Source organism: Deltaproteobacteria bacterium HGW-Deltaproteobacteria-2 (assembly GCA_002840505.1).
GTDB lineage: Bacteria > Desulfobacterota > Syntrophia > Syntrophales > Smithellaceae > Smithella.
This window is the reverse complement of record PHBC01000002.1, coordinates 245,626-360,968: the sequence shown is the minus strand read 5'-3', so window position 1 is coordinate 360,968 and position 115,343 is coordinate 245,626. Positions and strand designations below refer to the sequence as shown.

The window sequence follows — 115,343 nt, the reverse complement described above, 5'->3', positions numbered from 1 at the left end:
GTCATGCCCGCGACGGCGGAAGAAATGGAAAAGAAAACCAGAGGCACGATAACGGTAAAAAGGAGATTCAGGAAAATATCGCCAAATGGTTTAAAAACAATAGCATCCTTTTTATAGATGATTCCTAAAAATGATCCGATGATAATCGAGATAATCAGGATAATCGAAAAACCATATGATTTTAAAAACGGAGGCGGTTTTATCTTCATATTTCTCACTCGATAACAAAATCAAAGTAAGTATCGGGATAAGGTTCGTTTTTCAGGGTGTAGTGCCACCATTCCTTATCATAATTTTTGAAACCGTGCTTCTCCATCAGCGATTTAAGAAGAAGCCGGTTGATTCTCTGCTGACGGCCGATATTTGCATTTTGAGTATTGGATAGTTCGTGAAAACAATCAAAGCCGGTTCCCATGTCTATGCTGTTATCTCCGAAGCGCTGCTCCGTGGGCAGGTAACATTCTGATAGTTTCTGACCGGAAATATATTCGGCTTGGGCGGCGGCAGGTAAGGGGACAATGGTCAGATCAACCGTGCTGCCGCGGCTGTGGCCTGATTTGCTGTCAATGTAGCCGTCCCTGAATAAATTTCGTTTATCAATGGTCGGATAGAATTCACGCATTGTTTTGGTATTTTCAATTTCTTTGGCCCAACGCACAAAATGACTTACTGCGCGCTGCGGACGGTAACAATCATAAATTTTTAAAGTCATAGAATAGGGCACGAGATCTTTTTGAACACCGGCAAGAGCTTGCGCCGCTTCTTTTGTGAGGATACATTTGGGAGCGAGATAACCGTCAACTTTTTCTCCTAAAAAGTTATGGGTGCTGTAATAACGTATATCCATAACGACGTCGGGAATTACTTTTTGTATATCAACAAAGTTGTCCGACATTTTATCTGCGCATTCGCAGGCCTGAAGGATTTGAGGGGAAAATAAAAAGATAAGAATCAGGAATAAAAGCAGAGTCTTAAATTTCATGGTAAGAGCCTCCGTTTAATTTTTGATACCGGTAATGATAAGTGGTGATGCCGCAGGATCAAGCCAGCCCAGAATTTTAATTATATCTTCCTCGGAAACTGCCACACAGCCGGCTGTAGGTATACCTTTACCTTTCCAGATATGCAGAAAGATGGCGCTGCCGTTTCCCTTGATTATGGGGTCGGTATTATATTCTATGACAATTACGTATTTGTAAAGATTGTCGTCGCGTTTCATTATTTCGTATGAAGTTGCTCGTGTTTCAGACTTTTTGACCCAGCGATTGTAATCTTCGGCGTTAGGATCGTCAACCCAGATATCGTCAGCCAAAGCCTGACGGTAAGGCATTTTTGTTTTTATGGTTGAATTATAGCCGAAGGTCATTTTAAGAGGGTAAATGCCGGAAGGTGTTCTGCCGTCACCCTCTCTTTTTTCTCCTTCCGGCGCGAACCCTTTTCTTCCGATTACGGCATCAAAAGGTTCAAGGGCTGCCTGCCATTTATTTTCACGCTTTTCCATGGCGTAAAGAGTTGTTTTGGTGAAAAAAAGAAAGCTATTGTCTCTAAGCAGGATAATTTGAGAAGACTGGCCGATTCTATTCCCCCGGGATATCAAAAAATCTTCGGCATTGAATTTTGCTGCGAAAGGAACAAAAACGCATCCCTGCAGGGATAAAAACGGCAGAAGTATTGAAAATAACAGGATTATTGGTAATGATTTTTTTATCTTCATAGAATCATTAATTCTTTTAGGATTTGGGCTATACAATATGGCAAAAATATAAAAAAATCAAGTAATAACGTGGTATCAAGTTATCCTTGACTTTGAATCTTTTTCTGTGATAGCTAAAGCGAACCTAAAATCAGAAGACTTGCTAATCTCATCTATATATCAAGGGAAAGAAATAATGCCGGATCACTTTACATTGATGATTATTCCCAACCGCAAGAGCGGAGTTAAAAAAATATCTGTTCCCAAAACTTTTATACGTAATATTCTTATTGCTTTCGTTCTCATCATTCTAGTAACTCTCTATGTTGTGTATGATTACGCCAGTATCAAAAGAGACCGGGCTGAATTGGCAAGATTAAGAGAACAAACCAGGCAACAATCACAGCAGTTTCGGGATCTAGCCATGAAAATGGACGCATTTTCAGATCGAATGGAAGAGCTCAGGCAAGTTGATAAAAATATCAGATCTTTGGCATATGAAACAAATAGAGGGAAAAAAATTCCATTGGGTATTGGCGGATCCGATAATGAAACAAAAATAAATTCTTTGCTGGATCAGGACCAGAAGAAATTAATCGCCGGAATGCGTCAAGGCATCGAAAAACTTAATGAAGATGCCGGCTACCGGGAAAAAAGCTTTAGCGAATTATTAGCTTTCTTGCATGAGCAAAAATCTATTCTTGCTTCTACTCCTTCCATATGGCCGGTAAAAGGCTGGGTTACATCGGAGTTCGGAGCACGACAATCACCTTTCAGATCAGGTGTGGAATTTCATAAAGGATTGGATATATCGACTCGGTTTGGCAAGGAAGTCATTGCGCCGGCAGATGGAATCGTGGTTATCAGTGCCTATGAGTCGCAGGATGGTAATTTTGTAAAAATTGATCATGGCCGTGGTTTGGCCACCGGTTTTGCCCATTTGTCCAAAAGGGTCGTAAAACAAGGCATGAGGGTTAAAAGAGGTGAGATCATCGGGTATGTTGGCGATACCGGCCGAAGTACGGGTGCGCATCTTCACTATGCAGTGTTTGTCAACAATTTTCCGGTAAATCCTAAAAAGTACTTGAAAAGCAGTTGATCGTCTGATCGTGTAGGCAGGTAACAATAATCGTTTTCATTGCCGGGAAATTTCATCCCGGAAGCATGAGCTTTTATTGTCAATAAAATTAAAATATTTAAACTCACCGGTAAGCTTGCCGGTTTTTTTTTAAAAAGGTAATCAATGTTTCTGGAAGACATACTTAAAAAAATTGTGGGAACAAAAAATGACCGGGAATTAAAACGGTTGTCATTGCTATTAAGCGAAATCAATAATTTCGAGCCGGCGATGATGTCTTTGACTGATGAAGAATTGCGGGCTAAGACTCCTTATTTCAGAGAAAAAATAAAAAATGGTTTTACTCTTGATGATATTCTGACGGAAGCTTTTGCTGTGGCTCGCGAAGCTTCTCGCCGTACTTTACTGATGAGGCCTTTCGATGTTCAGGTAATCGGCGGAATTGTTTTACATGAAGGTAAGATTGCCGAAATGAAAACAGGTGAAGGAAAAACATTGGCCGCTACAATGCCTCTTTATCTTAACTCTTTGGAGCAAAAGGGGTGTCATGTAGTTACTGTCAATGATTATCTGGCCAAGAGAGATGCTGAATGGATGGGGCCTATTTATGAATTTCTGGGCCTGAGCGTTGGCGTGATTGTTCATGGTTTGGACGATGATGAACGAAGAGAAGCATATCATGCGGATATTACCTATGGAACTAATAATGAATTTGGTTTTGATTATCTTCGCGATAATATGAAATTTACTCTGGATGACTATGTTCAGCGTGAGTTCAACTACGCTATCGTGGACGAAGTTGACAGTATTTTAATTGATGAAGCCAGGACTCCACTGATTATTTCCGGTCCTTCCGAAGAATCAACTGATAAATATTATAAGATTAATCAAATAATTCCCCGGTTAAAAAAAGATGCTGATTACACGATAGAAGAAAAAAGCAAAACGGTTGTTCTTACAGAAGAAGGCGTGGCGCATGTTGAGGGGTTTCTTAATGTGCAAAATCTTTATGAGCCGCGCAATATAGAAATCGTTCATCATGTCAATCAGGCTCTCCGCGCACATACTTTATTTAAAAGAGATGTGGATTATCTGGTTAAGGACGGGGAAGTAGTAATTGTTGATGAATTTACGGGAAGAGTGATGCCCGGCCGTCGTTACAGCGATGGTCTGCATCAGGCATTGGAAGCCAAGGAAAAAGTCAAGATTGAAAAAGAGAATCAAACACTGGCGTCCATCACATTTCAGAATTATTTTAGAATGTATAAAAAATTGGCGGGCATGACTGGAACCGCCGATACGGAAGCGGCCGAATTCAAGAAAATTTATAATCTTGATGTTTTGGTTATCCCGACCAACATGCCGATGATTCGTGATGATTGCAATGACTTAATCTATAAAACAGAGAAGGAAAAAATCAACGCTGTCATTAAAGAAGTTAAGGAATTGAATAAGGGGAAAAGACCGGTTTTGATCGGTACTATTTCAATAGAAAAATCTGAACTCCTAAGTAAATATCTAACCAAGGCCGGGGTTAAGCATCATGTGCTGAATGCTAAAAATCATGAAAGAGAAGCGGAGATAGTTGCCAACGCCGGTCAGCCGGGAATGGTTACAATATCAACAAATATGGCTGGACGTGGCACTGATATTAAACTGGGAGAAGGTGTAGCGGAATTGGGAGGCCTGCATATTTTAGGTACCGAACGCCATGAAAGCCGCCGAATCGATAACCAGTTAAGAGGCCGGTCGGGACGTCAGGGTGATAATGGATCTTCGCGCTTTTATCTTTCTCTGGAAGATGACCTTTTGCGTATATTCGGTGCTGAGAGAATATCCGGGATTATGGATAGAATCGGCATTGAAGAGGATCAGCCGATTGAACATAAATATATTTCCCGCGCCATAGAAAATGCCCAAAAGCGAGTTGAAGGACAAAACTTTGATATTCGCAAACATCTGCTTGATTATGATGATGTAATGAACAGGCAGCGTAAAGTAATTTATGAGCAGCGTAAAAAAGTGCTGCGTGGCGAAGACTTATGGACAGATGTTAATGAGATGATTGAAGAAATCATCGATGATCTTTTGTCCGAATTTATGAATGAGAAAGAAAATAAGGAGGAATGGAACCTTAAAGGATTTGAGGATGCTTTGTTCAAGCAGTTCAATATAAAATTTGATTTGGTCAATTTAGGACAGAATACTTCTGCTCAGTTGTCCGTTCGTGAGTTTGTAATTGAAGGCGTCCAAAAACTCCTGCATAATAAGGAAAATGAATTCGGCAAGGAGCTTATGGATTACCTGATGAAAGTAATCATGCTCCAGGCGATAGACACTCAGTGGAAAGAACATCTGCTGGCGATGGACCACCTAAGAGAAGGAATCGGTCTGCGCGGTTACGCTCAAAAGGATCCGGTCAGAGAATATCAGCGGGAAGGTTATGAGATGTTCATGGAAATGATTGCCCGCATTAAGATGGATGTACTCGAAAAACTTTGCCTTATTAGAATACAGAGAGAGGAAGAAGTAGAAGAAATACGGCAGAAACAAAAGCAGGATTATATTATGAGCCGCGGGGAAGATGTGCCGGAACCAAAAACGGTTAAGCATGAAGGCGCCAAAACCGGACGGAATGATCCCTGTCCTTGCGGGAGTGGCAAAAAATATAAGAAATGTTGCGGCGTTTAAGTTATTTGAAAAAAAGGAAGTGGTGTTATGGTTAAAAATAAAACAAAAATATGTGTGCCCGGCTTTCTGGCCAATGGAATTGCCGTTGGTATTAAGGGGACCGATAAAAAAGACCTGGGCTTGATTTATTCTACCGTACCCGCAAAAGTGGCGGCTGTATTTACTAAAAATACCTTTAAAGCGGCGCCGCTGCTGATTAATGAAGAACGTGTTAAAAGAGGTATAGCTCAGGCAATCATAACCAACAGTGGTTGTGCCAACGCGGCAACAGGGAAAGAAGGTTACAGGGATGCATTGGCTGTTTCCTCAGCTTTATCTAAAGAAATGAAAATAAAAGATGAATTAGTACTGGTAAGTTCGACGGGAGTGATTGGAAAAAGACTTCCCTTAAAAAAAATAGAAAGCGGCATCGGTAAATTAGTTAAAGGATTAAACGAGGCCGGAATTGAGGATGCGGAAGCGGCAATGATGACAACGGATAAATATCCCAAGGTTGCCATCCGCAAAGGCGTGGTCGGAGCAAAAGATATTACCATTTGCGGTATCGCCAAAGGCGCCGGTATGATTGAACCCAATATGGCGACTTTGCTGACTTATGTAATGACCGATGCTTTAATCGATTCCAAAGCTTTGAGCACAGTGTTTCATCAGGTAATTAATTCTACATTTAATTCCATCAGTGTTGACGGCTGTATGAGCACCAATGACATGGCGATTATCATGGCTAATGGTTTAGCCGGCAATAATCCATTGGAGAAGGTGCAAGCCCGCCTGCAGCGTTTTCGAGACATGTTGTCCGAGGTTTTAACGGAACTTTGCCAGGCTGTTGTTCAAGATGGCGAAGGAGCGACAAAATTTATATCAATTATGGTGGAAGGCGCTAAATCAAAATCGGATGCGCGGTCTGCCGCCTATGCTATTGCGAACTCAAATTTGGTCAAAACGGCTTTTTTTGGAGAAGATCCTAACTGGGGAAGAATAATTGCCGCCCTTGGTTCTTCCGGAATATCCATGGAGAAGGAAAAAGTAAGCCTGTCCATTGGTGGCAAAATGGTATTTCATCAGGATTCTCCCGTTGCTTTTAATTTAAGCGAATTGAAAGAAATATTTAAAAAAGACAGGATCAATGTGCACGTTGGATTGGGAGCAGGAGATAAATCATATTTTGTTTATACCTCGGATCTTTCCTACGATTATGTGAAAATAAACGCCGATTACACGACCTGATCGCCTATAAAAAGTATTAATTTTATTGCCGGAAACGGGGTTATTTAAACTTGATTATTTAGAATGTTTATGCTAAGTGCCGCCAGATAAATTTCGCACATCTTCGGATTGCCGGTATGTTGCTTAAATTTAAGTTTGCCGCGCAAGTTGATGAAGGTGGAGGAAAAAACAAAATAAGGAGATAAATATGTCAGCAATTTCAATGAAACTTTTACTGGAAGCTGGTGTTCATTTCGGACATCAGACAAACAAATGGAATCCCAAGATGAAACCATACATCTTCGGGGCAAGAAACAACATCTACATTATCGATCTTCAGCAGACCGTCGGTTTGTTTCAGACGGCGTATAATTTTGTGATTGATGTTGTCAGTCAGGGCAAAGAAGTACTTTTTGTGGGCACAAAAAAACAATCACAGGAAGCCATTAAAGAAGATGCTGTGCGCTCCGGCATGCCTTATGTCAATCAACGTTGGCTCGGCGGAATGTTGACGAATTTCGCTACAATTAAAAAGAGTATTGATCGTTTAAACACCTTGACGAACATGTTCAATGATGACTCCATTAAAGCTTTTCCTAAAAAAGAAATAACCAAATTGCAAAAGGAAAAGGAAAAACTGGAAAATGTTTTAGGTGGAATCAGAAACATGAAATCCACACCGGCGGCTATTTTTATCGTTGATCCCAGCCGTGAACATATAACGGTTAATGAAGCGAAAAAATTAAGGATTCCGATAGTGGCTATAGTTGATACGAATTGTGATCCTGATGCTATCGATTATATTATACCGGGAAATGATGATGCCATCAGAGCGATTAAATTGTTTACCTCTAAATTTGCCGATGCGGTTTTGGAAGGGAAAAAACGTCTGCAAGAAAAGCTAACGGCAGAATCGAATAAGGAAACAGATGTGATTGTCGAAACCAAGCCGGAGGAAACAGATATTCCCGCAAGCATAGAAATCGAAGATAAGATTGCACAATCTGAAGAGTAAACCGGCAAATCATTCAGATAACTATAAGCTTATATTGATTATTAATGAGTTAAGGGAGGATTATAAAATTGGAAATAACTTCAGCAATGGTTAAAGAGTTAAGAGTAAAAACCGGTACGGGCATGATGGATTGCAAGGAAGCATTGAAAGCCACGGACGGTGATTTTGAAAAAGCAATCGATTATTTAAGAAAAAAGGGCTTATCGGCGGCAACGAAAAGATCTTCTAAAGCTGCTAAAGATGGTACGGTAGCTTCTTATATTCATATGGGTGGCAAAATTGGCGTTATGGTGGAAATAAATTGCGAAACTGATTTTGTGGCAAAGACAGATGATTTTCAAAAAATGGCCAAAGATATTGCCATGCATATCGCGGCATCAAATCCGCTTTATGTTCGGTCGGATGAAGTTCCAGCCGACGTTTTAGAAAGAGAGAAAGAAATTTACCGTAGTCAGTTGCAGGAAGAGAAAAAACCGGAAAAAATATGGGATAAGATAATTGAAGGTAAACTCAAAAAATATTACGAAGAAGTCTGTCTGGTTGAGCAGAAATTCATAAAGGACACGGATATTACTATCGGGACGCTTTTAAGTAACACCATAGCCAAAACCGGTGAGAATGTTGTTATTCGCAGATTTGCAAGATTTCAACTGGGAGAGGAAATTAAAAAATAGGTGGGTAAAATAAAAGAAAAAGCCGTTTATAAAAGAATATTATTGAAATTGAGCGGAGAATCTCTTTTAGGCAAACAGCCGTTCGGAATTGATCCGGATGTGGCTAATTTCATTGCCCAGGAGATAAAATCTGTTTCCGATCTTAATATTCAAATTGGAATTGTTGTTGGAGGCGGCAATATCTTTCGAGGATTAGAATCCGGTTCCAGGGGTATAGACCGAATTTCAGCCGATTACATGGGTATGCTGGCTACTGTGATTAATAGCCTGGCTCTGCAAAGCGCGTTGGAGAGGTGTGGCATACCTACGCGGGTACAATCATCGATTGAAATGCATGAAATTGCCGAACCGTTTATTCAGCGAAGAGCCATTCGCCATTTAGAAAAGGGAAGAGTAGTTATATTTGCCGGTGGGACCGGCAATCCTTATTTTACTACGGATACAGCGGCATCTTTAAGGGCTATGGAAATCAAAGCTGATGTTATAATGAAGGCCACTAAGGTCGATGGAGTATATGACAGCGATCCGGTAAAGAATAAAAAAGCGATCATGTTTAAAAATATTAGTTATATCGAAGTGTTAACGAAAAACCTTAAAGTAATGGATGCAACGTCAATATCGCTTTGTCGGGATAATTTACTGCCTATTATTGTTTTTAATTTGCAAAAGAAAGGTAATATCCGTAGGGCAATTTGTGGTCTCAAAATTGGCACTTATGTAGGAGAATGATATGAAAGAAACTATTTTTCAAAAATTTAAAGACGAAATGGAAAAAACAATTGTTAGTCTAAGTAAATCCTTCAGCAGAGTGAGAACAGGCAGAGCATCCGTTGCGCTTCTGGATGGAATAAAGGTTGATTATTACGGTGCCGCTACTCCCCTTAATCAAGTTGCCAATATTTCTATTCCGGAAAACCGTCTAATTCTTATTGTTCCATGGGATGCCTCGGTAATTGGTGCAATTGAGAAGGCTATTCAAAAATCGGATTTAGGTTTGACGCCATCAAATGATGGCAAAGTAGTGCGTCTATCTATTCCCCAATTGACAGAAGAACGGCGCAAAGAACTGGTTAAAGTTGTTAAAAAGATGGCAGAAGAAGGAAAAGTCAAATTACGAAATGCCCGCAGGGATGCTAATGAAGAATTAAAAAATTTGAAAAAGAACAATAATATGGCTGAAGATGAGCTTTTCGCTGCACAGGATGAAGTTCAAAAATTAACTAACCAGTATATCGAAAAAACAGACAAGGTACTTGCAGCCAAAGAAAAAGAAATAATGGAGATTTAAACCGGACTTTACATAAATACATAAATGGGGAGTCACAAGCTCCCCATTTGTTTTTTTGCCGCCAGTTCGCTTTCTGCGGCTAACTTTGTTGGCATCGTCGTCAGCTTCCTCAACGTATTAATAATACGCCTGCGGAGCCTCCTCCTCGCCGCCTCGTTATCCTTTGAAAGCGAAATGGCAAGAAGGATTAATCATACTGTTTTGTTTAATGTTAATTTTTAGATATTGTTTGATTATACTAAACTAAGATTCCTTGTTGAAAAAAAGTGTTCTCTCTATTAGAGTGATAAATCAATTTGGAGCTAAATTAGTGATAAAGATTGACTGGAATAAATTACCACGACACATAGCCATAATTATGGATGGCAATGGTCGTTGGGCTAAACAACATGCAATAGGTAGAATTCGGGGACATAAACAAGGAGCTCAGGCAGTCAGAACAACCGTAACAACATGTCGCGAAATCGGTATACAATATCTAACCCTATACGCTTTTTCCATAGAAAATTGGGAACGTCCGGCAAAGGAAGTTGAAGCTTTAATGTTTTTACTGGACGAATATTTAACCAAAGAAACAAAACAGTTGCAAAAACAGGGAATCCGGCTCACAACAATAGGTGAAATAGATCGTCTGCATCCGGCTGTACAAAAGAAACTCTTACAGACAAAAGAATGCACGGCAAAGAATGACAAGATGGTTTTAAATCTGGCTTTGAGCTACGGTGGAAAAGATGAGATTATCAGTGCTGTAAGAAGAATTGTTCAAGATAATAAAACAGGTAAAATTGATATAAATGATATTAATAAAGAAACTTTTGATCGTTATTTGTATACTTTCGGAATTCCTGATCCGGATTTGTTGATTCGTACCAGCGGCGAATATCGCATCAGTAATTTCTTGCTCTGGCAGATGGCTTACACGGAACTCTATTTTACCAATGTTCTCTGGCCTGATTTTACAAAGGATGATCTTTTTAAAGCAATTGCCAGTTATCAGAAACGTGAAAGACGTTTTGGTCTGACCAGTGAACAGTTGAAAGAAGAGAAGAGTAAATAGTAAATAGAGAATGATGAATAGTGAAGAGAAAAGCTAGGATTTGAAAATATGGCAAAAACGTCAAATTCATTATTAAAAAGATGGGTGACAGGTCTTGCCCTTGCTCCGATATTAGTTTTAATTATCGTGTTCGGTTCAAAAGAAATATTTGCGGCCCTTGTTATTTTCTTTATCATGGGTGGAGTTTGGGAATACAATCACATAGTTTTCGGGAATGGTTTCGTAAAGGAAAAAATTGAAGGTCTGATTCTGGCGGTAATTATTCCTTTGTCTGTCTTATTGGGGAATAATCAGCAGTTACTTGCCATTTTTGCCTTTGCCGTGTTGATTGTTTTTATAATATTTGTCCTGTCGATTAAAGAATCAAAGTTTGATGTTTTATCGGTCTTTAAAGTAATCTTTGGCATGATATATATACCTTTTCTGATGTCATATTTCATTTCATTGCGAATGATGGATAAAGGAATAGAGTGGATATTTTTTGTTTTATTTCTCGCATTTATCGGTGATATATTTGCGTTATATGCGGGTAAATATTTCGGCAAACATAAACTTGCTCCTTTTGTCAGTCCCGGTAAAACTGTGGAAGGTTTGGCTGGATTGGTCTTGGGAAGCACAAGTGCTTGTCTGATCTTCAGTTACTACTTCTTACCGGAAATACCGGTTACGCAAATACTAATTCTTGCCTTTACCGGCAGTATTATCGGGCAGCTGGGTGATATTTGTGAATCTGCTATTAAAAGAAATTACGGGCTTAAGGATGCGGGTTCAATTCTGCCCGGTCACGGGGGCATCCTTGATCGTCTGGATTGCCTGCTTTTTATTGCTCCCTTTGTTTATTATTACCGAATATTTATAATTGGATAAATGAAAAAAATAACGATTTTGGGATCAACAGGTTCGATTGGATGCAGTGCGCTGGATGTTATTGGAAAAAATCCTGAACGTTTTCAAGTCGTGGCGCTTGCCGCCGGAAAAAATATAGCGCTGCTCAAAAAACAAATAGAAAAATTTAAGCCTAAAGTGGTTGCCGTAAGCACTAAAGAAACCGCTCTTCAACTTCATGATTCCTTAACAAATAAAAATAAGGTTAAAATATTTTATGATAAAGAAGGACTGAAAGAGGTTGCTTCATTTCCTTCGGCGGATGTCGTCATTTCCGCTATATCAGGTTCCGCTGGTTTAATACCGACGATTGCGGCAATTGAAGCGGGCAAAGATATTGCTTTAGCCAACAAGGAAACGATGGTTATGGCTGGGGAAATTGTAACCAGAAGAGCGATAAAAAAAAGAGTAAAAATTATCCCCATTGACAGTGAACACAGCGCAATATTTCAATGTTTAGAAGGACAGAAGCGAGAAAATTTGCGGCGAATAATTTTGACGGCTTCCGGAGGTCCATTCCTAAATATTACCAGAAATGAATTAAAGAAAGTCAGTCTCAGTCAAACATTGCGTCATCCCAACTGGAAGATGGGGAAGAAAGTAACTATTGATTCTGCTTCGATGATGAACAAGGGATTAGAGGTTATCGAGGCTAAATGGTTTTTTAATGTTGATTTCAGCCATATCGATGTTTTAATTCATCCGCAAAGCATAGTGCATTCCATGGTGGAATTTGTTGACGGAGCTTTTTTGGCGCAAATGGGAATACCGGATATGAAATTGCCTATTGCTTATGCCTTAACTTATCCGGAAAGGATAATCAATGATCTTCCGTCTTTGAATCTTGTAAAAACAGGAAATTTGGAATTTCGCAATCCGGATATAAAGAAATTTCCTTGTCTTGGTCTTGCCTACGCAGCAGGTATTTGCGGCGGCACGGCTCCGGTTGTTTTAAATGCCGCTGATGAAATCGCTGTAGCTGCATTCATGGAAAAGAAAGTTCGTTTTATTGATTTGCCTAAGATCATAGAAACTGTTCTTGATGTTCATAATTCAATTAACACTCCTTCTTTAGAGGATATTCTGCAAGCCGATTTATGGGCAAGAAGAGAGACTAGCAAAATAATAGAAAGGATAATGTAATGATTACCTTAATTTCTTTTATAATATTACTAGGTGTTCTTATTTTTGTTCATGAATTTGGACATTTTATAGCCGCTCGAATTGCCGGTGTAGGCGTTTTAAAGTTTTCTCTCGGTTTTGGACCTAAGATCGTTAGTAAGAAAGTTGGAGAAACCGAATATGCGCTTTCCTGGATACCTTTGGGCGGATTTGTAAAACTTTTGGGTGAGTCAGGTAATGAAGAATTATCGCCGGAAGATGAAAAAAGATCGTTTTATAAACAGGCGGTATGGAAACGCATGTTAATTGTTTTAGCTGGTCCCGTTTTTAACTTCTTCTTGGCTATAGTAATATTTGCTTTTGTTTTCATGTACGGTTTACCTAATCTAACCGCTGTCGTTGGAGCAGTGCAAAAAGAAAGCGCCTCTATGGAAGCTGGTATGCTGAGTGGCGATAAAATCATTTCCATTAATGGACAAAAAATTATCTTTTGGGAAGATATAAAATCGGCAATAGCTAAAAGTAAAGGCAAAGACGTTGACGTTGCTATCGAGAGGGGAGTGGAGAAGAAGCATCTTTTAATTAAGCCAAGATTATCTAAAGCAAAAAATATTTTTGGTGAAGAAGAATCCAGATATCTTATTGGAGTTTCTCCTGCCGGAGATATGGTGGTAGAAAGGAAAAATCCCTGGGATGCGATTATCTCCTCGCTAAACAAGACCTGGGAGATTAGCAAACTGACAGTTATTTCTGTGGTTAAAATATTTGAGGGTATTATTTCGCCACGAACTTTAGGTGGGCCGATTTTTATTGCTCAGGTCGCCGGTGCTCAGGTAAAAGAAGGCATAATTCCTTTCATTCTTTTTATGGCCGTGCTTTCCATAAACCTGGGAGTAATTAATCTTTTCCCCATCCCTGTTCTCGATGGCGGCCATATCTTCTTCTACATAATTGAAATTGTAACCAGAAGAGAAATAAGCATGAAAGTGAAAGAAATATCCCAGCAAATCGGTTTTGCTATTTTATTGATGTTAATGCTTTTTGTTATTTTTATTGACATTGAGCGGTTAAACATAAAATTTATCAATGATATTACAAAATATTTTAAGTGAGCTATGTTGACTTTAGCTTTTGATACTTCTTTCCAAACCGTTGCTGTAGCAATCTTGCAGGATAATGCTGTTCTTTATGATACCATAATCAATGTTGATATAAATCATTCGGAAGTGCTTTTGCCTGCCATTGATCAAGCCTGTCTTCAGACAAGAATAAAAATTACCGATTTTGATTTATTTGTCTGTACGATCGGTCCCGGTTCGTTTACAGGACTGCGTATTGGAGCCAGTACGCTCAAAGGATTTATGTTTGCAACAGGAAGGCCCGCCGTCGGAGTTTCTTCTCTTGCGGCTCTTGCATTGAATATAAGCGACAATTCAAAAATCATTTGTTCTGTAATGGACGCCGGAAGAGGACAGGTTTATGTGGCGTATTTTCGGTATAATCAGAAAAATCTTTTGGAACAAATAGGCGCAGATGAAGTTGTAAATCCGACTGACATTGATCCTGATTTTAAACAGGAAGCTTTATTTGTCGGTGACGGGGCAATCAAATATGCAGATATTATCAGTGGTACAAAGAAAAAAAATATTTTTGTTGCTTCACAACAGCAGCAATATATTCGCGCTTCATCTGTGGCTATTTTAGGGATAGAAAAATTCAAGCGGAATGAAATACTTGATGCAGAAACGTTTGTGCCTGTCTATCTGCGTTCAGCAGATGCTCATCCGAAAAAAGCTTTTTTAAAAAAATAATAAACCCGGATTACGTAATAGACGTCTAAAAAATCAAAGCTGTCATTTCGAGGAGTTCCGATGCGTCGGGACGACGAGAAATCTTTATCGTTTTCGTTTACTAAGATTTCTCCCTTCGGTCGAAATGACAAAAAAATTTCAAAACGTTTCATTTTCTTCTGTTATGTAATCTGGGATAAATTTATGATTTTTCTATTGTGATGAGTTTATTTCATTGAGAAGTTTCCGGACTTTTTTATTATCAGGATTTCGAACAAGGACAAAATTAAGACGTTGGATAATATCATTAATGTCGATGCTTTGGGGGTACGATAAATATAATGAATATTGGATATTGGCCAGATTAAAATTAGTTTCTTCGTGAAAGGGATCAACTTCAAGAGCCCTGCTGTAAGTAGATATCGCTTCGTTAACATTATTAGTTATTTCATAAACAGAGCCAAGATCATTCCAGGCATCGGCGTTTTCCGGTTCCAGTTCTAAAACAGTTTTAAAATTCTTTGAGGCTTTAGCATAGTTTCCATATTGAAAATAAATTCTGCCCAAATTGTAAAGAGCCTTGGTATGCAGCGGGTTAATCTTGATAATATTTTCATATTCATCTGCTGCTTCATCATACATATCGTGCTTGTCGTACAAAGTTGCTAAACAAAAACGTGGCTCTACATCTTGCGAAGCGATCCCGATAGCCTTTTTGTATTGTTTGACGGCATGATGATAATCACCTTGCCGCTCCAGTATATTACCGATTTTGATAATTGCCTCGATGTTATCAGCTTTTAGTTTCAGTGATTTTTCGTAGCATTTTTTTGCAGAATCGAGCATATCTATTTTTTCATATATATATCCTATATTGATGAATGTTTTAGGATTATCTGGTTCAAGTTCTGCAATTTTTTGAAAATAGTTTAAAGCCTCATCATAATTTTTATTCTCCAGATGAACTAAACCCAGTTTGTTATAATCCTCAACAGCCTTATTGTATTTTTCAATATCCTTCTTGCGGCTGGCAATGGTCAGTTTGTTATATTTCGGATAAGCATTATTGGAATTATAGGCAGTATTCTTTTCTGAGAATTCTTTATCCATGGATTATTATAATTATTTCATAACCTCAGTTTGGATATGAGGTGTTGTTGAACTTGTTTAAAATAACATTTTTGATTTCAAACCAAATGGAAACCGGATCAATAAGCGGTGAATGCATGACATGCGGATTTTCTTTGATCACTTGCGCTGACCAATATCCGGCCAGTTTGTTTTTACTTTCGGAATTTGCCAGTTTTGCCTGTCTTATAACATTTTCAGGAATAGACATTTTAATTTTCTGTTTACCGATTAATACCTCTTCGTAAACTTCTTGCTCATCTTTTACCGGCTGTTCTTCATTTTTTTCTGCTGGAGTTGAAGAAGCTTGTATCGGAGGTGCTGTTTTTGTTCCAACAACCTTAGCTTCTTGTTGAAGCGGAACATAAGTTGTGGATGTGCGTGCCAGAGGTACGACCTTGGATTCAGCAGCCTTCGCTCTTCCTTGAAGAGGAATATCTTCTGCGGAAGCTCTTAAGGGTGGTATAATTTTCTTTTCAAAGGGAATGACTTCCGGTTGAGAAGAAAGGGGAACAGCCGTCGCTTGTTTTGGAGGTCCTGCTATAGTTTCATCAGTCGTAGTATCCAGTCGGGAAGTAACAGGAGTTGAAGAAACATCTACGATGGGCACCACGTTCTTTTCAACGGAAATGATTTCCGGCTCAGGAGAAATGGAGATTGACTGCGACTGTTTGGGAGGTGCTTCTTCAGTTTCCTCAGTTATAACTTCCGACATTGAAGTAACAGGAGTTGAAGAAACATCTACGATGGGCACCACGTTCTTTTCAACGGGAATGATTTCCGGCTCAGGAGAAATGGAAATTGACTGCGCCTGTTTGGGAGGTGCTTCTTCAGTTTCCTCGGTTGTAACTTCCGACAGTGAAGTAACAGGCGTTGAAGAAACTTCTGCGATGGGCATCACGTTCTTTTCAACGGGAATGACTTCCGACTGAAGAGGAATAGATGCTGACGGAACCTGTTCTAGAGATGCTTCTTCAGTTCCATCAGATGTAGCTTCCGATAGTGAAGGAACAGGCGTTGAAGAAACCTCTGCGATGGGCACCACTTTCTCTTCAACGGCAACGATTTCCGGTTCAGGAGAAATGGATAATGACGGAGCCTGCTTTAGAGAGAATGCTTCAGTTTCACCAGTCGTGGATTCCGGTTGAGAAGAAACAGGTTTTAAAGAAGATTTGGTTTTAGGTGCAGCCTTCCTGGGAGTTGAAGATTTAGTTTTTTTCTTCAACTCTTTAACTTCCGGTTTGTTTGAAATATTTTCCTGGGGTGGCAATTCAATTTCCGGAGGGCTCTGTGTTTTGTGTTTTTGAAAAGAAAATTTGCTTAATTTTTGGAAACGGTCGGCTATTTGCGAGGCAACTTCGCCGGATATCATCTTAAATTCGTTTGTTTCTCCTGCTTTCAAACAAAGTTTACAAATTTTGTTAATAAGACGGGGAACGCCATGTTCAGAAAATTCCCAAATTACAGGAATGGCGTCATCAGCAAATATCTTTTCCTGAGTCCCGGCCAGCCTGAGTCTCGATTCAATGTAAGTCTGAACAGCTTCCTCTGAAGGCAGTTTTACTATATGGCAATAAGTGCCGATACGTTGAAATAAATTAGCTCGTTTTGGATTTTCTAATTTCTGTGCAAGTTCCATCTGACCGGCAAGAATCAACGTAAAAAGATTACGATCATCATCCTGCATATTGGTTAAAAGGCGCAGATCGTCCAGATTACCGGAAGATAGAACATTGGATTCATCAATAACAATTACGATCTTTTTACCCTGATCATTTGTTTCAAATAAAAGACGATTGAATATTTCCAGCAAATCGACTTTCGTTGTTTCTGTACATTGCTTGCCGGTTATTTGTCCGATAATTTCTCTTAACAGTTGTATGAAAGAAAGTGAGGGGTTGGTGATTAACGCGACCTTATATTTTTCCGGTTCCAGCGAGTCGATTATAATTCGCAAAGAAAGAGTTTTACCTAAGCCCACATCACCTACAATAACAGCGAAACATTCATTGCCTTCCTTGATAGCAAAAATTGTTTCAGAAATGACATCTTCCATGGATTCATGGCAATCGACATACATTGAAGAATCAGGAACGTTATCGAAAGGGGGCTTATTCAGATTCCAATATTCGCAGTACATCTGTATTCTCCTTACAAATTATTATAAGATAAAAATAATTTATCCTTCAATGTTAAATAATTAAGTAAGATCATCATCATTTTTTAAGTTGTGCGAATTCTTCGTCATTACTTAAATACTCCAGAATGTCTTCCAGTAAAAAACGTCTCATTCTGCCCAGTTTGTAGCTGTTTATCTTTTTTTCATTAACAAGCTTCTGCAGGAAGCTTTTGCTGACTTGAAGCATTTGACAGACCTGATTAGAGCACAGCATTCTTAACAGTATGGATTCATTATAACGAAAATTAAGAGCCAGTTGGCCATCATGATTGACTTTTATGTCCAGTGACGGATCTTTCTTTGCCCCTCCTAATAATTCTTTTATGTATTCCGACTGTTGTAGTAATGCTGACTGCTCTTTTGTCATAATAATGGAAATGACGGACGTGGAATCGTCCATAAACTCTTCTACTATTTTTTTATGATGGGATAGTTGAGCTTGGTTACCGGTAGTGGTGTCGCTTTTTGCAACTGGAGGCGGAAGAATATCAATTTTATTATCCGGCTGTGCAGGTTTAAATTTAACATCCGGTTGAGCTTGTTCTCGCCGTCTTTTTACGATGCAGATTTTTTCCATATTGCTCCTGAAAATCTAAAATTACTGTTTCGCAAATAATTATTGTTAAATAGCGTAAATGTTAAACAAGTTTTACCCGGAAAAACAAGCACAACGCGATAAAATCAAAAGAGTAAAGAGATGATTATCATCGTGAGCATCGTTATTATTTAATAAATGATTGCCTGTTAATTGCATTAATGAAAAAATTCCCCTATCTCAACCAGTTGTATCAGGAACATAAAAGTATAATTTTAATAAGTATTTTTCTAACTTGTTTGGCAAGTAAAATCAAGACAATTTTTAATCTTTAAAGTTCAAGCTACCGCCGAACGTAGCAGGAAATTATTTGAATATTGAAATGGGAAGTGTTTATCTAATGCGGAGTTTTTTTTCACCAAGATAAATGGGGTAAAAGAAAGCAAGCAGACAAAGAAAAGAAGCAAAACCAAAAGAAATAACAGACCATAATAATTGCAGTAAAGAAATATTCTGAGCGCGTATATCAGCCATAAATATGTAATACACGGGACCGGCTTCCAGGATTAAAACAGAAGCAATTAAACAAAAACAAAGAATCATAAAAAGGAGTCCGCCGAAACTTGTTACCGTCTGTGCCGGATTTTCCGATTTAAAATCGGCATAGACAGCGCCCAGGCCGACGGCCATGCCCACTACAGCAGGAACGAGGCAGAATATTGTTATGGTTGATAGAAACATCATAAAAGGAGAAACTCGCAGTAATAAATTGGAAACAACAACCAGAACCTCTGCTAAGATTATCAGCGGTATGTAATACAGAAAAAACTTGATCCAGAGAAATCTTTTTATCGATACCGGTGCCGCTTGAACAATCCAGAATGCTTCGCCCTCCATACTCACTGCTGGAAAAACGAAACGGGCAACAATGGCCGTAAGCACGAAGGCTGCCAATCCTATATTCAAGAAGGAAAATAAATTTTGCAGATAAATGGCCTTTATTGGAAAATTATCCAAAGGTAGAACAGAAAAATTATAAATGTAAATTGCAATTAAAGCGACCATTAGAAATAATTGCGGCCATTGTGCTGAATCCCTGAAAAAGGTACGGATTTCCTTGACAGCAAAAGCTTTTGATTCTCGCGGAAGAAAATTCAGTAAACTTTCCCAGTTATAACCTTTGTATTTAACCGGCGCAAAAAGTCGCTTTGGCGTTGTCTGCGATTTAGAAAAACCATTAAAGTATACGAACTGAGCGATAATGTTGTTGATGAAAATAAGCATAAAGGCGCAGGTTCCGGTAAGTGCAATATTAAAAAGGCAGCTTTTTATTTCACTATTAAGAGCGGATTTAATTGTATCGGTAATCCATGTTGTTGGCAACAGAGGCGAGTCAGGGGTTTGCATGGAATTTAAATAAAGGACAACAGAAGCGAAACTGTCCGGATTTACCAATTGCTCCGGCCGTGTTAAACGCAAAACAAGAATAAGAAACAATGTCATAGCAACGCCAAGAACAATAAGAATTGTTCTGATGCGTCCGGCAGGTAATATTTTAGCTCCAAATAAAACTAAAATGCTGCTGAGAGCCGAAGCAATAAGACACATGAAGATTATTGCGGCTAAAAAGATCACATAAAAAATGATGCCCGCTTTGTAAATCAATCCGTAAGATAAAAATACCGGAAAACTAAAAGCAACAATCATCCAGGAACTGTCAAAGGTGCTGATGATCCACCGTGAAAAAAATATATTCTTCGACGAAACCGGCAACGAATGCAAAAGCGGTAAATCCTGACTTAAGTAGAGATGGGAAAGACAATTTATGATGTTACTGAAGAGCAAAAGCGTAAAAAAAGTTATAATCAGCATCGAAATCAGTTTCATCGCTAATATATCGCCGAAATCCTGTACACTTTGAAAATAAAACAATACGCGATAGAAAATAATAAAAGTGCCTGTCCAAAAAATAATACCAAGCGAACCGTACATGAAAAAACGAGGCCAATTGCTTTTTCCATTGTTTGTCCGCAAACCGTTGATTGCGGAGAGTATGCGCGGTCTTAACAGCGAAAAAATAGTATTCATATAAAAGTATTTTCTTTAATTATGGTTAAAAAAACTTCTTCGAGCCTGGCTTCTCCTAAGTTTGCAATATGCTTTAATTCATCAAGAGTGCCTTGTGCCAATAACATACCCTTGTGAATTAAGCCGATGCGATGGCATAAATCCTCGGCAATACTTAAAGTGTGTGTGGAAATAAAAATAGTTGTTTGATGGGCGGCCAGTTCTTTTAAAATATCCTTAACCATGCGCACTGCGGCAGGATCAAGGCCGACCATTGGCTCATCAATAATCAATATTCGGGGATCATGTAACAGAGCGGAAGCAATAATGAGCCTTTGCTTCATTCCGTGTGAATAAGCTTCAATCAACTCGTCAGCCCAATCCGCAAGAGCAAATTGCTGCAGAAGCTGTTGTGCTTTTTGTGGAAATGTGTCGTGTCTGACATTGTACAGGTCAGCCGAAAATCGCAGAAACTCCATTCCTGTGAGCTTTTCATATAGAAAAGGCCTGTCGGGTACAAAACCGATCATCTGTTTCGCCTCGACGGGATTTTGAGCCATATCAAATCCGCCGATAATAATGTTACCGGATGTCGGTGCCAGAATGCCGCCCATCAGCCGGATAGTTGTTGTTTTGCCGGCGCCGTTGGGTCCGATGAAGCCATAAATTTCTCCGGCGGCAACATTTAAACTGAGCTTGTTTACCGCTATGGTAGTACCGTAATCTTTGGTTAGTTCGTGTAATTTAATCATCTAGTTTGCTCTAATACCTCCAGTTTGATTTTGCCCATCACTCCCATTAAATTAAGCTGTTCGACGCTGTCACCGCGGACAAGCCTGATATGGGTAACGTCTGCCGGAATTTGATTGAAAACGGCATCTGCGGTGATCCATTGTCCTCTCAGGTACAGAACGTTCCACGCATGCCAGTAAAACCTGCCGTGCAGATAAACCAATCCAGCTTCCATTTGCGCCGGAATACCGGCGGATCGCAGCAGGGCAACAGTCAGTATGGAATGCTCGTTGCAATCGCCGACTTTGTTTTTTAGAACTTCCAATGCATTGGGAACCGACAAAACCGGTTTTTTCTTAATATTGCGGTAAACCCAATTGACAATTTTCCTCGCTTTCTGTTCGGCCGTGTCGGTCGGCGCGATTATTTTATTCACCTGAGCTTTTATTTGTGGATTATCGGATTGCATAAACGGAGCAGACCTCAAAAAGAGGGCGACGTCTTGGGGAAGCTTATTGTTTAAATTTGAAGACGGTGGCAAGTGTTCCCTGGTGATATTCAGAACATCGTGACGGAAACTTTGTCTGTCACCATTCAGGGATAACAAATTGCCAATACCTTCGATTTTGATTTTAATTGCTTCAAGTTTTTCCGGTTCGGTAATTTTAACATTAGAAGCGATAGAAGAAATTTGCGTTAAATCAACATTTCCTTGATTAACAATTCCTTCTTGAGCTTTTTGCGGGCTGACCTTTTCCATAGAGAGCCCCAGAATACCTGTTTCTTTTAAAACATCTCCCTCTTTACTCAGCCAGGCACAGTTTTTAGCCCCCATGAAATCGGCGCAGTATTTTTTTGTTAAGATTCTTTTTCCCATAATCGGAATAATTTCATCGGCTGACCTGGTAACTTTAATTGATTTGACAGAAAGTGTAGAAGGATCAAAAATACTGAAGTTGCGGGACATATTTTTTCCCAAATCAGCCTGAAACGCGGCGTCATAAATGCTACCGCTGATATGGGGAATATCCTGGAGATTAATTTCGTTTTTTTCCTGTGAACCGGGTAAACCCATAAAAAAGATCAATTTATTTTTAACCACGTTACCGTGAGAATTAAAACGAAACAGGTTGGAATTCAAATCAAAATTAAATGAGGCAAGAGACATATCGGGATTCAAATCGCCCTCAGTCAAAATATTTAAAGCCTGCGTTACTCCCATAGTGTTAATCTGCATAAAAACAATTTCATTAAAGTGGTAATTTTTATCAAGTTTAGCAAATGTCCGATGAACAAAACCGATTTTTCTGCCGTTTTGATAGATATTCATCCATGTGTCTTGAGACTTCTGTGACTTTATTATTTGAACAGGCGAGACTAACTGCGTATTTTTAGGTAAAAATTCAAGGCGAATAAATAGCAGAAGGAAAAAAACACAAGTGATTAAAACGCCCCAGACTATATTCCATTTTATTTTTTGCATAGACAATAGCCAGCAAAGATAAATCATTGATTTAGAATGATCTTTACTATATAAAATATAACCAATGTATGCAAGGGTAAACAAATAGTTGGTTTGATTTGTTTTTGTATAAAAATTAAAGATTTATTGACAAGAACACTCAATTGATATAACAAAAAACGCTCATTTAATACTGAGCCGTTTATAGCGAAATCTTATATTTGCTGCCTCGGTATCATGTTAAATGCAATCAGTTAATAAGAAAAGATAAATGCTTTATGAAACATGATAGTGTAATTGCTCGCGGTGGCTATCCTTTTATCATTCTGTCGTTGGTAACTACCATATTTATTGCATTTTTTGGTATTGGCTGGCTGACAATTTTATTCGCATTTATCACATTTTTTATTATCTGGTTTTTCCGCAATCCGGATAGATATTTTCAGGACGAGGAAAAAGTATTAATTTCTCCTGCCGATGGTAAAATAATAAAAATAGAAGATGTCGAAGTAGATGGAACTATTTCGGGAAAATTTAAAAAAATCAGTATTTTCATGAATGTTTTTAATGTTCATGTCAATCGTGCTCCCTATTCAGGCGAAATAGAAGCTATTAATTACCATGAAGGCAAATTCTTTTCTGCTAATTTAGATAAGGCTTCGCTTGATAATGAACGTAATGAAATTATGATTCGTACTGAAGACGGACGTTCTTTATGGATGGTACAGATAGCAGGTCTTATTGCCCGTCGTATTGTCTGCTGGGTCAACGTAGGTACAATTGTTAAAAAAGGCGAGCGAGTAGGATTAATTCGTTTTGGTTCACGGGTTGATGTCTATTTGCCCGATGATTCTCGCATTTTAGTAAAATTGAAAGATAAAGTTAAAGCAGGCGAAACAGTATTAGGGTATTTGTCATGAATACAGAAAATTCACCCCGGAAAATGCGGATGAAAAAAGGGATTTATATACTGCCGAATCTTTTCACCTCGGCCAGTCTATTTTGTGGATTTTATTCTATTATTGCTTCTTTTAAAGAGCATTTCGTGCCGGCGTCTATTGCTATTTTATTTTCCGTTGTTTTTGATGGTTTAGATGGCCGGATTGCCCGCCTTACCAATACAACTTCAAAATTCGGTGCCGAATATGATTCCCTGGCCGACGTGATAGCTTTTGGTGTCGCACCGTCTCTTTTAGCTTATTGTTGGGCCATGTCTATTTACGGCAAATGGGGATGGATTGTCGCCTTTCTGTTTGTTCTCTGTGGCGCTCTGAGATTAGCCCGATATAACATCCAAATCGGTATAATTGAAAGCAGCGTATTTAACGGCCTGCCCATTCCGGCGGCGGCTTCGGTTGTGGCCACCACCGTAATTTTCTTCAGTAGCGATTATATCGGAGTGGAAGGGAAATTCCATAATATTTTTATAATTATATTTGTAATTATCTTGTCGCTATTGATGGTCAGCAGTATCAAATATTACAGCTTCAAAGATATGAAGCTCCTTGTGCGGAAACCATTCACAATTTTTTTCTGGTTGGTCGTTTTATCAATTATCATAGTAGCGGAGCCGGAATTGATGTTTTTTGTGTTGTTATTAGGATATGCCCTTTCCGGTCCCATTTGGTGGGTAGTGAAGTTTTTCAGAAAAAATAAAGAAAAGAAAAGTAATATCCAGTAATCGAAACAAGATAAGAAAAAAGAAATAATTCATGTGAAAAATTATGAGAATTACAGGAGGCGAGGCTAGGGGGAGAACATTGAGTTTCCCTTCAAGATCAAAGGAAAGGCCTACTTCTGATTTTCTCAGAGAAGCTCTTTTTAATTTGTTGGGTACTTTGCAGGGGAAAACATTTCTTGATCTTTTCGCCGGATCGGGAAGCGTTGGTTTGGAAGCTGCCAGTCGCGGAGCTCAGGATGTTTGTTTTGTAGAAAAGAATAAAAATCTTGTTGAAATTATTAAAAAAAATATCCAAACATGCGCTCTGGATAGTAACTACCGGATAATTGACAAGGATATCGAATTCGGTCTGAATGATCTTTTTAGAAAAAAATGTGGATTTGATATCATCTTTGCCGATCCACCCTATAACCGGGATTTAACCGGCGTAACGCTGAAGGCTTTAAGCAAACATAATGTTCTCAATAAGGATGGAATATTAGTAATTCAACATTCGATAAAAGAAAATTTCAGTGAGCCGGGGAAGGATACTATCTATCAAATAGATCAACGAAAATATGGCGAAAATGCCTTAACTTTTTTAAAAATGGAGAGGAAATGACACAAGAAAACGATGCGAAGAGAGCTGCAATATACCCGGGTTCATTTGATCCCATTACTAATGGCCATGTGGATCTTATCAAAAGAGGACTGAATATTTTTGATGAAATCATCATTCTCATTGCTTACAATCCCAACAAAACTTATCTGTTCTCAGTTGAAGAAAGAATGGAAATGATTCGGGAAGTATTCAACGGAACTAAAGGTGTCCGGGTAGATTGCTATGCTGGATTGCTTGTCGATTATTTGAAACTTTCCGGTACCGGTATAATATTGCGCGGAATGCGCGCTCTTTCTGATTTTGAATATGAATTTCAGATGGCACTGATGAACCGTCGGCAAACAAGAAAAATCGAAACTGTTTTTCTAATGAGCGGGTTCAAATGGTTTTACACAAGTTCCAGGTTAATCAAAGAAGTGGTGAGTTTAGGAGGTTCGGTAAAAGGTCTGGTACCGGACAATGTTAATCAAAAGCTAATAGAGAAATTCTATACTAAAAAGAGTAAGGAGTAGTTTGTGCGATTATCGTCCAGGGTAGCGAAAATTAAACCATCGGAAACTTTAGCCATTACTGCAAAAGCCAATGCTCTCAGAGCGCAGGGGAGAGACGTGATCGGCTTTGCGGCGGGTGAACCGGATTTTGATACACCGGCTAATATTAAGAATGCGGCAATTAAAGCCATTGACGCAGGTTTTACCAAATACACTCCGGTCGGAGGCACTGATGAACTTAAAGACGCTATTGCGGCGAAGTTAAAACGTGATAATGACTTGGAATATAAACGTTCGCAAATTGTTGTTTCCTGCGGAGCAAAACATACATTATATAATTTGGCGCAGGTTCTTTTTGATCCCGGTGACGAAGTCATTATTCCTGCTCCGTACTGGGTTTCTTATCCCGATATCATAGTTCTGGCCGAAGGCCGGCCGGTAATTATTCATACGAAGGAAAAAGACGGCTTTAAAATGACGCCGGAACAGTTAAAGGCTGCCATAAACAAAAATACCCGTGCGGTGATTATTAACAGTCCTTCCAATCCTACCGGAGCGGCTTATTCACAGGAAGAATTAAAAGCCATTGCTGCAGTTTTGCTGGACAAGGATATATTGGTTATTTCGGATGATATTTACGAAAAAATCTTTTACGCTGACTTTCCTTTTATGAATATAGCTGCCTGTGAACCAAAGTTAAAGGACAGGACAATAGTAGTTAATGGCGTGTCCAAAACTTATGCTATGACCGGTTGGCGCATTGGTTACGCTGCCGGACCGGAAGAGATAGTGGCGGCAGTAAATAAGATTCAAAGCCAAAACACTTCCAATCCGACGTCCATTGCTCAGAAAGCCGCCGTGGAAGCACTTTCCGGAGATCAAACTATTGTCGATCAAATGGTGAGCGAATTCCGGAAGCGAAAAGATTATATAGTCCATGCGCTCGAACAAATTCCAGAAGTAAAATGTTTTTCTCCTGAAGGAGCATTTTATGTCTTTCCAAATGTCTCCGGCATTTATGGACGCTCTTACAAAGGAAGAAAAATAACAAATTCCACGGAATTAATTGATTACTTGCTTGACGAAGCAAACGTGGCCGCTGTTCCCGGAGTGGCATTTGGCAGTGATGACCACATACGTTTATCTTATGCCACTTCCTTGAAAAATATTGAAGAAGGTATAAAACGAATTAATGTTGCTGTTTCTAAACTAGAATAGTGAGGAGATAAAATTAATGGGTGGCATTTTTGGAATTGTATCATCGGAAAATTGTGTCCAGACGCTTTTTTACGGAACCGATTACCATTCGCATTTAGGAACTGAAAGTGGCGGTATGGCGGTATGGGGACCAAAAGGTTTTTACAAAACCGTTCACAGTATATCTCAGGCTCAGTTTAAATCCCGATTCGTTGAAGACTACAAAAAAATGGAAGGGTGTTATGGTATTGGAGCGATTGATGATGAAACGCCCCAGCCATTAGTTTTTCATTCAAAATTTGGTGTTTATGCTGTCGCGGCATCCGGGCTGATAACTAATAAGGCTAAACTGGTAAATGAACTTCTTAATGAGGGCGCTTCATTTGGAGAAATGGCCGGTGGCGGCGTAAGTAACGCAGAAATTGTGGCTTCCCTTATTAACCGCGGGAATAATATTGTGGAAGGTATTGCCTCCATGCGCGGTGTAATTGAGGGTTCTATTTGCGCGCTGATATTGACTACGGAAGGAATATACGCAGCCCGGGATAAATATGGACGTTTTCCTTTATCCGTTGGTATAAATAAAAGCCAGAAAGATAAAAAATCTTATGTTGTGGCTACCGAAGCGAGCTCTTTTGAAAATCTTGGCTATGAGTTAATAAAATTTCTGGGACCGGGCGAAATAGTGCTGTTAACGCCGGACGGCGTAAAATTAATGAAGCCTGAAGGCACTGAAAAGAAAATTTGTGCATTTTTGTGGATATATACCGGTTATCCGTCATCCGCTTACGAAGGTATCAGAGTCGAGGGGGCGAGAGAAAGATGCGGCATCTACCTGGCAAAACGTGATAATGTTCAGGCGGACCTTGTTTCCGGTATTCCTGATTCCGGTGTTGGTCATGCCATAGGTTATGCTATGGGATCGGGCCTGCCCTATAGAAGGGTGCTGGTAAAATATACACCCGGTTACGGTCGTAGTTATACGCCGCCTGCACAGGAAATAAGAGACCTTGTTGCCACAATGAAGCTGTGCGCGGTGCGTGAAGTGATTAAAGGCAATCGCATAGTTGTTTGCGACGATTCCATCGTTCGCGGCACGCAGTTGAAAAACTTAACCGTCAAGAAATTGTGGGACAACGGCGCTAAAGAAATTCATATTCGACCTGCTTGTCCACCTTTAATGTTTCCCTGTATTTACGCGTCTTCTACAAGAACAACGGCGGAGTTGGCCGGCCGTAAAGCAATTCGCGCGCTGGAAGGAAAAGAAATCGAAAATCCGGAGGAGTATCTGGATACCAAATCGACCAAACATGCCCAAATGATTGATTGGATTCGTCGTGACTTGAACATTACTTCACTGAAATATCTGGCGATTGAGGATATGATTGCAGCGATAGGACTTCCGGCAGACCAGTTATGTTTGCATTGTTGGTTGGGCAGATAAATTTCATCTTTGCTACATTTCTGTGCGAAAAAATATTTTGTTAATGAAAACTTTGTATTAGCCGTTTTAAATACAAATTACTCATTGCCTAAGATTAATTCACATGTTATAAATCCTACGTAAGAAACATTTGAATAAATTTCAATTTGTCATTTCGACCGTAGGGAGAAATCTTATAAAGTATTAATATAAAAAAAGATTTCTCGTCGCTTTACTCGAAATGACACGACGCAGTTTTTCAAATGTCTATAAAAAATATTGAGAAGCTGACGCTTGTGGAACATTTATCCTCAATCAAGAGAAAAAGAACAAAGAAAATAAATCTTGATCATATAGAAATAGGTGGAGATGCGCCGGTTGTTGTACAATCGATGACCAATACGGATACACGCGATGTCCAAGCTACTGTCGCGCAGATTAAATCTCTGGAGAGAGCCGGATGTGAAGTTGTCCGCGTTGCCTTGCCTGATAAAGAAGCTGTGGAAGCTCTGCCGCATATAAAAAAGAGAATAAAAATACCTCTGATAGCGGATATTCATTTTGATTACCGGCTGGCTGTAAGTGCCATGAAAAACGGGGTAGCCGGCATCAGGATCAACCCCGGCAATATCGCTCCTGATAAAATCCGCCAGATCATCGAAGTTGCCAAAGAACGGGAAACAGTAATTCGTATTGGTATTAATTCCGGTTCTCTGCAAAAAGATTTATTGCTGAAATACGGAGGCGCAACGGCGGAAGCCCTTGTCGAAAGCTCTTTACGGAATATCGATCTTTTTGAGCATCAGGGCTTTAAAAAAATAAAATTATCCCTGAAATCATCGGATGTTCCCACCATGATAGAGGCTTATCGCGCAATTTCCGCCAGGACCGACTATCCTCTGCATTTGGGAGTGACTGAAGCCGGCTCATTGGCTAATGCCGCGATAAAATCGGCGCTGGGAATCGGAACGCTTCTTTATGAAGGCATCGGCGATACAATCAGGGTTTCTGTTACCGGCAACCCGGTTTCGGAGATTCCCGTTGCCTATGGCATTTTGCGGGCTTTGAACATCAGGAGGATCGGGCCGGATATCGTTTCCTGTCCGACTTGCGGGCGTTGTGAAATTGATCTTTTAAATTTGACAGATAAGATTGAAAAAGCACTTGCCGGCAAAAAAGATTATTTGAAAGTAGCTTTAATGGGCTGTGTTGTAAACGGGCCGGGTGAATCTGCCGATGCAGATATCGGTATTGCCGGAGGCAGAGGGCAGGGGATTCTTTTTAAAAAAGGAAAAGCCGTAAAAAAAGTTAAAGAACAGGACTTTTTTAAAGTATTACTGGAAGAAATAAATTTGATGATTAAGGAAAGGAAGAATTAATGCGTTATTCAGAGATGTTTTTGCCGACCGGCAGGGAAGTGCCGTCAGATGCTGAAGTTATAAGCCAGCAACTGATGATCAGAGCCGGCATGATCAGAAAATTGACCAGCGGCATATATTCATACCTGCCGCTAGGTTACCGGGTTATTCGCAAACTGGAACAAATTATCCGGGAGGAAATGAACAAAGCCGGAGCGCAGGAAGTTCATATGCCCATGGTTCAACCCACGGAGCTGTGGCAGGAATCAGGACGCTGGGAGCATTATGGAAAGGAACTTTTGAGATTTCGCGATCGTCATGATCATGAATACTGCCTCGGACCTACTCATGAAGAAGTAATCACTTCTCTGGTACGCAACGATATAAAAACCTATCGTCAGTTGCCGCGCAATCTTTATCAGATTCAAACAAAATTCCGTGATGAAGTCCGTCCTCGCTTTGGTGTGATGCGTTGCCGCGAGTTCGGGATGAAAGATGCTTACAGTTTTGATGTTGATGAAGAAGGCGCGGAAAAAAGTTACGATAAAATGTTTGTAGCTTATAACAATATTTTCCGTCGTTGCGGTTTAAAATTCCGTCCCGTGGAAGCAGATTCCGGCAGCATCGGAGGAAAATATTCGCATGAGTTTATGGTGATGGCCGAATCCGGTGAAGATGCAATGGTATTTTGCGAAAAATGTTCATACGCCGCCAATCTGGAAAAGGCCGAAGTACCCTGTCCGGAGAAAAAAGAAATATACGAAGATGACTGGCTTTCTCTGGAGGAAGTTAATACCCCGAATGTGCGCACGATAGAAGAGGTTAGCGATTTTTTAAATGTGAAGCCTCAGGATATTGTGAAGACTTTGATTTTCAATGCCGATGGCCAACAGTACGCTGTGCTTATCCGTGGTGATCATGAAGTCAACGAAATAAAAGTGAAGAATTATATAGGCGCAAACGAGGTGGAGCTTGCCTCCGATGAAATTATCATGAAAGCTACCGGTGCGCCGAGAGGATTTGCCGGGCCGGTCAATATTAAAATACCGGTGCTTCTGGATTATTCCGTAATCGATATGGTCAATTTTGTCACCGGCGCCAATAAAGAAGATTACCACTATAGGAATGTCAATATTGGCAGGGACTTTCAGGTTCAGGCTTTTGCCGATTTCCGGGTTGTTACCGAACAGGATAAATGTCCACGCTGCGGCGGTGATATTAAATTTGCGCGCGGCATTGAAGTAGGCCACGTCTTTAAACTGGGAACAAAATACAGCAAAGCTATGAAAGCCGGATTCCTTGATAAAGACGGTCAGGAAAAAATTATGATAATGGGCTGTTACGGGATCGGGATCGGACGAACAGTGGCTGCCGGTATCGAGCAAAATCACGATGAAAACGGAATTATCTGGCCGATGCCATTGGCTCCATATCAGGTAATTATCACGCCCGTAAATGTTAACGAAGAAGATGTAATGGAAGCCGCGGGAAATCTTTATAAATCCATGCTTGCCGGGAACATTGAAGTTATTTTCGATGATCGTGACGAAAGAGCGGGTGTGAAGTTTAAGGATGCCGACTTGATCGGAATTCCGCTGAGAGTTGTTGTCGGCCGGAAAAATCTGGCTCAGGGAAACGTTGAATTGAAAATAAGAAAGACCGGCGAAAACAAATTATATCCGCTTCAGGAGATAGTGCAACAAGTGAAGCAGATTATAGCTCAGGAATTACAATATTCTGAATAACTTGATTTTGCCGTATTTTTATTTACTATCTTTGAAAAGCTGGAAACATTTGCATAATACCCATTGTGTCATTTCGAGGAGCAAAACGACGAGAAATCTTTCTTTGACATTATGACGTTAGATGATTTCTCCCCGGCATGCGCCAGGCTTTCGCCTTCGGTCGAAATGACAATTTGATCATTATGCAAAGCTTTCAGGTGTTAATTAATTAGATAAATAATTTATTCGCAATAGCCGTAACTGAAAAAAACTGGAAACTTAATGCTACGGATCAACGACATTATCGATAAAGCCCAAATTTACCTGCCTCCAGAAGACCTGGAAATGATTCAAAAGGCTTATATTTACTCGGCTTCAGTGCATCAGGGACAGGTAAGATTGTCCGGTGAACCATATCTTACTCATCCAATGGAAGTTGCGGGAATCCTGACCAATATGAAAATGGATGCCGCGACAATCATCAGCGGGTTGTTGCATGATACAATAGAGGATACTTTAACAACAGTCGAACATATTGATAACGAATTCGGCAAGGATGTGGCTTTTCTGGTAGGAGGATTGACAAAACTAAGCCGTATTTCTTTTGCTTCTCAGGAAGAAAGACAATCGGAAAACTTTCGCAAAATGATACTGGCCATGTCTGCCGATATTAGGATTTTACTGGTGCGTCTGGCTGACCGTATTCACAATATGAGAACTCTGCAGTATCATCCCAAGGAAAAAAGAATTTATATTGCCAGAGAAACGATAGATATATATGCGCCATTGGCCAATCGTCTCGGGATTAACTCGATGAGGATGGAATTGGAGGATTTGTCCTTTCAATATATTGCTCCGGAGGCTTATCAGGAATTATCGGCGAAAATAGCCAAATCCAATGAAGCCCGTAATCGTTATACGGAAGAAGTTAAGAGTATTATTTATACTGAATTGGGAAAATATTCCATCAAATGCAAAGTTGAAGGAAGAGCAAAACATCTTTACAGCATTTATAAAAAAATGCACGAGCAGCACATAAATTTTGACGAAGTTTATGACCTTATTGCCTTTCGAGTAATACTTGATTCCGATCAGGAAAGAAGTTGCTATGAAGTTTTAAGCATGGTGCATGCTTTGTGGAAGCCCGTTCCCGGAAGGTTTAAGGATTACATCGCCATGCCTAAGGCCAACCATTATCAATCATTGCATACCACGGTTATCGGGCCTTACGGAGAAAGAGTGGAAATTCAGATCAGAACCAGGAAAATGCACGAATGGGCGGAAAAAGGAATTGCTGCTCACTGGCGTTATAAGGAAGGGCTTGTCGACTATAAGAACAGTGAAGAAAATCAAATTAAAAAACTCAGAGAAATAATGGAAATACAAAATGAGGTAAAAGATCCGAAGGAATTCATGACCAATTTGAAATTGGCGTTATTCCCGGAAGAGGTTTATGTTTTTACCCCCGATGGCGACGTCAAATCCTTTCCCAAGGGAGCCACTCCCATTGATTTTGCCTATAGCATTCATACTGATGTCGGCAATCAGTGTATCGGAGCGAAAGTAAATAAAAGTATTGTTCCCTTAAAATATAAACTGCAAAATGGAGAGACAGTTGAAATCATAACTCAGACAGGTCATCATCCCAGCAAAGACTGGCTGAAAAATGCCGTAACGACGAGAGCAATTTCTAAAATCAGAAACTGGATTAATCTGGAAGAGAAGAAAAACAGTCTGGTTTTGGGACGTGATTTGCTGGATAAGGAATTTAAAAGACAAAATTTAAAATTCAGCAGTTATGTTAAGTCCGACGAAATTAAAAAAGTATTTAGCGATTGTTCTGTAAATACTCTTGATGAATTAATTTCCCAGGTAGGTCTCGGCCGGATTTCAGCCAAGCGCATAGTTAATAGTTTTCTGGCAGGAGAACCTGTCAGTATTCCGGAGCCGATTATCGATAAGATAAAGAAGAGGAGGGCTGCTTCACAGTCCATGGGCGTATCGCTTGTTGGCGTTGACGATATGGACGATGTCCTGTTAAATTTTGCTAAATGCTGCAATCCTATTCCCGGAGATGAAATATCGGGCTATATTTCGCGTGGGCGCGGTATCATTGTGCATACAAAAAATTGTCCCTACATTAAAAAAATGGGAAAAGAGAGGATTGTCGGCATAGAATGGAATGCCAGGGAAGAGAATACTTATCCCGTACACATTAAAATTGTATGTGATGATATCAAGGGTGTTTTGACGGAAGTCAGTTCCGTTATCTCGTCTTTTGACATCAATATAAGTTACGCGCAGATAGAAACAATCGACATGGTTGCTATCTGCAATTTTGTGATCGACATAAATACCTTAAATCAACTCAATCAAGTCCTGGCGGCAATCAGACAGTTAAAATTTGTTAAATCCATTGAGAGGTTAAGGCATTTCTGAAAATAATCAGCTTATCATTTGATTGTTGACAAACAAAGAGACTCTGCTATAAGCAAGCGCAAATTTAGTGCAGGTGAAAATTATGTTGGATAAGAAGAAAATATTGCTGATCCTTGGCATTTTAATGTCCTTATTAATTTTTACGAGTGGCGATTTATCCGCTGCGGGTAAAAAGAAAATAATCCTCATCGATCCGGCACATGGAGGAAAGGATCCGGGCGTTAAAATGTCCAATGATGTTAACGAAAAGGATATTACGCTGACAGTTGCGTTATCGATAAAGCAACTGCTGGCCAGGGAAAATAATCTGGAAGTATTTCTAACCCGTGATTCAGATAAAACAGTGGATCTGGAAGACCGCAAAGATAGTATAAAAAAAATCAAACCGGACCTTCTTTTAAGTCTTCACGTTAATGGGGGATTTGGCAAAGAAGCTTCCGGGTTTGAGCTTTATTATCCGGAGTTCGGTGAGGAAGCGTTAAAAGAAAGAAAGGCAGCGAAAGACAATACTGTGCAGCTGAAAAATAAATGTCAGAATGAATCTTTAAGAATGGCGAAAATTATTCAGGGAAACATGAATGCTTTGTTCCCGCGAAAGGGCAGGGGCTTGCGGAAGGCTGATTTACCGGTAACTTATGGTCTGCTTGTTCCGGCTGTGAGTGTGGAAATGGGCTTTGCCACTAATCCTGAAGACAAAAAAAAATTGCTTTCCGTGAAGACGCAAACAGAAATTGCCAAGGCTTTGACTAAGAGCATTAAATCATTTTAAAGGTGATTGAAAATCGAAAGAAAATCAGGAAGAAAATTCGACGAACTGAGGTCGGTTAATATTACCAATAATTATTTGAAGAACGCTGCCGGTTCCGTTTTGGTAGAGTTTGGCAACACCAGGGTAATTTGTGCGGCCTCCATTGATGATAAACCGGCGCCTTTCCTTAGAAATACCGGAAAAGGCTGGTTGACGGCTGAATATTCGATGCTTCCCATGTCCACCCAAACCAGAAGTGCACGGGAATCAGTGCGGGGAAAATTGGGAGGCCGGACACACGAAATACAAAGATTAATCGGCAGGTCTCTTCGCGCCGTGACCGATTTAACCGCCTTTGGCGAAAAAACAATTTATCTGGATTGTGATGTTATTCAAGCCGATGGCGGAACCAGAACGGCATCAATTACCGGTGCATTTGTTGCGCTCATTGATTTATTTAAAAAATTGCGGGAGGATGGCGTAGTAAAACAAATTCCTGTCAATGATTTCTTGTCTGCCGTCAGTGTCGGTATAATTGACGGTCAGACTCTTCTCGATTTGGAATATGAAGAGGATTCCCGGGCGGAAGTGGATATGAATTTTGTCATGACCGGTTCGGGTCTTTTTATAGAAGTGCAGGGTACGGCGGAACGCATTCCTTTCAGCAAAGAGCAAATGACGCAAATGACTGAACTGGCGGAAAAAGGCATTCGGCAGATTATCGAAAAGCAGAAAGAAATTGTAGGTGATCTGAAGGGATGAAAATCGTTTTCGCTTCCGGTAACGAAGGAAAAGTCAAAGAAATTAAAGAAATGCTTGAAGGAATGGGAATCGAATTAGTTTCTTTGAAAGCATACGCCAATGTGCCGGAAATCGTGGAAGACGGAAGTACATTTCTGGAAAACGCCTTAAAGAAGGCGAGAATAATTTCCGAATTTACCAATGAAACGGTCTTGGCTGATGATTCGGGATTGCGGGTGGACGAATTAGGCGGCCAGCCGGGCATTTATTCAGCGCGTTATGCCGGAGAAAAGGCAACAGACGACGACAATATAGACCTTCTTCTGGAGAGGTTAAAAAATATTCCGCAGGAAAAAAGAACAGCTTTTTTTTGTTGCGCTCTTGTATTATATAGAACAGACGGCAGTTACGATTCTTTTGAATCAAAGTGGCAGGGTTTGATTATTGATGAACGCCGCGGAAAAAACGGATTCGGTTATGATCCGGTTTTCTTCGTGTCGGATCTGAAAAAAACAGCAGCAGAACTGCCTCCGGAAATAAAAAACAAAGTAAGTCATCGAGGGCAGGCTTTCGCCCAGCTCAGAAGAAAACTTGCTGAAAAATTGGATGTCGGGGCGTAGCGCAGCCTGGTAGCGCGCCTGGTTTGGGACCAGGATGTCGAGTGTTCAAATCACTCCGCCCCGACCATTTTATTGTCAAAAATCACACCATTTACTCTATGTTAAAAATAACCACTACATTGATATTCATTTATGCATAATTCTGCAAAGTTATGCAAGATTATCCATTGACAGAAAATGATGTAAGGAGTATTAAATCTTGTTCAATATTAAAGATGTAACAAGACCCAACCCTCCAAAGTTTGCTTCGGGGGTCTATATTCGTCATGCCTGTCAGTTACTTCTTTGTAACTGAGAGAGCGGAGCTTTATAAACCGTACATTTAAAAAAACATTTTCATGTTTCAGGGAAATGTGTATAGTTATCAGACGTTGAACAATTTTTATTCACTATTCACGTTTTAGTGAGCCAAACTGAAATCGAGTGAAACGATGATTGAAGTGTAAGGCGAATCCCGACGTCGTCGGGACGTAGCGGAGCGGGGCACCATTCACAGGTGTTTAATGAACCTAGAACATAGAGCTATTTTTCAAATGTGCATGTCATTCCGATGAGCCCCGATGTGTCGGGACGAAGAGGAATCTTAAAGATTTCTCCCTTCGATCGAAATGACAAAGATATTACTTAAAACTTAAATCTTAAAACTTAATTACTTAAAACTCTAAGGTAATCAAAATGACACGAAACAAACCCATCATTTCTGCAGTTTTATTTTTAATGCTCTTTACCTTTCTAATGCTGACAGGATGCGCAACGTATCGGGACATGCCTCCCGGAACCGTCAAAGATATACCCGGTCAGGAAACGAAAGACAAAAATTCACAAAATGTTCATAGCCCAATAGTAGAACAGCAAATAGTGACTGTAAGTCCCCTATCTGAACCTCCACCGCCGCCAGATTACATTGTCGGTCCCTATGATGTTCTGTCTATAAATGTGAGTAAGCCGGATTTCTCCGGCATGGGGTCAGCATCAGGGTCATCATCGTTAACCGAATCGAACCTCGGTACCGGTACGCAAGCAACCGGCTACCGGGTAGATGGAAAAGGAAATATTCAACTGCCTTTTGTGGGAACACTCCATGTCTCGGGCATGACTCAGCAAGATATACAAAACCAACTTATGAAAATCTACCCGAAATATTTTAAAGATCCCTGGGTGGCTGTTGACGTTAAAGAATACAAGAGCCAGCCCCTGTATATTTTAGGACAATTTAATAACACCGGTGTTATCTACATGGATCGTCCCTTCAACGTTCTTCAGGGGCTTGCCATGGGTAAGGGCTACGATGCCTCAGCTAACCCGAGAGCCGCGAGAATTATCCGGGACAAAAAAGTTTTACCGGTTGACATTTATGAACTGCTTATGAATGCCGATCAGAGTCAGAATATCTGGTTGAAGCCCGGCGACACCATCTACATGCCAGACAATAAAAATCGGGTGGTCTTTGTTTTCGGCGCGGCAAAAGGCGGAGGGCCGGTATCGATACCTCCGGCGGGACTTAATCTTCTGCAGGCTATCGCCACTGTCGGTTTACAGGAAATAGGGTATCACGCCCGGCGCGTGTTCCTCATCCGCTCCTTTTCGCCTACCCGCGGGCAATTGATGTTGATCGATGTCGATAAAATCATACAGGGCGATGCTATGCCCATGGCGCTTACCGAAGGCGACATTATTTATATACCCAAGAGCGCCTTGACGACTTGGAATGAAGCATTAGGTGAAATGCTGCCGACGCTTTCGGCCTTCAGCGCGATCCTGTCGCCCTTTGTCCAGATTAAATACCTTTCACAATAAAAGGATATTACCATGACCCCCAACGTTTCCATTCCTCCATCGCAACCACTTTTAAGAAGTGGAGAAAACGCGCACATTTATGATTATCTGAGTGTCATCCTGCGGCGCAGAAAACTTTTTGCTCTGGCCTTTTGCGCGGTATTCTTCTCCGTAGTGCTTTACACTTATTTCGTGAAGCCGATCTACGAAGCTTCCAGTACTCTCCATATCAAGAAGGAAAGAGGGCAGGGTGTATTGGTAGGCATGACCTTCGATCAATCAAACTCCATCGATGCAGAGCTGGAAATCATCAAATCCCGTACAAATGTCGAACAAGTCGCGAAGCGCCTCCATATGGACTGGCAGGTGACGAAAAAGTCGAAAGGTATGGACTTCAAACTGCTTGATTTTTCTTCCACGGCGAAAAACCCATCTTATAAAATTGAAATGACTGGTGCCGATACCTTTACGGTTAAAGATGACGATGACAAACTGATTGGCGAGGGAATTACCGGCCGTCTCCTGCAGGCAAAAGGTTTTAGTCTTCTCTTAAACGACCTCAAAGGTGAAAAAGGTGATAGTTTCCGCTTGAAACTTCTTCCCCTGCAAAACATTGCCGTAAGTTTGAAGGGAGGATTCAAGGCGACAGAGGTAGGAAACAGGACAAACATTGTCCGTATCTCATACAGCAGCACCGATCCGGTGCAAGCGCGGGATTTGGTTAATACTCTTGTACAAGTCTACTTGGGGCAGAACATTGAATTAAAAACCGAAGAGGCAAGCCGGACAGTCAGTTTCATCGAGAATCAGCTAAAAGGTTTGCGCGGGGAGCTGGAGGGCGCTGAACAGGACCTCGAGACCTACAAGAGTTCCTCCGGGATGTTCAAACTTGACAGTGAAGCGCAGGAAGTGGTCAAAAATCTTTCGGAGACGGAAAAATTACGGGCCGAAGTCCTATTTCAGAAGAAACAGGTTGAATTCGCCCTTGATGCCCTGAATAGTGCGCTGCGAAAGGGTAACATATACTCGCCGGCAATCATGCGAGACGATCCACTCGTAGCCGGGCTGGCGGCGAAACTCTCCGAATTGGAGATACAGAAACGAACATTGCTCACCGACTATACCGAGAACCATCCGGCCGTCAAAACTATACAGGGGCAGATCGATGAAATTCAGAAGAAAATTCGCTCCACTTATGAAACCAACCTGGTTAACCTGAATAAACAGCAGAGCTCCGTCACTCATCAACTGGACATTTACGAGAATAAATTGCGCAAGCTCCCCAAGGCGGAACGCGATCTGGCAAGGCTTACCCGAGTTTCTAATGTCAATGCCGGCATCTATACCTTTCTTCTTCAGAAGCATGAAGAGGCGCGTATCGCCAAGGCCACCACCGTCAGCAATATCAACATAGTCGATCCGGCCATTACTCCCGTTTCGCCGATTAAACCGAATAAGCCGAAAAACATCCTGCTGGGATTTCTCGTTGCCTGTATACTCGGCATCGGACTCGCATTTTTTCAGGAATATTTAGACGACACCATTAAAGATGCTGAAGAGGCAAAAAGAGCCATCGGTCTACCACTTCTAGCGGTCATTCCGTTCATTCCCAGCCGTGCGGAAAACGGAGAAGCTAAAAAGCGCTTACCGCTCATCACGCGCCTGGAACCGAAATCCCAGGTTGCTGAAGCCTTTCGTTCTCTGCGCACAAGTCTGCACTTTTCCGCTATTAACCGGAATAAAAAGATCATACTGATAACCAGCACTTTTCCGGGCGAGGGGAAAAGTATCATTACTGCCAATTTATCCAATACAATGGCTCAGACGGGAGTAAAGGTGCTTGTCGTGGACTGCGATCTGCGCCGTTCCTCTCTCCATGAAAAATTCGGTGTGAGCAAAGTTCCGGGACTGACCGAGGTACTAACCGGTGACACCACTTTTCGGGAGGTATTGCATGATACCGGGATTCCCGGCATCGATGTGATCAGTGCCGGCACTACTCCCCCCAATCCGGCAGAACTGCTCGGTTCGGAGGCTATGCGTCAATTCCTGATCACGCACAGAGAAGAGTATGACCATATCTTTATCGACGCTCCGCCGGTGCTGGCTGTTACAGACGCCCCGGTTCTTACCACTATGTCTGACATAGTGCTTTTGATAATGGAAGCCGGCCGAGTGCCCATCAAGGCGGCTCAGCACATGCGCGAGATGCTCGCCAACGTCCAGGCACCTGTAGCCGGCTTCGTGATGAATGACAAAACCGGCAGCGGCGAGACTTACGGCTACTATGGAAGCCGATATTACAGATACGGCGGATACGGACGCAAGTATGGCCGCGGTTACGGTTACGGATATTATTCAGACGCCGAACCGAATCACCGTAAAACGCCTCACCGTTGGGAAAAAGTCTTAAACTTCATTCCTGAAAAGTTACAAAAAGAAATAAAAAAAAGATTTAAGTAATTAAGTAGTTAAGTATTAAGTTTTAAGTAAACAATAAAATCCTTAATCCTTAATCCTTAATCACTTAAATCTTAATACTTTGATCTTAATTACTTAACTACTTAAATCTATGTCTTATAATTCTTTTGAGGAATTGGATGTTTGGAAACGGGCTTGTCGTTTGGCCGTAGATATATATGAAAGTTTGCGAAAATGCAGTGACTATGGATTGAAGGATCAAATGACGCGATCCGCGGTTTCAATTGCGTCGAATATTGCTGAAGGTGCTGAAAGAAACAGCAAAACAGAATATATTCGTTTTTTGCATATTGCCAAAGGATCAGCCGCTGAATTAAGAACGCAAGTTTACATTGCCCAACAAATCGGTATTTATAAAAATTCTAAAACCACAGAATTTGTTAAAGAACTAAAAGAAATATCTGCAATGCTTCAAGGCCTGATAAAATCACTATCTCCAAAAACTTAATTATTTTTATGGTATTTAATTTATACTTAATACTTAATTCTTAACTACTTAAATCTTAATACTTTGATCTTAATTACTTAATACTTAATTACTTAAATCTTATCTTATCCCATGATTGACTTTCACTCCCACATCTTGCCCGGTTTGGACGATGGGCCGACAACCATTGAGGAATCAGTAGAAATGGCGGCAGCATTGTGCAAAGCAGGATTCACCGCCGTTTACTGCACACCGCACCTCATTAAAAGCGTATACGAAGCGAACAATGAATCAGTTAAGGCATCCCTCATTGCCTTGCGGGCAAGGTTAGATAAAGAAAATATCGATATTGAGCTTTTTCCCGGCAGGGAATATTACCTGGATGAGTATCTGCCTGAATATTTAAAAGATCCATTGCCACTTGGTGAAACAAATTTTATCATGGTGGAGATTCCCATCCATATACCGCAGGAATTCATCAAAGAAACCTGCTTCAAGATCAAATGCAGAGGCTTTATTCCCATGATTGCTCATCCGGAGCGATGTGAACTTTTCGGCATTCCTGAGAAGCGGGAAAAGGCATGGTTTCGATTTACCAACTCGCAACGTAAAGATGAAGGCTCAAAACCAAATGGATCATCAATTTTAGACTATCTTAAAGATATCGGCTGTGCCTTTCAGGGAAATCTTGGCAGCTTCTTGGGACTTTACGGCTCTCAGGCACAAAAAACAGCCAACAAATTGCGAAAGATGGAAATATATACGCATTACGGCACCGACCTCCATTCACAAGCAGGAATTAAATACCTACGATAGAAGATTAGAGGTTTAGAAGGTTAGAAGATTAGAAGATTAGAAGAAAATGGCGAAAAATATTTACAGAGATCTGTTAGTCTGGCAAAAAAGTATATGCTTAATAAAGGAAGTTTACACCGAAGCTGACAAATTACCAAAATCGGAGGAATATAATCTTAAGCAGCAACTTAAAAGAGCTGTTGTTTCTGTTTCATTGAATATTGCTGAAGGGAAAAATCGAAGAACAGCGAAAGATTTTATTAATTTCCTTAATATTTCAAAAGGTTCTTTAGCAGAGACAGAAACTATTTTAATTATTTGCGCAGAACTTGGACTTTTGCAAATTCCGGAAGATTTATTTTCTCACATAGAAGAACTGGCAAAAATGATCAACAGCCTTATTACCAGCATAAGGACAAAGATAGAGGGTTAGAAGATTAGAAGATTAGGAGATTAGGAGATTAGAAGGTTAGAAGATTAGAAGCTACTAATCCTCTAAACATCCAATCCGTCCAAACTTCTAAAATGACGAGGTACAAATGACAACTTCTAAAGCATCTAATCATCCAATCCTCCAAACTTCTAAAATGACAAGGTACAAATGACAACTTCTAAAGCATCTAATCATCCAATCCTCCAAACTTCTAAAATGACGAGGTACAAATGATAACTTCTAAAGCATCTAATCATCCAATCCTCCAAACTTCTAAAATGAAAAGGTACAAATGACAACTTCTAAAGCATCTAATCATCCAATCCCCCAAACTTCTATTCTTGTCACCGGCGGAGCCGGCTATATCGGAAGCCACACCGTTGTGGCCCTCATGGCCGCTGGCTATGACCCGATTATTGTCGATAACCTTTCTAACAGCAAAGCTTCTGTTCTAAAACGTATAAAACAGGTCACAGGTAAACAGCCGATTTTCTATAAACTCGATCTGTGGGACATTGCCGCCCTCGACAAAGTATTTCAAAAACACTCAATCGCATCGGTTATTCATTTTGCGGGCTTCAAGGCCGTAGGCGAATCGGTTACCGAACCATTGAAATACTACGAAAACAACATACAAAGCACCATATCACTTTGCAATGTCATGACCATGCGCGACGTGAAGAAAATAATCTTCAGCTCATCAGCATCTGTTTACGGAGAAGCATCCATCATTCCTATTAAAGAGAATTCTTTGACGATGCCCGCTAGTCCTTATGCATGCACCAAACAAATGATCGAGCAGATTCTCAAAGATATTCATGTTGCCGATCCGGCTTGGCGTATAGCCCTGCTGCGATACTTCAATCCTGTCGGCGCTCATGAAAGCGGCTTGATGGGAGAAGACCCTCAGGGAATTCCCAACAACCTCATGCCCTATATCAGTCAGGTGGCCGTGGGCCTTCACAAAAAAGTAAATATTTTCGGTAACGACTATCCGACATCAGACGGCACAGGTGTGCGGGACTACATCCATGTTATGGATTTGGCAGAGGGGCATGTGGCCGCCCTGAAAAAAATAGATACGGCTACTTTTAAAACGCCGCAGATTATTAATCTGGGTACCGGTAGCGGTTACACCGTTATGGAAATACTGCACGCTTTTGAAAAAGCATCAGGGAAGGTGATACCTTATCGTATTACCAAACGCCGCCCCGGTGATGTTGCCGCCTGCTATGCAGATACAAAACTTGCGCAAAAGCTTCTGGGATGGAAGGTCAGACGCAATCTTGCCGATATGTGCGCCGACGCATGGCGCTGGCAATCCCAAAATCCCACCGGCTACCCTTGAGAAGATTAGAGGGTTAGAGGGTTAGAGGGTTAGAGGATTAGCAAGAATGATACTCTTTGTCATTCCGGTTCCGCATACGCGGGATGTTACTCCGGCAGGAATCCAGTATTGCTTTTTCCTGGATTCCCGATCAGGTCAGGAATGACAAAAGGTACTTAAATCTTAAAACTTTGTTTTTCACGGATTACAAAACTTCTAATCTTCCAAACATCTAATCATCTATTCATCTATTCATCTAAACATCTATTTTTCAAACGGAGGTGCTAATGATCACATTCTCAAGAAAACGCGGCATGGGTTGGCTTCCTGATTATCCGGATTTTAGGGACTACACAGAAGAAACCGACGAAATAAAAACACTGCTTAAATCTACATCCACAAAGCGCACAAAAATCAAGGCAGACAGCTTGCCTGCTGCCGTAGATCTACGACCCTGGTGTTCGCCTGTTGAAGATCAGGGAATGCTTGGTTCCTGCACAGCCAATGCAGGAGCCGGAATCATCGAATACTACGAGCGAAAATCCTTCGGCAGACATACGGACGCCTCGCGTCTCTTTCTTTACAAAGTCACCCGCAACCTGATGAAAGCAAAAGGCGATACCGGTGCCTACCTGCGGACAACCATGGGTGCCATGATACTCTTTGGAGTACCGCCGGAAGACTATTGGCCATACACAGACGACGAAAAGAACTTTGACCTGGAACCAAACGCCTTTACCTATGCCTTTGCTTCCAACTACCAGACACTCACATACTTCCGGCATGATCCCCCGAATACAGATCCCGCAAAACTGCTCAACCAGCTCAAAACCTACATGGCAAAGGGGCATCCCGCCATGTTTGGCTTTACCGTTTACAACTCTATCGAGCAGGCGGATAAAACCGGGCGTATTCCCTACCCATCCGCGAAAGAGAAGATCGAAGGCGGACATGCCATCGTGGCCATAGGGTACGACGACAAGATAAAAATCAAGAACACGCATAACAAGGTGGAAACTACCGGCGCACTTTTAATAAGGAACTCATGGGGCACAAGCTGGGGAGAAGATGGCTACGGCTGGCTACCCTACGAATACATCAGTAAAGGCCTTGCCGAGGACTTCTGGACCATCCTGAAAAAAGAGTGGATCGACACCGGCGAGTTCGCAGAATAAAAGTACCTTGTCATTCCCGACCAGATCGGGAATCCAGGAAAAAATGTCACTTCGAATTCCGATTTGTCGGGACGAGAAGTCTTACTTAAACCTTAAATCTTAAAACTGTTTTTCAAAGGTACTAATTATTAATATTTCTGGATTCCGGCCAGGAGCATGCCGGAATGACAATCGGTGGTTTTCACCATTCACAATTCACTCTCCCCCTCTGGAAGGGGCGAAGGGAGAGGAAACCGGATTGCAAACCATCCAAACCTCTAAAATGGTACTTAAAACTGTTTTTACTTTATCATTGCAAAATGAAAGTTGATGTTTTAATATACAATAATGATCAAACGTAAAATAAAAGATATCATTCTAAAATCATTAAAGACTTACCCTGTTGTCGGTATTTTGGGATCGCGACAGGTTGGCAAAACAACCTTCGCCAAAACAGTCAAAGAAATGGTCAGGACTGATGCTGTCTATCTTGATCTTGAATTACCCTCAGACCTCAACAAACTTCAGGATGCCGAATTGTATTTGCGGCAATTCGAGAAATCTCTTGTCATTATTGATGAAATTCAGAGGATGCCGTCTTTGTATCCGCTCCTTAGAGCCCTGGTTGATCAAAACAGGATTGGCGGCCGTTTTCTGATTCTCGGATCTGCATCACCTGAACTAATCCGTCATTCATCGGAAAGTCTTGCCGGCCGCATCATTTATCATGAGCTTTCGCCTTTGAATTTTTTCGAAACAGACGCCGGAAAATTCAAAAAACTGCTTCTTCGCGGCGGATATCCAAACAGTTACCTCGCAAAAAATGATGATGAAAGCTTTATCTGGAGAGAAAGCTATATCAAAACATACCTGGAAATGGACATACCACAGCTTGAAATCCATATTCCTGCCATGCAACTTCGCCGATTTTGGACAATGCTCGCACACAGCCATGGTCAACTTTGGAATGCCAGCAAAATAGCGGGTAGTCTCGGTATTTCCGCCCCGACAGTCCGCCGTTATCTGGATATCCTGGAATCAACATTTATAGTGAGACAGCTTCAGCCTTATCACACCAATACAAAAAAACGTCTGATTAAATCGCCGAAGGTATATATTCGTGATTCGGGACTAAACCATGCCCTTCTGCGGATAAAGACATTTGACGATCTAACAGGACATCCATCTGCTGGCGCATCATGGGAAGGATTTGTGATTGAGCAGATCGTTGCTCTTTTATCTGAAAACAGCCCATACTATTTTTACCGTACAAACGCGGGCGCGGAAATAGACTTCTTATATTTCGATCAACAAAATAAGCCAGTCCCTGTCGAGATAAAATATTCTCTGAGTCCCGCCGTATCAAAAGGATTCTGGAATGCCTATGAAGATTTGCAATGCAAACGGGGCTATGTCATTTATCCGGGCAGCGAAACGTACCCCATAGGTAAAAACGTCACTGCCCTACCTCTGGCAAAACTTAATTACTTAACCCTTTAGAGAGCTAAGCTGAAATCGAACGAAGTGAAGTATGAAGCGTAAGGCGAATCCCGACGTCGTCGGGACGTAGCGACGCGGGACACAGAATAAGGTACTGTTGTGTCCTCCGCTGGCGGAGGTGTCCCGATGCAATCGGGACGGAGGTGGATAATTCATTTTCACGATACACACTTTTTGTATATCATTGCGAGGAGCGCCTTGCGCGACGTGGCAATCTAAAGCAAGATATTGCAAAGCCTCAAAGCTTCCAAAGCGTCTAAACTTCTTGCTTTTGTGCTTAACCCTTAAAACTTAAAACTTTTCATTATGACCAGCTCATCTTCCACAGATACAAAAGAACAAGTGCTCATCATCGAACCCGGCCGCACAGAGAAAAACTACTGGGCCGATCTTTGGCGCTATCGGGAGCTCTTTATAATTCTAGCTTGGCGTGATCTTTCCGTCCGCTACAAGCAGACCATCATCGGAATTCTCTGGGCAATTATCAGGCCATTACTTACAATGGTCGTCTTCACCGTTATTTTTGGTCGCATTGCCAAACTGCCGAGCGATGGCAGCGCACCTTACGCTCTGATGGTCTTTGCTGCCATGCTACCCTGGTCTCTTTTTTCAAACGCATTGAGTGAATCGTCCAATAGTCTGATTGGCAACGCCAACTTGATCGGCAAAGTTTACTTTCCCAGGCTGATCATACCCGCGGCAACGCTGGTAACCGCTTTCATTGATTTCCTCATCAGCTTTGTTATACTCATCGGAATGATGATCTATTATCAATTTGCACCCGGATGGCAAATGCTGTTACTGCCGTTTTTCATAATCCTGGCCTTGCTGGCCAGCCTGGGACCCGGTCTCTGGATTACTGCACTCAATGTAAAATACCGGGATTTCCGCTATATCATACCCTTCGTGGTGCAGTTCGGTCTTTATGTTTCTCCAGTAGGATTCAGCAGTAAGATTGTCCCGGAACAATGGCGGCTGCCTTACAACCTCAATCCTATGGTGGGGGTCATCGACGGTTTCCGCTGGTGTATCCTTGGCGGCAACAGCCCCATTTACTTGCCAGGATTTCTGCTTAGTCTTGTTATCATCACCTTCTTCCTCTGGCTGGGCGTCTCCCGCTTTCGGAAGATGGAAAAAACTTTCGCGGATATAATATGAGTGACGTAATAATTAGGGCCGAGAATCTTGGCAAAAAATACACAATCGGCCATCAGGCAGAAAATGGCCGCTATGTGGCCTTGCGTGATGTGTTGATGCATAATGCGATAAACCTCTGGAACAAGACCAAAGACTTGGCGACAGGGAAGCCCATCATCCAAGGTGATACGATGGAAGAAGTATGGGCTCTCAAAGATTTGAATTTTGAGATAAAACGCGGAGAGGCCGTGGGAATCATAGGCAGAAACGGAGCCGGGAAAAGTACATTATTAAAGATTTTAAGCCGCATTACAGAGCCTTCAACTGGACGAGTGACCATTAAAGGCCGCGTAGCCAGCTTGTTGGAGGTTGGTACGGGTTTTCATCCAGAACTTACAGGGCGAGAAAACATTTACCTGAATGGCACTATTCTGGGAATGACCCGAGCTGAGATCAAGCGAAAGTTTGACGAGATTGTGGCATTTGCTGAGATCGAAAAATTTCTAGATACGCCGGTCAAGCGGTACTCTTCAGGCATGTATGTGCGCCTCGCGTTTGCCGTTGCTGCGCATCTTGAACCGGAAATTCTTGTAGTGGATGAAGTGTTAGCAGTCGGTGACGCGCAGTTTCAGAAGAAGTGTTTGGGTAAAATGGCGGATGTTGGCAAAGAAGGAAGAACTGTTTTATTTGTTAGTCATAATATGAGTGCTATACAGAAATTATGTAATTCTTGCATTCTTTTACAAAATGGCAAAATTTTACTCGACGATTTAACTCAAAAAGTTGTCAGTGCTTACTTGAATGATTTTTCTTCAGGCAAGATATTCAAAAAATCAAAGGTTCTAAATGGAAAGCCTTCAATAGTATCAGCTAATTTAGAGCAGTCACAAAAACCGGCCTATTCAGAGATGGTTGTGCATCTTGAAATATATAGTGAGGTAGAAAAAGATGTGAGTATTGATCTGCGGTTCTCGGATGGTACAGGATGTGCCGTTGGATTTGGTTCGCTGGGTACATTTTGTGGAGAGCAATTATGCCTACTTAAGAAGGGCCTTCAAAAAATAGTGTTTTCTTTTCCTATTGGGAACTTGGCTGTTGGTGTATATTTTATAAGTATAGATCTGACGGAACCTGACCATGAGTACTTTGATCGAATTGAAAACTGCCTGTCGTTCGAAGTGACGCGCCCTCCTGGAGGCGATACTAGAAGAGTTCTCTTACAATCCTGGGGATATGGAGCTCTTCAATTACCACTTAACCTGATCAACTATGAAAAACATGGTGATAAAACGTGGCAGCAGGACTAAAACAAATAATAAAAGAAAAGATATATAAGAGATTAGGGGTCCCCTATAACAGATATGGCCTGCCGAATTCTCTAACAAAATATCTGCCACACAACCGTGCAATTATACTTGCTGATGTTGGCGCACATGATGGTGATTTTACAAAGATGATTGATGGATATTGTGGCATTACCCGAGGAATACTGGTTGAGGCTCTCCCAGATAAAGCAGAAAAGCTAAAAATAATTTTCAATGAGCCGCGCTTTATTGTTTTTGAATGTGCAGCATCATCTCAAAATGGAGTAACTGAATTTGAAATCAATGAAGCAAAGGCCACATCTTCAATGTTAAGAATCAAGAGAGATTTACCCGAGCTTTCTAATGTAAATCTTGGGCGAAAAACAGTTATCAAATGCGCAGCAAGAACTTTAGATGATATAGTGAAGGAGGCAAGGATAGAAAAATTAGACTTAATGAAACTAGACGTCCAAGGTGCAGAGCATTTAGTTCTGGATGGTGCTTCAGAAATAATTCGTAACACGGCAATAGTCTGGACAGAAGTATCATTTAAACCTCTTTACGATCAAGCGAGTGATTTCATAATACTATATAATCAATTTTATACACTGGGTTTTAAATTTATGGAGTTAGAACCAGGTTTTCGCGGACCTGATGGCGAATTATTGCAGTGCGATGCTTTATTTCTAAATGAAAGGATTTTAAAGTGAAGAAAAAAATTAGAAAATGGCTCTATGGAAAATGTCCAGGATTTAAAGGTGCTTTTCCCTATTACGGTACAAAGGTATATTTCCCAAAAAATTCGTATATTTTTAATTTAGCTTGTGATCAGGGAACATATGAACATGATATGGTGAAATTAATTCTCACCCTCATCAAAGCAGATACTTATTATTTTGATGTTGGGGCTAATATAGGGCTAATGGCAATACCGATTCTTTATAATAGACCAACATGCAAGTGTCTATCATTTGAACCATCACCCAATGCTATTCCTTATTTGTTACGAACGGTTGAAGAAAGTCAGTTTCACAATCGCTGGGTAGTGATAAACAAGGCCGTTGGTGAAGAACTTGGTGAACTTGATTTTAATGTAAGCAGCGCAAGTCTTAGTGCTTTCGACGGTTTCAAAAATACAGGAAGAGCACCCGTGGAAAAAACAATAAAAGTACCGGTAACAACCATTGACCATGTTTGGGCGGCGCCCGGCAAGCCTGATGTTTCAGTAATCAAAATTGATGTCGAAGGTGCGGAAATTCGTGTTTTAAAGGGTGCGACGGAGTGTATTAAAAAGTGTAAACCTTATATTTTAATTGAATGGAACGCTGTTAATTTAAAAGCTAATGGTTATAAACCAAACGACTTAATAATAATGACGAATGAAATCGGTTATGGGATATATTCATTACCCAATATCGTAAAAATTAATAATGAATCTGAATTACTTGTACAAATGCTTTTCACAGAAAATTTTCTGCTCTGTCCGATCTAATGCAAAATCAATATTATAAAGTGAAATACAAATGATAGCTAAATTACCTTCACCACCACCAAACAAAACCGGTTGGCCATGGACTAAAGAATCAAAACCATTGCCCTCTAAAATGAAAGATGGCAACTCATGGCCGAAGATCAGTATTGTTACGCCATCTTACAATCAAGGTCAATTTCTTGAAGAAACGATTCGTTCAGTGTTGCTCCAGAATTATCCTAATCTGGAATATATAATCATAGATGGAGGTAGTGCTGATAATTCAGTTGAAATTATAAAAAAATATGAACCTTGGTTAACATATTGGGTTAGCGAAAAAGATAATGGCCAAGCAGATGCTATCTATCGTGGTTTTGAGAAAGCAACCGGTGAAATCATAGCATGGATAAATTCAGACGATTGCTATCTACCTAGTGCCTTTTCGCATGTTGCTAAGATTTTTAATAGTGTACCTTATAAAAATTTACTAATCGGCAGTTCATATCATGTGACGCTTGAGTTGATTTATCTGAAAAAGTATTATGGTTTTTCTCAAACCTTGGAATCTTTATTGATAGATGGTATGCAATTTAGTCAACCAGCTTGTTTTTGGAAGAGAAATAAATTTTTCGAACTCGGTGGCTTTGATCGAAAACTTATATGTTGTTTTGATTATGATATGTTTTTGCGTTTTTGTGCGGTCGGGGAATTTACACATACATTACATCCACTTGCAATTTACCGACATCATAGCTCTTCGAAAACTGCGCAGCTTTCTAAAATTTCAAATGATGAAGCTAATGAAATTAGAAAAAAATATGGTGCTGCTATCAATCAATGTCAGTTTTCTCAAAAATCAATGAAGTTTCCTTTTCAAAGAACAAGAAAAGCGTTGTGGAGCAGATTAACCGACTTAATATTTGATCCAAAGTGGATTTTTCATCATTGGATATAACACAGGCTATAATCTGCAGGGATTCTAATATAAAGCTATGAAAACAATGACTCGAACATTATATTTATATTTCACGCAACATTTCTCAACAACTTTCCGTTGCAAAATCATCCTAGTGCGCTGGGTTGAAGATTGCGGATACTATTTTTAAAAACCTTTTTTCAAATCTGTCTGAATCATTGATTCCTGCGCAGTGTCCATGGGGACTGGTGCGGTGAGGAGAAAAACCTTTGAACATTAGGGGGACAGCAAGAAAAATTGGTGAAAGAACTTATAAAAAATAGACTGTTTAATAGGTTTGTATTATGTTTTATGCTTTAATTTTAAAATGGAAACACTTCAGCTATCGGCTTAAATCAAATAAAGCAAAGTTTACGGAAATTTACGCAACAGGCGGTTTTACCGGTAAACGACATCCTTCTTCCGGTATTGGTTCTTCATTAGAACAGACTGCCGTAATACGACAGGAAATAGCTAAACTATTAGTTGATTATAAAATCCGTTCTTTAGTGGATGTACCATGTGGTGACTTTACATGGATGAGCATAGTTAACCTTGAAGGTGTCGAATATCAAGGTTTTGATATCGTCGAACATATTATCGTAGCCAACAAGAAAAAATACGCCGCACATAACTTAAAATTCGGGGTGTTGGATATAGTGAAAGAAATGCCGACGAAAGCGGATTTAATATTTTGCCGCGACTGTCTCGTGCATCTTTCCAACCTCGATGCTCTGAAAGCGCTCTCAAATTTAAAAAAGAGTGGATCATCGTATCTTCTTACCACCACTTTCCCAAATGCTGATGAAAATGTTGATATGGTTTCAGCGAGAGGCTGGCGTCCTCTTAATCTGCAGAAACAACCTTTTAATTTACCCGAACCTTTATTGCTTATCAATGAAAACTGCACTGAATCAGGTGGTATTTATTCAGATAAATCTTTAGGCCTGTGGCTGATTAAGAACCTGTAATAATGAATCAAATAAAAGGTTGTATAGTATGCGCTGCGCCGGGGTTCAAAGAATTTGGCGGCATGGCATCTTATATTCATAATGTAGTAAAATGTTTTTCAAACAACGGGTGGGAAATTCATTGTATTGCATCTAATGACAAAAGTGACAATCACAAAATAAAAAACTATGCTAAGGCCTTTCATGATCTTTCACAGAAACCGCTCTCACTTAATAAGATTTTTCTGGTTGCCGATATTATTAACAATATTAATCCCGATATTGTGTTGCTTAATCACTGCGCACTGGCCCAATACGCATTGCCGCTTTTAAATATATCCATAAGACCAGTTTCTGTCATCCACAGTGATGATTCAAGATTTTATCAGGTTACTTCGATTTTCGAGGATAGAATATTTCGCTGGATTGCGCCAACCATAAGCGTTGCACAGAACACACTTCTTTATATTTCAGATAAAAATAAAAAAAGAATTTCCGTAATACCTCATGGTGTTGATAATGATATTTTCAATGCAAAAAGGGTTACACCTGAAATTAATTATAATATTGCATTTGTCGGTTTTGTCGCGCCAAACAAAGGCACTGATTTGCTGTTTCCTATAATGCGGCGCGTCTTATTAAAACATCCCACAGCGCATCTGCACATAATAGGATACGGGCCTTTAGGGGATGAGATAAAAAATCATTTTGTCCAACAAGGTTTTGGAAATAACTTAACCATTACAGGCCGTGTACCCCCACAAAAAGTTGCTGAAATACTAACTAAAGCTGACATTTTTCTGCTTCCCACGCGTATTGAAGGTTTTGGTTTATCCATAGTTGAAGCAATGATGTGTGGCGCGGTGCCTGTTGTTTCAAGGCTGGCTGGAATAACAGATACAATTGTGACTGACAACGAAACAGGTATACTGGTCGAAGTGGATAATGTTGAGGGCTTTTCATCAGCCATTGTCAATCTGCTCTTAAATCCGGCGCGCATGAATTTAATGAGACAAGCGGCGCAGAAAACGGCTCAAGAAAAATTTACTTTACAGCGTATGATTAGCGATTATCAGCAGTTGTTCGCAGAAAAAGACGATTGGACTGCGCCGCCACAGCGCGGTAAAGTGGGATGGATACTGGAAACATTACATGAAATGACAAGAAAAAATCCCGATGGTACTTTCAGGTTCGAAAAAAAGTATCAAACAGTTAAAGATATTCTGACCAGCTAATTAAGAAGGAAGATTTGTAATGAACGCTGATATTTATTTCATACAATTTCTCAAAGATGATGAACAAAGTGTTGGTGGCGGGGGCATAGGCACATTAATCAGTCTTATGTGCCCACTTCTGGAAAGAATGGGCCACAATGTAACCGTTTATCAATGCGCGGGACATGCATTCGATGTCAAATGGGGTAACACAAGAGTGGTAGGTTTACCTGGATATCCTGGTCGAGGCATATCTAACGAAAAAGTTGTGCAAAATCTTAGGGATATAGCAATTAAGCAGTCTGGCGCAAAAGAAAGGATCGAAATATTTGCTGCAGATTTCTTTTCGATCAAAAATGACAATCCATATTCAATTTGTGTACAGAATGGTTTGGCCTGGGATGCAGAAATTCATCTTATTACCCCTAATAAAATTTATCACAATCCTATCGGTGAAAAGATTTTTCGCTACCGCTGTCAATTAAGAGGATTACGCAGATTTGAAACCTGCTACAACCGAGTTGCCGTAGATCTGTATTTTCTCAACTGGTATCGCAGTTTTCGGGGTACAAATTTTAAAGGAAGACTTTTTTACAATCCCAATCCAGCGCCAACGGCTGAATGGGATGAGCGCCGCGAAAAATTGAATAATTGCCACCCGCTTAAAATAATCTTTGCCAGAAGGATTGTGCCGGAGAAAGGCTCTCGTATAATAACCGATGTATTCAAAGAACTGTTGGCACTTCGTCCTAATTTAGAAATCACAATAGCCGGTGAAGGACCTGATGAGGAATTTATAAAAAAAGCGCTCTCAGATGAAAAACGCGTAACTCTAACATCATATAAGACGGAGGAGGCTCTGCACGTTCATCAGAAGCATGACATTGCCGTAATTCCATCACTATGCGGCGAAGCAACCTGTCTATCAGTGCTTGAAGCAATGGCTGCCGGATGTGCAGTTATTGCAACGAATATGGGCGGCATGATAACGGAAATAATTGACGGGTTTAATGGCATCCTTTGTCCACCAACAAAAGATGCCTTGCTGGAAGGCCTGTTAAAACTTGTTGATAATTCCGAAGAACGTCAAAGGATGCAAAAGAGAGGTTGGGAAACCTCGCAAACGGCATTCAGCCTTTTTTTGTGGAAAGACCGGTGGCGTCAGATAATTAAAGAAATAGTGGAAGGCAAATAACGGACGAAGCGGGTATTAATATGGGGCGACACATTAGCGGTATTAGAACACGATTCAGGTTAATCAAAGCATTAATGACTCTTAAAACCACAAAATGGGTTGAAATTGCTACGGCAGAGTTAGAAAATCAAGACACTCATTACCGAAGTGTATACGGGAATCTAAATCCTATCGACTTTTTTAAACTACTAAATAAGCGAGCAAATAAGTCATTGAAGGAACTGCCTGCCTATTCTATTTTAAATAACTTTGATTACTTTAAGGGAAACCGCGATTTGAATCAAGTATGGTCTGCAGAACCTGACGTATCTCGTTTCGTCGCAGATATAGCTTTTTTGCTTGATGCCCAGACAGTACTAGAGACCGGCAGCTTTGTGGGTGCAACTACTACACACATCGCTTACGCGCTTTCAGCTCTTGGCGGAAAGCGCAAATTGTATTTTGTGGATGTTGAACAAAGATTTCTGGATTTAGCCTTGCATAACATTAGCACTCTAGGATTAAATGCACTGGATTTATATCCGGTGTGCGGTTCAACATTAAGTGACGCCATAATTAGCAGTTTACACACAAATTTTGACCTTATGTTCCTTGATTCTGAGCATGTTGAAACTGGATTGTGGAAAGAAATACAAATATTTTTACCAAAACTTTCCCCAAAAGGCATTCTTTTGATTCATGACTCGATTCGTTGGCCTGGTGTAAGGCGATGTCTCCTTCGCATGCAAGATACGCATCATATTCTAAACTTTGCTACGAGTAATAGAAATGGTGTTTCTGCGATAATTCCCAAAAGCTGCATTAAAGACTTTAAGTGACTTTAATGCATTCTTAAAATATACGCACAACGTGATAAATTAAAGAATTATTTTAAGCAGGAAAGTTCTAAAATTGAAAATTGCATGGTTTTCACATACGGCTGAGACAAACGGCGCTGAACTTAGCATGCTTGAAGCCTGTAAGGGATTGATTGAGCGCGGGCATCAGATCAGTGCGATTTTACCTTGGACGGGACCGCTTGTGAATCTGTTAGAGAACATCGGGGCGGTTATATATATATCACCTTACCTTTTTTGGACTTGTTCTCGTAAACCTTACCCGTCCCTAATTCAAAGAGTTCGTCGTGCCGCATCAAATTATTTATCGGGGCGTAGATTGAAGGATGTTTTGCTTCAAATTGCCCCGGATGTAGCTGTTACAAATACGATTACCATTCCATCAGGTGCTTTGGCGGCGCACTGGGCAGGCATACCGCATATCTGGTATATTCATGAGTTTGGTGAAGAGGATCACGGTTTCGATTACTATTTCGGGAAAAATTATACTTTTGGGTTTATACGTAACTATTCGGACAGAATAATTGTCGATTCTGATGCTGTATTCAAAAAATTTTGTCCTTTTATAGGCAAAGATAAACTATGTAAAATTTATTATGCTGTAGATATACCAAAGTCTAACTATCGTGAGGAAACAAAAGGTGTTCAGACAGGAACAATCAATCTTATTCAGGTTGGCAGAATTATTGAAAGTAAAAAACCTGATGATGCAATAAGAGCATTAGGAATTCTCGTGCGTAAAGATTTGGACGTCCGTTTAACTTTTCTTGGCAGTGCGAGTCTTGATTATAAAACAAAACTGGAAATAATCATCGCGGAAGAAAATCTTACGGATAAAATCACTTTTTTGCCTTTTACTGAAAATCCTGCTGCGCTAATTCGTAAGGCGGATGTTTTGCTTATGTGTTCAAGGAACGAGGCTTTTGGCAGAGTAACCGTCGAAGCGATGAAACAAGGTTTGCCCGTAGTGGGCGCGAGAAGCGGAGGCACAATTGAGCTTATTAAAGATGGCTGGAGCGGCTTTTTATATACCCCAGACAATCATGAGGATTTGGCACAAAAAATTGAAACTATATATCAACAGCGAACCCTTCTGAAACAAATGGGGGACAATGCACATACTTGGGCTAATGAGAAGTTTACTATGGGAAAATATGTGTCTGATCTAGAAACGGTTTTCGGCGAAGTCATAAACAATGAATGCATGCAAAATGAAATGAATTAAAAAGTAATCGTAGGTTTGTTCAACAGTAAGCATGTTATTTAATTCTCACATATTTATTTTTCTTTTCTTGCCGATTACAGTGCTGGTTTATTTCATGTTGGGCCGCCATAACCACCGTATAAGCGCTGTATGGCTCATTGCCGCATCACTCTTCTTTTACGGATGGTGGAATCCGGCCTATGTAGGACTCCTCATAGGTTCTATCCTTTTTAATTATTCGGTTGGTGCAGCGCTTGCGCAAGAGAATGCAGAAAAAAACACAATACACAAGAAAGCTATTCTGATTTTTGGGGTGGCATCTAATCTTTGTCTTCTCGGCTATTTTAAGTACGTCAACTTCTTTCTTTCAACTATTAATAATCTCACAGACGCTGGATGGACACTGGGAAGTGTTATACTTCCACTAGGCATTTCTTTTTTCACATTTACCCAGATCGCTTACCTTGTTGATGCGTTCAGAGGTGAGGTAAAGGAAAGAGACTTGGTTTATTATGCTTTATTCGTTACTTACTTTCCTCATCTTATCGCAGGTCCAATACTCCATCATAAAGAAATCATCCCGCAATTCAGTCGCAAAAGCACCTACTCGTTTAGTTATGAAAATATTGCTGTGGGCCTTACAATATTTTCACTGGGTCTTTTCAAAAAAGTTGTCCTGGCTGACAGTATTGCACCTGTAGCGCAGGCTATATTTGAAGCGGCTTCAAAAGGTCAGGCACTCACGTTGATTGAAGCTTGGTCAGGGGCTATTGGTTATTCATTGCAACTTTATTTCGATTTTTCAGCTTATTCGGATATGGCCGTCGGGCTTTCCAAATTATTTGGCGTGTCTATCCCTTTAAATTTTTATTCACCCTATAAAGCTGACAATATTATAGAATTCTGGCGGCGCTGGCATATATCCCTTTCTCGTTTTCTGATGGATTATCTTTATATACCACTTGGTGGCAATAGATTGGGAACAGCGCGTCGTTATCTTAACATTATGATAACAATGTTTCTGGGTGGTCTATGGCACGGTGCCGGCTGGACATTTATCTTGTGGGGTAGCCTGCACGGCTTTTATCTTGTTATCAATCAGGCTTGGCGTTCTTTGCGCAAATATTTTGGGCATGATTTGCATAAGTCCACTTTAATAGGAAGTTTAACTGCCCGATTAATGACATTTATAGCCGTTGTAATCGCATGGGTACTTTTTAGGGCGGATAATTTGGAGAGCGCTTTTGCTGTTTACAGCGGTATGTTAGGGCTAAATGGATGTGTGCTGCCTGAAGTATGGTTGAATTATTTTGGCGCGCTGGGTAATTGGCTTGAAAACAGTGGCGTCATTTTCGGTACACTGCCGGCTTTTACAAAAGCACTGCAGGCCCCTGTGCTGATTATGCTTTTAATCTGTATTGCTTGGTTTTTGCCCAACACGCAGCAATTTATGCAGAAATTTAAGCCTGCGATTAATATTTATCGTGGCCATTTAACCACATCTACCCTTTGGATTAAGTGGGTGCCCAGTTGGCAGTGGGCTACGTACTTTGCATTGGTGATGTCGATAAGCATTATAATGATAGACCAGCTCAGCGAATTTCTTTACTTTCAGTTCTAATGGATAAAGGCCCGTATTTAAGTAATGCCTGATGTGTTTAAAAAGTATGTTTTTGTAATATCATCAGTTGTTTCTTCGTGTTTAATAATTATAGTTTTGGGTGCTTTTTACATTCAGCCACTTGAAGGTGAGCTCACAAGGCTTGGCTCTTATGCGGAACGCGATTTTGGTTGGAATATTCCTCAAAGAAAAATAAAAGGTTATGCCAATATAGAAAGGAATTATAGTGGTAAGTCTGACGTTTTAATTATAGGTGACTCTTTTTCAACAAGCGGCGTGTGGCAACCATTCCTTTTTAAGGATATCGGACTTTCCTATGAAACGCTGAATATAAGAGAAACGTCAATCCCGGAATTCCTGCAGAGTAAACAATTTAAAAATAATCCACCAAAAGTTTTAATATTGCAATGCGTGGAACGCGAACTTGTTTATTTTTTCAATGATATCAAAATAAATTGCCAACAGGAAACCAATCAAGAAGTCCGCATTCCTATATTAAGATATTCAGCTAATACGCATGCTGAATATTATGAAGAGAAGAGAAAGATTTTTGATATTAAAAATATCAACCTTAAATACGCGGCCTCGGTAGTTACACATTCCATTATCAGAAATATTACAGGTAAAGATACTCGTAATACAAAAAGATTTATTCTGACAAAGAATAACCTATTTTCGAATAGAAGAAGTGGTGAAATCTTGGTATATGAAGGTGATATGAATAAACTTTCCTGGAAGAAAGATGATGTCGCAAAAACTGCCTCTGCCATAAAGTGTATTCAAGAAAGTGTTCAATCAAATGGCAAGACCCTATTCATCTTTATGCTGGCACCTGATAAATCAACCGCATATGCTGATTATATTACGATACCTTTATTCAAAAAAAGAGAGAATATCTCGAATTATTTAATGACGTATGGAATTAATATACCGAGAATAGATAAATCTCTAAAAGCGGCAATTGCCAGGGGAGAAAAAGACATTTACAGCCCTAGCGGAACGCATTGGAGTGCTCGTGGTTATGAAATGGCAGCCTCGGGAATAGCGGAATTTATCCGGCAATACTCTTTATGATTTCCTTAGATATTTTAAATTAGAAATTGCGTGAAAGCATATTGAACAAATCAACTTTTTCGATTGTAATACCTGCCTACAATGGCGAGAGATTTTTACATTGTGCCATTGCTTCAGCTTTGGCACAAACCAGAAAAGCTGATGAATTAATTATTGTGGATGATGATTCGACTGATGGTACCGCAGAAATTGCTAAAAGCTATGGTGAAAAAATAAAATATTATTTTAATGACAAGGCCACTGGCTTTGTTGATGCCTGGAATAGAGCGATATCAAAGGCAACAGGTGATTATATTACGATAATACATCAAGATGATTTGCTCCATCCCGAATATATTGAACGTGTCGAGAAAGCGTTACTACAGTTTCCTAATATTGGGCACTTTTTTACGGCTTGCAATTACATAGACGATTCCGGTTTGATTATCAAAGAACCTCCTCGACCTCATTCATTGGTACCTGTGCTTTATTCAGGCAGAGATTATGCTCATCATTATCTAATGGGCGTTGTTTCAAATAATCATATCCATCGTTGCCCGGGAGTAACTACATCTCGTGAACTGTTATTAAATAAATGTACATATCGCAAAGAAGCAGGTCTTTTAGCAGATGATGATTTCTTTTACAGAGTTGGTAGTTTTACGGAGGTTGCCGGTGTCTCTTTCCCTCTTGCAAGTTTTAGATTGCATGCCGAATCGGAAACTGCAAAAACTAATCTTACTGAAAAACTGGCAACTGATTATATATTTCAAACACTACAATCTAAAGGTTCTGAATGTATATTTGACGAATCTGATAAAAAACTTATTTACGGCGCAGCCGTCAAATACATCAACGAATTTCTTTTTTATAGATTACTTAATAATGACCATCGGGGAATATTGAAAGCTATAGAAAATGCAAATGAGCTCGAAAATATTGTTCAAGGGAATATGAAACAAAATCTGCCCCTATGGGCAAAATTAATGTGGTTGCTGGCAGAAAAGAGTAATTTGGGGATTTCTCATGGATATGTCTTCTGCCTTGATACGATAAAAAAAATGCGATCTGATTTTACTAAAAGGTAATCAACAAAAAAACAGAGCGAGTTAATATTCGTGAAAAGGCGGAAAGAAAACCATGGTCAATCATTTTAAAAGATCTATCTATATTATGTGGAAAATGATTTTGAAGAATATTTGGCGCTTGTCTGGAGGAAGGCGGGAAAGGGCTATGGGGCTTGCACTTAATCTCCACCCTGATACCGTATGGCCGGGGCGGAGGGGCCTGAAGTATCCGTCTGAAGATTGCCGGAATAAGATAGTTGCTTATTCTGATTTAGTACAAGCAAACGCAGTCTGCAATGCCATTTCTATATTACCGCAAAAACCCATCGTCATTGATGTTGGTGCACATCATGGTGAGTATGCTGTCTTGATGGGAGGAATACTCAAGAAGCGTGGTGGAGGTGTTCTCATAGCAATAGAACCGGACACTGTTAATAGCAAAATTCTCAAAAGTAATGTAGCCCGTAACACGCTGCAAGATGTCGTTCAGGTGATAGAATGTGCTGTATCCGATTTTGATGGCGTCACAAATTTCGTATCAAAGGGTTCGGAAAGCTATCTTATTTCGAAAGGTCGTACAAAAGAAACAGCGTATTGCGAAGTCAAAGTTAAAACTCTTCGCAATATATTGGCTAATTTTCAGTTGAACAGAGTTAATCTACTATTGATAGATGTCGAAGGTGCGGAGTTGCCGGTACTAAATGGATTTCCATGGGAAGCTATGCAGCCGGATATAATTTTTTGTGAATTGCATCCTTACAACTGGCCAATGTTTGGTTACTGCGGCAGGGATGTGAGCAAGTTCCTGCAGGAACATGGCTATCGCTGTTTCGACATGTATTTTCGAGAGTATATCAATTTTGAAGATTCTTCATACGTTGGACCATGTTTATTTATTCCGGAGAGATTGATTCAGAGACCCCGAAATTAATATATGCGAAAGATGTAGAATGGAATGACTCTATTGTTAAATAAAAAAATTATAATTGCCATTTCCTGCCTTATGCGCGGCGGAACGGAGATGCAGACGCTATTGTTATCACGTGCATTGATTGAATCGGGATATAATGTCGAGATTTGCTGTTACTTCGAAAATGACAAGAGCGTTGTAAAAGAATTTAAAGCAATTGGCACTGAGATAACTCTCTTGAATTGGTCAAGAACAATTGGTACTGTTCAGTTTATACGTTCTCTTGCATTAATCTTACGCAAAAAAAAACCAGATATAATTCATATTCAGTATATGACTCCCGGGCTGTTACCCATTATAGCAGCTCGGCTGGCTGGTGCTAAAGTTATTTTGGTTACAGTTAATTATCCGGGTACTCCTCATGGTTTAAAGGAGAAGATTTTATTGAGACTTGGGTCTCGATTGGCAAACGGGTTCATATGCGTGTCCGAGGCTGTGGAAAAATCCTGGTTTAATGATACGCGACTTATTGATTTGAATAATCCGGAACAAATAAAAGAAATTAAACATTTTACTGTAGCTAACGCAATTGATATTGTTGGCATAGATGTGGCTCTTGAAGCAAGCGTCCCAAAGATGTCTGAAATTGCCGACAATCTTAAGGAGAAAATTGTAATCGGCGCGGTAGCTCGTTTAAGCAGGGAAAAGGGAATAGATATATTGATTGAAGCTTTGGCAAAGGTGAAGAAAGTTCTGGGAAATGCGCATTTGTTAATTGTCGGCGATGGTGACCAGCTTTCATATCTAAAGAGTTCTGCTTGTAATCTAAAAATAGAAGACTCGATAACATGGACAGGAAAACTTCCATGGGATGAAGCTATGGGTTATATAAAGCTCATGGATGTTGTGGCCGTACCTTCACGTTATGAAGGTTTTGGCTTGAGCGCTGTTGAGGCAATGGCTTGCGGTAAACCAGTTGTGGCCAGTCGTGTTGATGGTTTACCGGAAGCTATTCAAGACGGAATGACAGGCACGTTGGTGCTGCCTGAAAATTCGTCGGAACTTGCTTCCGCTTTAATTGAACTTTTAAAAAATAAAGAGCGAAGGCAAAAGATCGGCAATGCTGCGCGGAAGTATATAGAGCAAAATTATTCTTATACTAAGTTTCGTGAGACATATAAAGTTATATATGAACACCTGCGATAGAAGATTGAACAGAACATTTTGGTATCAACACGGTTCTAAAGCAATATTAGAGGTCACGTCAGGTAATGTCTGAAGAGGTAATTTCATTTTCGGTTGTGATCCCTTTATATAATAAGGAGAGCACTGTTGAGCGGTCTATACGGTCTGTCTTGAGGCAGTCTGTTCAGGATTTTGAAATTATTGTTGTTAACGATGGTTCCACGGATAATGGTACACTTATCGTAGAGTCAATAAAAGATTCGCGAATACGACTTATTCATCAGGCGAATCAGGGGGTATCCGCAGCAAGAAATAGAGGAATAATAGAAGCGAAGCATGAATTTATCGCCTTTCTGGATGCGGATGACGAATGGTTACCTGAGTTTCTGAAAAGAATAAGACGTATGGTTGATCGCTTTCCCGAATGCGATCTTTACGCAACACGTTATTACTTTGATTCGTCATCAAGAAGAAGGTCAGCTATTGTTCGCGGCCTACCTGATGATTTTGAGGGAATTATTGGGAACTATTTCAATATAGCTTTGAATTCAAATCCCCCGGTTTGGTCAAGTGCAACTTGTGTGAGAAAGTCAGTCTTAGCGAAGATTGGTGGTTTTCCTGTCGGTGTGAAATCAGGAGAAGATCTTCTTACCTGGGCGCGCATTGCATCTCGTTATCCAGTTGCCTATTCGATGGATTGTCTTTCCGTATTTTATCAATCACCATCGGAATTCTCTGAAGGAAGGCCTACGCGAGTTCCTGCGCATGATAATATTGTAGGAAATGGACTGGCTGAACTCCAGAATATTGTCGATAAGGATGCAAGACCATTTTTGTGTCGTTATTGTGCTCTCTGGCACAAAATGAGAGCGTCATGTTATTTGCGTCTTGATATGAGATCAGAGGCTCGCCATGAGATTGTCAAGGCATTGCATTATGACGTAAGGCTGATATTAATCATTTATCTCATATTGAGTTTTCTCCCAAGCTCTATAATTCGTAAAGCTTTTAGTTTCGGATCATCCAATTAATGAAGATAGCAATTTGTCATACAGATTTCCGTATATATTGGCCACCGCGGTTGGCCGCTTTAGCAGAATTTCTTGGGAAAAACAATTCATCCCTGCATGTGATTGAGATCGCTGGTAAAGGTTCACCCTATGCTTTTGCTGGCAAATCCGCTCACGTGATTTTTCCCTGTCCCTGGACGTGTCTTTTCCCTGAAAAACGGATGGAAGATGTTAGTCCAAGGGTCGCATCCACTCGTCTTTATGAGATGCTGGATGCTGTTTCTCCTGATATTGTAATCGCCGGCGCCATCGCTTTTCCTTCCGGTGCGACAGCAGTACGCTGGGCCCGTCAGAAGAGGCGCCCTGTAATTATCATGGATGACGCCCGTCTTAAGGATGTCCCACGATCAGCTTTGGTAAATTGGGTAAAACGGAGAATTTATGCTAATGTTGATGCACTCTTTACTTCCGCCGCTTCTCATATTTCCGATTACAAGTATTGGGGCGTTCCGGAAAATAAAATGTTTTTTAGTGTCAATGTAGTGGATAATTCTTTTTTTACGGTGCGATCAGATATTGCCCGGCAGAACGCTGCGAAGATCAGAGAGAAATACAGTTTACCGAAACATTTTTTCCTGGGAGTCGGACGCCAGATCCCCAAGAAGAACTGGGGAACATTGATAGAAGCGTTTTGTGCCGTTGTTCGAGAAACAATTAATGATGAATGGGGCTTGGTGCTGGTTGGCGATGGCTCCGAGGCAACGCTATTAAAGAAGATTGTTGATAAATCGAATGCGAATATACTGTTTCTGCCGTTTCAGGATCAAGAGACAATATGTCAGCTTTATGGTCTGGCGGAATGTTTTGTCCTGCCAAGCATTTATGGAGAGACCTGGGGGAATGTTATTAATGAAGCGATGGCCAGTCATCTGCCGATAATTATAAGCCGGGAATGCGGTTGCGCGGACACGCTGGTACGCGAAGAGTATAACGGTTGGCACTTTGATCCATATAATCAAGAGCAGCTTACACAGATATTGGGCAGATTCATGCAATTGCGGGAGGAAGAAAGGAAACAAATTGGAGAGCGCTCTTTCGAAATAATTTCAGATTGGGGATTGGATAGGTTTTATAAATCTGCATGGCAAGCAATACAATTTTGTAGAAACATACCTGTTCACGGCTATGCATCGCCACTTGTTGATAGACTTATCCTCAACTTGTGGAAGGGTCGATACAGGCCAGTATAGCATTTATTGTATATATTTATGAAGTTCATCAGGATTAATCAATTTTATGATTTTTAGACAAAAGTTTGATCCATCTGCGCGTACGGGGAAAATCCCTTTTTTGGTATGGGTGGTTGTCATTTCCACTCTTCTCGCAGATATTGGTGGAGAAGGTATTCTAGGTTACCAGTTCTCAGCTCTCGGATGGCTGATTCCACTTGTCTTTTCTCTGTGGAGCCTTGCAAGAGGCCTGGGCGGATTCAGTTATCCCCTGTGGATATGGCTGCCATGGATCTGTTTTGTTGTGATTTATACGGCAGTTTCCGATGAACCAAACGCTATACAGCGTAGCATTATGATGTTATGTCCCTTAATAGTAGGCATGGCAATCTCCAAAGCGCAGGTCGGGAAAAACGCACTTGAGATGCTCCACAAGCTTATGCTTTACATGGCCATCGGCTTGATTGTAATGGTAGCGTTTAAGACGGGCATCATTTTTACCGGCGTATTGCCTTTTATAACGGGCTTGGCGGCTGAAGTTATGACAGCCTCCATGCTATGTAATTATTTTGCGGCGCGGTATGTTTTTGGCGATCGGAAGGTTTTAAAGTGGTGGACAATTCTGGCTGCTATACCGGTTATTGCGGTAACCAGGACTGCCATAGCGGTTAATGGCTTAACTTTGCCATTAACCTTTGCCCCATTGTCAATTCTAAAGCGTCTTATCATCCTGTTCCTTATTGTAATGGTCGGCATCGGCATTTTTTATTCACCGCGGGTGCAGCAGAAGATGTTCTACTCCGGCCGAGGGACATTAGAAGATATTAAATGGGAAAATAAGGACTTTGCTACCACCGGGCGCAGTTTAATGTGGAGCAAGATGTGGGAAAGAATTGATGAGCAACCACTGCTCGGTTACGGAGCCAATGCTTCAGAATCTTTTGTCAGCAAATTGACCAGAGGGTTAAAACATCCGCACAATGATTGGCTGCGGCTATTGTTTGATTTTGGATATGTAGGGGTAGTTATATTTGCTTTGAGTCTTTTGATGCAGGCACTACATGCCTACCGAAGTGCAAAGCGTACTGTTGGCGAAGTTTCTCTTCTCTTCTATGCGGGTGCTTCTTCCATTCTGTCGTTTATTCTCTTCATGTTTACTGATAACATTCTTCTATATGCCGCGTTTTTCGGAAATCTGCAATTTATGATTTTGGGTTTGGCTTATGCGGCCAGAGCTACTGCTGTGGAAGAAGAACGTATAAATCAGTGAAAGGTGAATCAAACACATGTGAATGGTGAAGAGTGAAGGGTGAAAGGAACAAGTAATTAAGTTTTAAGTAATTAAGCACCATTTTAGAAGTTTAGATGCTTTAGAAGTTTGGAGGGTTAGCACAATTAGCAGCTTGGATGTTTAGACGCTTTAAAAACATCTGTTCTATGCTTAATGTTCTAAGTTCTCTAGGTTAAGAAGATATAGATTTAAGGATTTACAGCGAAGAAAGAATATTAAACGATAGGAAATCAAGCTTGCATTCCTTGTAATCGTCTGATTATGAGGATCGTAAATCTTTATAATTGACAAATAATCGTTGTTTTGTTACTTAAGAGCTATGTTTTTACCAAGAATTTATGACAATCTTAGTTTATTCTTAAAACCAAATAAAGTTTTGGTCATTTATGGCTCACGCCAAACTGGCAAAACTACGCTTTTGAAAAAGTTTTTGTCTGAAAATGAAGGCAAACTCAGATATAAGCTCGATTCCGGTGACGATGTTAACACTCAGATTGTTATGGGCTCTTCTGATTTTAAAAAAATAATTGACTACGCCAAAGGCTATGATCTTATAGCCATAGATGAAGCTCAAAAAATTAAAAATATTGGCATGGGTTTGAAAATTTTGATTGATCAACTGTCGAATATAAAAATTATAGTTACGGGTTCATCTTCATTCGAATTAGCTGGTCAAATTGGCGAGCCGCTGACTGGAAGAAAAATAACGCTGACGCTTTTTCCGCTTTCGCAAATCGAAATGGGTAAACTATATAATGATTACGATTTGCGAAGCCGACTGGATGAGTATTTAATCTTCGGCAGTTATCCCGAGTCACTGACATCAGCAACAGTAAATGATAAGAAAAAAGTTCTTGAAGAACTGGTTGGATCTTATTTACTGAAAGATATCCTGGAATTAGAAAAAGTTAAAAGTTCAAAACTGCTTTTAGACCTTTTACGCTTGTTGGCTTTTCAAGTGGGCAGTGAAGTTTCCCTTTCGGAATTAGGCAAGCAATTGGGAATTGATAGTAAGACGGTAGCCCGGTATCTGGATTTGTTTGAAAAATCTTTTGTGATTTTCAATCTGCGTGGTTTTAGCCGCAATCGCCGTAAAGAAATCACCTCTAAAAGTAAATATTATTTTCTCGATAATGGAATACGTAACGCCATAATCGCTAATTTTAATCCCCTTGATATTCGCGATGACATTGGAAAACTATGGGAAAATTTTCTGGTTGTGGAGCGGCTGAAAAAACAAGCATATAATAAACTTTACTCAAATAATTACTTCTGGCGCACGTGGGATCAAAAAGAGATTGATTGGGTTGAGGAAAGAGAAGGCAGGTTGTTTGGCTATGAATTCAAATGGAAAAATAAATCACGCAAAGTCTCCTCCGCCTGGAAAGATAATTATCCCGATGCCAATTTAGAAATCATTGACAATGAAAATTATCTTGAATTTGTGAAATAAGATTTAAGTAGTTGAGCACAAACAAATCGTGAAGAGTCAAAATTCCTTCTTCTGTCATTCCGGACTTGATCCGGAATCCAGGAAAAACAGAAATACTGGATTCCCGCCTACGCGGGAATGACACCGCTTATTTTATCATTACGGGTTCACGACAGTGCACGTGGCAATCTTATAGATTTAAGTAGTTAAGTATTAAGTAAAAAATGATATTTTTTATTCTGCAGTTAAAATGAAGGTTCTGCTCGTTCATAATGCTTACGGTCGTGTTAGTGGCGAAGAGGTGGTAATTGACAATCTGGCTGCCCTGTTGGCGGCGCGCGGGCTGGATGTTCATCGATTCAGTCGCTCCAGTGAGGAGATAGAAACAACAAAGCTGGGAAAAATCCCGGCTTTTTTTTCGGGCATTCACAACCCTTTTTCAAGAAGTACATTCGGCCAGTTCCTGAAGAAGACTCGCCCGGACGTTGTCCACATCCATAACTTGTATCCGCTGATTTCTCCTTCCATTCTGCCGGAGTGCTCAGCGCAGAATATTCCTGTCGTAATGACGGTGCACAATTTTCGCTTGGCCTGCCCTAATGGTCTGTTGTTGAGTCATGGAGAATTATGCCATCGCTGTTTGGGAGGGCGGGAATACTGGTGTGTCCTGCGCAACTGTGAAAACAGTATTTTTAAAAGCATGGGTTACGCACTCAGAACGGCAGCGGCGCGAATTTTACGCCGATATTATAATCATGTCCAACATTTTATATGCCTGAATGACTTTCAAAGAGATTTGCTTGTAAAAGAGGGATTGCCTGCGGACAGGGTGACGGTTCTGCCCAATCCTACGAGAACACTCGGGTATGACAAAAAAATGGATCCCCGACAGGAACACTCGGGGTTGACAGGGGGCGGATATGTTGCATATGTCGGACGGCTCAGTCCGGAAAAAGATATCCTGACCCTTATTGAGGCGGCACGCAGGCTTGGCGACTTGCAATTTAAATTTGCCGGTTCTTATCATAGTATGCCGGGAGTGCTAAAACAGAAACCTGATAATTGCGCATTTTTGGGGCAATTGGATTCTGAAGCCTTGGCTCAGTTCTACCGTGATGCACGGATGATTGTTTTTGCTACGCGCTGCTACGAAGGATTTCCTACAGTTCTTTTGGAGGCGATGTCGCATGACCTGCCTGTGGTTTGCTCCCGCATCGGCGGTTTGCCGGAGATTGTCGAGGATGGAAAGACAGGTCTCTTGTATGAACCGGGCAATGTTGATGAATTAGCTGATCGTATCAACATGCTTTGGCATGATACTGCTCTATGTCGAGAACTGGGCGAAGCAGGGTGGAGGAAAGTGCAAGAGGACTATGCGGCTGATCGATTGTTGGATCGCCTGCTGGGGATTTATGAGAAAGTCATTAAAGATAGTAGAGATCGGAAGTCAGGGGACAGAGGACTGAAATCGGAGAACGGAAGTCGGAGAACGGAAGTCGGAGAACAGAAGTTGGAGGACGGAGGGTAGGGGGAAAATGCAAATAAATTCGGCAAAGGATTTGGATGTTTATAAACAGGCATATACGCTAGCGATGGAAATATTCCAACTGAGCAAGCGTTGGCCGGCTGAAGAGAAGTATGCTCTCACTGATCAAGTCCGCCGAAGTTCTCGGTCTGTATGCTCCAATCTTCGCGAAGCATGGGCCAAGCGTCGCTATGCGGCCCATTTTATCAGCAAACTGACAGATTGTGATGGTGAGAATAGCGAGACCGATACGTGGCTTGATTTCGCCTGTACTTGCGGTTATCTCTCAGCCGAAGATCACGAACGACTAATTCAATGCACCAAAAAAATTGGTGGCATGCTGGGTTCAATGCTGAAGAATCCATCGGCTTTTATAATTAATACCGACCTCTGATTTCAGATCTCAGATCTCATGTCCATGCTCTTAAAGTGATGAACTAAATGAATTCGGAGTAAGATGAAAGAAGAAATTCTTGGATATAAGGTAAATACTTTTTCTGCTGACGAATGTGCGGATCAACTACTTCAATCTTTAAAAGCAGGGGAAAGAACTTGGCTGGCCTGCTTTAATCCGCATTCGTATACTGTGGCGCTCAAAGATAAAGTCTTTGCCCGTGCGCTAAAAGATGCTGATTGGTTGGTACCTGATGGCGCGGGTGTTGTGCTTGCCTCTCGTTTGCTGGGTGGTTCGATTAACGAAAGAGTTACCGGTTCGGATGTTTTTGCCGGCCTAAATAATCGTATGAATGCAGCCGGTTCAATGCGTGTTTATTTTCTCGGATCAACTGAAGAAACCCTGGAACTAATTAAGCAAAGAATGGAGCGTGATTATCCTGCTATCAAGGTTGTCGGTACTTTTTCGCCGCCATTTAAAGATGTATATTCATCCGCTGAAATAACTGAGATGGTCAAAGCGATTAATACTGCGGCTCCTGATGTTTTGTGGGTAGGGCTTTCTGCCCCTAAGCAGGAAAGATTTATTTTTGAAAATCGGGCAAGGCTGAATGTAAATATTGTTGCTGCGGTTGGAGCGGTTTTTGATTTTTATTCAGGGAATATCAAACGCGACAAAGATTCATGGTTTGTTAATCACGGAATGGAGTGGTTGCCAAGATTATTGCAAGAACCGGGGCGGCTGTGGCGGCGAATGTTTGTTTCCGCACCTGTATTTGTGTGGCATGTGGTTAAACAGAAAGTGAAAGGTGAATAGTGAAGGGTGAATAGAAAAATAGAAGTTTAGACGGATTAGGAAAAGACAAGTGAAGGGTGAAAAGAAAAAAGATTTAAGAAAAACATTATTGAAGATACTGTAATATCGCCTTGACATGTCGAATTATCATAGTACAATATTTCCATGCAAATAAAAAGAACTAATGAAATAAAGGTCTTAAATGAGCGCTTCAAGAATAATCCTATTGTGGCGATTCTTGGACCAAGGCAATGCGGTAAAACCACACTTGCCCGGCAATTCTCTGATCAGTGGCCGAAGGATGTTACTTTTTTTGATCTGGAAAATCCGCGCGATCTCCGGCGGCTCGAAGAACCACTACTGGCGCTGGAAAATCTGGAGGGGCTGATTGTTCTCGACAAGATCCAGCGGGCTACGGATTTGTTTCCCGTTTTACGCGTTCTTGCCGACAGGCCGAACAAAAAAACTAAATTCCTGATTTTAGGCAGTGCGTCACGCGATTTAATGCGACAATCTTCGGAGTCTCTGGCCGGGCGCATAAGTTATCTGGAAATAGGCGGATTTACGCTTGATCTTGTAGGGGCGGCAAAAAAAGAAAAACTATGGATAAGAGGCGCTTTCCCCAGGTCTTTTCTCGCGTCGAACGAAGCGGCTTCTTACCAGTGGCGTCAGGATTTTATCGCAACTTTTCTGGAAAGGGACATTCCTCAACTGGGATTTAATATCCCGGCAAAATCCCTTAGTCGCTTCTGGCAAATGCTCGTGCACTATCACGGCCAGATATTCAATGCTTCGGAAATCGGCAAAAGCCTGGCCGTTTCCGACCATACTGCGCAAAGGTATCTGGATTTACTTTCCGGAACTTTTATGATTCGCCAGTTGCGGCCTTGGAATTACAACACAAAGAAAAGAATTATCAAAAGACAAAAGATTTATTTTCGAGATACAGGTATTATGCATGCCTTACTTGACCTGCCGGCGAAAAAGGACATTCTTTCGCACCCGAAACTCGGTGCATCATGGGAAGGTTTCGCGCTGGAGGAAACAATCAAGGCAGTCCGATTGAAGGAGAATGAAATATTTTTCTGGGGTATACATGCGTCCGCGGAGATTGATATGGTGTTTCAAAAAAACGGACGGCTCTATGGCGTCGAGGTCATGTATGCTCAGGCGCCGGGCTTCACTTCATCTATGCGTATAGCATCCGAAGAGTTAGCCCTAAAGCATTTGTGGGTTATCTACCCGGGTAGTGACGCTTATGATTTGAATAAAAACGTGACAGTGATTCCATTGACGCAATTGAACAAAATCAAATTCTAAGTACACCTTGTGAAAAGAGACAAGTGAAAAGTGAATGGTGAAAGGAAGAAGCTTAGAGGGTTGGGGAAAAATAGAAGTTTAGACGCTTTAGATGTTTGGAGATTTAGAAGTTTTGTAAAAAATAAGTACCGATTGTCATTCCGGCATGCTCTTGGCCGGAATCCAGGAAGAAAAAATGGATCCCCGACAAGCCCACTCGGGGATGACGAAAGAGGTGGTCATTTCGACCGCAGGGAGAAATCTTTAAGATTCCTTACCCCCGATAAATCGGGGATTTACCCTGAAGGGCACTTCGCGGAATGACATGCACCTTTGAAAAAAATAAAGAGAAAAACAAAAAATCCCTCGTTTGAGGGATGGTAAATATTTAACATTTAAGTAATCAAGATCAGTTGAGAAAAGGTTGGAAGCTTAGTAAAAAAATTTAAGTATGACGATGGTAACTGAATTATTTTTGTTGTTTCTGATATCTTTGGGATTATCCATTGTTTTAACTCCTGTGGCTCGCTTGCTGGGAATTAAACTTGGAGCGATGGATATTCCTATGGAGCGCAAAGTCCACTCTGTGCCGATACCTCGTATAGGCGGTCTGGCGGTATTTTTTGCTTTTATGTTTACCTGCTGTATTGGAAGAAGATTTTTCCCTCACGCGGGAGATTTGTATGTTTTTAGTTTTAATATTTTTATGGGGCATACCGGCGCTATTTTAATCCTGTCGTGTGGTTTGTGGGATGATTTCCGCCATCTTACTCCGTGGACAAAGTTATTTTTTCAGGTTCTGGCTGCGACATTTGCTTTTATCGGTGGGGCAACGATAAGCGGTATATTTGTTGGCGGGTATGGTATCACTTTCAACCCTTTCTTTAGTTATGTTGCTACAGTTTTATGGTTTTTGCTTTTCATCAACGCGGTAAATCTTATAGACGGTCTCGATGGTCTCGCTGGCGGGCTGGTATTCTTTACTTGTATAGTTATGTCTTTTTCTACATATACTCAAGGACAATATCTTTACACTTTTTATTTTGTTATTCTGGGCGGGGCTGTTCTGGGATTTCTTAAGTATAATTTCAATCCTGCTAGTGTTTTTCTGGGCGATGGAGGAAGTTATTTCCTTGGTTATGTTGTTGCTATTCTAGCTATTAGAAGTTCTGCTAAGAGTAATATTAGCGTTTTAATGCTTATCCCTCTACTGGCGCTGGGTGTGCCTATTTTCGATGCTATTCTTTCGCCAATCAGGCGCTTTGTTCGCGGACGACCAATTTTTCAGGCGGATAAGGGGCATATTCATCATGTTTTTTTGAGGTTGGGGCTTTCTTCCCGTAATGTTGTCTTGATCATTTACGGCATGACGATGATGCTTTGTATTCTGGCGATTTCCCTGATGGTGTTGCGTGATAAAAATATTGAGGGTCTTCTTTTTGGGGTACTTTTGATAGTTATGATTTTTCTGGTGCGGAAAATGGGCTATCTGGAGTATTTGGCATTCGATAAGTTCTACGGTTGGTTCCAGGATATGACCGATGTGGCTGGGCTTAGCCATGCACGGCGCAGTTTTCTCTCCCTGCAGATAGAGGTGAACAAGTCGCGGAATATGGAGGAGTTGTGGGTGCACATAGGTGAAGCGCTGGAAATACTCCGGTTTGATCAGGCGGAATTGTATTACTGTACAGAGCCTGTGCGTTGCTGGAGGAGTACAAGGGAAATTGATCCTTACGACAGTCTCCTGAGAATCGAGATTCCTCTGATCGACGGGGATCCGGATATTTTCGGTAAGCTCGTTCTACTTAAGGACGTAAAACTGGGACACCTCCAGCCCTACACAATACGGCGAGTGGAACATTTGCGACGCACTCTCCTTTCTAATCTTACACGACTGAAAGGAAATGGTTGAGAAAAAACCAGTGAAAGGTGAATAGTGAAGGGTGAATAGTAAAATAGAAGTTTAGACGGATTAGATGATGGGGAGATTGGATATCCACCTCCGTCCCGATTGCATCGGAACACCTCCGCCAGCGGAGGACACGAGCATAGAACAGATGATTAGAGGTTTGGAAGATTAGAAGGGTTGGATGTTTGGACGAATTAGCAAACCGTTCCTTTGTCATTCCGGACTTGATCCGGAATCCAGGAAGAAAATATTAAGATTTAAATAGCTAAGAAAAAAATCTGGTAATGTTATTTGACATAAGAAATCTATTTTAGTATATAAATTGCCAATATAAGATGTGATTCTCATATATTGAAGGTATAAATTTTCCCCCGCAACCTACATATAACAAAAATCCAGAGTAGAAGGAGAATATAAGGAGAATATTATGAAGAAATTATTCCTGTTTACAGTTTTCTTGATGGTAATGTTTACCTCTACGATAGTACAGGCAGAAGTAAATGAAGACTCTTTTACAGTTACGCCATTTGCCGGAGGTTATTTTTTTGAAGGCAACGAGAACCAGCGAAGCTCGTATACGGTAGGTTTGCGTGCAGGTTACAATATTACGGCAAATATAGGTGTGGAAGGATATTTTCACTATGTTCCATCGGAACTTCGGGATGTTCCAAACGAACCATGGCAAAATGTATATGGTTACGGTGTTGAAGGTTTGTATCATTTCTTTCCGGAGAGCCGTTTTGTGCCGTTTATAGCAGTTGGCCTCGGATGTATTCATTATGGATATCCTGAACAATATAGATTAACTAAATTTGCTGTAGAATATGGTGGCGGCCTGAAATATTTCATATCCAGTAGAGTAGCGGATTTTTTCTTCGCGGATAATATTGCTCTGCGGGCCGATGTTCGCCACGTCATACCTTTTAACGACAGGTATAACGATTTGCTTTGTACTTTTGGAATTGAATTCTCCTTCGGTGCAGGAGGTAAGGAAAAAATAACTCCCAAGGAACCTACTGCTCAGAGTGAAGAAGTTGCTCCTAAAGCTGAGGCACCCGCTCCGGTAGAAGAAGTTGCTCCGAGTGCCGGAGTGCCCGCTCCGGTGGAAGAAGTTGCCCCCAAAGCTGAAGTGCCTGTTCCTGTTGAAGAAGTCGCGGCTGCCCCTCCTGTTGTTGTAATTTCAGCTCCGGTTGAAAATACACAGAGTGAAACAAAATCGACTTTACAGGAGGATATACAAAATCTGGTAACTAAATGGTTAAACAGTTGGAGAACAGGAGATATGGAAACTTACCGCAGTTGTTATGCATCAGATTTTCATTCAAAAGGTAAGGACCTGGATGATTGGATAATCTATAAAACCAATGTGCGCAAGAGAAGTAAAAATATAACTATCAACATTGATAGTTTGCAGGTGTCAGTGGAGGGGGGAAATACCATGGTAACATTTACTCAATCGTACAGCTCTTCAATATTAAAAGATAAAGGTAAGAAAACATTGGAACTGAAAAAAATAAACAACCAATGGAAAATATATAGAGAAGTTATGTGGTCATAAAAAAACCGCATAATTCTGGATCTCATCAAAGCACTGATACAAAAAAATCTGTAAAAGTTTTAAAATCCTTAAAATATATACACCATTAAAAATACATGCACATCGCCATGATCTTACTGGACTAAAAGTCGTTATATGATTAAATAATTCGGGATCGATGCATACAGTATCGAAGCTGTTGGTTATGGACCGGGCAGACCGGTTGCCGGCAATGACACGCTGGAAGGTCGCCAGAAGAACCGCGGAGTTGATGCTGTTCTCGAAACTGTGGTTGTAAAATAAGTAACTAAGAGTTTGTAAATTAGAAAAACAGAGGCCCCGAAACCGAAAGGTTAGGGGCCTTTTGTTATGAGTCCAATGTGAAAGGTGAACTGTGAAAAGTGAAAAAAGAAATTCACCCTTCACCATTCACTCTTCACATTTCTAATAATGGTTCTACTTCGTCACGGATATTTTGCAGGCTTTTTTTCGATGTTGCTTCAAAGCGCAGGACAATAACAGGTTGGGTATTGGACGAGCGCACTAAAGCCCAGCCATCTTTAAAAGGAATGCGTATCCCGTCGATTTCAACAATGCCGGGAGTGTTCTGAAAATGTTTTTTGATTCTTTTTACTGTTTCCGCTTTTTTATCATCAGGACAATCAACCCTAATTTCCGGCGTGGCAAATGTTTTCGGTACATCGGAAAACAATTCGCTTATTTTCTTGCCTGTGAGGGAGAGGATTTCCAGTAATCTGAGCGCCGCGTAAATGGCGTCATCATAGCCGAAATAACGGTCGGCAAAGAAGAAGTGCCCGCTCATTTCACCGCCCAGCACCGCTTTTTCTTCTTTCATTTTCGCCTTTATTAATGAGTGCCCCGCTTTCCACATTATTGGTCGGCCGGAATGCTTTTTTATATCGTCAAATAAAACCTGTGAACATTTAACTTCGCCGATGATCGAAGCGCCGGGATTCTTCTTCAGAATCTGGCGGGCAAAGAGAAGCAAAAGTTTGTCACCCCATATTATTTCGCCTTTGTCGCTGATCACACCAAGACGGTCGGCATCGCCGTCGAATGCTATTCCCAAATCCGCTTTTTTACTGCGGACTATTTTGATTAGTTTATCCAAATTTTCTTCCACGGTGGGATCGGGGAAATGATTAGGGAAATTACCGTCAGGTTCGCAATAAATGGGAATAATCTCGCAGCCATAACGTTTTAAAAGGGGAAGGGCAAAGTGTCCACCTACGCCATTACCGCCGTCAACAACGACTTTAATCTTCTTTTTGATTTTAATTCTGTCGAAAAGATAATTTTCATAGTCGGTGGAAATGTCCTTTTGCCGCGCTGAAGAGTTTCCTTTGGCGTATTTGCCGTTTTCCATAATTTTTCTTAGTTTCTGAATGTTTTCGCCGTAAATGGTACTGTTGCCGATACAAATTTTGAAACCGTTGAATTCCGGCGGATTGTGACTGCCCGTAATCATAACTCCTCCTCCAACATGCAGATGGCGAATGGAGAAATAAAGCATGGGAGTGGCACAAAGTCCGATATCAATTGTGTTGACGCCGGAAGCATTGAGGCCTTTGATTAAAAAGTTGTGATAGGCGTCAGAACTCAAGCGGCAATCGCGCCCGATGGTCATATTCTTTATTCTGTTTTGGGCGGCATAAGTTCCTATGGCCCGACCCAGGTTGAAAACAAATTCTTCATTCAAGTCTTTGTCTACAACTCCTCTTACGTCATATTCTCTAAAAACATTGGGATTAAACAATCGCAAAACTCCTTTAATGATTTATGTTTTGAATTTAAGTGATAGTTCGTAAACACCGCTGTCAATTTTTCTCTTTATATCAAAACCGCCTTTTTCAAAAACATGAAGCATGGGTTTGTTTTCGACGAGAACATCAGCGGTAAATCCGAGCAAACCCTGTCTTTTGGCAAGATAAGTAAGATATTTTAACAGTTCAAATCCTATTCCTGAATTTTGCTGGTCGTCACGAACGGCAAAAGCAACTTCGGCGGTATGAGAGCTTTCATCAATTCCATATTGGCCAACACCGACAATTATCGGGTTCTCCCGATCTCCCCTGATAACTACCAGTAAAACTTCTTTCGTGTAATCAATAATTACGAAATTTTGCAGTATTTCATGCGGCATGTCTTTGCGGGATGACATGAATCTTCTTTCGATGCTCTTATCGGAAAGAGAATAGAAAAAATCTTTTAAAAGGCTTTCATCGCTGATTTTAACAGGCCTGATAAAAATCTGCACCCCGGTTTTTGTTGTAATGTAGGTTTCCAAATCTTCGGGATACTCGCCTTTTTTCCCGGGAATAAAAGCCTGATCTTTGAAAATCAGACCGCGTTTTTTCGCTTCTTCAATCAACCATGGCCGGAATTTGGGATGAGCTATGGCAATTAATGCCATGGCTCTTTCCCTGATGTTTTTCCCATGCAGGTAGGCAATGCCGTATTCCGTTACTACATAACGTGTATCAGCACGATTAAGAGTTACTCCGGCCTGCTCCTTTAAAGCAGGAACGATGCGGGAAATAGTATCGTTGCGGGAAGTGGATTTAAGCGCCAGAATGGTTTTACCGTTTCTGGAAAATAACGCGCCTCTCATAAAATCCTGATGCCCGCCGACACCGCTGTAAAAGACGCCGCCGATTGATTCCGAAGTCGCCTGTCCGCTTAAGTCTATTTCCAGAGTGCTGTTAATGGCGACCATGTTTTCTATCCGGGCAATGATTAACTGGTTATTGGTGTAGTCAAGTGTCCGCAGGGCTATGGAAGGATTGTTGTCGAGGTAATCATAAGTGGATTTGTTTCCCATACAGAACGCAGCGACAGTTTTTCCGTGGTCAATGGTTTTTCTGGAATTATCGATAACACCGGCTTTAAGTAAATCTACCAGGCCGTCGCTTAAAAGTTCCGTGTGTACTCCCAGATTTTTTTTCTTGTATAGGCTGGCCATAACAGCATTGGGCAGGCCGCCCCAGCCAACTTGAATAGTGTCGCCATCCTGCACAAGACGAGCAACATTTTTACCGATGGTTTTAATTACTTCGCTTGTTGGTGTTTTTGATACCTCTAAAAGCGGCTCATCGTAGGGGATAATGAAATCAACGTCTTTAATGTGAATGAAGCCGTCGCCGTGAATCGTGGGCATACTGGGGTTTATCTGAGCGATGACTATTTTCGCTTTTTCTGTGGCGGCTTTTACTACGTCCACACTGACCCCAAGGCTTAAGTAGTGATGAGGATCCGGCATTGATGTTTGTATCAGCGCCACATCGATTTGGATGACGCCGCTGGATAACAGAGCCGGAACTTGTGAAAGGGAAATAGGTGTATAGTCGGCCATTCCCGCATTAATGGAATCCCGAGTACTGTTGCCGATAAAAAAAGAATTATGGCGAAAATTCGCTTTATACTTGGCGCCGGCATATGGAGCAAGGCCCAATGAGTAAATATGGATAATTTCCGCATCAAAGAAAGCTTTGGGGTTGGATTCTACATAGCGGATCATAGCCTGGACAAGGTACTGAGGTTCCCCGCAACCGGAGGCAACGAAGATGTGATCTCCGCGACGAATATGACTAAAAATTTCATCTTCCGAAGCGAATTTTTCCGGATATGCTTTTTTGAAGCCGTCAAGGTATTCTAAAAATAATTCTGGTTTCATAATAGACCCCAATGAGTATTATTTTTCCATCTGAAGTTTTTTAATATCTACAACGTTGCTGATAACTTCTGGCTTAGCTGAACCTTTCGACTTTGAAATGTCTGCGTGGCTGTGCAATGGTTCCTGAAAAAAATCTTCAACCAGAGTCAGAAATTCAGCCAGCAATTTGCGGCTGACTACAAAAATATGCCCGATGTTTTTCTCAATGACACGGTTAAGCCCATCGCTGGTGAACTTGACATTACCTTTATCCACCATTCCCCATGTCTCACCGGCCACGCAGGAACCGGCCGGGGCTATGGGATCTCTTAAACCTTTGTAATCAAAAATCCTGACTCCCGCCTTTTTCAGTATGGACATATTGACCGGCTTGCCGTCGAATTTGGGATTGGTGGAAGGAAGACAATATTTCTCTTCATAAATCTGGTTGCCGATGAATATGTTTTGAATCCACTGAATATGAGAGGACACCGGGAATCTGGTTCCGTGTGTCAGCCAGTAAAGAAAGGGCGCCGCGTCGGTAATCGATTCTTTTATTTCCGCACGTCCGTAAAATCCTAAAACAACTGTATACTGCACGCCGGGTTGTATTTCATTCATGCCCGCTTCGATGACCTGCGGTGGAATATTGACTGCGCCGAAGAGTTCTTTCATTAGATAGGGATCGTAATCGCGGCGGATGAGTGAACGGATCGGATTGTGTCCGCTGTCTTCATCATCAAATTTCATCGGTGACGCCATCAGGGCTATTTTCTTTATATCCATCGGTAAGCCTGCGGCTAAAAGTTCTTCCGCCCGTCTGGCCAGATAAGGAAGAATAAGAGTGCCGCCCATGCAATAAGCCATTACGTATATTTCATCTTGAGGATGCCTTTTTTTGATTATATCCAGATATAAATCATGGATTGTTTTTCCGTAGAAATCCAGCCCCAATTCGGTTTCTTCCCATCCCGGATTGTTATGATCAACCATGTAAATTATGTAGCCTTTTTTTAATAGGGCTTCTACTACGGATTTTCCTGAAGCAAGGTCGAAAAGTTCCGGTTTATTAATGAGTGGAGTTGCCATATAAATAATTTTGCCGTTTGATGTAATCCCTTCGGGAAGAGGGTAATAACGCAATTTCACCCTGTGATTGAGTGATCCTTCCACATATTCATAGGCGGAACAACCGATTTTCCCCACTGTTGCTCTTTCGGCATACTCTTTAATGTCAAATGCATTTGCTTCGTATAGGTTTTCCATACGGATACGATTTTCGGCAAGGTATTGCTCAAAAGAAATCGCCAGGGTGCCATCCGGATTATTTTTGGCAAAAGGTAATTGACCGCCAGAGAGAGGTTGCTCCGTAATTAAGACCACCAGACACTTTAAAAGCTCTTTCATGGCTTTAAGACGGGTCAATCCGATGTTGTTATATTGATATTCCAGTTGGCAGAATTCATCCATATAGTTTTTTAAATATTCTTTACCCTTTGGTGTTGTGCAAATCATTTGGGCTTTTTCCCGATTGAATTTTCCGTCTTTAATAAAAAAACCGGTTAAGGTGTAAAGAAGCCGGGAATAGCTTTTGTAGATCCAGCCGTTCATATCGGCGATAGCGTCAGGATTTCTGGAAGCGCCGACGGCGAGACGGGCGCTGGCCTTTACAGGACGCAAAAACGAATCAAGTATCGCGCTTTGCCATATCGCGGAAATAGCGAAAGGTCCGAACATCCACAAGTCCTTGCCGATGGAATCAAGAGTTCTTTTATATTCAAACAAACTTCTGATCTGCTGGCCGACCAGTTTGCTTTTCCAGGCGAGCGCTGTAGGAATATTTTCCGTGTTATCGGCCGGGGAAAAACCGCAAGCATGCATCAATTCGTCCGGTGTGATTTTCGTGTTGTTCTCATTGGACATATTTTCACCTCTTTGTGGTTTTGTAAAAATAGTGTCACTGATCAAAGCTCTTAATACACTATTATCAGCAATAATGCATCAAAATGCGTTGACAAATAAGTTCATTTATATTAAAAATGAACGAAGTTCTTTATTAACATTCAATCTACAATTTCTTCAATAGTTTTTTTTCAACATGAGGCGAAAAATGGCTGACGAAGACAAAAAATCTCCGTTAAAAGAAGTTCCTTTTTTTCCGTGGATGCATACAGCAGCGGATATGTGGTTCAATCTGTTGAAAGCGATGCCTTCCAATCCTGATACATCAGTCATGACACAAACTGCAGTGCAGAACCGCTTCACTCAGCATTTGGACAGAAATTTGAATCTGCTCAAATCCTTTTCGCGGATGATGAGTGAGCCGGAATCGGCATCAGCGGCAGCCAATTCCTTCAACGCTCTGCCGGAAATTCTCCTGAAAATGGCCAAGTCGGGTTTTGATGCGGCGATGCAAATACAAAATCATTTGATAGAAAAAGCAGGCAATATCGGCAAGCGCACGGAAGCGTATAATTTTGAAAATCTGGATCAGGATGTATTTAAAGCATTGAGCGATGTTTATGAAAAGGAATTTAGACAATACTTTAAAATTCCTCCAATGGGTTTGACCCGTTTTTATCAGGAACGGTTCAATGAAATGCTGGATAAACACAATATCTTTGAAACTATGCTGGCTGAATTTTTTTCCATTCTTTATTTGCCGATAGAAAAATCTTTTAAGGTATTTCAGGAAAAACTGCAGCAAATGGCAGAAGAAGGGAATCTTCCGAAGGAAGCAAAAGAATGTTACGCGATATGGATAAAGATACTGGAAGGTCATTACATTAGTTTGTTCAAGTCCAAAGAATACACCGAAGCTTTGCATCAGACACTCAATACGCTGGAGGATTTTATAATTGTCAGAAATAAAATGTTGGAGGATTATCTGCAATTGCTGCCGGTTGTAACGCATAGGGAAATGGAAGAATTATACAAAGAATTCCATGTCCTTAAAAAAAGGGTGAAAGAGCTTGAAAAGCAGCTCAACATTTCACCGAACACACTGACTGTCGTAAAATAATAGCCTTCTCACATCTGGTGGGCAACAATTGGATATTTTCGGAGTGAAGAAATTCTTATGAGCTCGACAAAAATTCCTTTAGATCTGATTCTGGAAAAAATGGCCGAAGACGCCGAAAAGGCGCAACAACGAGTTACCAAGGCATCCGAAATTTTACAGGGGCAACTCAACTATGAAATTGCTTCGACGCCTTATGAGATAGTATATGAGGAAGACCGCGTCAAAGTTAAGCATTATTTTCGCAACGATAATGAAGAAAACAAGTTGAAAGTTCCGCTGCTGGTGGTGTACGCGCTGATCAATCGTGAAACAATGCTGGATCTGCAACCTGACCGAAGCGTCGTCAAGACGTTTCTGGAGGGTGGCATTGATCTGTATATGGTAGATTGGGGATATCCCACGCGTAAGGATCACTTCCTGACAATTGACGATCATGTCAATGGTTATATGAATAATATTATCGATTTTATCCGTAAAAAACATAATGTTCCAAAGATAAACCTGATGGGCATATGCATGGGCGGTTCGTTCAGCGTAATGTATTCCGCTCTTCATCCGGATAAAATAAAAAACCTGATTACTACCGTTACACCGTCGAGTTTCGATACGGATAGGGGGCTTCTGCATATCTGGATGAAAGATGTTGACGTGGATCGCATGATTCAAACTTTCGGTAACATTCCCGGCGATCTGATGAATTTGGGATTTCTATTGCTTAATCCCGCACGTTTGATGATCGATAAATACGTCAGTTTTATGGAAAATATGGACAATAAGGATTTTGTGGAAAATTTTGTAAGGATGGAACGCTGGATTTTCGACAGCCCTGACGTTCCCGGAGAAACTTTCCGTCAGTTTATTGAAGATTGCTACAAAAGGAATCTGCTTATTCAAAGCAAGATGTTTCTGGGCGGCGAGCGCGTTGATTTGAAAAAACTGACGATGCCGCTTTTAAATTTTTTCGGCGAATATGACCATTTGGTTCCGCCTTCGGCTTGCAATCAGCTATCTGGAGCTGTAGGCAGTAAAGATGTGGAAGATGTCTGTCTGGAAACCGGACATATCGGTATTTACGTGAGTTCCAAGTTTCAGAAATTATTTGCTCCAAAAATTGTTCAGTGGCTGAAAGAACGCGATAATGATGATATTCTTAGACAAAATAAATTGTCAGCAGTCAGGAAAAAATCTGCTAAAATCATCACATCTGAAGCAAAAAGTGTAGGGCGTGCCAAAAATAATTGATGAGGTATCAAACATAAAATATAAATTATTATTCATCCCGAAATGTTTAATCCTTATAAAAAAGGGAGATTAAAATATGTCAACTCAAAAAGAGTATTTTCAAAGCTTAAGTAAATTGAGCAGGAAACTAGGCGAAACGGATGATCAGGAAACGATGCTCCACGCAATTGTTTCCGAAGCAGTCGAAACACTCAAGGCAAAAGCGGCTGTCATCTTTCTGAATGAAAAAGATTCGCAGGATTCTATTCGTAATGTCGCTGTAGCCCAGATAGGACTTTCCGAAAAATACATTCATGCGGGAACGGCTCACGCCGTCAAAATTAGTCCGCAATTGCTTAAAGAAGGTTATATGTATTTTCCTGATGCTACAACAGATAAGCGGCTGAAGAATCATCAAGCAAAAAAAGCGGAAGGCATTAGCTCTATTCTATCTGTGCCGGTAATTTATAAAGGCCAGATGATGGGCATTATGAGTCTTTATACCAAAAATATTCGTAAATTTACCAAAGATGAAATTGATTTTCTCTCCATTCTGGCCGAACAGGGAGGCGTTGCAATTAAGAATGCCCAGTTAGTACGGAAACTGCGCAATCATTTACAGATATTTTTGAAACTGGCCGCGAGTATCTCATCAAGTCTTGATGTCAAGACTATTTTGCAAGCCATGACTGAAGATCTGGTGAAAGTTATGCAGGTCAAAGCCGCATCAGTAAGACTGCTGGATGAGAATACGCGTACGGTGAAATTAGTCGCAAGTTTTGGTTTGAGCGAAAAATATCTCAACAAAGGGCCAATTATGGCGGATAAAAACATTGGGAAAGCCCTGAAAGGGGAAACCATAGTCATCAAAGATGTGTTTAAGGACGACGGAATTCAATACAAAAAGGAAAAAAAAGAGGAAGGCATTGTCTCTATGCTTTATGTTCCGATTAAATCCAATGACGAGATAATTGGAGTGCTCAATGTGTATAGCCGACGTTCGAGAGAATTTACGGAAAATGAAATATTGCTGGTAACCGCTCTGGCCTATCAGGGCGGACTGGCCATTAGAAATGCCTGCATCTATATGACGATGCAGGATGACATAAAGGATTTGAAAGATAATATTTATAAGTGCTGGTTCTAACATATGATACCAATTCTAAATCAAAGCGCTATTTTTGTTGGCATCGTCGTCGGCTTCCTCAACGTATTAGTAATACGCCTGCGGAGCCTCCTCCTTGCCGCCTCAATATCATCATTGATTTAGAACCGGTATGAAAAACAATGCAGAATGGAAAACGACGCAAGGAAATGTCATTTCGAGTCCCGCATACGCGGGATTATACGCCGCGAGAAATCTTAATAATTTTATTAGAGGAACAAGATATCTCCCTTCGGTCGATATGACAATTTAGTTGTAGTCATTTTAATTATACCAAAGATAAGGGGAGGTGGAGTTTTTGTGATTACAGGAAAGAGTATTGATAAGCTTAAAGTTGGGGATGTGGCGGAATTCGCCAAAACAGTGACAGAAACGGATATATATTTATATGCCGGCATTACCGGTGATTTTAATCCGGCACATGTCAATGAAGCCTATGCGAAAACGACGTTTTTTAAAACCCGCATCGCGCACGGTATGCTCACGGCAGGATTTATTTCCGCCATTATCGCCAATCAATTACCCGGTCCTGGAACTATTTATTTGAAACAGGATTTAAGTTTTCTTGCGCCGGTGCACATGGGCGACACTATTACCGGGCGAGTCGAAGTTATTGAATTAAATGTAGAGAAAAACCGCGTTAGGTTGAAAACCACCTGCAGTAATCAGGATGGTGTGATGGTAATATCCGGCGAAGGACTGGTAAGCCCGCCAAAAGCACCCAAATCATAATACGATTTGCAAGTTTCAGTAAAAAAGCCACCGTGATTTAAAGCGGCGGCTTTTTAGTGTGAAGATGTGAAATCTTACTTTGATGCGAAAAAGATTTCCACTTTTTTGAAATTTTCATCAGCTGCGGTCTTGAATTCCTCGCGGCCTTTTTTGATTGTTTTAATCCACTCGTTAACAGCCTTCTTGCCTTCTTCTGGGAAAAAAGCAGTTTGTTCCATCGACGCGCTTATCATTTTTTCGGCCTGATCCTGAATAACGGACATCGCGTCAAATGAGTTATCGAAAGCTGTTTTGTTAAAATCCACCATTTGCTTGGCAATTTGTTTGGGGTCCATAATTTCCTCCATTTTATTTTAGTTGTTTATTGTTTTATACTTAATGATAATTTAACGTTTATCTATTTTTTGGTCTTTGTTTTGGGTGTTTCTTGGTCTGATGTTAAGAATTCTTCCATCTTGGAATAATTCTGATCGACAGCTTCTTTGAAATCGCTCGTAACTTTTTTATAAATGCTGACCCATTCGTTAATGAATGACTTTGTTTGGGCCGGAAGCCAAGGCGACTGTTGAAGCATATTATCCAGAGCCTTGGTTGTTTGCTCTTGCAACATAAATATACTATTATAACTTGATTCAAATGCCGCCTTATTATAATCGATCAATTGCTTGGCAATTTTCTTGTTTTCCATACAAAATACTCCTTTCGTGTTTATTCTCTGTGTTTGTATTATAAACAGCATTTTTTGTTTGTCAATAGGAAAATGTTGCATTGCAACATTTTCCTATTATCCTGATATGCTGAAGATAAATCGTATATATATTAATAAATACAATTATTTATATTTATTATCAGAATTCTATTGCCGAGATCGTAATTATTTTATGTTGCAAGAATTATCATAATGTCGTAAGAGAGGGACAGGGAGCATAAATATGAGTGATAATGTCCTTTTGCTAAAAAAATACACAAATCGTCGGCTGTATGAAACGGAAAAAAGTATTTATGTAACGCTGGATTATGTAACCGATGCCATTAAGCAGGGCAGGCAAATTAAAGTAACGGATGCAAAAACCGGCGAAGATGTTACCTCGGCGATACTTACACAAATTGTTTTTGAAGAGGCGCGTAAAAAAAAATATCTGCTTCCCGCTCCACTACTATACCTGATTATTCAGTATGGCGAAAATGTACTGACAGATTTTTTTGAGAAGTACCTGGAGCAAACAATTAAGAATTATCTGTTGTTCCGGGATATGGCTGATGATCAATTTAAAAAATGGCTCGAATACGGCGAAAATTACTCCAAAATGAATCCTCAGAATTTGGCCAGCCTATCGCCATTTAAATCTCTTTTTGATTTATTTGCTATACCCGCTAAGAATAATCAGAAAGATGAGAAGAAATCCTGATGGTTGCTTAACTAATCAATCCCAAAGTGTGATCCGTGTAATCCCATACAAAAATCGTTTAGATATCCTTCGGATTAAGATTTTGATGACATGTAATTAGTAGTCAAAACTTTAGTTATTATCCGGGAGGTAGCGAAGGCAGGCAGGTTGTCATCGGAAACTATTCGCAAAAAATTATCTATTATCTTCAATGTAGCACCCCATAGAATATCTTCACCTCCCTGACCATCAGGAATAACTATACAATTATATTTCATGGATGCTGAATCATTTTTGGGGGATGTTTTGATGTTCAGTATGGCGTAATTGGCACTATCGAAAAAAAAACTAAGAGGAATTTCTAAGACCTTTTCTACTTCGGAATTCAGTTTATATTTAAAATGTTTAGGCGTAATGCATGCCAGAGGAAAAATAGTTCTGGCGAATAAAGTCAGGGAATAAGAGGGCAGGGCGCCTAAAAATAATACGTTAAAAGGATTTAAACCGACTTCTTCCCACGCTTCTCTTAGGGCGGTAGTTAAGAAAAGGCGGATCAAATAATTTGTCTCTTTGTCTTTACTTTGAGCGAGTCTGACTTTTTCTCCCGGCATGGAAATTATTCCTAACTTTAGAAAATGGCTTAGGATATGATCTAAGCGTGGATGCAGCATTCCGCCCGGGCAACTGATATCGCCGGCTTGAGAAACTTTACCCGATCGTTTTATTAGTTGAAAAACGTATTCGGGCTTGTCCTGATTTGATTTGTAGTTAAGTAACAAAACTACTCCGGCCTGACGATGAAATGAACCGTTTTGATTAGCATCGTTGTTTGAATTATATTTTTCTTTATAATCAACCACCACCCTGGTTAATTTATCAGTCACAAAACGGGGGAAGATATCTTTCTGGTGGAAGAGAGACAAATCCATAAATGTCCTGCAATATTAATTTATAATTTCTGCAATTTTTTGATTATACCAGCATCTTACAGGAAATAAGTCGATAAAACCACAATGGCCGCCGAATTTTTGTTTTGAAATTTGAAAAAATTTATTTTCTTTTACATTGTAATAGTCATCATGTGGAATTACAGGGTCGTCTTCTGCGATGAATATTTTAACGGGAATGTTCAAATTTTGAAAAGAATCGTTTTTCAATGTATATAAATTAAAATAGTCGCGGTATGAGGACATACCGGGGAAATAAGGCATAATATCTTCAGTCAATTCCATACATGTTTTAGCTTTTAACATTTTATTAAAATCATATTTATTAGGGAAAAGCTGCTGTTTTTTAATCAAAGACCGCTTCCATTTTTTCAGGAAATATTTACGATAAAAAGAATAACTGTTGTCGATAGCCAAAGAAGACTTATAAGGATCAAGTGGCGGACTTATGGCAAAAACATGTTTTAAATTTGCTATCGGCGTGAGCCGGTGTTTCATGGCAATGCGCAAAGCAAAATTTCCTCCCAATGAAAAACCTATCAGATACACGGGAATGTTTCCCGAGCTTTGGGATATGTAATTTACCGCTTCAAATGTTTCTTGAAGTAGAGCACCATGAAAGAGTCCTTCATTTAGATGGTGTGAATCTCCATGGTCCCGCAAATTCAAACGACAAATTGAAAATCCCAGACTGTAAAAAAATGCTCCGGAAGAAAGAATGTAAGCTGACGAAGACGAACCTTCCCAACCATGTAGAAGAATAACTAGTCCTTTAGAATCAGGATGAAGAGAAAGAAAGGATAATAACCTTGAACCCGCAGAAGTGCTGATTATCATTTCACGGGACTTTTTTTTCATAGGATTTTTTAAAGGTACGCGCAGTTTGGAACTGGCCAGGATAGACTGTAGATGAGGATTTCTGAAAAAGAATGAAGGGTTGAATTTGTTTCCGGATTTTATTGATTTTTTGTTCATTTTTTAATCGGTTTATGATTCCTTCATCAGATCAGGAAACCTTTGGCTCTGGCCCATTCTAATAATTCGCAGTCTCCCAACGCGCTAGCTGTTTGTGCATCACGGCATCCAAGACGGTTATTGCCCTGCTTGAAGTAAACGCCGCCACGGTTACTGTAAGTCCTGGCAAGGTCCGGTCTTAAACGAATGGTTTCATTGTAATCTTCGATTGCCCGGTTATACTGGCCCAGAGAATCGTAAACAACTCCCCTGTTATTATAGGCCTCGGCATAATCAGGATCCAAAAGTATTACTTTGCTGAAGTCTTCAATTGCATTCTTATGCTGACCAAGGTTAGCGTATGTGCGCCCCCTGTTGTAATAGGCATCGACATCATGTGGTTGCATGCCAATGACTTTATTGAAGTCTTCGATTGCATGCTCATAATTGCCCAGACAATCGTAAACAATCCCTCTGTTGTAGTAGGCAAAAGCCTCGTTCGGGTTGAGTTCGATAGATTTACTGAACGCATCAATGGCAAAGGCGTAATTACCGGAGGCTTCAGCATTAATGCCTTTTTTACTCCAGTCGTCGGCATTGCGCATTTCTACTACATTACTTACACTTTCTTTCTGTTCTTCTTCAGAATCCGCCATAAAAGCTTTATTTCAACCCGGCCTTGTTCAGCTTTATTATTGACAATATAAACCCGATAATACTGCAAGTCAATGATATACTAATTAATGACTGGAAGGAAAGATTTAAATTAAAATGCCTGGCGTAATAATGATTGGTGGCGGTGCCTGGATTTGAACCAGGGACTCTACGGATATGAGCCGTATGCTCTGACCAACTGAGCTACACCGCCTTTGTGGTAATAAAATATTATCAAAAGGTGGATATCCACTGCGGGGACGCTATATCTAAGTATAAAACTTTTGTCAATGACTTATTGAGCGGTATCCAGCTTATAAACAACAATAACACTTCTATCACGAATAGAAGCACCGGTAGATTGGACTAATGCCAGCACAATTTCCTGCTTGCCGTCGTTATCTATATCTTTAATGCAATAATCAGCCACATAGCCGTTAATTTTCTTTGTATGCCAGTTCTCCGCCATTCCCATGCCATCCCATTCCAGATTGTATATTTCACTGGCGGTAAAAAGTTTAAGTTTCTTGAAAATGCGGCCACTGGAAGACAGATTTTTAACTATGATAATTTCTTTTTTGCCGTCTTTATTTGTGTCCATAGTAAGAATACGTAAATTGGCATAGGCATACCTTTCCTTATCGCTATCTGTGGGATTGGACTTATTTTCAATATTTTCAAAGTAATTATTACTGCCGCCGTATACATCGTCGCTTTTCCAGATAAGCTCGTCACTTGTAAAACCAATTGAGGTGAGACGACCCAAAGATTTAGTTGTTTTTTCAGTGATGTATATATAATCCAAATCATCCAGTGCAATTATCTTTTCGCTTCCAGCAATACCCAGATTATCGATAGTCAATCCATAAATAGACAAACCAAAAGGTATCTTCATTTTCTGATCCGCTATTAATTTACCGTCTCTCCAAACCATTTCGTAAATCGACGAATCGAATGGTTTTCCCATACCATATTCCTGACCAAGAAGCAGAGGAATGCCGGAAGGAGTATCGATGACACGTAAAAACCAACGTATATCGGAAGCAATTTTTACGTATTTGCTATCTTTAAATTCCATGACAAAAGAGTCTAACAATGCATCGTTTAGTGATGTCAGGATTATCTCGGGAGTGCCGTTTCTGTTGATATCAGCAACATCTACAGCCACATAATTATTATAAGAATTACCTTTTATTTTTTGTAATAATACCAGTTCCTTATCCACTTTTTTGTATATGTAGATACTGTTTTTATCGATGGCAACAATTTCATTTATACTGTCGTTGTTCACATCTCCTATAGCCATTCCCTTGAATTCGGTAGGAATCTTTTGGCTCATCCAGAATTCTTTTCGATTAATAGGTTCCGCAGCATTAATAAATTCAGAATTAATTACAGATGTTAATGTTCCTTTTTTACCATCGGTTCTCATTTTTGCAATTAATTGAGATTCACGGGATAACGCCGAAGGTACTTGGGGTGAGGTAGCAGGCGCGGGTGCGGAAACCGGCGGTGTGCTTGGCGATGGCGTCGTGCCCAGAATGTTTTGAGTAACTCTTTCGGAAAAATCGTTGATTTTAGGTATTACATCGTCAAGTGTTTGTGATTGAGAAAAAATGCCGACATCAGATTTGTTATTGAGAACGTCTACAAGTTTTCCGTCAATGCTTATACTGCTACCGATTTTGGTAATGCTTCCCCAAACCACATAATCGGAATTTAATTTTTTCCCTAAATTATAAACATCAGCTTCAGTTATTCCTTTTATTTTAGATTTTTTGAGCGCATCAATGACAATGTTTTTATTGATAACGTTGATTTTATTAGGAACAGAAATACGTGAGGCAAGCATTTCTTCTATCCCTTGTTTTATGTAATCGATGTTTTCTGCGCTATTTATTGTAAAAGGCAAGACGGTTACCGTATAGGTATCTTTTGCCCAAAGTGAACCAACAGCCAGCATAAAAATAATCAAACAAAATATATATCGAAAAGTTTTTTGCATATTTATCTCCTTTTTAAATACTGTACATTTATACAAGCAGTTTTCTAACATTTAAAGAGTGATAATTCAAGAATGATTTAAGAAGGTAAGGCCAACCAGTCAATCTCCTGATGTGATTAGCTTATTAGCTTAAGCTTTTAGCGGGATGACATAAAACATAACTGCAAAAAAATGACAAATGCTGCCGGTAAGGACAAATAAATGCCAAATAGTGTGATTAAACGGAAGTTTCTCCCATGCATAAAAAATAGTTCCCAGCGTATAAGCCAAACCTCCACAGATAAGCCAGACAAGACCGCCTCCGGGCAACGCCTGAAAAAGAGGTTTAATCGCAAAGATAATGATCCAACCCATCAAAATATAAGCAATAGTAGAGAGTATCTGAAAGCGATGGATAAAAAAAACTTTGAATAAAACTCCTGTTAAAGCTAATGACCAGATTAAAGCAAACATGCTCCAACCTATAACCCCGCGTAAAGTTACAAGAAGAAAAGGAGTATAAGTTCCGGCAATCAAAACATAAATACATGAATGATCCAATATTTTGAATACGTGTTTCAAGTTTGATTTTTGAGAAATATGATAAAGAGTTGAAGCTGTATATAGTAAAACAAGCGTAATTCCGAAAACTGTACAACTAATAACAAGACTCAAATCCCCATGAATTCTGGAGAAAACTATCAGAAGAACCAACCCGGTAATGCTAATTAAGACTCCAATACCATGAGTCAGGGTATTGAATATTTCTTCTAGAAAATTGTATTGCTTTATAGTTTGTGATTCAGACATAAATTTTACTTCCTCAATACCATGACATCGATATGCTTTCGGCTCTCGTTTGTCAATCGCGAATAAAAATGATTCTATATTAATTCTTGACTGATTGATAGAAGGCGTAATAATATTAATTACTATTGGATGGCAAGATGAAGCATCTAAACTATTATCTAAAATGATTAGAGGAGAAAAACGTGATCCCAAGATATTCACGAGAGGTAATGACAAAGATTTGGAGCCCGGAAAACAAATATCAAAAGTGGTTGGACGTGGAAATATTAGCTTGTGAGGCAATGGCCAAGCTGGGCAAAATACCAACGAGTGCGTTAAAAAATATCAAAAAAAATGTTTCGATAAATGTAGAGCGAATTGATGAAATTGAAAAGATTACAAAGCATGATGTGATTGCTTTCTTAACTTCCCTGACGGAAAAGGTCGGCGAAGACGGACGTTTTATTCACATGGGTTTGACTTCTTCAGATGTTCTGGATACTTCACTGGCTGTTCAATTAAAAGAGTCAGCTGAAATATTATTAACAGATATTGATAATTTATTGGTTGTTTTAGAGAGAAGAGCGTTTGAAAATAAAAACACTTTAATGATCGGCAGATCTCATGGGATTCATGCGGAGCCGATTACTTTCGGTTTGAAGATGGCTTTGTGGTATCAGGAGATGCGTCGTAATCGTCAGCGCCTCGTGCAAGCCAAAGAATCTATCAGCTATGGTAAAATATCCGGTGCTGTCGGTACATTTTCTTTTATCGATCCTTTTGTGGAAGAATATGTTTGTGCTAAGCTCGGGTTAAAACCTGCGTCTGTGTCTTCTCAAATTGTTCAACGTGACCGCCATGCGGAATTCTTTACAACACTCGCTATTACTGCCTCTTCAATGGATAAATTCGCTCAGGAAATAAGGCTTCTGCAAAGAACGGAGGTTAGAGAAGCTGAAGAATATTTTTCGGAAGGGCAGAAAGGTTCTTCAGCAATGCCGCATAAGCGCAATCCGGTTCTTTCGGAAAACATCTCCGGTTTAGCCAGATTGGTGCGTTCCTACGCTGTTGCTTCTCTGGAAGACATTGCGCTCTGGCACGAAAGGGATATCAGCCATTCTTCCGTGGAAAGAGTCATAGGGCCGGATGCGACAATTGTCCTTGATTTTATGCTGTCCAGGTTTACAAACATGATGGATAAGCTTTTGATCTATCCCGACAAGATGCTTTATAATCTGAACATGACTCATGGTGTTATTTTTTCGCAAATGGTTCTGCTGGGACTTATTGAAAAGGGGACAACCAGAGAAGAAGCTTATGCCATTGTGCAGAGAAACGCGATGAAATCCTGGAAAGAAGGAATAGAGTTCAAAGATTTACTGGAAAAAGATTCCACGGTAACCAAGTATCTCAAGAAAAAGGAATTGGTGGCAATATTTAATGTGAAAAATTTCTTGAAGAATTTAGATTTTATCTTTGACCGTGTGTTTAAAAATGATAAATAAATTCCGGAAAGTTATTCCTTCACAATAATTGTGTCTTTTTTGAACTCATCAAGCGTATCCGGATAATCAATATTATAGTGTAAACCGCGGCTTTCTTTCCTGAGTGAAGCGCTCCGGACAATTAATTGAGCTACGGTTGTAATGTTGCGCAGTTCAATAAGATCCTTTGTGACTTTGAAGTTCCAGTAATATTCATCAATCTCTTTCCGAATAAGTTCAATCCGGCGGGACGCTCGTGCCAGTCTTTTGTCCGATCGGACAATTCCAACGTAATTCCACATGCATCTTCTTATCTCATCCCAGTTATTCGTAACAACGACGCTATCGTCACTTTCCGTGGTTCCGCTGGGATCCCACGGGGCAATATAAGCGTCACTGTCTTTTGTTTGATTAAAGTTACGGGATATTTCCTCAAAAACACGATGTGAGTAAACGACCGCTTCCAGTAAAGAGTTGCTGGCTAAGCGGTTGGCTCCATGCAATCCTGTGCAGGATACCTCGCCACAGGCAAACAGGTTATCGATGGAAGTCTTTCCATTATGATCTACGGCAACACCGCCGCAAATATAATGAGCGGCCGGCGCGATGGGAATCGGCTGGATGGCCATATCAATGCCGTATTCCAGACATTTGTTGTAAATATTGGGGAACCGGTCGATCAGAAAATCGCGGTTGTGATGAGTGATATCCAGCAATACATATTCATTACCCGTCTGTTTAAGTTCGTTGTCAATCGCTTTGGCAACAACATCGCGGGGAGCGAGACTTTTCATAGGGTGATATTTTTCCATGAATGTCTCGCCGTTTTGCAATTTAAGTATGCCTCCTTCGCCGCGGACAGCTTCGCTGATGAGAAACGCCTTGGCTTCCGGATGAAAAAGACATGTGGGATGAAACTGGATAAATTCCATGTTAGCAACATGAGCGCCGGCGCGAAAAGCCATCGCAATGCCGTCGCCAGTGGCAATGTCCGGATTAGTAGTAATCAGATAGACTTTGCCCGCGCCGCCGGTGGATAGGATGGTATATTTAGCGCGATATGTATGGATTTTGTCGTTGTTAATATCGAGTACATATGCGCCCAGGCAATTCATCGTATGACCTTCGGCATCTTTTTGGATGATGAGATCAATGCCGATATGATTTTCATAAATTTGAACATTCTTCAGAACGGCAACTTTCTCGTGCAGTGCCCGTTCGATTTCACGGCCGGTCAGATCCTTTGCGTGCAGAACGCGCCTGTGATGATGGCCTCCCTCCTGCCCTAAATCGTAAAGATGAGGTGGCACTTCTGATTTTGTGAAATTGACGCCCCACTCGATGAGCTCTTGAATTCGGGGAGGGGCTTCTTTGACGATGAATTCGACCACGTCTTTTTTACAAAGACCGCCACCGCAAATTAAGGTGTCCTGAATATGTTCATCAAAACTATCTGTATGATCGGTAACAGCAGCGATTCCGCCCTGCGCGTAATTAGTATTTGATTCTGATTTTTCTTTTTTGGTCACAATAGCGACACTACCGAGAGTCGAAGCTTTAATCGCCAGACTCAAGCCGGCTATACCGCTTCCCAGAATTAAAAAATCTGTTTTAAATTCCATTGTGTTCTCCAATAAGATACGCTTATAAAAGTTTGTTTACAAATTACGTTTGCTTTTATATAGAGATTTATCTTTTTTAGCAAAGAGAAAATAGAAAAGGTTTCATAATGTTAGTTTTAGGAATAGAATCATCGTGTGATGAAACGGCAGCAGCTGTAATCAACAACGGAAAAATATGTTCCAATGTTATTGCTTCACAAATAACGGTTCATTCTCTCTATGGCGGTGTTGTGCCTGAAATCGCTTCGCGAAAACACATTGAAGCTATATATGTTGTATTAAGACAGGCGTTGAATGATGCCGATGTGACGCTTCAGGAAATAGAAGGCATTGCTGCAACTCGCGGTCCCGGCTTAGTCGGATCTCTTTTAATAGGTTTATCCACAGCCAAGGCTCTTGCTTATTCTTTGGATATTCCCTTCGTTGGTGTAAATCATATTGAAGGACATATTGCTGCGGCTTTTCTTGCTGAAAAAGCGCCGTCTTTTCCTCTCGTGGCTTTGGTTGTTTCCGGTGGTCATACAAATATTTATCTTGTAAATGATTATCATAATTTTCAACTCCTTGGTCAAACTCGCGATGATGCTGCCGGAGAAGCATTTGATAAAGGCGCTAATCTTCTCAATCTTGGTTATCCTGGTGGTGTAGTAATTGACAGGATTGCCAAAAGTGGCAATCCTCGGAAAGTCGCTTTTCCCCGTGCGATGAAAGATTCTAACGATTTCAGCTTCAGTGGTTTAAAAACTTCTCTGCTGACGATGTTGAAAAAACTCGACCGGAATCTCAGCGCTGAAGAATTACCTGATATAGCTGCAAGCTATCAGGAAGCGATAGTGGATGTGTTAATGGACAAAACAATAAAAGCGGCAGAAGACAATGGCGTCAGCCGTATAGTTGTATGCGGCGGGGTGGCGGCTAATAGCAGACTGCGTGAAAAATTCGCAAAAGAAACTGCCATGCGAAATATCGAATTGTTCATTCCTCCGGTTTTATTATGCACCGATAATGCGGCAATGATTGCGGCTATCGGCGAAATTATGTTGAGAAACGGCCGGAGAGATTCGCTGGATTTGAACGCCGTGTCCCGCTGGCCTTTAGCGTAATATTTGTTATTTATTTTTATTTTCATCAGAGAAATTGTCATGAATTCACCTAAAGAAATAATCCGTCTTTATGAAATTAAACCACGCAAAAAGCTGGGGCAATCATTCCTTATGGATAAAAGTGTTATTGAACAAATTTGCACAATAGCGCAGGTGACAAAAAATGATATTGTTGTGGAAATTGGAGCAGGGATCGGTGTCTTAACCCAAGAGTTAGCTCAGAATGCCGCAAAACTTATTGCGGTGGAAGTAGATAATAAATTAGTTGGAGTATTAAAAGATAAGTTATTGAAATATAAAAATGTAGAGATATATTCGGGTGATATCTTGAAATTCGACTTCGAAACGATTAGCAGAAGCGAACAACAGAAAATTAAAGTTATTGGCAATATTCCATATAATATTTCCTCTCCCGTGTTGTTTCGTTTATTATCTTTCAGAAAGGTTATAAATTCCTTTGTGATAATGTTGCAAAAGGAAGTGGTTCAGCGATTGACAGCTGTCCCTGGAGGTAAGGATTATGGAGTGCCTTCCGTGATTTTGCAGATGTTTGCAATGGTAGAAAAAATTATGGATGTTCCCGCCGGTTGCTTTTATCCTGTTCCCAAAGTTGAGTCATCGGTAATGAAAGGATTCTTTCTGGAAAAGCCTGTAGTAGACCTTGCTGATGAAGATTTCTTTATAAAGTTGGTCAGAGATGCTTTTGCACAACGCCGGAAAATGTTGATTAATAATTTAAAAAAATCGAAATTACTGGAAGAATTTTCAGAATTATTATTAAAAGAATCGCTGGAAATTACAGGAATTGATGGCCGGAGAAGAAGCGAAACTCTTTCCATCAAGGAATTTGGATATCTGAGTAATATTCTAAAAGAGAAACAAAACCATTTATAAGATAGTCGGATAATCTATTTATTGCCGACCATACTTTTCTTAAAATGTATTACTGCGCAAAATATTGGCCTGAACCATATATGCCGTAAGAATTAGGACGAATATATACCGTCACTTGACCGGGAGGAATATCAGCCTTGATGCCACCTACATACACGGCTCCTAATGTCTGTGTGCCGGAAAGTGCATTATCTGTTCCCAGTTTAAATGTAGCATCAATATTCATACCAGTAGTGCCGCCTATAATAATCTCAGGTGTTGCGGCTTTTACCACCGTAACACCGTTGTTGTAAGTGATATCTATCGATACGATACCGTTAAACTTCGTTGTCTCACCGGTTATAGTAAAATCTGTCGTGCCGAAATAACCCGGGTCTGTGTAGCTGGTAAAGCCATTTGCGTCAGCCCATATAATGCTCAAATTACTCACATTTTGTAACGGCCAGCGTTTGCTCATATCAATGGAAATACTAACTTGACCGGTTATTGCAGCAAGATCACCATCCGAAATAGCGATCTTGGCAAATGATACCGGGGGCATCATTAATAATATCGAGATAACTGCTAACATTATACTTTTCTTCATATTTCCTCCTTAATAACATTTTTAGGAAGCAAAATAATCATTGTCAATTACACGGAAATTTAGTTTTCCATTCCGCAGTTAACCCAAATCTGATTTACCCGTAGAGTATAATATAATACATTATCACACTTTATTTTAATAAAACACTTAAATTATACACATTATATGACGCTTGTTTCATAATATAAAATTAATATAATGTAAAGAATATTTTAGTATATTTATTCTTTTATTTAAAATTTATCTGGTCATTTTTTGACGATGATGTGTATAATTATTTTTTATTTGTATTTGAATTACATATGCACTATTTGAACGCATTTCTAAAGACTTCAGATGGTATCCTGTAAGTTCTTCAATTTAAGAAAAATATTGAAAAACTTATTGACTAACTTTTGGTGAAATAATAATGTTATTCAATAATTAACATGGTGAAAAATGAAAAACAAATTCCTGTATATTCAAACATTTGGCTGTCAAATGAATGTTCATGATTCGGAACAGATGGCAGCATTATTAGCCGGTGGCGGTTATAAACTGACCGATAATATCAGGTTGGCTGATTTAATTATTCTTAACACTTGCTCCATCAGGGAAAAAGCGGCGCATAAAGTATACAGTACGCTGGGCAGACTAGTAAAAATAAAGGAAAAAAATCAGAAATTGATTATTGGTGTGGGCGGTTGTCTGGCTCAGCATCTAGGAACGAAATTTCATAAAAAATTTAGTCATCTGGACTTTGTTTTTGGCACGCACAATATTCATCGTTTGCCTCAACTGGTTGATACTGTCAAGGAGAATAGAGAGAAAATTACCGAAATTGATTTTTATGAATCGCTGAATTCCATAAATATTTTTGCTCCTCCACGAACTGGCGCAGTCAGCGCTTTCGTCACAATTATGCAAGGTTGCAATAACTTTTGCGCTTATTGCGTGGTTCCTTATCTGCGCGGTCCGGAGATGAGCAGAGCATCTGATGACATACTTGAAGAGATAAAAAAACTTGCTGATCATGGAATCAAAGAAGTCATTCTTTTGGGACAAAATGTTAATTCCTATGGCAAAACTTTGGGAAATGGATTGAGCTTTACGGCATTGATTAAAAAAATCGGCAGAATAGCTGGCATTGAAAGAATCAGATTTACTACATCACATCCGCGTGACCTTTCTGATGAATTGATCAGATGCTTTGCCGAAGAAGAAAAATTATGCGATCATATTCACCTTCCGGTGCAATCAGGATCAAACAGGATATTAACATTGATGAACAGGGGCTATACCGTTGAAGAATATATGAGAAAAGTCGATCATTTACGTAAATTGAGTCCCCGGATTAGCATTACGTCGGACATAATCGTTGGATTTCCGGGTGAAACACAAAATGATTATCAAGAAACCATTGACATGATGGAAAAAATCAGGTTTGATTCTACTTTTTCATTTAAGTATTCTGAAAGAAAAGGAACGGGAGCTCAAAAATTAGAGAGTAAAATAGAAGAATGTGAAGGTTTAAGACGGCTCAAACAACTTCAGATGTTGCAGGATCAGCATACACTGGAAAAAAATATAGCATTAGAAAACACAAAACAGGAAATATTAGTTGAGGGGAGAAGTAAAAATTCTGAAAGTGATTTAATGGGACGAACCAGTTCATGGAAAATTGTCAATTTCAAGGGTGAATTGGAGTTAATCGGGAAAATGGTTAATGTGAAAATATCAAAGGCTTATCTACATTCGTTAAGAGGGAAGATGATTAATAAGGAGGTTGGTAGTGTTAATTGAAATGAAGGTTTCGGGATTGACCATTGATCCTATTACCAATACACCCATCGTCATATTGAAAAATATGCAGGAGAGCAAAGCTGTTCCAATCTGGATAGGTCTTTTTGAAGCCAGTGCAATTGCGACGGAACTGGAAAAGATTGTTTTCCCGCGACCCATGACTCATGATTTGCTTAATGAATGTTTAAAATCTTTAAATGTGACAGTAAATAGAATTGAAATTGTGGATATCCGCGGCAACACTTTTTTTGCTAATATTTATTTAAGCAGGGAAGGTGAGGATTTTACGATTGATGCACGTCCCAGTGATGCGATAGCCATAGCTCTGCGAGCACATGCGCCAATATTTGTCGATGAAAATGTTATTGAAAAATCTCGTAGTGTTGATTTGGTGATTAAACTTGGCGATTTGGATCAATTAAAAGAAGATAAAATTAAAGAATTTCTGGAGAATCTTTCAACAGAAGATTTCGGCAAGTATAAAATGTAATGAGGCTCGCTGAAAACGAGCGAAACGAAGTTTGAAGCGTTAGCCGAATTATCCCCGAAGCGAAGCGTCAAGGGATAATTGTCATGTCTGATAGCTAGCTGGTATAGATATTATGGGAAACATAATTCAGGATTTTCAAATTTATTTGGAAGTGGAGAAAAATGTTTCCGCGCATACGCGAATAGCTTATATTGCCGATATTAAGGACTTTTCCCGTTTTCTTCATGATAACAATTTTATAAAAAATCAGGATGAAATAATTAATGCGAAACCGGAAACTATTCGGGAATATCTAAGCTACCTGTACCGGCAAAAGGTGAAGAAAGTTACGGTTAACCGCAAAGTATCGTCGTTGAGAGCTTTTTATAAATATGAGTTACGTACCGGTAAAATTAAAACTAATCCGGCAGAAATGATTCAAACATTGAAAACAGAAAAATATATGCCTACTTTTCTTTCGGTTGATGAGATGTTTGAATTATTAGGGGCAAAAAACGAAAATTCGGTTTTGGGTTTGCGTAATCGCGCTATGTTGGAAGTATTTTATTCTTCAGGATTGCGACTTAGTGAATTAGCCGGATTGGATTTAATTGATCTTGATTTTAATCAAAAGCTGCTTAAAGTGCGCGGGAAAGGAAGGAAAGAAAGAATAGTTCCCGTTGGCGGGCCGGCAATAAAAGCTGTTCTGGAATATTTAGAAAAGATCGGAGAAATAAGAAAAGATGCGGGTGGAGATATTTTTAAAAAACCATTATTTTTGAATTCACGTGGAGAAAGAATAACCACAAGGAGCATTGCCCGAATAGTCAATGAAGCATCCAGTAAAAGTGGTATTGGTAGAAAAATCAGCCCGCATGCGCTGAGACACAGTTTTGCCACTCACCTCTTGAATGCCGGCGCTGATTTGCGTTCCATCCAGGAATTGCTGGGGCATGAGAGCCTTTCGACAACGCAAAAATATACAGCGGTCAATATTAATCGCATGATGGAAGTTTATGACAAAGCGCATCCGCGTGGCAGGAAATAAAGGAGAAAAAATGAAAATTAGAGGTACCACAATATTAGCGGTGAGGCATAATGGCACGGTAACCGTAGCAGGCGATGGTCAGGTTACTCTGGATACGACAATATTGAAACACGGCGCACGCAAAGTTCGCCGTCTTTACAATGATGAAGTTATTGTCGGTTTTGCCGGCGCGACAGCTGATGCATTTACTTTATTTGACCGGTTTAATCAAAAATTGGAGCAGTACAACGGAAATTTATTGCGGGCGGCCGTGGAATTGACAAAAGATTGGCGAACAGATCGTGTTTTAAGACATTTGGAAGCATTGATGATTGCCGTAAATAAAGATAAATCATTGATTATTTCAGGAAACGGAGATGTCATTGAAGCAGATGACGATGTCATGGCTATCGGGTCGGGTGGACCTTATGCGCAGGCTGCTGCCCGTGCGCTGTTACGTCACAGCAATCTGACATCATCAGAAATTGCTAAAGAGGCCATGAAAATAGCTGCGGAAATTTGTATTTACACAAATAATAATGTAACACTGGAAGAAATTGAAGACGCTACCAATGGAACAAAGGAAGCAAAAAAGAGCAAAAATAAGGAGTCGGAATAATATATGATAAGCAAAGGGTTAACACCCCGTGAAATAGTAGAAAAATTAGATCGTCACATAATCGGTCAATCTGATGCGAAAAGGGCTGTGGCTATAGCGTTACGTAACAGATGGCGCAGGCAAAACGTCCCGACAGATCTGGCGGATGAAATATCACCCAAAAATATTATCATGATCGGGCCTACCGGTGTAGGCAAAACAGAAATTGCCCGCAGGTTAGCCAAGCTGGATAATTCTCCTTTTTTAAAAATAGAAGCATCTAAATTTACGGAGGTCGGCTATGTAGGACGCGATGTCGAATCCATGATCAGGGATCTGGTGGAATTATCCATGAATATGGTTAAGTCGGAAGAGCAGGAAAATGTTCGGGCGAAAGCAGCCGAAATTGCAGAAGAAAAATTGCTGGATCTATTGCTTCCTCCACGGCCTAAAGAAAAAATGGTAAGTGATATGCTGAATAATGCCGAAGAAGCAGATGAAAAGGATCAACATGATGAAGATCAGGCGCAGAAAACTGATGCTACGCGGGAAAAGTTACGGCATTTACTTAAAGAAAACAAACTCAACAATCGGTTAGTGGATCTGGAAGTTACCGAAACCAGAAGCGGACCCATGATTGAAATATTTTCTGCCGCAGGAATGGAAGATATGGGACTCAATGTAAAAGATATGTTAGGAAGCGTATTTCCGCAAAAAAAGAAAATAAAAACTGTAAAAGTACCGGAGGCACTGGAGATTCTTGAGGAAGAAGAAGCTCAAAAGTTAATCGATATGGACAAGGTAACGAAAACAGCATTGGATCGGGTTGAACAGTCGGGTATAATATTTCTTGATGAAATTGATAAGATTGTCGGCGGCGATACATCCCATGGACCGGACGTATCGCGTGAAGGGGTACAGAGAGATCTACTGCCGATTGTGGAAGGTTCCAATGTTAACACCCGTTATGGAATGGTTAAAACAGATCACATACTCTTTATTGCCGCTGGTGCATTTAGTTCTTCCAAGCCGTCCGATTTAATTCCGGAATTGCAGGGGCGCTTTCCAATCCGTGTCGAGTTAGATTCATTGGGTAAAGAAGATTTTATCCGTATTTTAACTGAGCCCAATAATGCTTTGGTTAAACAATATACGGAAATGATGGCCACAGAAGGACTGAAGTTATCGTTTACAGAAGAAGCGATAGCTTCCATTGCGGAAGTAGCAACAGTAGTCAACGAAAGAACAGAAAATATCGGTGCCCGAAGGCTTTATACAATTATGGAAACTTTATTGGATGAGATTTCTTTTGAAGCACCGGATATGCAAGAAAAAGAGATAATAATAAATGCCCAACGTGTAGAAGAAAAACTTAATGAGATAATAGAAGATGAGGACTTAAGCAGGTATATCCTGTAAAATGGAGCCGAAAATGGGGAATATAAAAAATATGATGGAAAGGGCCGATATACTGCTGGAAGCCTTGCCTTACATCAAACGATTTTACAACAAAACGATCGTTATTAAATATGGCGGTCATGCGATGGTTGATGATGAATTAAAAGACAGGTTTGCCCAGGACATCGTCATGATGAAATATATCGGCATCAATCCGGTTATTGTTCATGGCGGCGGTCCGCAAATAGGAACATTACTTAAAAAGCTTGGTAAAGAATCGAAGTTTATACAGGGAATGCGGGTTACTGATGAAGAAACCATGAATATTGTGGAGATGGTTCTGGTAGGCACGGTAAATAAAGAGATTGTTGGTCTGATTAACCGTCACGGTGGAAGCGCCGTAGGACTGAGTGGTAAAGATGGTAACTTGATCAGGGCGGAAAAGTATTATTTAAGTGAAGAAAAGATAAAGAATACACCGCCGGAAATTATAGATATCGGTCTGGTCGGCAAGGTTAAAAGTATAAATTCCCAATTAATCATTTCGTTGGAGCAAAACAACTCTATACCGGTGATCGCTCCTACGGGAATAGGCGATAACGGTGAAACATACAATATAAACGCAGATATTGTTGCCGGAGAAGTTGCGGCAGCGCTGCAGGCGGAAAAACTTTTGCTTCTGACTGATGTGCCAGGTGTATTGGGTAAAAACAAAAAGCTGATTAATACGATGACCAATAAAGAAGCTCTAAAATTAATCGACAATGGCACTGTTGAAGGAGGGATGTTTCCAAAAATCAAGTGTTGTCTGAAAGCTCTCAAAGGAGGAGTAAAAAAGGCTCATATAATTGATGGACGTCTGAAACATGCCATTTTGCTCGAAGTATTTACCGACAAGGGAATAGGTACGGAAATAGTTTTATAGCGGCTTCGGAGAAAGTCCGTGTGTCCCGATAAAATCGGGATTGCTCCGCAGCCTCTCGTGATTGCGGCGTATGAACAAATACGTCTCATTCCGGAGGCCTTGAGCGCCTTGCCTCTGGAACTTTTTACGAAGCCTTAGCGATTAATCAAAGGTGAAGAAAATGGGTGAAAAAGAAATAATGGCTTCGGCCAATGAATACATAATGAATACCTACAAACGTTTTCCGATTGTTTTGGTGAAAGGATCAGGTGTAAAAGTATGGGATGTCAATGGCAAAGAATATCTTGATTTTGCCGCCGGGATTGCCGTTTGCAGCCTGGGACATTCGCATCCGCAAATTATTGCTGCTGTAAAAGAACAGATAGAAAAATTAACACATGTTTCCAATTTATATTATACTGAGCCGCAGATTCAACTGGCAAAATTGCTGGTTGATAATTCCTTCGCGGACAAGGCTTTTTTCTGCAACAGCGGCGCGGAAGCTAACGAAGCAGCCATCAAACTGGCTCGAAAATATGCCCATGAAAATATGGGGCCGGATAAATTTGAATTAATTACCATGAAGGATTCCTTTCATGGCCGGACCATGGCCACAATTACAGCCACCGGACAGGAAAAATTTCAATTTGGATTTACACCTCTGCTCGATGGTTTCACTTACGTGCCTTTTAATGATCTGGAGGCGCTGGAGAAGGCTATTTCAGCGAAAACCTGCGGTGTAATGCTCGAACCGATTCAGGGTGAAGGCGGCGTCAATATTCCTGATGAAAAGTATCTGGCTTTTGTGCGGGATATTTGCGACCATTATGGAATTTTGTTAATCGTTGATGAAGTTCAAGTCGGTATGGGCAGGACAGGAAAACTTTTTGCCTATGAGCATTCAGGGATAAAACCCGATATAATGACTTTGGCAAAAGCTTTAGGAAACGGCTTTCCCATAGGAGCTATGCTGGCAACAGATAAAATAGCGAAAGCTTTTGTTCCCGGTAATCATGCGTCAACTTTCGGCGGTAATCTTTTGGCTTCGGCTGCGGCGAATGCGACGATGAAAATAATGCTGCAGGGAGGCATCTTAGAACACTGTCGAAAAATGGGTGATTATTTTTTATTACAATTAAAGAAGCTGCAGCAAAAACATAAAATTATTAAAGATGTCAGGGGAACGGGCTTAATGCTCGCGGCACAACTAAATATAGAAAGTGTCGATATTGTGAATGAATGCCTGCAGCGGGGATTGCTCATCATTTCTGCCGGCGTCAAGACGCTGCGGTTCGTGCCGCCTTTGATTATTACTACGGGGGATGTCGATCAGGCAATTGGAGTGCTTGACGAAGTGATGGAGGGTAAATGAAGAAGGATTTATTAAGTATTTACGATCTGGAACCGATCGATTTTGAAAAAATATGGGCGAAAGCTAAAAAGCTCAAAAAGGATTTGAAAAGCGGAAAATCTCACACGTCACTGCAGGGGAAAACGTTGGGAATGATTTTTGATAAATCTTCCACCAGGACAAGAATATCCTTTGAAGTGGGCATGTATCAGTTAGGCGGGATTGCATTGTTTTTAACTTCGCGCGACACGCAAATAGGCCGTGGCGAAACTATTTCTGATTCGGCCCAGATGATGTCGCGTTATCTCAATGGAATTATGATCAGAACATTTTCTCAGAAAAGCGTTGAAGACTTTGCTCTCTATGCTTCAATTCCTGTGATCAATGGTTTAACTGATCTTTTACATCCGTGTCAGATTCTGAGCGATTTGTTTACGATAAAGGAAAAAAAAGGATCTTATGATCGACTAAAAATAGCTTACATCGGCGATGGTAACAATATTGCTAATTCATGGATTGAAGCCGCCGCTAAATTACCAATTCAGTTATCTCTGGCCTGTCCTAAGGGCTACGATCCGGACAGGGAAATAATGGCCAAAGGGAAGAAAGATGCAGTGGAAGGCGTTACTCTTTATCGTGATCCATTAGATGCTGCAAAGAATGCTGATGTTTTGTATACAGATGTATGGGTGAGTATGGGACAGGAATCAGAGAATGAAGAGAGAAAAAAAATATTTAAAAATTATCAAATTAACAAAAAACTTCTGAAAGAAGCGAAGAAAGATGCAATAGTAATGCATTGTTTGCCGGCGCACCGCGGGGAAGAAATCTCTTCCGATGTTATAGACGGTCCACAATCCGTTGTTATTGATCAGGCGGAAAACCGTCTACATGTGCAAAAAGCTATATTGGAAATACTATTGTAGGAGGAATGAACAGTGTCAGCAAAAAAGAAGAAAGTTGTTTTGGCCTATTCCGGCGGATTGGATACATCGGTGATTGTCCGCTGGTTGATCGAAACTTATAAATGTGAAGTAATCTGCTTTGCCGCGGATGTGGGACAAAAAGAAGAATTGACCGGATTGAAAGAAAAAGCGCTCAATACCGGAGCGAGTAAAATATATATTGACGATTTAAGGGAAGAGTTCGCGCGGGATTTTGTTTTTCCGGCTCTGCGCGCCAACGCTATTTATGAAGGTACATATCTTTTAGGCACATCTTTGGCACGGCCATTGATAGCCAAGAGGCAGATCGAGATAGCCAAAAAAGAAGGCGCGGATACGGTATCGCACGGCGCGACAGGCAAGGGCAATGATCAGGTCCGGTTTGAGCTTACTTACCTCGCTTTAGATCCGTCCATTAAAATTATTGCGGCATGGAAAGACGACAACTGGAATTTTGATTCACGCGAATCAATGATTGATTATGCCAAAAAATATAAAATCCCTATTCCTCTGACTAAGGCAAAGCCTTACAGCTCGGATCGCAATCTTTTGCATATTTCTCATGAGGGAGGAATTTTAGAAGATCCCTGGGCGGAAGCGCCGGAAGATGTTTTTGTGCTGACCAAATCTCCGGAAGCGTCGCCGGACAAACCCACATATGTGGAAATTGATTTTAAAAATGGTAATCCTGTGGCCGTTAATGGGAAAAAGATGTCACCGGCAAAACTCATGGATTATATGAATACGATTGCCGGTGCCAACGGTATCGGCCGAGTGGATATGGTGGAAAATCGCTTTGTCGGAATGAAATCAAGAGGTGTTTATGAGACTCCCGGCGGCACAGTTCTTTGGGCGGCCCACCGTGCGGTAGAATCCATCACAATGGATCGCGAAGTTATGTTTATGCGTGATTCGCTGACGCCGAAATATGCTCAGCTCGCCTATAACGGCTTCTGGTATTCACCTGAAATGAAGACTCTCCAGACCTACATAGACGCGACCCAGGAGAATGTAACAGGCACGGCGCGGATGAAATTGTATAAAGGAAATTGCGTGGTAGCCGGAAGAAAATCACCTTATTCACTTTACAGCGAATCTTTTGCCACTTTTGAAAAGGATCAGGTTTACAATCAGAAAGACGCTATAGGATTTATTAAACTGAATGGATTGCGTTTGATAATCCAGAATATCTTAAAAAAATAAATTTTAACCAAGCGGAGAAAATTTATGGCTACCGGTAAAAAACCATGGAGTGGAAGATTTCAAAAAGCAACGGCTGAAAATGTGGAAAAATTCACTTCCTCTATTCATTATGACAAGAGACTTTATCCTTATGATATTGAAGGTTCTATAGCTCATGCTACAATGCTTGCCGGACAGAATATAATATCGAAAAATGAAGCGGTAAAGATTGTATCCGCTTTGAAAAATATTTTAAAAGATATAGAAAAGGGGAAATTTAAATTCAACACTGCTGATGAAGATATTCATATGGCCGTAGAAAAGGAACTTATTAAACGTATCGGTGAAACAGGTGGTAAGCTTCATTCGGCAAGAAGCCGCAATGATCAGATAGCTCTGGATGTCCGACTGTTTTTGCGAGCGGAAATTAAAATCGTCATCGATCTTATGAATTCCTTGCAGGCATGTTTGATTGAAATGGCCAAAAAGGAAATCAAAACTATTATGCCCGGTTATACCCATATGCAAAAAGCACAGCCGGTTTTGCTTTCCCATTATTTTCTAGCGTTTGAAGAAATGTTTGCACGAGATGTTCAAAGACTCAATGATTGTGCCAGAAGGCTGAATGTCTTGCCTTTAGGTGCTGCGGCGCTTGCCGGCACTAGTCTGCCCATTGATCGCAACCGGACAGCAAGAATATTGAATTTTCCGGAAGTAAGCGGGAATAGCATGGATACGGTTGCGGATAGGGACTTCGTCGCGGAATTTATTTTCGCGGGTTCGCTTATTATGATGCATCTGAGCCGCTTTTGCGAAGATTTGGTTTTGTGGTCTTCGGACGAGTTTGGTTTTGTTGAAATATCCGACGCCTATACCACGGGTAGCAGTATAATGCCGCAAAAGAAAAATCCCGACGTGGCGGAGTTAATCAGGGGGAAAACCGGACGGGTTTACGGAGATCTTTTTGCCATAATGACTCTGCTGAAGGGGTTGCCCATGACTTACAACCGTGACTTGCAGGAAGACAAGGAACCTCTATTTGATGCCGTTGACACCGTAAAAGATTGTCTGAAAATATTTACGGAAATGATTAAGCATACGCAGTTTAATGCCAGAAAAATGTTTTTTGCGGCTCAAGGAGGATTTTCGACGGCCACCGATATAGCCGAATATCTGGTAGGAAAAGGCGTGCCCTTTCGCCAGGCGCATGAGATTGTGGGGAAAATAGTCGCTTATTGTCTTAAAAATAAAAAAGGATTGGACAATCTAACATTAAAAGAATATCAGGAATTTTATAAAGATTTTACTTGTGATATTAAAAATATTATCAAGTTGGAAAAAGCGGTGAATTCGCGCAATCACACAGGCGGGACCGCAACAGCGGCGGTGCTTAAAAGGATAAAAGAATTTGAAAAGAGTCTCAATAAAATATAGCATATTATTTTTGTTGCTAGCGTTTACAAATTTTATCGGATGCGGGGTAAAAGGGAATCCGGTTATTTTATCAAGTTTGTCAGATAACGTACGGATCGTTCAAAATCTGAAAATTGTTTCTGCCGGCAACGCGGTTATGTTAAGCTGGGATTATTACGGCAAAGATTCAAATATTAATTATATAGCTATAGAAAAAAACGAGTTGGGCAGCGCCGGAACTGAATGCAGAGATTGTCCTAGAAAATTTGAACGTATCGCTCAGGTTTCTGTAAAAGAGATAAAACAGAAAAACAATGAATACAGGAATCTTAATTTTACCGACAAAGAAGTCGTAAATGGAAAAACATACAATTATCGTTTATTGATTTGTGACGACTTTAATATTTGCCGGGAAAGCTCGGAGACTGAGGTAAATTTTAAATGAAGAAATGTTTAAGGAGGCATTTTTATGTTTAGGGGAGCCATCACCGCTCTGGTGACGCCTTTTAAAAATGGTCAGGTGGATGAAGACGCCCTGAGGAATCTGATTGAATTTCAGATTGCCAATGGTGTTGACGGCTTGGTGCCCTGTGGTACAACCGGTGAATCACCGACATTGTCCCACGATGAGCATGACCGAGTGATTGAAATGACTATCGATGCAGCAAAAAAAAGAGTGCCGGTGATTGCCGGAACTGGATCAAACAGCACGGCGGAAGCGCTGAGACTGACCAAGCACGCCTATGAGGCAGGTGCAGACGGCGCTTTGATTGCCTGCCCCTATTACAATAAACCTACTCAGGAAGGACTTTATCAGCATTTTGAACTCATCGCTAAAAACATTCCTATCCCGATTATACCTTACAATATTCCAGGACGGACAGGAATCAACATGTCGCCGGAACTGATTGCCCGATTGGCGAAAATAAGTAATATCGTCGGAATCAAAGAGGCTTCCGGTTCAATCAAGCAAATGAGTGATGTTATTAATCTTTGTGGTAACGATTTTGCCGTTTTATCGGGTGATGATATATTCACTCTGCCTTTGATGGCAATTGGCGGTGACGGTGTTATTTCCGTTATTTCTAATGTGGCTCCGGCGGATATGGCGGGACTTGTTGATGCGTTTAACGCAGGAGATATGGCAAGAGCAAAAGAACTCCATTATAAGATGAGTGCATTGATTGATATGCTTTTTATTGAGGTTAATCCCATTCCAGTTAAAGCGGCTCTGGCGCTAATGGGTAAAATAGAGTATGAATACAGGTTGCCGCTTTGTAAGATGGCTGAGGCTAATTTTGAAAAGTTAAAAAAAGTTATGATCAATTACGGCTTGATATAATTATTTAGCCGGGAACTGATACTTAGGAGATAATTTATGGTCAAAGCGGTTGTTACCGGAGCCGGTGGAAGAATGGGCGGGAAAATTATCAGCCTTATTTCCTCTACGGAAGGTATCAATGTTGTCGCAGCGGTAGAGATAGCAGGGCACCCCATTATCGGCCGTGATATAGGTCAAGGGTTGGGATTAGGCGAGACTGGTATTCTGGTTTGCGACAAATTAGTTGATTGTATTGATCTGGCTGACGTTGTTATCGACTTTACAAATCATGAAACATCTCTTAAATATTTTAAAATAGCCAACCAAAGAAATTGTGCCATTGTTATCGGATCTACCGGATTTACTGACTCTGAAAAAAAGGAAATTAATGAACTGGCAAAAAATACACGATGTGTATTAACTCCTAACATGAGCGTTGGTGTAAATGTGATGTTAAAAGTTTTGGAATATTGCGCAGGGATACTCAAAGATGATTATGATGTCGAAATTATTGAAGCTCATCATCATTTAAAAAAAGACGCTCCCAGTGGGACGGCGCTGCAAATGGCAAAGGTTATATCTGACAAACTGGGGCGTAATATGGAAGAATCATTAGTTTATTCACGGCGAGGTTTGATAGGTGAGAGAACTAAAAAAGAAATAGGTATACAAACAATTCGTGCCGGGGATATTGTTGGAGATCATACAGTTATTTTTGGTGGAATTGGAGAAAGACTGGAATTCATTCACCGTGCCCATAACCGTGATAATTTTGCCAAAGGAGCAATTCGTGCGGCACAGTGGATTGTCAATCAGCAAAATGGCCTGTATGATATGCAGGATGTTCTGGGATTAAGGGAAAAGACATAAAAAGGCATTTAAAAATTTGAACGGCGTAATATGCTATATCGGGATTGGTTCTAATTTAGGCAACGCTTTGCAAAACTGCCAGTATGCCGTTGAAAGTCTTTCCCAATACAAAGAAATGCAGGTAACGAGGGTTTCGTCTTTTTATGAAACGGAACCAGTAGGTATTGAAGATCAGAATTTTTTCATAAATGCAGTTGCAGAAGTTAAGACGGTTCTCTTTGCTCATGATCTATTCGAAAAATTGCAAAACATCGAAAAGGATATGGGACGGAAGCGGGAAGTGAAAGGTGGCCCGAGGATTATAGATCTCGATCTTCTTTTTTATGGTCAGGATCTGGTTCAGGAAGCTGGTTTAATAGTGCCACATCCGGAAATGCACAAAAGGCGCTTTGTTTTGGAGCCGTTATGTGAGTTAGCATCTTATTTAATTCACCCTGTTTTTTGTATTTCGATTCGCGGATTGAAAGACAGATTAACTGATAATAAAATTGTCAAAATAATCAAGGATAAAAATCAACCTTTTTAGGAATGTTATGTTTTTTCGTCTTCTTTTATTTTTCTTATTGATTTATTTAATGTATAAGATATTCAAATCACTTCGACAATTAAAGTCTCCCGGAAATTTGTATGATAAATATAAAACAGAGGTTAAAAAGGGAGAAGATTTGATCGAAGACCCTGTTTGCCATATCTATGTTCCGATTAGCCAGGCCTTTAAGAAGGAAATATCCGGCAGGGATTATTACTTTTGTAGTAAAGAATGTAGTGATAAATATAAAGTAGAAAAAAATATGTAAACTCAACAGGAGAATTTATGAAATTTTTTATTGATACTGCTAATGTTGAAGAAATCAAAGAAGGAATTGCTTTAGGGATGGTAGACGGCGTTACAACCAATCCATCGCTGATTGCCAAAGAAAAAAAAGATTTTGACTCTGTTGTTAAAGATATATTAAAAATTGTAAAAGGACCGGTAAGTCTGGAAGTTATAGCTCTGGAGGCAAAAGCGATGTTTTCCGAGGGTAGAAAGCTGGCGCGCCTGGGAAGTAATGTTGTGATTAAAGTTCCTCTATCCACGGAAGGATTGAAAGCGACAAGGATGTTCGCCGATGCCGGTATCGATGTAAATCAGACCTTGATATTTTCTCCGCTTCAGGCGTTAATGGCGGCAAAGGCGGGAGCCCGTTATGTCAGCCCGTTTGTCGGCCGTTTGGATGATATTGCTCATGATGGTATGGAGATAGTTGATCAAATCATTACAATCTATGAGAATTATTGTTACGAAACAGAAGTTATAGTTGCCAGTATTCGCCATCCTCGTCATGTTTTGGATGCGGCTTTAATGGGTGCGGATATAGCTACAATACCTTTTAAAGTCATAGCCCAGTTAGTAAAACATCCATTAACGGAAAAAGGAATAGCAGCGTTTTTGGAAGACTGGAAAAAGGTACCTAAAAAATAGATCAGGCAAGTTTAATTTACTGCAGGAATAAAGTAATGATTTCAAGGCGCGAAACCTTCAATTTGCCCAACACCATAACATTGATGAGAATCAGTGTTGTTCCTTTTCTTTTTATCTTGCTTTCTGATCCAGGCGAATTCTGGAGTTTAGTTATAGCAGGATTATTTGTTGTGGCTTCCATTACAGATTTCTTTGATGGTTATATCGCCAGAAAATATCACATGATTACCACAATGGGAAAATTCCTAGATCCCATTGCCGATAAAATCATAGTCAATACAGCAATGATTCTGATGATTCCTATTGGACGCATACCGGCCTGGATAGTTGCCATAACAATTATTCGGGATTTAATTGTTGATGTAATAAGAAGCATAGCGTCTTCTGAAGGAATTTACATACAGGCAAGTATTCTGGGAAAACAAAAAACTGTAACGCAAATAATAGCTGTTACCGCTTTAATGATACATTATTCGATTTTTGGCATTAATGCTCATATTGTTGGAACGATGGTTCTTTATATCGCTTTATTCCTCACAATTTATTCAGGGATTGATTATTTTATAAAGCTGTACAAGAGCGTAGTGAATTAAATTCTGTTACTCTTCCAACAGGCATTACTAAATTATAAATTAATATGAATATCCGTAATCAATTATTAATTTTTTTATTATTTTTGCGTAACTCAGTGGTAGAGTGCTACCTTGCCAAGGTAGACGTCGACGGTTCAAATCCGTTCGCCCGCTCCATTTTTTTTTAGGCGGCATAGCCAAGTGGCTAAGGCAGCGGTCTGCAAAACCGTTATTCCCCGGTTCAAGTCCGGGTGCCGCCTCCAGTGAAATTAAGGAGTTTACTTCTTTTCGGGAGTAACTCCTTTTCTATTTAAAAGATACTTAAATATCAATAACTTATCATTAATGCTTAGAAGTGTTTCTTTAAAGATTTTGCTATTCATCTCGATGATTAATCATTCAATATGGATTGGTCATTGACTAATAGTATAAATAATGATAAACTACTTTATTGTTATGGAAAGGCAGGCGAAGAAAAAAATGTTTAAAGTAGGGGATTTGGCTGTATATCCGGCTCATGGCGTAGGAGTCATTGAAGCTATTGAAAACAGGGAAGTAATGGGTAAAAAGCAACCATTCTACGTTATGAAAATTATGGGGAATGGAATGAAAATAATGATTCCGATGATGAGCGTTAAAGCCGTCGGATTACGTGAAATTATTTTGGAAAAAGAAATACCCAAAGTATATGAAATTCTGCGCAATAAAGATGTTACGATCGATAAACAGACTTGGAATAAGCGCTATAAGGAGTACCTCGAAAGAATAAAAACCGGTTCAGTGTTTGAAATTGCCAGTGTTTTGCGGGACTTATTTATATTAAAGAGCGATAAAAACCTTTCTTTCGGGGAAAGAAAAATGATGGATACGGCAAAAAATTTGCTGGTAAAGGAAATATCCGTAGCTACTAATGCGCAAGAATCTGAGGTTGAACACAACCTTCAAATGATCTTCACGGTTCAATAGCGCCAGCTTATTTAATTCCTGTCAACAGTTCTTTGGAAATTTAATATAGGCAGATTACTTTTTCTTATTTAAGGGAAACCGTAAAAGTTGCCTCCATATTTTTATAAATATTTTTTATAAATGATCAGTTTCGATACTAATATTAAATACCAATATAAAGGAGGTGAAGCGGTTGATCGTTAGGATTATCTTAATTTTGGCATGTTCTATAAGTGGCTACGCTATATTATATTATACATCTGAATCCAATTCTCATTTATTTTTTAAATCAATTGGCGGCTTTATAATTGGATTATTAACAGCATTATCGGTTATAGGAATTGAAAAAGAAATTCGTAAATTATCTTTAAAGGTTATTATCGGTGGCGTAGCGGGGATGATTATTGGTCTCCTGATTGCCTTAATATTCGGATTTGGTCTCAACTTCGTAAGTAAAATAAGGGAAAATCAGCAAGTAATACCTTGGATTTATTTGCTGATAACGGGTATCTTTGGTTACCTTGGCCTTTTTCTTGGATCAAAAAAAGTAGAAGAATTTAATTTTTTAAATTCCGAACCAAAGAGTAATCATGATTATCGTGTTCTGGACACCAGTGTAATTATTGAAGGAAGAATAGCTGATATTTGCGACAGTGGATTTATTGAAGGTGAATTGATTGTCCCTCGTTTTGTTTTGAATGAATTGCAGTTTCTAGCCGATTCTTCCGATTCGATGAAGCGATTGCGTGGAAGACGAGGGCTGGATATCCTGAATCACATGCAGAAGAGTTCGAATATAAACATAGAAATAGTTGAACAGGATTTCCCCAAAATAAAAGGCGTAGATGGCAAACTGGTAGCCTTGGCCAAACAACTGGACGCCAAGCTTTTAACCAATGATTATAATCTTAATAAAGTAGCACAATTGCAAGGGGTTCGCGTTCTTAACGTCAATGAATTAGCCAATGCCATGAAACCCGTTGTATTGCCCGGAGAGCAAATGACTGTGAAAATTATCCGGGAAGGCAAGGAGTCAGGGCAGGGTGTCGGTTATTTGGATGATGGCACAATGATTATTGTGGATAGCGGACAGAAAATGCTCAATATGAATGTGGATGTTACTGTAACCAGCGTGCTGCAGACGACTGCCGGCCGAATGATTTTTTCAGAATTAAAGAAGTAGTGGATAAAAATAAATTAATTAATTATTAAATTTATTTGTTAATGTAAAACTGAAAAATATCATTTGTAATAATACATGACGTTTTTAATGTTTGAAAAATAAAAACACAAAAAAGCCCGGGGAAATAATTTCCCGGGTTTTTTTGTGCGCTATTCCATTTTTAAATGAAAGGTGATATCGAAAGAACAAAAATAGGAGGCAACAAAGCATTCGCCGGCCTATCGTCAACTAAAGAGATCATGCATTGATTTAAAGTATGGATTAATTTATGAAAACAGTAGCTATAATTCCTGCCGGTGGAGCCGGGAAAAGATTAAAGACTCATGTGGCCAAACAGTATCTGATGTTAAATCAATTACCGGTACTGATCCATACTCTGCAGGTATTCCAGAAATCAAAAATAATAAATGATATTGTTTTAGTTCTGCCACCGGATGATTTGGCTTCCGTCCGGCAAAAGTTAATCGATAAATACGAATTAACAAAAGTAACATCTATTATTGCCGGTGGTAAGGAGAGGCAGGATTCAGTCAGAAACGGCCTTGCTGCTATTGATGGTAAATGTGACTTCGTCCTTATCCATGATGCTGTAAGGCCACTTATTACCGAGAAAATGATCAGGCAGGTTGCTGCTGCTGCGAAAGCAACAGGTGCGGCATCACTCGGAGTTAAAGCGAAAGATACAATAAAGGAAACCGGAAAATATGACATCGTGTCCGTTACAATTCCAAGGCACAATTTGTGGTTAACGCAAACTCCTCAGGCCTTTAAATTTGAAATTTTAAAAAAGGCATACAAGAAGGCCTATAATGAAAACTTTTATGGTACTGACGATGCGTCCCTGGTCGAGCGTATTGGCGTAAAAGTAAAGATGATTGCCGGTTCATATGACAATATTAAAATTACAACACCGGAAGACTTAGTAATGGCGAGAGCTTTGCTGAAAAACAAATCAGGAGGCAAAATGCAAACATGCATCGGATGCGGCTATGACAGCCACAGTTTTGTAACCGGTAGAAAGCTTATATTAGGTGGAGTGGAAATTCCCTTTAAACAGGGGTTACAGGGTCATTCCGATGCCGATGCACTGATTCACGCTATTTGCGATGCCCTGTTAGGTGCGGCAGGTTCAGGTGATATTGGCCGGCATTTCCCGGATACTGATCCACAATATAAAGATATTTCCAGCAGGGTTCTTCTTGGACGAGTAAGGAATGTTATTACCGCCAAAGGTTTTACTATCAATAATATTGATGCAACAATCATTATGGAAAAGCCTAAAGTCACTTCTTTTATTGACAAGATGATTACCAATATAGCCAAAGTATTAAAAATACCTGCGGATGACATAAACATCAAAGCCAAGACGAACGAAGGTATGGGGTTTGTAGGCAGAGGCGAAGGTATAGCCGTATCGGCAGTTGTTACATTGAATAAGGAATAATTAAATGGATAAATACAGGGTAAGATTTGCACCTTCTCCGACCGGAGAACTTCACGTGGGCAATGTCCGTAACGCTACGCTATAGTTGTGTCGCAAAGACCCAAAAAATGCCAGGAGAAGAAAAAATGTCCAAACAAACTATGCCAGGATCCGCAATTCAGAGGAATAGGCCCGTTTTTCCCAAGCGCGCAGTTATCACAGGAGGCATGCCCTATGGTA

The 115,343-nt window shown here is 40.4% G+C and carries 107 protein-coding genes and 4 tRNA genes (1 of these 111 running past the window's edge); 89 read left to right on the top strand and 22 right to left on the bottom strand.

The annotated features are described in order from the left end of the window. The 3 genes in view from CVU62_05985 to CVU62_05975 are tightly spaced (at most 15 nt apart) and all read right to left on the bottom strand, a layout consistent with a single transcriptional unit that may run on beyond the window. Positions 1 to 209, bottom strand: the start of a protein-coding gene (locus CVU62_05985; GenBank protein ID PKN38398.1) for a sodium:proton antiporter. Its footprint begins 1,024 nt before the window's first position; 209 of the gene's 1,233 nt are visible here — the first part of the coding sequence; the start codon lies at positions 207 to 209; its stop codon lies beyond the left edge, outside the window. Between the two features lie 5 nt (positions 210 to 214). After that, positions 215 to 982 (bottom strand): D-alanyl-D-alanine dipeptidase, encoded by a 768-nt coding sequence (locus CVU62_05980; GenBank protein PKN38397.1) that lies wholly within the window; start codon positions 980 to 982, stop codon positions 215 to 217. Positions 983 to 997: 15 nt separating this feature from the next. Then, on the bottom strand, positions 998 to 1,714 hold the full coding sequence (locus CVU62_05975) for a hypothetical protein (GenBank protein PKN38396.1): 717 nt from the start codon (positions 1,712 to 1,714) through the stop codon (positions 998 to 1,000). Positions 1,715 to 1,889: 175 nt separating this feature from the next. Between CVU62_05975 and CVU62_05970 the strand changes: the two genes are divergently transcribed. The 12 genes from CVU62_05970 to tsaB all read left to right on the top strand — a co-directional run bounded on the left by CVU62_05970 (position 1,890) and on the right by tsaB (position 14,520). After that, positions 1,890 to 2,792 carry a hypothetical protein gene (locus CVU62_05970; GenBank protein ID PKN38395.1) on the top strand — a complete coding sequence of 301 codons (903 nt, stop codon included), beginning with the start codon at positions 1,890 to 1,892 and terminating at the stop codon, positions 2,790 to 2,792. Between the two features lie 144 nt (positions 2,793 to 2,936). Beyond that, positions 2,937 to 5,462 carry a preprotein translocase subunit SecA gene (locus CVU62_05965; GenBank protein PKN38394.1) on the top strand — a complete coding sequence of 842 codons (2,526 nt, stop codon included), beginning with the start codon at positions 2,937 to 2,939 and terminating at the stop codon, positions 5,460 to 5,462. A 27-nt stretch (positions 5,463 to 5,489) separates the two neighbouring features. After that, positions 5,490 to 6,689, top strand: a complete 1,200-nt coding sequence (locus tag CVU62_05960; GenBank protein PKN38393.1) for an ornithine acetyltransferase — start codon at positions 5,490 to 5,492, stop codon at positions 6,687 to 6,689. 187 nt (positions 6,690 to 6,876) lie between these two features. Next, the gene (rpsB, locus tag CVU62_05955; GenBank protein ID PKN38392.1) at positions 6,877 to 7,683 is read left to right on the top strand and encodes a 30S ribosomal protein S2; all 807 of its coding nucleotides are present in this window, start codon (positions 6,877 to 6,879) and stop codon (positions 7,681 to 7,683) included. A 68-nt stretch (positions 7,684 to 7,751) separates the two neighbouring features. Next, positions 7,752 to 8,357, top strand: a complete 606-nt coding sequence (gene tsf, locus CVU62_05950) for a translation elongation factor Ts (GenBank protein ID PKN38391.1) — start codon at positions 7,752 to 7,754, stop codon at positions 8,355 to 8,357. Beyond that, positions 8,358 to 9,086 carry a UMP kinase gene (locus tag CVU62_05945; GenBank protein ID PKN38390.1) on the top strand — a complete coding sequence of 243 codons (729 nt, stop codon included), beginning with the start codon at positions 8,358 to 8,360 and terminating at the stop codon, positions 9,084 to 9,086. It begins immediately after the preceding gene. 1 nt (position 9,087) lies between these two features. Continuing rightward, positions 9,088 to 9,645 carry a ribosome recycling factor gene (locus CVU62_05940; GenBank protein ID PKN38389.1) on the top strand — a complete coding sequence of 186 codons (558 nt, stop codon included), beginning with the start codon at positions 9,088 to 9,090 and terminating at the stop codon, positions 9,643 to 9,645. Between the two features lie 313 nt (positions 9,646 to 9,958). Beyond that, positions 9,959 to 10,702 (top strand): isoprenyl transferase, encoded by a 744-nt coding sequence (locus CVU62_05935; GenBank protein PKN38580.1) that lies wholly within the window; start codon positions 9,959 to 9,961, stop codon positions 10,700 to 10,702. A gap of 48 nt (positions 10,703 to 10,750) precedes the next feature. Beyond that, positions 10,751 to 11,569, top strand: a complete 819-nt coding sequence (locus CVU62_05930; GenBank protein PKN38388.1) for a hypothetical protein — start codon at positions 10,751 to 10,753, stop codon at positions 11,567 to 11,569. After that, positions 11,570 to 12,730 carry a 1-deoxy-D-xylulose-5-phosphate reductoisomerase gene (locus CVU62_05925; GenBank protein PKN38387.1) on the top strand — a complete coding sequence of 387 codons (1,161 nt, stop codon included), beginning with the start codon at positions 11,570 to 11,572 and terminating at the stop codon, positions 12,728 to 12,730. Continuing rightward, entirely contained in the window at positions 12,730 to 13,821 is a 1,092-nt protein-coding gene (locus CVU62_05920; protein ID PKN38386.1) for an RIP metalloprotease RseP, read from the top strand. Before CVU62_05925 ends, CVU62_05920 begins: the two co-directional genes overlap by 1 nt. A 3-nt stretch (positions 13,822 to 13,824) precedes the next feature. After that, complete coding sequence (gene tsaB, locus CVU62_05915; GenBank protein ID PKN38385.1) at positions 13,825 to 14,520, top strand: tRNA (adenosine(37)-N6)-threonylcarbamoyltransferase complex dimerization subunit type 1 TsaB; 696 nt, start codon at positions 13,825 to 13,827, stop codon at positions 14,518 to 14,520. A 192-nt stretch (positions 14,521 to 14,712) separates the two neighbouring features. Here tsaB and CVU62_05910 read toward each other — a convergent pair whose 3' ends face one another. The 6 genes from CVU62_05910 to CVU62_05885 form a co-directional block, all read right to left on the bottom strand. After that, positions 14,713 to 15,609, bottom strand: a complete 897-nt coding sequence (locus tag CVU62_05910; GenBank protein ID PKN38384.1) for a hypothetical protein — start codon at positions 15,607 to 15,609, stop codon at positions 14,713 to 14,715. Between the two features lie 25 nt (positions 15,610 to 15,634). Further along, complete coding sequence (locus tag CVU62_05905) at positions 15,635 to 17,767, bottom strand: hypothetical protein (protein ID PKN38383.1); 2,133 nt, start codon at positions 17,765 to 17,767, stop codon at positions 15,635 to 15,637. Between the two features lie 76 nt (positions 17,768 to 17,843). Next, positions 17,844 to 18,383 (bottom strand): hypothetical protein, encoded by a 540-nt coding sequence (locus CVU62_05900; GenBank protein PKN38382.1) that lies wholly within the window; start codon positions 18,381 to 18,383, stop codon positions 17,844 to 17,846. 351 nt (positions 18,384 to 18,734) lie between these two features. Further along, on the bottom strand, positions 18,735 to 20,429 hold the full coding sequence (locus CVU62_05895; GenBank protein PKN38381.1) for a hypothetical protein: 1,695 nt from the start codon (positions 20,427 to 20,429) through the stop codon (positions 18,735 to 18,737). Next, positions 20,426 to 21,160 (bottom strand): ABC transporter, encoded by a 735-nt coding sequence (locus CVU62_05890; protein PKN38380.1) that lies wholly within the window; start codon positions 21,158 to 21,160, stop codon positions 20,426 to 20,428. Before CVU62_05890 ends, CVU62_05895 begins: the two co-directional genes overlap by 4 nt. Next, positions 21,157 to 22,650 carry a hypothetical protein gene (locus CVU62_05885; protein PKN38379.1) on the bottom strand — a complete coding sequence of 498 codons (1,494 nt, stop codon included), beginning with the start codon at positions 22,648 to 22,650 and terminating at the stop codon, positions 21,157 to 21,159. Before CVU62_05885 ends, CVU62_05890 begins: the two co-directional genes overlap by 4 nt. 230 nt (positions 22,651 to 22,880) lie before the next feature. Here CVU62_05885 and CVU62_05880 point away from each other — a divergent pair, with 230 nt between their 5' ends. The 47 genes from CVU62_05880 (at position 22,881) to CVU62_05650 (ending at position 74,062) form a co-directional block, all read left to right on the top strand. Further along, entirely contained in the window at positions 22,881 to 23,522 is a 642-nt protein-coding gene (locus CVU62_05880; protein ID PKN38378.1) for a phosphatidylserine decarboxylase family protein, read from the top strand. A 29-nt stretch (positions 23,523 to 23,551) separates the two neighbouring features. After that, entirely contained in the window at positions 23,552 to 24,283 is a 732-nt protein-coding gene (gene pssA, locus CVU62_05875; GenBank protein PKN38579.1) for a CDP-diacylglycerol--serine O-phosphatidyltransferase, read from the top strand. Between the two features lie 43 nt (positions 24,284 to 24,326). Next, on the top strand, positions 24,327 to 24,884 hold the full coding sequence (gene rsmD, locus CVU62_05870) for a 16S rRNA (guanine(966)-N(2))-methyltransferase RsmD (protein PKN38377.1): 558 nt from the start codon (positions 24,327 to 24,329) through the stop codon (positions 24,882 to 24,884). Then, a complete protein-coding gene (locus CVU62_05865) occupies positions 24,881 to 25,396 on the top strand; it encodes a pantetheine-phosphate adenylyltransferase (protein PKN38376.1) in 516 nt (171 codons plus the stop codon). The genes rsmD and CVU62_05865 overlap by 4 nt, the downstream gene beginning before the upstream one ends. A gap of 3 nt (positions 25,397 to 25,399) precedes the next feature. After that, the gene (locus CVU62_05860; GenBank protein PKN38375.1) at positions 25,400 to 26,593 is read left to right on the top strand and encodes an aspartate aminotransferase; all 1,194 of its coding nucleotides are present in this window, start codon (positions 25,400 to 25,402) and stop codon (positions 26,591 to 26,593) included. 16 nt (positions 26,594 to 26,609) lie between these two features. Further along, complete coding sequence (locus CVU62_05855) at positions 26,610 to 28,016, top strand: amidophosphoribosyltransferase (protein ID PKN38374.1); 1,407 nt, start codon at positions 26,610 to 26,612, stop codon at positions 28,014 to 28,016. Positions 28,017 to 28,309: 293 nt separating this feature from the next. Next, positions 28,310 to 29,374 (top strand): 4-hydroxy-3-methylbut-2-en-1-yl diphosphate synthase, encoded by a 1,065-nt coding sequence (locus CVU62_05850; GenBank protein PKN38578.1) that lies wholly within the window; start codon positions 28,310 to 28,312, stop codon positions 29,372 to 29,374. Further along, positions 29,374 to 31,098: a proline--tRNA ligase gene (locus tag CVU62_05845; protein ID PKN38373.1), complete on the top strand. Its 1,725-nt coding sequence runs from the start codon at positions 29,374 to 29,376 to the stop codon at positions 31,096 to 31,098. Before CVU62_05850 ends, CVU62_05845 begins: the two co-directional genes overlap by 1 nt. A 261-nt stretch (positions 31,099 to 31,359) precedes the next feature. Beyond that, positions 31,360 to 33,516 (top strand): GTP pyrophosphokinase, encoded by a 2,157-nt coding sequence (locus CVU62_05840; protein PKN38372.1) that lies wholly within the window; start codon positions 31,360 to 31,362, stop codon positions 33,514 to 33,516. Positions 33,517 to 33,598: 82 nt separating this feature from the next. Further along, positions 33,599 to 34,285 (top strand): hypothetical protein, encoded by a 687-nt coding sequence (locus CVU62_05835; GenBank protein ID PKN38371.1) that lies wholly within the window; start codon positions 33,599 to 33,601, stop codon positions 34,283 to 34,285. Positions 34,286 to 34,297: 12 nt separating this feature from the next. After that, complete coding sequence (locus CVU62_05830) at positions 34,298 to 35,026, top strand: ribonuclease PH (GenBank protein PKN38577.1); 729 nt, start codon at positions 34,298 to 34,300, stop codon at positions 35,024 to 35,026. Beyond that, on the top strand, positions 35,023 to 35,625 hold the full coding sequence (locus tag CVU62_05825; protein PKN38370.1) for a non-canonical purine NTP pyrophosphatase: 603 nt from the start codon (positions 35,023 to 35,025) through the stop codon (positions 35,623 to 35,625). The genes CVU62_05830 and CVU62_05825 overlap by 4 nt, the downstream gene beginning before the upstream one ends. Next, positions 35,616 to 35,692, top strand: a tRNA-Pro gene (locus CVU62_05820). The genes CVU62_05825 and CVU62_05820 overlap by 10 nt, the downstream gene beginning before the upstream one ends. A 602-nt stretch (positions 35,693 to 36,294) precedes the next feature. Then, entirely contained in the window at positions 36,295 to 37,422 is a 1,128-nt protein-coding gene (locus CVU62_05815; GenBank protein ID PKN38369.1) for a sugar transporter, read from the top strand. A 12-nt stretch (positions 37,423 to 37,434) separates the two neighbouring features. After that, positions 37,435 to 39,864 (top strand): protein tyrosine kinase, encoded by a 2,430-nt coding sequence (locus tag CVU62_05810; protein ID PKN38368.1) that lies wholly within the window; start codon positions 37,435 to 37,437, stop codon positions 39,862 to 39,864. A 109-nt stretch (positions 39,865 to 39,973) separates the two neighbouring features. Then, complete coding sequence (locus CVU62_05805) at positions 39,974 to 40,330, top strand: four helix bundle protein (GenBank protein PKN38367.1); 357 nt, start codon at positions 39,974 to 39,976, stop codon at positions 40,328 to 40,330. A gap of 183 nt (positions 40,331 to 40,513) precedes the next feature. Then, positions 40,514 to 41,125 (top strand): hypothetical protein, encoded by a 612-nt coding sequence (locus tag CVU62_05800; protein PKN38366.1) that lies wholly within the window; start codon positions 40,514 to 40,516, stop codon positions 41,123 to 41,125. 46 nt (positions 41,126 to 41,171) lie between these two features. Further along, positions 41,172 to 41,537, top strand: a complete 366-nt coding sequence (locus CVU62_05795; protein ID PKN38365.1) for a hypothetical protein — start codon at positions 41,172 to 41,174, stop codon at positions 41,535 to 41,537. Positions 41,538 to 41,829: 292 nt separating this feature from the next. Then, positions 41,830 to 42,885: a UDP-glucose 4-epimerase GalE gene (gene galE / locus CVU62_05790; protein ID PKN38364.1), complete on the top strand. Its 1,056-nt coding sequence runs from the start codon at positions 41,830 to 41,832 to the stop codon at positions 42,883 to 42,885. Between the two features lie 266 nt (positions 42,886 to 43,151). Then, on the top strand, positions 43,152 to 44,039 hold the full coding sequence (locus tag CVU62_05785) for a cysteine protease (GenBank protein ID PKN38363.1): 888 nt from the start codon (positions 43,152 to 43,154) through the stop codon (positions 44,037 to 44,039). Between the two features lie 327 nt (positions 44,040 to 44,366). Continuing rightward, on the top strand, positions 44,367 to 45,518 hold the full coding sequence (locus tag CVU62_05780; protein PKN38362.1) for an ATPase: 1,152 nt from the start codon (positions 44,367 to 44,369) through the stop codon (positions 45,516 to 45,518). Between the two features lie 306 nt (positions 45,519 to 45,824). Beyond that, complete coding sequence (locus CVU62_05775) at positions 45,825 to 46,676, top strand: phosphate ABC transporter permease (protein ID PKN38361.1); 852 nt, start codon at positions 45,825 to 45,827, stop codon at positions 46,674 to 46,676. Continuing rightward, the gene (locus tag CVU62_05770) at positions 46,673 to 47,962 is read left to right on the top strand and encodes a polysaccharide/polyol phosphate ABC transporter ATP-binding protein (protein PKN38360.1); all 1,290 of its coding nucleotides are present in this window, start codon (positions 46,673 to 46,675) and stop codon (positions 47,960 to 47,962) included. The genes CVU62_05775 and CVU62_05770 overlap by 4 nt, the downstream gene beginning before the upstream one ends. Next, positions 47,947 to 48,669, top strand: a complete 723-nt coding sequence (locus CVU62_05765) for a hypothetical protein (GenBank protein ID PKN38359.1) — start codon at positions 47,947 to 47,949, stop codon at positions 48,667 to 48,669. The genes CVU62_05770 and CVU62_05765 overlap by 16 nt, the downstream gene beginning before the upstream one ends. Further along, complete coding sequence (locus CVU62_05760) at positions 48,666 to 49,451, top strand: hypothetical protein (protein PKN38358.1); 786 nt, start codon at positions 48,666 to 48,668, stop codon at positions 49,449 to 49,451. Before CVU62_05765 ends, CVU62_05760 begins: the two co-directional genes overlap by 4 nt. Positions 49,452 to 49,482: 31 nt before the next feature. Further along, positions 49,483 to 50,385, top strand: a complete 903-nt coding sequence (locus CVU62_05755; GenBank protein PKN38357.1) for a glycosyltransferase — start codon at positions 49,483 to 49,485, stop codon at positions 50,383 to 50,385. Positions 50,386 to 50,690: 305 nt separating this feature from the next. Further along, the gene (locus CVU62_05750) at positions 50,691 to 51,356 is read left to right on the top strand and encodes a hypothetical protein (GenBank protein PKN38356.1); all 666 of its coding nucleotides are present in this window, start codon (positions 50,691 to 50,693) and stop codon (positions 51,354 to 51,356) included. 2 nt (positions 51,357 to 51,358) lie between these two features. Next, complete coding sequence (locus tag CVU62_05745) at positions 51,359 to 52,570, top strand: hypothetical protein (GenBank protein PKN38355.1); 1,212 nt, start codon at positions 51,359 to 51,361, stop codon at positions 52,568 to 52,570. Between the two features lie 19 nt (positions 52,571 to 52,589). After that, positions 52,590 to 53,744 (top strand): hypothetical protein, encoded by a 1,155-nt coding sequence (locus tag CVU62_05740; protein PKN38354.1) that lies wholly within the window; start codon positions 52,590 to 52,592, stop codon positions 53,742 to 53,744. 20 nt (positions 53,745 to 53,764) lie between these two features. Continuing rightward, entirely contained in the window at positions 53,765 to 54,562 is a 798-nt protein-coding gene (locus CVU62_05735) for a hypothetical protein (protein PKN38353.1), read from the top strand. A 73-nt stretch (positions 54,563 to 54,635) separates the two neighbouring features. Continuing rightward, positions 54,636 to 55,805 (top strand): hypothetical protein, encoded by a 1,170-nt coding sequence (locus CVU62_05730; protein ID PKN38352.1) that lies wholly within the window; start codon positions 54,636 to 54,638, stop codon positions 55,803 to 55,805. Between the two features lie 31 nt (positions 55,806 to 55,836). Continuing rightward, positions 55,837 to 57,405 (top strand): membrane-bound O-acyltransferase family protein, encoded by a 1,569-nt coding sequence (locus tag CVU62_05725; protein PKN38351.1) that lies wholly within the window; start codon positions 55,837 to 55,839, stop codon positions 57,403 to 57,405. A gap of 24 nt (positions 57,406 to 57,429) precedes the next feature. Next, positions 57,430 to 58,479 (top strand): hypothetical protein, encoded by a 1,050-nt coding sequence (locus tag CVU62_05720; GenBank protein PKN38350.1) that lies wholly within the window; start codon positions 57,430 to 57,432, stop codon positions 58,477 to 58,479. A gap of 26 nt (positions 58,480 to 58,505) precedes the next feature. Continuing rightward, positions 58,506 to 59,546 (top strand): hypothetical protein, encoded by a 1,041-nt coding sequence (locus CVU62_05715; GenBank protein ID PKN38349.1) that lies wholly within the window; start codon positions 58,506 to 58,508, stop codon positions 59,544 to 59,546. A gap of 52 nt (positions 59,547 to 59,598) precedes the next feature. Beyond that, a complete protein-coding gene (locus tag CVU62_05710) occupies positions 59,599 to 60,456 on the top strand; it encodes a hypothetical protein (GenBank protein ID PKN38348.1) in 858 nt (285 codons plus the stop codon). Positions 60,457 to 60,480: 24 nt separating this feature from the next. Next, complete coding sequence (locus CVU62_05705; GenBank protein ID PKN38347.1) at positions 60,481 to 61,641, top strand: hypothetical protein; 1,161 nt, start codon at positions 60,481 to 60,483, stop codon at positions 61,639 to 61,641. A gap of 65 nt (positions 61,642 to 61,706) precedes the next feature. After that, a complete protein-coding gene (locus tag CVU62_05700) occupies positions 61,707 to 62,651 on the top strand; it encodes a glycosyl transferase (GenBank protein ID PKN38346.1) in 945 nt (314 codons plus the stop codon). Further along, on the top strand, positions 62,651 to 63,880 hold the full coding sequence (locus CVU62_05695) for a hypothetical protein (GenBank protein PKN38345.1): 1,230 nt from the start codon (positions 62,651 to 62,653) through the stop codon (positions 63,878 to 63,880). Before CVU62_05700 ends, CVU62_05695 begins: the two co-directional genes overlap by 1 nt. Before the next feature lie 46 nt (positions 63,881 to 63,926). Beyond that, complete coding sequence (locus tag CVU62_05690; protein ID PKN38344.1) at positions 63,927 to 65,129, top strand: hypothetical protein; 1,203 nt, start codon at positions 63,927 to 63,929, stop codon at positions 65,127 to 65,129. Positions 65,130 to 65,469: 340 nt separating this feature from the next. Then, the gene (locus tag CVU62_05685) at positions 65,470 to 66,603 is read left to right on the top strand and encodes a hypothetical protein (protein PKN38343.1); all 1,134 of its coding nucleotides are present in this window, start codon (positions 65,470 to 65,472) and stop codon (positions 66,601 to 66,603) included. Between the two features lie 229 nt (positions 66,604 to 66,832). Continuing rightward, positions 66,833 to 68,110, top strand: a complete 1,278-nt coding sequence (locus CVU62_05680; protein PKN38342.1) for a glycosyltransferase family 1 protein — start codon at positions 66,833 to 66,835, stop codon at positions 68,108 to 68,110. Positions 68,111 to 68,117: 7 nt separating this feature from the next. Then, positions 68,118 to 68,501 (top strand): diversity-generating retroelement protein bAvd family protein, encoded by a 384-nt coding sequence (locus CVU62_05675; protein PKN38341.1) that lies wholly within the window; start codon positions 68,118 to 68,120, stop codon positions 68,499 to 68,501. 63 nt (positions 68,502 to 68,564) lie between these two features. Next, complete coding sequence (locus CVU62_05670; GenBank protein PKN38340.1) at positions 68,565 to 69,317, top strand: glycosyltransferase; 753 nt, start codon at positions 68,565 to 68,567, stop codon at positions 69,315 to 69,317. Positions 69,318 to 69,461: 144 nt separating this feature from the next. After that, complete coding sequence (locus tag CVU62_05665) at positions 69,462 to 70,616, top strand: hypothetical protein (GenBank protein ID PKN38339.1); 1,155 nt, start codon at positions 69,462 to 69,464, stop codon at positions 70,614 to 70,616. Positions 70,617 to 70,646: 30 nt separating this feature from the next. Beyond that, positions 70,647 to 70,919: a hypothetical protein gene (locus tag CVU62_05660; GenBank protein PKN38338.1), complete on the top strand. Its 273-nt coding sequence runs from the start codon at positions 70,647 to 70,649 to the stop codon at positions 70,917 to 70,919. 127 nt (positions 70,920 to 71,046) lie between these two features. Further along, on the top strand, positions 71,047 to 72,507 hold the full coding sequence (locus CVU62_05655; GenBank protein ID PKN38337.1) for an undecaprenyl/decaprenyl-phosphate alpha-N-acetylglucosaminyl 1-phosphate transferase: 1,461 nt from the start codon (positions 71,047 to 71,049) through the stop codon (positions 72,505 to 72,507). Positions 72,508 to 72,931: 424 nt separating this feature from the next. Further along, the gene (locus CVU62_05650) at positions 72,932 to 74,062 is read left to right on the top strand and encodes a hypothetical protein (GenBank protein ID PKN38336.1); all 1,131 of its coding nucleotides are present in this window, start codon (positions 72,932 to 72,934) and stop codon (positions 74,060 to 74,062) included. Between the two features lie 415 nt (positions 74,063 to 74,477). Here CVU62_05650 and CVU62_05645 read toward each other — a convergent pair whose 3' ends face one another. The 3 genes from CVU62_05645 to CVU62_05635 are packed head-to-tail and all read right to left on the bottom strand — an operon-like array spanning position 74,478 to position 79,637. Further along, positions 74,478 to 75,818, bottom strand: a complete 1,341-nt coding sequence (locus CVU62_05645) for a phosphomannomutase (protein PKN38335.1) — start codon at positions 75,816 to 75,818, stop codon at positions 74,478 to 74,480. 21 nt (positions 75,819 to 75,839) lie between these two features. After that, positions 75,840 to 77,735 (bottom strand): acetyl-CoA hydrolase, encoded by a 1,896-nt coding sequence (locus CVU62_05640; GenBank protein PKN38334.1) that lies wholly within the window; start codon positions 77,733 to 77,735, stop codon positions 75,840 to 75,842. An 18-nt stretch (positions 77,736 to 77,753) separates the two neighbouring features. Further along, positions 77,754 to 79,637, bottom strand: a complete 1,884-nt coding sequence (locus CVU62_05635) for a hypothetical protein (GenBank protein PKN38333.1) — start codon at positions 79,635 to 79,637, stop codon at positions 77,754 to 77,756. Positions 79,638 to 79,812: 175 nt separating this feature from the next. Between CVU62_05635 and CVU62_05630 the strand changes: the two genes are divergently transcribed. The 4 genes from CVU62_05630 to CVU62_05615 all read left to right on the top strand — a co-directional run bounded on the left by CVU62_05630 (position 79,813) and on the right by CVU62_05615 (position 83,854). Next, the gene (locus CVU62_05630; GenBank protein PKN38332.1) at positions 79,813 to 80,736 is read left to right on the top strand and encodes a hypothetical protein; all 924 of its coding nucleotides are present in this window, start codon (positions 79,813 to 79,815) and stop codon (positions 80,734 to 80,736) included. A 57-nt stretch (positions 80,737 to 80,793) separates the two neighbouring features. Beyond that, positions 80,794 to 81,978: a class III poly(R)-hydroxyalkanoic acid synthase subunit PhaC gene (locus CVU62_05625; GenBank protein ID PKN38331.1), complete on the top strand. Its 1,185-nt coding sequence runs from the start codon at positions 80,794 to 80,796 to the stop codon at positions 81,976 to 81,978. Between the two features lie 76 nt (positions 81,979 to 82,054). Further along, positions 82,055 to 83,104 (top strand): diguanylate cyclase, encoded by a 1,050-nt coding sequence (locus CVU62_05620; protein ID PKN38330.1) that lies wholly within the window; start codon positions 82,055 to 82,057, stop codon positions 83,102 to 83,104. A 321-nt stretch (positions 83,105 to 83,425) separates the two neighbouring features. Further along, positions 83,426 to 83,854, top strand: coding sequence for an enoyl-CoA hydratase (locus CVU62_05615; GenBank protein ID PKN38576.1), 429 nt, complete (start codon positions 83,426 to 83,428; stop codon positions 83,852 to 83,854). 74 nt (positions 83,855 to 83,928) lie between these two features. Here CVU62_05615 and CVU62_05610 read toward each other — a convergent pair whose 3' ends face one another. Beyond that, on the bottom strand, positions 83,929 to 84,189 hold the full coding sequence (locus CVU62_05610) for a hypothetical protein (protein PKN38329.1): 261 nt from the start codon (positions 84,187 to 84,189) through the stop codon (positions 83,929 to 83,931). Positions 84,190 to 84,251: 62 nt separating this feature from the next. Continuing rightward, the gene (locus CVU62_05605; GenBank protein ID PKN38328.1) at positions 84,252 to 84,623 is read right to left on the bottom strand and encodes a hypothetical protein; all 372 of its coding nucleotides are present in this window, start codon (positions 84,621 to 84,623) and stop codon (positions 84,252 to 84,254) included. Between the two features lie 163 nt (positions 84,624 to 84,786). Here CVU62_05605 and CVU62_05600 point away from each other — a divergent pair, with 163 nt between their 5' ends. Then, a complete protein-coding gene (locus CVU62_05600) occupies positions 84,787 to 85,263 on the top strand; it encodes a transcriptional regulator (GenBank protein ID PKN38327.1) in 477 nt (158 codons plus the stop codon). 74 nt (positions 85,264 to 85,337) lie between these two features. Here CVU62_05600 and CVU62_05595 read toward each other — a convergent pair whose 3' ends face one another. From CVU62_05595 to CVU62_05570, 6 genes are all read right to left on the bottom strand, one after another. Beyond that, positions 85,338 to 86,171, bottom strand: coding sequence for a hypothetical protein (locus CVU62_05595; protein ID PKN38326.1), 834 nt, complete (start codon positions 86,169 to 86,171; stop codon positions 85,338 to 85,340). A gap of 15 nt (positions 86,172 to 86,186) precedes the next feature. Next, positions 86,187 to 87,164, bottom strand: coding sequence for a hypothetical protein (locus CVU62_05590; protein PKN38325.1), 978 nt, complete (start codon positions 87,162 to 87,164; stop codon positions 86,187 to 86,189). A 26-nt stretch (positions 87,165 to 87,190) separates the two neighbouring features. Next, positions 87,191 to 87,799: a hypothetical protein gene (locus CVU62_05585; GenBank protein PKN38324.1), complete on the bottom strand. Its 609-nt coding sequence runs from the start codon at positions 87,797 to 87,799 to the stop codon at positions 87,191 to 87,193. A 135-nt stretch (positions 87,800 to 87,934) separates the two neighbouring features. After that, positions 87,935 to 88,011, bottom strand: a tRNA-Met gene (locus CVU62_05580). 81 nt (positions 88,012 to 88,092) lie between these two features. Beyond that, complete coding sequence (locus CVU62_05575) at positions 88,093 to 89,853, bottom strand: hypothetical protein (GenBank protein ID PKN38323.1); 1,761 nt, start codon at positions 89,851 to 89,853, stop codon at positions 88,093 to 88,095. 78 nt (positions 89,854 to 89,931) lie between these two features. Further along, positions 89,932 to 90,591: a hemolysin D gene (locus CVU62_05570; protein ID PKN38322.1), complete on the bottom strand. Its 660-nt coding sequence runs from the start codon at positions 90,589 to 90,591 to the stop codon at positions 89,932 to 89,934. 182 nt (positions 90,592 to 90,773) lie between these two features. Here CVU62_05570 and CVU62_05565 point away from each other — a divergent pair, with 182 nt between their 5' ends. Then, positions 90,774 to 92,075 carry an adenylosuccinate lyase gene (locus CVU62_05565; GenBank protein ID PKN38321.1) on the top strand — a complete coding sequence of 434 codons (1,302 nt, stop codon included), beginning with the start codon at positions 90,774 to 90,776 and terminating at the stop codon, positions 92,073 to 92,075. A gap of 11 nt (positions 92,076 to 92,086) precedes the next feature. Here CVU62_05565 and CVU62_05560 read toward each other — a convergent pair whose 3' ends face one another. Beyond that, positions 92,087 to 93,676, bottom strand: a complete 1,590-nt coding sequence (locus CVU62_05560) for an L-aspartate oxidase (GenBank protein ID PKN38320.1) — start codon at positions 93,674 to 93,676, stop codon at positions 92,087 to 92,089. 107 nt (positions 93,677 to 93,783) lie between these two features. On the opposite strand from CVU62_05560, the gene tsaD reads away from it, so the two are divergent. After that, complete coding sequence (gene tsaD, locus CVU62_05555; GenBank protein PKN38319.1) at positions 93,784 to 94,779, top strand: tRNA (adenosine(37)-N6)-threonylcarbamoyltransferase complex transferase subunit TsaD; 996 nt, start codon at positions 93,784 to 93,786, stop codon at positions 94,777 to 94,779. A gap of 39 nt (positions 94,780 to 94,818) precedes the next feature. Continuing rightward, complete coding sequence (gene rsmA, locus CVU62_05550; GenBank protein ID PKN38318.1) at positions 94,819 to 95,673, top strand: ribosomal RNA small subunit methyltransferase A; 855 nt, start codon at positions 94,819 to 94,821, stop codon at positions 95,671 to 95,673. Between the two features lie 49 nt (positions 95,674 to 95,722). On the opposite strand, the gene CVU62_05545 is transcribed toward rsmA, so the two are convergent. Then, positions 95,723 to 96,259, bottom strand: coding sequence for a hypothetical protein (locus CVU62_05545; protein ID PKN38317.1), 537 nt, complete (start codon positions 96,257 to 96,259; stop codon positions 95,723 to 95,725). Between the two features lie 438 nt (positions 96,260 to 96,697). Here CVU62_05545 and CVU62_05540 point away from each other — a divergent pair, with 438 nt between their 5' ends. The 22 genes from CVU62_05540 (at position 96,698) to CVU62_05435 (ending at position 115,124) form a co-directional block, all read left to right on the top strand. After that, complete coding sequence (locus CVU62_05540) at positions 96,698 to 98,041, top strand: tRNA (N6-isopentenyl adenosine(37)-C2)-methylthiotransferase MiaB (protein ID PKN38316.1); 1,344 nt, start codon at positions 96,698 to 96,700, stop codon at positions 98,039 to 98,041. A 1-nt stretch (position 98,042) separates the two neighbouring features. Then, positions 98,043 to 98,531 (top strand): hypothetical protein, encoded by a 489-nt coding sequence (locus CVU62_05535; GenBank protein PKN38575.1) that lies wholly within the window; start codon positions 98,043 to 98,045, stop codon positions 98,529 to 98,531. A 112-nt stretch (positions 98,532 to 98,643) separates the two neighbouring features. Then, positions 98,644 to 99,558 (top strand): tyrosine recombinase XerC, encoded by a 915-nt coding sequence (locus CVU62_05530; protein ID PKN38315.1) that lies wholly within the window; start codon positions 98,644 to 98,646, stop codon positions 99,556 to 99,558. A gap of 16 nt (positions 99,559 to 99,574) precedes the next feature. Beyond that, positions 99,575 to 100,156: an HslU--HslV peptidase proteolytic subunit gene (locus CVU62_05525; protein PKN38574.1), complete on the top strand. Its 582-nt coding sequence runs from the start codon at positions 99,575 to 99,577 to the stop codon at positions 100,154 to 100,156. A gap of 3 nt (positions 100,157 to 100,159) precedes the next feature. Beyond that, complete coding sequence (locus CVU62_05520; GenBank protein PKN38314.1) at positions 100,160 to 101,554, top strand: HslU--HslV peptidase ATPase subunit; 1,395 nt, start codon at positions 100,160 to 100,162, stop codon at positions 101,552 to 101,554. A gap of 31 nt (positions 101,555 to 101,585) precedes the next feature. Further along, entirely contained in the window at positions 101,586 to 102,458 is an 873-nt protein-coding gene (gene argB, locus CVU62_05515) for an acetylglutamate kinase (GenBank protein PKN38573.1), read from the top strand. 160 nt (positions 102,459 to 102,618) lie between these two features. Next, on the top strand, positions 102,619 to 103,809 hold the full coding sequence (locus CVU62_05510) for an aspartate aminotransferase family protein (GenBank protein ID PKN38313.1): 1,191 nt from the start codon (positions 102,619 to 102,621) through the stop codon (positions 103,807 to 103,809). Then, positions 103,806 to 104,714 (top strand): ornithine carbamoyltransferase, encoded by a 909-nt coding sequence (gene argF, locus CVU62_05505; protein PKN38312.1) that lies wholly within the window; start codon positions 103,806 to 103,808, stop codon positions 104,712 to 104,714. The genes CVU62_05510 and argF overlap by 4 nt, the downstream gene beginning before the upstream one ends. A gap of 12 nt (positions 104,715 to 104,726) precedes the next feature. Further along, positions 104,727 to 105,935, top strand: coding sequence for an argininosuccinate synthase (locus tag CVU62_05500; GenBank protein PKN38311.1), 1,209 nt, complete (start codon positions 104,727 to 104,729; stop codon positions 105,933 to 105,935). Between the two features lie 24 nt (positions 105,936 to 105,959). Beyond that, the gene (gene argH / locus CVU62_05495) at positions 105,960 to 107,348 is read left to right on the top strand and encodes an argininosuccinate lyase (protein PKN38310.1); all 1,389 of its coding nucleotides are present in this window, start codon (positions 105,960 to 105,962) and stop codon (positions 107,346 to 107,348) included. Further along, positions 107,323 to 107,772: a hypothetical protein gene (locus CVU62_05490; GenBank protein ID PKN38309.1), complete on the top strand. Its 450-nt coding sequence runs from the start codon at positions 107,323 to 107,325 to the stop codon at positions 107,770 to 107,772. Before argH ends, CVU62_05490 begins: the two co-directional genes overlap by 26 nt. A 24-nt stretch (positions 107,773 to 107,796) precedes the next feature. Next, positions 107,797 to 108,669: a 4-hydroxy-tetrahydrodipicolinate synthase gene (locus tag CVU62_05485; protein PKN38308.1), complete on the top strand. Its 873-nt coding sequence runs from the start codon at positions 107,797 to 107,799 to the stop codon at positions 108,667 to 108,669. Positions 108,670 to 108,705: 36 nt separating this feature from the next. After that, positions 108,706 to 109,518, top strand: a complete 813-nt coding sequence (locus CVU62_05480; protein PKN38307.1) for a 4-hydroxy-tetrahydrodipicolinate reductase — start codon at positions 108,706 to 108,708, stop codon at positions 109,516 to 109,518. Positions 109,519 to 109,534: 16 nt separating this feature from the next. Then, the gene (gene folK, locus CVU62_05475) at positions 109,535 to 110,044 is read left to right on the top strand and encodes a 2-amino-4-hydroxy-6-hydroxymethyldihydropteridine diphosphokinase (protein PKN38306.1); all 510 of its coding nucleotides are present in this window, start codon (positions 109,535 to 109,537) and stop codon (positions 110,042 to 110,044) included. 49 nt (positions 110,045 to 110,093) lie between these two features. Beyond that, on the top strand, positions 110,094 to 110,315 hold the full coding sequence (locus tag CVU62_05470) for a hypothetical protein (GenBank protein ID PKN38572.1): 222 nt from the start codon (positions 110,094 to 110,096) through the stop codon (positions 110,313 to 110,315). Between the two features lie 17 nt (positions 110,316 to 110,332). Next, positions 110,333 to 110,980 carry a fructose-6-phosphate aldolase gene (gene fsa / locus CVU62_05465; protein PKN38305.1) on the top strand — a complete coding sequence of 216 codons (648 nt, stop codon included), beginning with the start codon at positions 110,333 to 110,335 and terminating at the stop codon, positions 110,978 to 110,980. A gap of 35 nt (positions 110,981 to 111,015) precedes the next feature. Beyond that, entirely contained in the window at positions 111,016 to 111,573 is a 558-nt protein-coding gene (gene pgsA, locus CVU62_05460; GenBank protein ID PKN38304.1) for a CDP-diacylglycerol--glycerol-3-phosphate 3-phosphatidyltransferase, read from the top strand. An 81-nt stretch (positions 111,574 to 111,654) separates the two neighbouring features. Beyond that, positions 111,655 to 111,729, top strand: a tRNA-Gly gene (locus tag CVU62_05455). A gap of 10 nt (positions 111,730 to 111,739) precedes the next feature. Beyond that, positions 111,740 to 111,815, top strand: a tRNA-Cys gene (locus tag CVU62_05450). Positions 111,816 to 112,032: 217 nt separating this feature from the next. Then, positions 112,033 to 112,518 carry a CarD family transcriptional regulator gene (locus CVU62_05445; protein ID PKN38303.1) on the top strand — a complete coding sequence of 162 codons (486 nt, stop codon included), beginning with the start codon at positions 112,033 to 112,035 and terminating at the stop codon, positions 112,516 to 112,518. A 154-nt stretch (positions 112,519 to 112,672) separates the two neighbouring features. Then, positions 112,673 to 113,680 (top strand): PIN domain nuclease, encoded by a 1,008-nt coding sequence (locus tag CVU62_05440; GenBank protein PKN38302.1) that lies wholly within the window; start codon positions 112,673 to 112,675, stop codon positions 113,678 to 113,680. A 268-nt stretch (positions 113,681 to 113,948) separates the two neighbouring features. Next, entirely contained in the window at positions 113,949 to 115,124 is a 1,176-nt protein-coding gene (locus CVU62_05435) for a bifunctional 2-C-methyl-D-erythritol 4-phosphate cytidylyltransferase/2-C-methyl-D-erythritol 2,4-cyclodiphosphate synthase (GenBank protein ID PKN38301.1), read from the top strand. The last annotated feature ends 219 nt before the right edge of the window (positions 115,125 to 115,343 follow it).

What these genes read in the sequence shown, in the direction of transcription:
- CVU62_05980 (PKN38397.1), bottom strand. Translation starts at nt 982, where the DNA reads ATGAAATTTAAGACTCTGCTTTTATTCCTGATTCTTATCTTTTTATTT.
- CVU62_05975 (PKN38396.1), bottom strand. Translation starts at nt 1,714, where the DNA reads ATGAAGATAAAAAAATCATTACCAATAATCCTGTTATTTTCAATACTT.
- CVU62_05970 (PKN38395.1), top strand. Translation starts at nt 1,890, where the DNA reads ATGCCGGATCACTTTACATTGATGATTATTCCCAACCGCAAGAGCGGA.
- CVU62_05965 (PKN38394.1), top strand. Translation starts at nt 2,937, where the DNA reads ATGTTTCTGGAAGACATACTTAAAAAAATTGTGGGAACAAAAAATGAC.
- CVU62_05960 (PKN38393.1), top strand. Translation starts at nt 5,490, where the DNA reads ATGGTTAAAAATAAAACAAAAATATGTGTGCCCGGCTTTCTGGCCAAT.
- rpsB (PKN38392.1), top strand. Translation starts at nt 6,877, where the DNA reads ATGTCAGCAATTTCAATGAAACTTTTACTGGAAGCTGGTGTTCATTTC.
- CVU62_05940 (PKN38389.1), top strand. Translation starts at nt 9,088, where the DNA reads ATGAAAGAAACTATTTTTCAAAAATTTAAAGACGAAATGGAAAAAACA.
- CVU62_05930 (PKN38388.1), top strand. Translation starts at nt 10,751, where the DNA reads ATGGCAAAAACGTCAAATTCATTATTAAAAAGATGGGTGACAGGTCTT.
- CVU62_05925 (PKN38387.1), top strand. Translation starts at nt 11,570, where the DNA reads ATGAAAAAAATAACGATTTTGGGATCAACAGGTTCGATTGGATGCAGT.
- CVU62_05920 (PKN38386.1), top strand. Translation starts at nt 12,730, where the DNA reads ATGATTACCTTAATTTCTTTTATAATATTACTAGGTGTTCTTATTTTT.
- tsaB (PKN38385.1), top strand. Translation starts at nt 13,825, where the DNA reads ATGTTGACTTTAGCTTTTGATACTTCTTTCCAAACCGTTGCTGTAGCA.
- CVU62_05910 (PKN38384.1), bottom strand. Translation starts at nt 15,609, where the DNA reads ATGGATAAAGAATTCTCAGAAAAGAATACTGCCTATAATTCCAATAAT.
- CVU62_05905 (PKN38383.1), bottom strand. Translation starts at nt 17,767, where the DNA reads ATGTACTGCGAATATTGGAATCTGAATAAGCCCCCTTTCGATAACGTT.
- CVU62_05900 (PKN38382.1), bottom strand. Translation starts at nt 18,383, where the DNA reads ATGGAAAAAATCTGCATCGTAAAAAGACGGCGAGAACAAGCTCAACCG.
- CVU62_05895 (PKN38381.1), bottom strand. Translation starts at nt 20,429, where the DNA reads ATGAATACTATTTTTTCGCTGTTAAGACCGCGCATACTCTCCGCAATC.
- CVU62_05890 (PKN38380.1), bottom strand. Translation starts at nt 21,160, where the DNA reads ATGATTAAATTACACGAACTAACCAAAGATTACGGTACTACCATAGCG.
- CVU62_05885 (PKN38379.1), bottom strand. Translation starts at nt 22,650, where the DNA reads ATGATTTATCTTTGCTGGCTATTGTCTATGCAAAAAATAAAATGGAAT.
- CVU62_05880 (PKN38378.1), top strand. Translation starts at nt 22,881, where the DNA reads ATGAAACATGATAGTGTAATTGCTCGCGGTGGCTATCCTTTTATCATT.
- pssA (PKN38579.1), top strand. Translation starts at nt 23,552, where the DNA reads ATGAAAAAAGGGATTTATATACTGCCGAATCTTTTCACCTCGGCCAGT.
- rsmD (PKN38377.1), top strand. Translation starts at nt 24,327, where the DNA reads ATGAGAATTACAGGAGGCGAGGCTAGGGGGAGAACATTGAGTTTCCCT.
- CVU62_05865 (PKN38376.1), top strand. Translation starts at nt 24,881, where the DNA reads ATGACACAAGAAAACGATGCGAAGAGAGCTGCAATATACCCGGGTTCA.
- CVU62_05855 (PKN38374.1), top strand. Translation starts at nt 26,610, where the DNA reads ATGGGTGGCATTTTTGGAATTGTATCATCGGAAAATTGTGTCCAGACG.
- CVU62_05845 (PKN38373.1), top strand. Translation starts at nt 29,374, where the DNA reads ATGCGTTATTCAGAGATGTTTTTGCCGACCGGCAGGGAAGTGCCGTCA.
- CVU62_05840 (PKN38372.1), top strand. Translation starts at nt 31,360, where the DNA reads ATGCTACGGATCAACGACATTATCGATAAAGCCCAAATTTACCTGCCT.
- CVU62_05835 (PKN38371.1), top strand. Translation starts at nt 33,599, where the DNA reads ATGTTGGATAAGAAGAAAATATTGCTGATCCTTGGCATTTTAATGTCC.
- CVU62_05825 (PKN38370.1), top strand. Translation starts at nt 35,023, where the DNA reads ATGAAAATCGTTTTCGCTTCCGGTAACGAAGGAAAAGTCAAAGAAATT.
- CVU62_05810 (PKN38368.1), top strand. Translation starts at nt 37,435, where the DNA reads ATGACCCCCAACGTTTCCATTCCTCCATCGCAACCACTTTTAAGAAGT.
- CVU62_05805 (PKN38367.1), top strand. Translation starts at nt 39,974, where the DNA reads ATGTCTTATAATTCTTTTGAGGAATTGGATGTTTGGAAACGGGCTTGT.
- CVU62_05800 (PKN38366.1), top strand. Translation starts at nt 40,514, where the DNA reads ATGGCGGCAGCATTGTGCAAAGCAGGATTCACCGCCGTTTACTGCACA.
- CVU62_05795 (PKN38365.1), top strand. Translation starts at nt 41,172, where the DNA reads ATGGCGAAAAATATTTACAGAGATCTGTTAGTCTGGCAAAAAAGTATA.
- galE (PKN38364.1), top strand. Translation starts at nt 41,830, where the DNA reads ATGACAACTTCTAAAGCATCTAATCATCCAATCCCCCAAACTTCTATT.
- CVU62_05785 (PKN38363.1), top strand. Translation starts at nt 43,152, where the DNA reads ATGATCACATTCTCAAGAAAACGCGGCATGGGTTGGCTTCCTGATTAT.
- CVU62_05780 (PKN38362.1), top strand. Translation starts at nt 44,367, where the DNA reads ATGATCAAACGTAAAATAAAAGATATCATTCTAAAATCATTAAAGACT.
- CVU62_05775 (PKN38361.1), top strand. Translation starts at nt 45,825, where the DNA reads ATGACCAGCTCATCTTCCACAGATACAAAAGAACAAGTGCTCATCATC.
- CVU62_05770 (PKN38360.1), top strand. Translation starts at nt 46,673, where the DNA reads ATGAGTGACGTAATAATTAGGGCCGAGAATCTTGGCAAAAAATACACA.
- CVU62_05755 (PKN38357.1), top strand. Translation starts at nt 49,483, where the DNA reads ATGATAGCTAAATTACCTTCACCACCACCAAACAAAACCGGTTGGCCA.
- CVU62_05750 (PKN38356.1), top strand. Translation starts at nt 50,691, where the DNA reads ATGTTTTATGCTTTAATTTTAAAATGGAAACACTTCAGCTATCGGCTT.
- CVU62_05745 (PKN38355.1), top strand. Translation starts at nt 51,359, where the DNA reads ATGAATCAAATAAAAGGTTGTATAGTATGCGCTGCGCCGGGGTTCAAA.
- CVU62_05740 (PKN38354.1), top strand. Translation starts at nt 52,590, where the DNA reads ATGAACGCTGATATTTATTTCATACAATTTCTCAAAGATGATGAACAA.
- CVU62_05735 (PKN38353.1), top strand. Translation starts at nt 53,765, where the DNA reads ATGGGGCGACACATTAGCGGTATTAGAACACGATTCAGGTTAATCAAA.
- CVU62_05725 (PKN38351.1), top strand. Translation starts at nt 55,837, where the DNA reads ATGTTATTTAATTCTCACATATTTATTTTTCTTTTCTTGCCGATTACA.
- CVU62_05720 (PKN38350.1), top strand. Translation starts at nt 57,430, where the DNA reads ATGCCTGATGTGTTTAAAAAGTATGTTTTTGTAATATCATCAGTTGTT.
- CVU62_05710 (PKN38348.1), top strand. Translation starts at nt 59,599, where the DNA reads ATGGTCAATCATTTTAAAAGATCTATCTATATTATGTGGAAAATGATT.
- CVU62_05705 (PKN38347.1), top strand. Translation starts at nt 60,481, where the DNA reads ATGACTCTATTGTTAAATAAAAAAATTATAATTGCCATTTCCTGCCTT.
- CVU62_05700 (PKN38346.1), top strand. Translation starts at nt 61,707, where the DNA reads ATGTCTGAAGAGGTAATTTCATTTTCGGTTGTGATCCCTTTATATAAT.
- CVU62_05695 (PKN38345.1), top strand. Translation starts at nt 62,651, where the DNA reads ATGAAGATAGCAATTTGTCATACAGATTTCCGTATATATTGGCCACCG.
- CVU62_05690 (PKN38344.1), top strand. Translation starts at nt 63,927, where the DNA reads ATGATTTTTAGACAAAAGTTTGATCCATCTGCGCGTACGGGGAAAATC.
- CVU62_05685 (PKN38343.1), top strand. Translation starts at nt 65,470, where the DNA reads ATGTTTTTACCAAGAATTTATGACAATCTTAGTTTATTCTTAAAACCA.
- CVU62_05680 (PKN38342.1), top strand. Translation starts at nt 66,833, where the DNA reads ATGAAGGTTCTGCTCGTTCATAATGCTTACGGTCGTGTTAGTGGCGAA.
- CVU62_05675 (PKN38341.1), top strand. Translation starts at nt 68,118, where the DNA reads ATGCAAATAAATTCGGCAAAGGATTTGGATGTTTATAAACAGGCATAT.
- CVU62_05670 (PKN38340.1), top strand. Translation starts at nt 68,565, where the DNA reads ATGAAAGAAGAAATTCTTGGATATAAGGTAAATACTTTTTCTGCTGAC.
- CVU62_05665 (PKN38339.1), top strand. Translation starts at nt 69,462, where the DNA reads ATGCAAATAAAAAGAACTAATGAAATAAAGGTCTTAAATGAGCGCTTC.
- CVU62_05655 (PKN38337.1), top strand. Translation starts at nt 71,047, where the DNA reads ATGACGATGGTAACTGAATTATTTTTGTTGTTTCTGATATCTTTGGGA.
- CVU62_05650 (PKN38336.1), top strand. Translation starts at nt 72,932, where the DNA reads ATGAAGAAATTATTCCTGTTTACAGTTTTCTTGATGGTAATGTTTACC.
- CVU62_05640 (PKN38334.1), bottom strand. Translation starts at nt 77,735, where the DNA reads ATGAAACCAGAATTATTTTTAGAATACCTTGACGGCTTCAAAAAAGCA.
- CVU62_05635 (PKN38333.1), bottom strand. Translation starts at nt 79,637, where the DNA reads ATGTCCAATGAGAACAACACGAAAATCACACCGGACGAATTGATGCAT.
- CVU62_05630 (PKN38332.1), top strand. Translation starts at nt 79,813, where the DNA reads ATGAGGCGAAAAATGGCTGACGAAGACAAAAAATCTCCGTTAAAAGAA.
- CVU62_05625 (PKN38331.1), top strand. Translation starts at nt 80,794, where the DNA reads ATGAGCTCGACAAAAATTCCTTTAGATCTGATTCTGGAAAAAATGGCC.
- CVU62_05620 (PKN38330.1), top strand. Translation starts at nt 82,055, where the DNA reads ATGTCAACTCAAAAAGAGTATTTTCAAAGCTTAAGTAAATTGAGCAGG.
- CVU62_05610 (PKN38329.1), bottom strand. Translation starts at nt 84,189, where the DNA reads ATGGACCCCAAACAAATTGCCAAGCAAATGGTGGATTTTAACAAAACA.
- CVU62_05605 (PKN38328.1), bottom strand. Translation starts at nt 84,623, where the DNA reads ATGCAACATTTTCCTATTGACAAACAAAAAATGCTGTTTATAATACAA.
- CVU62_05600 (PKN38327.1), top strand. Translation starts at nt 84,787, where the DNA reads ATGAGTGATAATGTCCTTTTGCTAAAAAAATACACAAATCGTCGGCTG.
- CVU62_05595 (PKN38326.1), bottom strand. Translation starts at nt 86,171, where the DNA reads ATGGATTTGTCTCTCTTCCACCAGAAAGATATCTTCCCCCGTTTTGTG.
- CVU62_05590 (PKN38325.1), bottom strand. Translation starts at nt 87,164, where the DNA reads ATGAACAAAAAATCAATAAAATCCGGAAACAAATTCAACCCTTCATTC.
- CVU62_05585 (PKN38324.1), bottom strand. Translation starts at nt 87,799, where the DNA reads ATGGCGGATTCTGAAGAAGAACAGAAAGAAAGTGTAAGTAATGTAGTA.
- CVU62_05575 (PKN38323.1), bottom strand. Translation starts at nt 89,853, where the DNA reads ATGTTAGAAAACTGCTTGTATAAATGTACAGTATTTAAAAAGGAGATA.
- CVU62_05570 (PKN38322.1), bottom strand. Translation starts at nt 90,591, where the DNA reads ATGTCTGAATCACAAACTATAAAGCAATACAATTTTCTAGAAGAAATA.
- CVU62_05560 (PKN38320.1), bottom strand. Translation starts at nt 93,676, where the DNA reads ATGGAATTTAAAACAGATTTTTTAATTCTGGGAAGCGGTATAGCCGGC.
- tsaD (PKN38319.1), top strand. Translation starts at nt 93,784, where the DNA reads ATGTTAGTTTTAGGAATAGAATCATCGTGTGATGAAACGGCAGCAGCT.
- rsmA (PKN38318.1), top strand. Translation starts at nt 94,819, where the DNA reads ATGAATTCACCTAAAGAAATAATCCGTCTTTATGAAATTAAACCACGC.
- CVU62_05545 (PKN38317.1), bottom strand. Translation starts at nt 96,259, where the DNA reads ATGAAGAAAAGTATAATGTTAGCAGTTATCTCGATATTATTAATGATG.
- CVU62_05540 (PKN38316.1), top strand. Translation starts at nt 96,698, where the DNA reads ATGAAAAACAAATTCCTGTATATTCAAACATTTGGCTGTCAAATGAAT.
- CVU62_05535 (PKN38575.1), top strand. Translation starts at nt 98,043, where the DNA reads ATGAAGGTTTCGGGATTGACCATTGATCCTATTACCAATACACCCATC.
- CVU62_05530 (PKN38315.1), top strand. Translation starts at nt 98,644, where the DNA reads ATGGGAAACATAATTCAGGATTTTCAAATTTATTTGGAAGTGGAGAAA.
- CVU62_05520 (PKN38314.1), top strand. Translation starts at nt 100,160, where the DNA reads ATGATAAGCAAAGGGTTAACACCCCGTGAAATAGTAGAAAAATTAGAT.
- argB (PKN38573.1), top strand. Translation starts at nt 101,586, where the DNA reads ATGATGGAAAGGGCCGATATACTGCTGGAAGCCTTGCCTTACATCAAA.
- CVU62_05510 (PKN38313.1), top strand. Translation starts at nt 102,619, where the DNA reads ATGGGTGAAAAAGAAATAATGGCTTCGGCCAATGAATACATAATGAAT.
- argF (PKN38312.1), top strand. Translation starts at nt 103,806, where the DNA reads ATGAAGAAGGATTTATTAAGTATTTACGATCTGGAACCGATCGATTTT.
- argH (PKN38310.1), top strand. Translation starts at nt 105,960, where the DNA reads ATGGCTACCGGTAAAAAACCATGGAGTGGAAGATTTCAAAAAGCAACG.
- CVU62_05485 (PKN38308.1), top strand. Translation starts at nt 107,797, where the DNA reads ATGTTTAGGGGAGCCATCACCGCTCTGGTGACGCCTTTTAAAAATGGT.
- CVU62_05480 (PKN38307.1), top strand. Translation starts at nt 108,706, where the DNA reads ATGGTCAAAGCGGTTGTTACCGGAGCCGGTGGAAGAATGGGCGGGAAA.
- CVU62_05470 (PKN38572.1), top strand. Translation starts at nt 110,094, where the DNA reads ATGTATAAGATATTCAAATCACTTCGACAATTAAAGTCTCCCGGAAAT.
- fsa (PKN38305.1), top strand. Translation starts at nt 110,333, where the DNA reads ATGAAATTTTTTATTGATACTGCTAATGTTGAAGAAATCAAAGAAGGA.
- pgsA (PKN38304.1), top strand. Translation starts at nt 111,016, where the DNA reads ATGATTTCAAGGCGCGAAACCTTCAATTTGCCCAACACCATAACATTG.
- CVU62_05445 (PKN38303.1), top strand. Translation starts at nt 112,033, where the DNA reads ATGTTTAAAGTAGGGGATTTGGCTGTATATCCGGCTCATGGCGTAGGA.
- CVU62_05435 (PKN38301.1), top strand. Translation starts at nt 113,949, where the DNA reads ATGAAAACAGTAGCTATAATTCCTGCCGGTGGAGCCGGGAAAAGATTA.